We start from the raw sequence: 106,088 nt of genomic DNA on the forward strand, positions 1-106,088 counted from the left end.
GTCCGTGACCGCGAGATCCTCGGTGAAATCCGCACCGTGCATGCCGACAATCTCGGCGTCTACGCTGACCGCAAAGTCCACGCCCAACTACCCAGAAAGGGAATCGGCGTGGCCCGGTGCACCGTCGAGCGGTTGATGAAAGCTGATGGGCTGCAGGGGATAACGAGATCCAAGACGCGGAAGACCACGCACAGCGAGGGGGCCAAAACTCCGCAGCCGGCCGATCGTGTCGAACGGCAGTTCACCGCGGCGGCGCCCAACGCGCTGTGGGTGGCGGACCTGACCTACATCCGCACACATTCAGGGTGGGTGTATGCCGCGTTCATCCTCGACGTCTTCTCAAGGATGGTCGTGGGCTGGCAGGTCTCGACCACCATGCACACCGACCTCGCGCTCGACGCCTTGGATATGGGGTTGTGGGCGCGGTCGCGTGCCGGCCAGGGCGTGGCCGGGCTGATTCACCACTCCGACCGCGGAGTGCAGTATCGAGCCATCCGCTACACCGAACGTCTCGCCGAAGCAGACGCAGTGACTTCTGTTGGCTCCAAGGGTGATTCGTACGGCAATGCGATGGCCGAGGCGTTCAACTCGTTGTTCAAGGCCGAGTGTATCCGTAACCCAGTCATGCGCCCTCGCGGTGGCTGGGGCGGTGTCGGCGAGGTCGAGATCGCCGTCGCCGAGTACATCGACTGGTTCAATCACCGCCGCCTGCACGGCGAGATCGGGCACGTTCCGCCCGTCGAGTACGAGACCACCTACTGGTCGACCCACACAGTCACCAGCTACCGTGAGAACCCGGTCTCGGCAGTCGCTGGAACCAAGTAACCGAGCCCCCAGCAAACCCGGGGCGATTCAGTTCGCTGCCCGTCGCGAAACTCGGGAACGGGCCGACCCGCTCCGCCCATAGACACCACCGTCACATCCGAAGCACGCAGTCCCGCAATCACGGCCCGACTGATGTCACCCATCGGCTCTTCCCTTCTCTACCCAGTCACGCCCTGCGCCTGACTGCGCTCACCACCGTACCTCATCCGCCATACGCACGTGCAGTAGGTCAGCCAGTCGTGCGGAATGGAGCATCATTCAGATAGCTTGGCCGGGTGAACGAGATCGACATTGAGCCGATACGCGTGATGGGAACCGCAGCAGTGTCCGCCGCGCTCGGCATCAACCGCGTGGGCGCACAACAGCTCCTCGCCGGCGAAGTCGCTGGCGAGACGTACAAGGACGACCGTGGCGGCCTACAAGCGCTCGCATCCGCAATCGAGCGCCTCAAGAGTTGGCCCACGGTGGAACCGACCACGCCGACACTTCAGGTGAAAGTGACCGCAGCAACGTGGAGTGATTCAGAGGCCAGGTGGAGGGGCTGGCACAGGCGACTACCCACGCCGTTGCGGCGCGACGGCGTCCGAGGTTGGTGGGCAGTGCGCGAGCCAGACAAGCTACTCGGACGAACGTTCGTCGCCACTATGTCCGGGTTCGTTGTGGAGGTTGCGACGATCGTTGGCTACGAAACCGGTTATGGCAAAAGGATATTCACCCTTGAGGACCCTACTGATGATGCCTTGGACTTGTACTCCAACGTACGGCTCCCACCTCAGGCAGGCGCGATAATCGGCCTGTGGAACGTCAGCTGAGCTTGTGCCAGGAGGCCACCTGTGGAGCACTAGGCACCCGCCCTCCGTCGTCTGAGAAACTACTCGTCACAGGAACGAGGGGGAAGTAGATGCCAGACGAGATTGCTGTGAATCCGGAGCAGGTTCGTACGTACGGCGGCACAGTTGCAGATTCAGCTGGCGCCATCGCGAACTCGGCCTCACAGGCCGGTCTCACAGAGGCCGCTGGACTGGTCCGGGGCAGCAAGACCGCAGTCGCACTAGTAGGTCTGGACGCAATCGTTCAAGCTGCGATCTCACACGCTTCCCAGCAGCTGAGTCAGCTGGCACCGACTGTCGTAAACGCGGCTGATACTTACGTCGCCGCAGATACGGAGGCGAGCAAAGGCTTTCCTCCCGAAGGCGTACTGAACGTATGAGCACCCTAACTCGATCTGCTGTGCGTACGTGGGCTGCTCAAGCTGCTGCCGGCATTGCCCAGGAGTCCTTGGTGTCTCAAGCCCAAGTACTCGAGGCGTCGAGTAAGCGGACATACACGGAGGGCGGTTCACTCGGCACCTCTGGCGGTTGGACGGGACCTGCATACTCGACCGCCTTCTACACAGTCGAACAGTTCCACGAAACACACATCCGCACCGCCGATGTGATCTCCGAAGCCGGAGGCACAGCACACGGCGGCCTCACGGAGATGCATCACGCTGCGGTGACACTTCTCGCGCAGGCAGATGCCGCGGAGGCGAACCGATGCCTAGTGAGCGACAACTGGATTGTCACGGCCGTCGATCCCGGGGCTGAGGACGCCGAGGAGCGGGTCGCACTATGGCAGGGGCTCATCAACCGGGCGTACTACCAGTTGGTGGATGCCGACGACGCTAGTTCTGGGAAGATTCAGACCGTCGCGTTCCCACTCATTCTCGGCGCGCTAGCCGGAGCAAGCCTTCTTGAGATCGCCGCCCTTGCACTCATTGCCACAGCTGCCGTAGTGGGCGCAGCTCTTGCAATTAACTGGGCTATCGAGAACTTCCCCGACATCGACATCAACGAGCTGCTCAATCGCGCGGACATCGACACCAGCGGCGGGGGCAGCGGCGAGTGGGTCCCCGAAAACGAGTCAGGGTGGTCCAAACGCGCCGCCGACTACGAACGGCAGGTCACCGGTACCGATCCCGGTGTGACCTACAAGATCCCATCGGAGGACGCCCCGAGCGGCTCGGTGAAGGTCGACGGCATGGAGCCGGCTACCGACGACACGAAAGAGACCTGGATCGAAGCCAAGGGCGAGGGCTACGACTGGATGATCAAGGAGGACGGATCACTAAAGAAGACCACGTTCGCTGAGCAACTTCCTGATCAGTTGCAACGCCAATACGACGCTGCGGAGGAACACGACGCCGAAGTTGAGTGGCGCGTCGCCACCCCAGCACTCGAGAAGGCGGTAGAGAAGCAGATTGAAGACCTCGGACTCGGTGATCGAATCCGAGTCAAACACGTTCCACCGGAGAAATAGTCAATGACTTCAATCATCATCATCATCGGCGGCTGGGATTGGCGAGCTCAGTCCCTCGAATCCGTCGCCCAAGCCACGTCCAGCATGGTGTCGGCGATGCCGGACGAGCCATCCGGGAAGTGGGTGACACCACGCAAAGAAGGTGATGACTACATCTACGATTCGCTCGACGACGCTTCTGACATCTCCGATATCGCGACACGTATCGAACGAACTACGAGCGATGCTGTCGGAGGACGACGCCCCAAGCCTGGCTTCGACATCAAGCTCTACCTCCTCGACAACGCAGAGGAATATGCCGTCGAGTGCCGTATTCGCGCCGGGCTCGAAGGCCCGCGAGGTGTCCGCAACCATATCCTCGTCCGGCTCAACTTCAATACCGACGATCAACTCGTGGTGGCCCGTGCGGTCAAAGACCACATGGCCGCCCTCGTCCGAGCATGGCACCCCGACTACCTAAGCGCACACACCTACGAGTTCAGGAAGGCACAGGGTTGGGACTCGACTGCCAATCAGATCCCCGTCGGCTGGGACACCTACCTTAGCGATCGAACTCCGCTCGCCCACCAGATGCTGGTAGGCAGTCCCATTACGCAGACTCGGCAGGACGACGGTGTCTACTTCACACTGTCAGGAACACCGCAAGACCCGAGCATTGATCAAGCCCGCCTTTTGAGGAAGGCACTCGGATACGAGTGAGGTGGCCTAGCGACCCAAAAGCCCATGTCAGACATGTTTCGCCTCGGACGGAGCCACACAGCCGGGCTGCAGGACACCTTGGCTCCAGAAGTTCGACTGAACGAACCAATTGCCCTGTCGCCGGTGCGCCTGACGTGGTCTTTTGCTAGGTTTGCGTACGCTGCTGGCAGGCACCGCGCGGGATGGAGCCTGCCAGACCCTGAGGTGGGCCCTTCGTAGTGGTCCAGTTGTTGTGCGACTCTGTTGCCCGAGTGTTTGGGCAGGAAGAATCGACGACGACATGGCAGGTAGCAAGCGCCGGCGGCATACGCCGGATCAGATCATCCGCAAGCTGGCCGAGGGCAACAAGCTCCTCGGGACCGGGCAGGAGTTGGCTGAGGTGTGCCGGCATCTGGAGGTCACAGAGTCGACCTGGCATCGCTGGGTGGCCCAGTACGGGGGCATGAAGGCCAATGACGTCAAACGCCTCAAAGAACTCGAAGCTGAGAACGCTCGGCTCAAGAAGTTGGTCGCCAACCAGGCCCTCGATATCGACATGCTCAAGGAGATTTCGTCGGGAAACTTCTGACCCCGAACCGCAAGCGCAGCGCCGTGACGATGCTGCGTGAGCGGTTCGGGGTATCTGAGCGGCGAGCATGTGCTGTGGTGGGCATCCACCGCTCCACGATGCGACTGCACCCAGCGCCGATCACCGCGGAGGAAGCCGAGCTGCGGTCCTGGCTACGTGGGTTTTCCACCGACCGGCCCCGCTGGGGCTGGCGACGCGCCGCGATCGCCGCGCGCAAAGCGGGCTTCACGGTCAACAACAAACGCATCCGCCGCCTGTGGCGCGAGGAGGGGCTGCGAGTTCCCCAGCGCCGCAGGAAGAAACGGCTCACCGGAATCGGGACCGCGGTTGGGGCGATGTGCCCAATCCGGCCGAACGTGATCTGGGCGATGGACTTCCAATTCGACACCACCGCCGACGGCCGAACCATCAAAATGCTCAACGTGATCGACGAGTTCACCCGCGAAGCCCTGGCGATCCACGTCGACCGCGTCATCAACGCCGATGGCGTGGTTGACGTTCTCGACCGCCTGGCCCTGATACATGGTCCACCGHGCTACGTGCGGTTCGACAACGGACCGGAATTCGTCGCTCACGCCATCAACGACTGGTGCCGATTCAACGGCACCGGATCACTATTCATCGACCCCGGCTCCCCGTGGCAGAACGCCTGGATCGAATCGTTCAACGGCCGCCTGCGCGACGAGCTGCTCAACTCCTGGCGCTTTGACTCCCTGCGCGAAGCCCGGGTCATCATCGAAGACTGGAGGATCGACTACAACGCCAACCGACCCCATTCGGCCCACCACGGACTCACCCCCGCCGAGTTCGCCCTACAGTGGACCACGACCCACCAACCTCAAGCCGCATAGCGACTGGACCATCGAATGGGTCCCCCTCACTATTTGGCTCCTTTCGACGATGTGACCAGGTAACCTGCCGCCGCCCCTTCGAACCCTGCTCAAACTCGTGCCAGACCCTCCACAGGTGGGGCGCTGTCACGGACGTCAGTTCGGAGGTCTCCAAGTCGTGGATGGCCAGCGAACCATCCTCCAGCTCCACGGTGGCCCAGCGCCTCGGAGTGTTGATTCCAAATTGCCGTGCTCCCAGAGCTTCCGACAGTTCGTACAACAACTCGAATGGGGTGACATTCACCCGAGTTCGGACCTCTTTCGTCTGTGACCCAGCAGCAACTTCGAGTCCTAGCTTCGCAGCGATGTCATAAGTCGATTTAGCCAGGTAGGCCCCTACGAACTCCGCACCACCGTCGGTGATTGGTCGCACATCCACCGCCGCCGCACCGGGTGCCTCCAGCCCCGCTTTTGTAACACCCTTCACCCACCGTTCGAAGACACGGCTAGCAAATGCTTTCTGCGCCAACCAATCTCCGCCTACCACGCTGGACACGCCCATTTGACGCAACCGGTCCATCCAGTCACCGCGCAACGCCCGAGATAGACCGCCTGCGGTGAAGACAAGCGCATGAACGTGCAGATGCCAACCATGCCCACCGAGATGAGGTCTCCCGTAAGTCACTTCGACGGTACGGACGAGACCTGCAACGTCGAACAGTTCTGCATCGCCGAGCCGTCGAGGCCGAGTGGTCGAACGGGCCTCGCCTCCCTTGGTCCGCCATCGTCTAACTACGTTGCCTTGGCCATCTTGATCCTTCTCACCCGACCAAGACACCCCACCAAAGGTGGTACGCCATCCCCCGCTGAGACCACTCCAGAGCTCCGCCAGCCGATCGCCGGAACTGTGCCGCATGGTTAGCGTCATCAGATATACGGTCCCGCCATCGGCTTGACACTTCCTGATCGCCGACGCAACCTCCTCGCTACGAGACTGAGATATCACCGCCGAGCACCGCGGGCAAGCCCACACAGAGCCACAAGTCATTAGATTGCCGAAGCCGGCAACCGCCTCGCGACCTTCTCCGTGGGACCGCCGGATCGAAACAAACTGACCTACTCGGCTGCTCCTGGGCTGAGTCCCTCCATCACCGGGATCAGTATCTTGATGAATCGTCCTTCCACAACAACGAACTGACTTCAGAGTCGACGCACGCCACAGAAGTGCACGTGCCCCGTACCTCACCCGGCGACGATCCCCACGACTTAGCCCTCGGACGCCACCCGCCTTCTCCACCCGTGTGTCGCAACTACTCTGAGTACTACCAAGAGGGCCGCTCCGCGGCCCCGTCGGCACCTCCGCTGCGCGCGGGCTGGCGCCCGTGCTCGCTTCGGCGCCTCCGCCAGTTGCCGCGTCATCTCCCCGCTGCAACCCGAGTCCACTACCATCGGCAGCGGGCACTCCAAGTCGTGTTGATTGCATCTTCGTGCCTCCCGACCCCGGACCGATGGCGCGGTTCGGGGTCATCTCTTTGCAGGAGTACAAGCAGTGAGTCCGTGGCGGCACCGTGTCGGTATGGAGCCGCACGAAGCCACCTCTAGGCCGCTCTAGCCAGCGCTTAATAGCAGGTCAAGCCAGTTCTGACGCCCCCGACGAGGCGGGTTAAATATTCTCGTAATGAATAGGTCAGGGGTTCGATTCCCCTGGGCGGCTCCACCAGGATCGTGCGACCTTCAACAGCACGACGCCCCTAGCCGATCAGCACCCCTGCCACACACCCACCGGCGAACCGCCTACACCAAACCCTTAGCCGGTCAAAGATAATTGCGTGCCAGGAATGTCGGTGTTAATCCATTTGGATGACACGCCCTGGGCCCCCTGCTCCATAGACTCCTTCCGACTGTAGGAGGGTCCATTGGGGGCACGTCGGGGAGGAAAGCACCGGTCTCAACCGGCGCGAACTGCCACATCTTCTCGTAGACCATCGCGCGCAACAGCCACATCGCTGACGCTCAGCGCGTTGTCTCTCGGCACCGTCGTGCCGATCGCCGTCGCATCGACGAACGTCACCGCCGTCGTCGAATCCCTCATCGATCGTGAGATCGTGCGCGAGGCCACGCAACACGACAACACCAGCGACATGTTCCCTGACCTGCCCGACGGCACGGTCATGGTCGTCACCCCTGGGACCAACGACACCACGCTGATCCCGCGCAACCTGCCGTACGTCGGCGGGCGTCAGACGCTCATCATCAACTACCCCGAGTCCTTCGGACCCGTCATCGCCGGCCGCTCGAACAAGCTCGCACCGTTCGCGCCGGGCTACGACGAGTCCAAAGAACATGCGATGAACCAGAATCTGGCCGTCATGGCCGCGTTCGCCGACATGGGCGCGGACCGACCGTTCGTCGTCTACACCGGCTATTCACAGGGGGCCGATGCACTCGGTGACGCCGCCGAGAACCCGCGCGCCTATGACAATGACTTCCTGGTCCCGGGCAAGGACATGGTCGTCCTCGTCTCCGACCCGCGGAGCCCGTGGGGGATCAAGGCCTGGCTCGACACCATGCCGTTCCTGAAGCCATTCGTGGAGGTGGCCGGGATCGATGCCAACGGCGCCCGCGACCCCGGAGCCAGTGGCACCGTCAGAATCGTCTCGGTGATCGTCGTCGGCGACCCGGTCAGCAACTTCCAGTGGGTGGCGTACCGACCGGTCACGTCGCTCGTCGTCAACGCGGCGGGGTTCTTCACCATTCACTCGGGCAACGGTCCGCATATGTACGGCGACGTCGAGCGCCTGGGTGACCCGAAGGAGTTCACCGCCGGCAACACCACGTACCTCGTCTACGATGCAGCGCATCCTCTGGCGCTGCTCGTGGCCACTGTCTACGACGCGCTCGGAATCGCCTACGACAAGGATGCTCTCGCTCGTTGGGATGCGCTCGCCGAGGCCTACTACCCGACCCAGGCGCCGCATGCCGGAACCGCCGCAGTGCCGGTCACGGCTGCGGATTCGGTGAAACAGGACGCTTCTGGCGACGGATACACCGTCACCGTGCCGTCCGAGGTGGCGACCGGCGCGGAGAAGCCGGAGGGTCCGCCGGAAACGCGGGGGATCGTCCCGGTCGGCGCTGTGCCGCCGGCGGTCGACGACGCCCCCACCGATGACCGGGCGCCCGCCGCCGAGCGCGAGCCCGACCGCGGAGATACCGGCGACCGACCCGAAGGCTCCGACAAGCCGGATGCCGATCAGTCGGATTCGGGTTCCGAAGGAGCATCGGGTTCGGACAACGGCGAGTCCGGCGACAGCGGATCGTCGGATTCCGGCTCATCGGCCGGTGGTGACCACTCCCCGAGCACCAGTGTCGGCAACGATCGCGAGAAGTCCGACTCCTCCGAAACCGGTTCAGCCGGTGGGGATTCGTCGGGCCGCGAAGCCGCCTGATTCCCCACCGGCCGTGAGACTAGCTGGAGCCGAACAGGTTTCCTAGGCTGCCGTTACCCGAGTCGCCGCCCGCGTTGTCACCGCCGCCGTTATCTCCGCCGCCGTTGTCACCACCGCCGTTGTCACCACCGCCGTTGTCACCACCGCCGTTGTCACCACCGCCGTTATCTCCGCCACCGTTGTCACCACCGCCGTTATCTCCGCCACCGTTGTCACCACCGCCGTTGTCACCACCGCCGTTATCTCCGCCACCGTTGTCACCACCGCCGTTGTCACCACCGCCGGGGTTGTCCGCGGGCTTGCCGGTTCCGTTCACCTTGTAGACCTGGGCCCGGCCGTTGATCGTCAAACCTGTGGCCGTATCCGGCGTTGTGCACTCCTGGTAGATCGCATACGAGGTGTCGGTTCGGTTCGAGGCCCAGGTGCCGATCGCCAGCGCGTCCTTGGCGATGGACTGACCGTCCCAGACGATTTTCAGCGCACCCTCTGCCGCGTCCTCTCGAGCCTTGTCGAGCGCCGCAGATTCGATGCCCGAGGCAATGACCGTGTTGACGGCGGCCGCGCGAACATCAAGCTGACTTTCCTTGCTCGCTGCGTGGATCGACAGCCAGCAGGTCGCTGTTTTCGACGTCTCATTCTGCACGTTCACGGTCACCGTGCCGTTGGTGAGCGACTGGGTGTGCGGATAGTACGACGGCAAAATGAGGATCGCCGAGGCCTCTCCACTTCCGGTGAGTGCCACGGCGGCCCCGGCCGCCACTCCGATTCCTGCCAGTGCCAAGCGTGAGAGTCGCATGTGATCCCTTTCGTACGCATGATTCATTGCCCCGCGACGCGAGTCGCAGGGTGAGCCCGACGAAGCGATGTCGGGGGGAAATGATTGATCTGATTCCTACAGCCACGACGATGTGCCCAGCGCAGGGTTATGTCGGCGTGCGAAGTCACGCACGCCGAAGCGACGGCGGGGCCGACGAGCAGCGCTCGCCCCCCCGCCTATCGGGACCTATCCGAGCAGACCGCCGAACAGCCCGCTGAGGCTGCCGTTGCCCGAGTCGTCGGGCGAGTCAGGGGACTTGCCGGTTCCGGTCACCTTGTACTCCTGCGCGAGGCCGCTGAACGTCAGACCCAAAAGCGAATCGGAGGAGCAATCCTGATAGATCACGTACGACGCGTCGGCACGCCCGGATTTCCACGTTGCCGTGGACGAACCGTTCGACGAGATCGACTTCTTGGTCCACACCACCTTCAGCGCGTCTGCCTCAACTTCCTGGCGCGCCGCGGCGAGAAGCGTATCGCTGACCCCGCCGGCGAGGTGGGTGTTCACCTTGGCGACTGCCAGCTTGACCTGCGACTCCTTGCTCGCCTCGTGGACGGACAGATTGCACTTCACCGTCGACGACGTGTTGTTGTTCACCTTCACCGTCAGCGTTCCATTACTGAGCGACTGGGTGTGGGTGAACGAGGCCGGAATCAACAGCAGCGCGGACGCGCCTCCCGATCCGGAGAATGTCATCGCGGCTGCCGCTGCCAGCCCGAATCCCGCCGTCGCCACCTTGGTGAATCGCATTGTGATTGTGTACCTTTCCCAGCCCGAGATCCGTTGTGCTTCAGTCCCCCACAACACAACACAACGAATTGATTACGCCGGGACATTAGCAGACCGAATTGAACATTCGAAACACGAACGTTTGCCCAGGTCGGAATGATGACTCAATTTTGCTCTCACGAGATCAATCAGCGAAAATGTCTCATGAAATGGTTCAGATGACCCACTAACAATGCTTATTGTTACATTTCCTTCGAACGGATGACAATCTATCCGAGAGCCTGATCGATCAGGATTTCGGCGGCACTCCGGGCATCTTCGGCCGCTTTCGTGGTGCCGGCGATCGCCGCCGTCGTCTGTGCCCCTTCCGCCAGAATCGCCAGCTGAGCAGCCAGGCGCGACGGCCCGCCGAGCTCTGCGACCAGGCCGGCCACGTAGTCCTGGAATGCAGTCTTCTGCTTACGCACCGCCTCGGCGACCGACGGCAGCTCCCCACCCAACTCGCCGTAGGCGTTGATGAACGCGCAGCCCCGGAACTCGTCGGTGCCGAACCATCCGAGCAGGAAGTCGAAGATCGCCAGCAGCTTCTCCCGCGGCGTCGACAACCCTTCCGTGCAGGCGGCGACACCCGCATTCCACTGCCGGGTCCGGTCGTCGAGGACCGCGAGGATAAGCGCCTCCTTGGAGGGGAACAGCGAGTAGATCCTCTTGAGCGACACGCCTGCGGCGTCGCGGACCTTGTCCATCCCGACCGCGTGGACCCCGTAGGCGTTGAACAACTCGTCCGCGGCGCGAATGACCTGGTCGCGCGGGTCGACCGCGATGTCCTTCGAAGCTGCCACGATGCACCGTCCTCACTGGATTCCGAGTTACCCCTTGCGCGGGGAACGATCGTTCTCTAGTGTAGCAATCAGCCGGAGAACGAACGTTCTCCTCGGCTTCCATCCGACCCCTCGGGTCGCTGAACAAGAAAGAAGTGATCGCAATGGGCTACATCACCGTCGGCACCGAGAACACCACCGACATCGAGCTGTATTACGAGGACCACGGAACCGGTCAGCCGGTCGTGCTCATCCACGGTTACCCACTCGACGGCAACAGCTGGGAGCTACAGGCTCGCGAGCTGATCGACGCCGGCTACCGGGTCATCACCTACGACCGCCGGGGTTTCGGCAAGTCGAGCAAGGTCGGCACCGGCTACCACTACGACACCTTCGCCGCAGACCTGAACACCGTGCTCAAGACCCTCGACCTGCGTGACGTCATCCTGGTCGGATTCTCCATGGGCACAGGTGAACTCGCACGCTACGCCGGAACGTACGGGACCGAGCGGGTCGCCAAGTTCGCGTTCCTCGCTTCGCTCGAGCCGTTCCTGGTGAAGACCGACGACAACCCCGAGGGCGTCGACGCCGCGGTCTTCGACGGCATCGCTCAGGCCGCCAAGGAGAACCGGTACGCCTGGTACACCCAGTTCTACAAGGACTTCTACAACCTCGACGACACCCTCGGCACCCGCGTCACCCAGGAAGTCGTCGACGCCAACTGGATCACCGCTGTCGGCAGCGCACAGGTCGCGGCCTACGCCGTCGTCCCGACCTGGATCGAGGACTTCCGCGAGGACGTTGCCGCAGTTCGTGATTCGGGCAAGCCGACGCTGATCCTGCACGGCACCGCGGACAACATCCTGCCGATCGACGCCACCGGCCGTCGCTTCCACGATGCCGTCCCGGAGGCCGAATACGTCGAGATCGCGGGCGCTCCCCACGGTCTGCTGTGGACGCACGCCGCCGAGGTCAACGAGGCGCTGCTGGGGTTCGTCAAGAAGTGAGCCCACGCGCACGACGGCCGCCGGGCGGGGAGATCCCACCCGACGGCCGCTGCGTCGTTTCTACTTGCTGGTCTCGTCACCGGATTCGACGGACGCAGACTCGACGGGCGCCGACTCGTCGGACGATTCCTCGTCCGTGTCATCGGCGAGCGGGTCGTATCCGGGAACTCCTTCGAGGACGGTCAGTTCCTGATCGATGGCAGCCGAGACGGCCCTGGCCTCTTCCTTGATCTTGCGGATGAAGTCCGACATCGTCTGCTCCCTCGCTCATCGGCTGCACGGCCATCGACCGTGCACCAATGATAGGGCGGGTCACTTCTTCAGGTCGGGGTTCTCCTCGTAGACCTCCTTGATGAGCGACATGTCGAAGATGTCCTCGGCCTCGAGCGCGAAGCCGCCCTTGGCGAGGGCTTCGATGTTCTGCGCGATCAGTTCGTCGGTCATCGTGAGCAGGCCGTTGGCCTTGGTGTCCTCGGATACCACGAGGGTGTTCTGGGCGATGGCCTCCTTGGTCTGCTCGGCTTCGTCGAGGCCGAGGTCCTTGCCGTACTTGGTGACCGCGAGCCGTGCCGAACCCGCCGGGTCGGCCACCGCGTCGTACCAACCCTTGATGTCGGCTTTGAGGAAGGCCTTCACCTTGTCGCGTTCGTTGTCGATGGTGTCCTGCCGGACGACGAGCGTCTCGGCGACGAGCGGCAGGTTGAAATCGGCGAACAGGAAGTTGGCATTCGGGAAACCGCTCTCCTCCAGGGTGATCGGTTCGTTGGTCACATAGCTGACCCAGCCGTCGACCTCGCCGTTCTTCAGCGGCGTCGGGTCGTACTGGACGGTGATCTTCTGGATGTCGGCCTCGGTCATGTTGTTGGCGGTGAGCAGCGCCTGGAAGACGTTCTCGTTGGTCGCCTGGACGCCGATCTTGCGGCCCTTCATATCCTCGGGACTCAGAATCGGCTTGTCCGCCGACGACACAATGCAGAAGGGGTTGCGCTGGAACGTCGCAGCGACGGTCATCAGCTTCGCGCCCTGCAGGATCACCGGCGCGGTCAGCTGCGGCGAGGACATGCCGATCCACACCTTGTTCGACGTCAGACCGTTCTCGACACCGGTCCCCGCACCACCACCGGTGATCAGCTCGGGTGTGCCGAGACCCGCCTCCTCGAAGTAGCCGTTCTCGAGGGCGAAGTACTCACCCGCGAACTCGATGTTCTTCTGCCACGACAGTTGGACCTTCGGATTGGTCGAGCTCGTTCCCCCGCTCGCGGTGCCGCCGGAACTGCACGCCGACAGCGCGCCGGTCAGACCGAGGGCACCGGCGGCCGCGCCGCCCATCATCGAGTAGCGGAGGAACGACCGACGGTCGAAGGAGTTCGCCATGTGAGAATTACCTTTCGCCAGAAGCAGATCCGGTCGTGCGAGTGCTCGACCTCAGTTGTGCTGCATTCCCATCTGTGACAGGACGACAGTCTCGACGACACCCACCACGGCGTAGATGACGATCGAAGCCACGGTGATGACGAGGACCGAGGCCCACAGCTCGTCATAGGCCGCCGCGGGCAGGGCCCGCTGCAGGGACGCACCGAGACCCTTGTTGGTCCCCAACCATTCGGCGACCGTCGCGCCGATGAGCGCGCCCGGTACCGAAACCTTGGCCGCGCTGAACAGCGACGGCACCGCCGACGGAATCGCGGAGCGCCGCAAAGCCGTCCAGCGTCCGCCGCCGTACACGCTGATCACATCGGTGACCTGACGCGGCGCATTCGACAGCCCGGTCATGATCATCACGAGCGCGGGGAAGAACACGACGATCCCGCCCATCACCGCGACCACCGCGACGCCCCGACCCACGATGACGGTGATCAGCGGTGTCATCGCGACCAGCGGCACCGACCGGAGGAGCATCGCGATCGGCATGAACGTCTGTGCGGCCGACCGCGACACGACGAAGATCGCCGCCGTGGCGACCGCCGCGAGCATGCCGGCGACGAATCCGATTGCCGCATCCTGCAACGTGATCCAGAGATTGCCGAAGATCACGTTCCGAGCCGCCTGCGCGTCGGCATCGACGAAGAGATAGTCGAACACATCGACCGGTGTGCGCCCGATGATCGGCCCGATGTCGGGGAAGGCCAGCAGGAACAGCCACCAGATCACCAGGATCAGGGCGAACGACAGCAGCAGCGACCCGAGGAAACGTCCCGCCGCCCACAGACCGCCGGTTCCGAGGCCACCCGTTCCCACCTCGGTGCTCATCGTCCCGCCGCCGTTCCGTTCGACCAGGCCGTCGCATACTTGGCGATCACCGCGACCACGGCGTAACCGATGCCCGCAACCGCTCCGCTGATCAGGGCGATGGCCCACACCTGCGGGATGTTGCCGCTCTGCTGGGCGATGATCATCGCCGGTCCGGCACCGGTCTCGGGCATCGCGAGGAACTCACCGAGCACCGCGCCGAGCACAGCGGCCGGAGCAGCGATCTTGATGGCGGCCAGCGTGTTCGGCAATGCGGCGACGGAGCGCACCCGCCACAGCTGCGCGAAGCGGCCACCGCCGTAGACCTTGACGAGGTCGAGACTTCCGGCATGCGGTGAGCGCAAACCCGACAGCGTCCCGATCATCGTCGTGAAGAACACCGAGATGGCGGCGAGGAAGACGATCATCGTCGTCACCTCGGCGAAGGCCACCTGGATGATCGGCGCGACCGCGATGATCGGCGTGCAGTACGACAGGATCGCGAGCTGGGTCGCGAGACCCTCCACCGGCGGGAACAAGATCACGACCACGGCAAGGGCGATCGCGAGCCCGTTGCCCCAGAGGAAACCGCGGAGCGCGAGTTCGACTGTCAGCGAGAAGTTGTCGACGTAGTAGGAGGAACCGGTGCCGCCGATCTCGGCGAGCACCGACCACGGCGTCGGGATCGTTCCGCCGAACAACTCCAGCGCGCCGGCGATCCACCACACCACGATGAGCCCGACGATTCCCCCGAGACCGGCCACCCATCGGACCGACCCGAATCTAGCCACTCACACCCTCCGCAACAGGTTCCGGTGCAACGTCTTCGACCGGTTCGGTGGTCGCCTGCTTGCCGAACAGGAGTCCGGAGAGGTGGTCATGTATCGCATGGAACTCGGGCGTACGCATCATCTCCGGGACACGGGGACGCGGCAGATCGATGGGAACCACCTCCACGACCGTGCCCGGACGTGGACTCATGACCGCGACCACGTCGGAGAGGAAGACCGCCTCCGCGATGCCGTGTGTGACCATCAGCGTGGTCGCCGGCTTCTCGGTCCAGATGCGCAGCAGCTCGACGTTGAGCCGCTGCCGGGTCATGTCGTCGAGTGCGCCGAACGGTTCGTCGAGCAGCAGGGCAGTCGGTTTCACCACCAGCGCGCGAGCGATCGAAACACGTTGACGCATACCGCCGGAGAGCATCGCGGGCTTCGACTTCTCGAAACCCTCGAGGCCGACCAGTTCGATCAGGTCGGCGACGAGGTCGTCGTCGGCCGGCATGCCGCCGACCTGCAGCGGCAGCTTGATGTTGGACTCCACCGACCGCCACGGCAGCAGCGCCGAGTCCTGGAAAGCGATGCCCAGCTCATGATTTCGCTGGAGATCCTGGGGCGAGTGACCGTTCATCAGCGCGGTCCCCGAAGTCGCGTCCTCGAGGCCGGCGAGGATGCGCAGCACCGTCGACTTGCCGCAGCCCGACGGGCCGAGCAACGACAGGAAGGAACCCTCCGACGTGCTCAGCGAGACGTCGGACAACGCGGTAACCGTCGAACTCCCGCGCAACGAGCGGGAGGTGAACGTCTTGGTCAGTCCAGAGATGTTGATCCCCGTACCCAGGGGGCGTGTCATGACCGGAGACGTTAAAGAGGCCGTGTTGCTGGCGGATTACCGTCTCGTAAGAGTCCCGCCGTGGTCAGTCGGCGAACATCTGCGCGTACGGGCCCGACAGCGCCGGATAGTAGGCATCCCAGTCCACCGCGTCGACGCCGCTGCCTGATTCGGCCGCGACGAGCCGATCGAGGTAGTACTCCCACCCGGGGCCGACGTTCTCGGCCATCTCGGGGCGCGGAAGTCCCTGCGCGAACGTGAGTGTGGTCGTCCCATCGACCTCGGTGAGATCCAACTCCAGCCGCCACACGTCGTCGGGTCCGCCCTCGGGATCGGGCGACTTCGATTCGACGACGAGTCGGTTCGGCGGCTCGCATTCCAGAATGGACATTCGCTCCGGCGCCGCGTCCTCACCCTCGGCGGTCATGCGGAAATCGACGAAACCTTCGGTCGGATCGCCGTCCCAGGTCCCCACCCACCGTTCCAGCCGTCCGGGTTCGGTGATGGCCGCCCACACCGCGGCGACAGGCGCTGCGAAGGTTCGCTCGAGGACCACGTAGGACACCCCGTCGCGGATCTCACGGCGGCCGGTGGCCGTCACGTCGGCATTCATCCTGTCTCCTTCTGTTCGCCGGTCTGGTTGCCCGGGTCGTCGAACTCCCGCACGGTGCGTCGAACCTCGAGATCGAGCGCGTCGAGATGATGCTCACCGAACGGCGGCGTTGCCCCCGACGCCAGTCCGTCGAGCCAGTCGCGCAGCGGCGCCAGTCCGCCGGGCACGAGTTCGTAGTGCCGCTCGCGGCCGTGGTCGACGGCCGAGACGACGCCGGCCTCGCCGAGGACCCGTAGGTGACGCGAGATCGCGGGACGGCTGACCGGATGTTCGGCCGCCAGATCGACGACACGCGCGGGGCGCTGCGCGAGACGTTCGACGAGTGCCCGACGGGTCGGGTCGGCGATCGCCTCGAATGCATCCACCCACTATTGGTAACACATAAGTTACCAATAGTGGGTGGATCGGCGAAAATCGTGATCCAACTGAATTTCTAGGCGTCGACCTTGCGCTTGAGTGCCAACCCGATCCGGGCAACCATGTCGTCCACCGCGAACTTGGGTTTGACGTTCATGTCCAGCGCCTCACGACAGTCGAGGACGGCCTCGACGCAGGCCAGCAACTGCTCGGGGCGGGCGTAGCCGGCCAGGGGTATCGAGATGTCATCGGACTTGTCGGGGTGCATCGCGGTCACCTTCGCCCCGACCCCGACGACGAGCGCGTCGCGGAAGAGCGCGGCGAGGTCGACGAGGGCGCGGTCGAGGACGTCGCGTCCGACGCGCGTGGCCCGCGACTTCTGTCGCTTCTCCAGCTCCTTGAGCGCGCCGGCACTACCGCGGGGCATCCGGGCGGTCCCCTTGCCGGTACCGCCCGCACCGAGCGCGGTCTTCATCTCCTCGGTCTCGGCCTCGTCGAGTTCCGCGCTGATCGCCTTGGCCGCGGTCTCCGCCGAACGCACCAGCTCCTCGGCCGCGGCGTATGCCGTCGAATCCCGGGAAGCCGCCCGCGCCAGCGACAGCGCCTTCTCCCGCTGAGAACGGGCGTCGGGGTCGGTGGCGAGGCGCCGGGCGCGACCGATGTGGCCGCCGCAGACCGACGCCGCCCAGCGGGCCTGGTCAGGGTCGAGGCCGTCGCGTTCGATCAGGACCCGTTCGATGGCCGCGGGTGTCGGCGACACCAGCGCGACGTGCCGGCATCGCGATCGGAGGGTGACCGAGATGTCCTCGGGGTCCACCGACGGCGCGCACAGCAGGAAGACGGTCCGGGGTGGCGGCTCCTCGACGACCTTCAGCAGGGCGTTCGCGGCCTGCTCGGTGAGGCGGTCGGCGTCCTCCACGATCACGATCTGCCAGCGGCCGGTCCCGGGGCGTCGAGCAGCGGCCTGGACGATGTCGCGCATCGCGTTGACCGCCAGACTCAGACCCTCGGGCACCACGTGCCGGACGTCGGCGTGGGTCTTGGCCATCACCGTCACACAAGCGCGGCACTCGCCGCAGCCGACGTTCGCCGACTCGGGCGACTGGCACTGCAGGGCGGCCGCGAAACACGTCGCCGCGACCGAACGACCGCTTCCGGGCGGCCCGGTGAACAACCAGGAGTGCGTCATCGACGCGCGTGACCACCCCGCGTCGACGCCCGGGATCTCGTCGTCGGGCACGAACAGGCCCTCGCTGCTGCCCGCGTCGAGCTGCTGCGCGAGGACCCGCGCGGCACGCGCCGCGGCGCGCAGATCGTCCGCGATCGCCTCTTGGCCGGTCAGCCGATCAAAGACATTGGTCACAACGACACCCTAAACCGCAGTTCGGACACGCCAACCTGGCGGAACCGTGTTTAACGATTGCAAGCAGCCAGCTACCGTAGTCTCCGTGGTGGAACAGCGGTCGCGGTGGTCCAAGGTCCTGCACCTTGGCCGATGGCTGATTCATACGCCGTGGCCGATCCTCGCGCTCGACATGCTCCGTGCGAATCTCGTCGGCGCACTGTTCACCTTCGCATTCCTCCGCTTCGGGATGCCACTCCAGGATTCGATCAGCCTCGACGAGATCACCGCGCTGAACCAGGTGATCTTCGCGGGCTACCTCATGATCGCGATGGTCATCGGCGGCTACGCCAGCATCCAGCTGTCGCTGCCCGTCCTCGTGTGGCATCGCCGACGCACCCGACTCGACAACGAGGCCGCCCGACGCCGCGCCCTCGCCCTGCCGACGCTACTGACGGTCGTCAACGCCGCGCTGTGGGTGGTGGGCGGCACGCTCTTCACTCTGGTCAACCTGACCGTGTCGTCGAAAAACGCCTTCATCGTCGCCATCGCGAGCGCCATCGGTGCGATGGTCACCTGCGCCCTGAGCTACATGCAGGCCGAGAAGGTGATGCGTCCGATCACCGTCGCCGCGATGGCCAACAACCCCGACCATGCGATCGCCCCGAGCGTCACCACCCGTATTACGGCGTTCTGGGTGATCAGCGTCGTTGCGCCCATGGTCGTGATCATCGGCCTGATCGTGCTGCACCGGTTGGGCATCTTCGAGGGCGACTCCACCGGCCTCGAGCGTCCGATCCTGTGGATGGCGGTGTCGGCCCTCGCGTTCAGCGTCATCGCGATCGTGCGCGTGGTCGCCGCGATCAACGACCCGATCAAGCAGTTGCGTCGCGCCCAGTCGAAGGTCAGCGAGGGCGACCTGAATGTCGCGGTGAAGATCTACGACGGCAGCGACCTCGGCCTGCTGCAGGCCGGCTTCAACGACATGGTCGCCGACCTGCGCGAACGACAGGAACTACGTAACCTGTTCGGCCGCTACGTCGGCGAGGACGTCGCCCGACGCGCCATCGAGACCGGTACCGAACTCGGCGGCGAGGAACGCTACGTCGGCGTGCTGTTCGTCGACATCGTCGGTTCGACGCGCCTGGCCGTGAACCGTCCGCCGCGCGAGATCGTCGAGCTGCTCAACGAGTTCTTCCGGGTGGTCGTGACCGTCGTCGGACGCCATGGCGGCTTCGTCAACAAGTTCCAGGGTGACGCGGCGCTCGCGATCTTCGGCGCTCCCCTCGACCTCGACGACTTCGCCGGTCGCGCGCTGGCCTCCGCCCGCGAGCTGCGTGCCGAGCTGTACCAGACCCTCGGCGACACCGACATCGGCATCGGCGTCTCCGCAGGCAAGGCGATCGCCGGTCACATCGGCGCCGAGCAGCGCCTCGAGTACACCGTCATCGGCGACCCGGTGAACGAGGCCGCCCGCCTCACCGAACTCGCGAAGGACGAGCCCACCCGCGTGCTGGGTTCGGCCCGTGCGGTGTTCCTGGCCTCGCACCAGGAGGCCGAGCACTGGGAGATCGGCGAGGGCGTCGAACTCCGCGGACGCGGGATCGAGACCCTCCTCGCCCGCCCGCACATGGAGCCGTACCGCAGGGACTGACCTCGATACGGTCCTCGGGTAGCCCCTCGGGCCTACTCGGCCAGCGGAGGTCGCAGCCCCCGCTCCCTGAGGTGCGAGCGAAGCGAGCCACGAAGGGCCGGCGACGTCATCTCACCAGGCCTTCGAGGCTCGTCGCCATCGCTCCTCGCACAGCGAGTGGAGCGTTCAGTCCTCCGACGAATCCGCCTTCTTCGCGGCTGTCTTCTTCGCCGCGGTCTTCTTGGCGGTCGTCTTCTTGGCGGTAGCCTTCTTCGTGGTCTTCTTGGCGGCCGTCTTCTTCGCAGCCTTCTTGGCGGGGGCCTTCTTGGCGGCCTTCTTCGCCGCCTTCTTGGCCGGGCCGCGAGCACGACGATCGGCGAGGAGTTCCATCGCGCGCTCCGGCGTGATCGAGTCGACCTCGTCGCCCTTGCGCAGGCTGGCGTTGGTCTCGCCGTCGGTCACGTACGGACCGAAGCGGCCGTCCTTGATGACCATCGGCTTGCCGCTGACCTCATCGTCCTTGCCCAGTTCACGCAGCGGCGGCGCGGCGGCCTGCCGTCCGCGACGCTTCGGCTCGGAGTAGATCTTCAGGGCTTCCTCGAGGGTGATCTCGAAGAGCTGTTCCTCGCTGGCGAGGGACCGCGAATCGGAACCCTTCTTCAGGTACGGACCGTAGCGGCCGTTCTGCGCGGTGATCTCGTCGCCGGACTCCGGGTCGACGCCGACGACGCGCGGCAACGACAGCAGCTTCAGCGCATCCTCGAGGGTGACCGTCGAGATGTCCATCGACTTGAACAGCGAGCCGGTGCGCGGCTTGGGACCGGCCTTCTTCGCTGCCTTCTTGGCGGCCTTCTTCGCAGCCGGCTTGGTCTTGGTGGTGGTGCCGCCGCCCGGGGAGTCGAGCGGGACCACGTCGGCGTCGCCGGCATCGCTGCCGCCGGCACCGGGAGATCCGCCGTCGCGCGGCGTCGGACCCGCAGGGATGGTGATCGGGGCATCACCGTCGTCGTCATCGTCGTCGGACGGCAGGATCTCGGTCACGTACGGGCCGAAACGTCCTTCCTTGGCGACAATCTCGTGACCGGTCAGCGGGTCGACGCCCAGCGAGCGACCCTCCTGCGGCGTCGAGAACAGCTTCTCCGCGATCTCCAGGGTCAGCTCGTCCGGCGTGATGTCGGCAGGCAGGTTGGCACGCTGCAGATCGGGTTCGGCGTCGGCGTCGGTCTTCTTGTTCGCGTTGACGTCACGCTCGAGGTACGGGCCGAAGCGGCCGACGCGCACGTAGATCGGACGGCCCTCTTCGTCGTCGAAGAGCCGGATCGAGTTGACCTGGCGGGCGTCGATCTCCTCGAGGTTGACGCCGACGAGCTTCTTGAGGCCGCCGTACTGGGCGATCGCCGACGACGCCGAACGTGCCTCGGCGTCGTCGCCGGACCGCTCGTCGCCGAAGTAGAACTCCGTCAGCCACTTGGTGCGGTTCTCGTTGCCGGTGGCGATCTGGTCGAGGTCGTCTTCCAGGGTCGCGGTGAAGTCGTAGTCGACCAGACTCTCGAAATACGCCTCGAGGAGTCCGACCACCGCGAAGGCGATCCACGACGGGACGAGGGCGTTGCCCTTCTTCACGACGTAGCCGCGGTCCTGGATGGTGCCGATGATCGAGGCGTAGGTCGACGGACGGCCGATGCCCAGCTCTTCGAGCACCTTGACCAGAGACGCCTCGGTGAAACGGGCCGGCGGGTTGGTCGAGTGGCCGTCGGCGGTGAGCTCGGTCGCGGTGAGCGACTGTCCCTCGGTCAGCTGCGGCAGGCGATTCTCGGCGTCGTCTGCCTGACCGCCGGTCTGCTCGTCGACGGTCTCGACGTAGGCCGACAGAAAGCCGGGGAACGTGATGGTGCGGCCCGACGAGGCGAAGGTCGCGCGCTCGCCGGAGGAGGCGGTGCCCGCGATCCGCAGGCTCAGCGTGGTGCCCTTGGCGTCGGCCATCTGAGAGGCGACGGTGCGCTGCCAGATGAGCTCGTAGAGGCGGAACTCGTCGGCCTCGAGCTGACCGGCGACCTGACCGGGGGTCCGGAAGGTCTCGCCCGCGGGGCGGATCGCCTCGTGGGCTTCCTGCGCGTTCTTGACCTTGCGGGTGTACTGACGCGGCGTCGGATGGACGAAATTGTCGCCGTACAGCTCGCGGGCCTGGGCACGGGCGGCGTTGATCGCCGACTCGCTCAGGCTCGTCGAGTCGGTACGCATGTAGGTGATGAAGCCGTTCTCGTACAGCCGCTGCGCGATGCGCATGGTGCGGTCGGAGGTGAACCGCAGCTTGCGGCCGGCCTCCTGCTGCAGCGTCGACGTCATGAACGGCGCGTACGGGCGGCGGGTGTAGGGCTTCTCCTCGACCGACGTCACCGTCATGGCCGCGCCACGCAGGCCTGCGGCCAGGCTCTCCGCACGGTCGGCGTTCAGCACGACGACGCCGTCGGACTTCTTCAGTTCGCCGGTCGCCTCGAAGTCTCGACCGGTGGCGACGCGGGCGTCGTCGACGTTGACCAGACGTGCCTTGAACGTCGACGGGCTGGCCTCGGCGCCGGCGTCCATGGTCGCGGCGATGTCCCAGTACTCGGCGGACACGAACGCCATGCGCTCACGTTCACGCTCGACGATGATGCGCGTCGCGACGGACTGCACGCGGCCCGCCGACAGCTTCGGCATGACCTTTTTCCACAGGACCGGCGACACCTCGTAGCCGTAGAGGCGGTCGAGGATGCGGCGGGTCTCCTGGGCATCGACCAGGTCGATGTCGAGGTCACGCGGGTTCTCGGCGGCGGCGCGGATCGCAGGTTCGGTGATCTCGTGGAAGACCATCCGCTTGACCGGGATCTTCGGCTTGAGCGTCTCGAGGAGGTGCCAGGCGATGGCCTCCCCCTCGCGGTCACCGTCCGTGGCGAGGTAGAGCTCGTCGACATCCTTCATCAGCGACTTCAGTTCGCTGACGGTGGTCTTCTTGTCCGGCGAGACGACGTAGAGCGGTTCGAAGTTGTCGTCGACGTTCACCCCGAGACGCGCCCAGGGCTGTCCCTTGTATTTGGCGGGGACGTCGGCGGCGCCGCGCGGCAGGTCGCGGATGTGGCCGCGGGACGACTCCACCACATAGTTGGAGCCGAGGTAACCGGCGATCTTGCGCGCCTTCGTAGGGGACTCGACGATCACGAGTCGTCGGATTCCCCCACTAGAGCGGGATGCGGTGCTGGTCTCGGCCACCGGGGCGTCCTTCGGTTGACTGGGTGGAGAACCACCTGCGCGTTGAAACAGGTGTGTTCGATGGGTTTGTACCTTATGTATAGCGCCGTTTGCACATCTGAATTCCGTGTCGCGCTGTCAGATGTGACCCATAACGCGCTTCCAGTCAACGTTTTCCCAGGTCAGAGAATTCTCGTCGAGATCGCTAATGGATGTCCGCAGGTGGCCAATCCGGCACCGCCGCGGCATTCGGCGGCGGACCCACGTATTCGTGCAAACGAACGAGACGGCGGTGTCCGGCGATGCGAAGTGCAGGTGAATGGCCCCGCGTGCCGACCAGCGTGGGTGCGATCCCCACCCGCATCAGGGCGGTGGCGAGGGCTGCGTGGGTGTCGGGGGCGTGCGGATCGAGACCGAGCTGGTAGCGGCCCTCGTCGGAGTGGCCGGAGGCGATCACCCAGAGCCGCAACCCACGGTACGACGGAATCCAGCCGGCGGGCATCGCCTTGACCGCGCCGGCCGACCACGCCCGGTGCAGCGAGTCCAGTTCATGACTCGCGGCGGTGCGGGCCAGCGGGGTGCCCTCATCAGAAGTGGTGACCTCGGCGTCGAGACCGGAGGCCCGCATCTCCTCGACGATCTGCTCCGCGCGCCAGCGATCGCGGACGACGATCGAGACCCGCGTACCGGAATCCGAACGGACGGCCTGACCGTGCGCCGCGAGCAGACCCGCGAGATCGGAGTACGCGGGCTCCTCGGTCTCCGCGGAGAAAAACGACAACTGGCCCACAAATCGAGATTAGGTGGTCCGGGTCCGTGAAACCGGCCTTTCCCGCGGCGGTTCGCGGCGGCACTTCATCGGCCCCCGCAAAACAGACCGCTCCCGTCTCGACTGATCGAGACGGGAGCGGTTGTCGGCAATCTGCGTGAGCAGTTGCGCAGGTGGTCTCAGACCGCGCGAACGCCGGTGGCCTGCGGGCCCTTGGTGCCCTGGCCGACCTCGAACTCCACCCGCTGGTTCTCCTCGAGGGTGCGGAAACCGGATCCCTGGATCTCGGAGTAGTGGACGAACACGTCGTCGGAGCCCTCGTCAGGCGCGATGAAGCCGAAGCCCTTTTCCGCGTTGAACCACTTCACAGTTCCCTGTGCCATGTCTTGCAATCCTTTACATATCAACTGTCGCGACACGATGGGTCATCGCGTCGTGGCCGGTTGACCGCCATACCTCAAAGAGCCCCGCGAAGATCTGCTTCGATCCGCCAAACTAACCTCAGTACCACGGCTGCAACACGCTTGTCGCCCGCCTCGACGGGTTGCGAAAGCTGCGGCCGCACCCAGTCAATCATGTCCGGCCCAGTTGCGATAGTCGCATCAACCAAGATGAGCAAAAACCTCGCCAAACTTCAGCAGCACGACATCCGTCGGTAACATCCCGAACTCCCCAGACCTCCCGCGTCGACACCACTTTGAAGAGTTTCCTCCATAAAATGCAGTACTCCACATTCGGGACAGACCTCCTCGCCAGGTCCCTCGCAGGCACCGACCCCGACGAGTCCCCACTCACGCACCTGTCGGTAATCCCGTCGCGCCCTGCATCTTTCGCCGAGTGGCCGGAATGGGTGCCCCAAGCACTTCTCGACGCCTACGCGGACAACGGAATCGAACACCTCTGGACGCATCAGGCCCGCGCCGCCGACGAGGCATTCCGCGGTAATCATGTCGCCATTTGCACGGGCACCGCATCGGGTAAATCGCTGTCTTACCAAATGCCGATTCTTTCGACCTTGTTGAATGAAAAGAATTCGACAGCGTTATACCTGGCGCCGACGAAAGCTCTCGGCGCGGACCAGATCCGGTCGGTTTCCTCGGTCATCGCCGGGCGGCCGGAGTTCGGGCATCTGCAGCCCTGCGCCTACGACGGCGACACCGACCCCGAGATCCGGCAGTGGGCGCGCGTGCACTCACGGTGGATCTTCACCAACCCCGACATGCTGCACATCGGCATCCTCTCCCATCACGCCCGGTGGCGTCAGTTCTTCCGGCATCTTCGCTACATCGTCGTCGACGAATGCCACCACTACCGCGGCGTCTTCGGGTCGCACACCGCGCTCGTCATGCGACGGCTCCTCCGGATCGCCCGGGCGGCCGGCGCGAATCCGACGGTGATCGGCGCCAGCGCGACGGTCGCACAGCCCGCGGAGGCGTTGGGCCGCTTGATCGGCGAGCCCGCGGTCGCGGTGACCGAGGACAGTTCGCCGCGCGGTGAACGCACCGTCGCATTGTGGGAGCCGGACTTCCTGCCGGCGGTGACCGGCGAGAACGGCGCACCGGTCCGACGCTCCGCCGGCGCCGAATCCGCACGGCTACTGGCAGATTTCGTGGTCGAGGGTGCACGGACACTGTGTTTCGCGCGCAGCCGGCGCGGCGTCGAACTGACAGCGTTGTCCGCACGGAACCTGTTGTCGCAGAGTGCACCCGAACTCGAGTCGAGGGTCGGGGCCTACCGTGCGGGTTATCTCGCCGACGACCGGCGCAAGCTCGAGAAGGCGATCTCCGACGGCGAGCTGCTCGGTGTCGCGACCACCAACGCACTCGAATTGGGTGTCGACATCAGCGGATTGGACGCCGTCATCGTCAGCGGCTACCCCGGAACGGTCGCGTCGTTCTGGCAGCAGGCGGGCCGTGCCGGGCGCCAGCGAGAGTCCGGGGATTCGCTGGTGGTCCTGGTCGCCCGCGACGACCCGCTCGACACCTATCTCGTGCACCATCCCGAGTCGCTCCTCGGCAAGCCGGTGGAGGCCACTGTCACCGACCCGGCCAACCCGTACATCCTCGGGCCGCATCTGCTGTGTGCCGCCGCGGAGAAACCGCTCTCGGACACCGAGATCGACGCCTGGGATGCGCGGCCGGTGGCCGAAGATCTGGCGGCGGAAGGGCTGCTGCGCAAGCGGAAGTCGGGTTGGTACGTCGCCGCCGGCGTCGAACCGCACGCCGAGATCGACATCCGGGGCGGCATCGGCGGGCAGGTGCTGATCGTCGACACCACGACCTCGCAGGTCCTGGGCACCGTCGACACCGGACGTGCGATGTCCACGGTGCACCCCGGGGCGGTGCACATCCACCAGGGCGAGACGTACCTCGTCGACGAACTCGACCTCGACGACGGCCTGGCTCTGGCACATCCCGAGGACCCGGACTGGACCACCTCTGCACGCGAGACCACCGACATCTCGATCACCTCGGTCATCGAGAGCCGTGAGTTCGGTCCGCTGACCGTGGCCTTCGTCGAGGTCGACGTGACGCACCAGGTGGTCGGCTACCTGCGGACGCTGCGGACCGGCGAGGTCCTCGACGCCGTCGAACTCGACATGCCCGAGCAGACCCTGCACACCCGGGCGGTCATGTACACGCTGACACCCGAGGTGCTGGCCGAGGCCGGGATCGACGAGACGCGGCTGCCCGGGTCACTGCACGCAGCCGAGCACGCCGCGATCGGACTCCTCCCTCTCGTCGCGACATGCGACCGCTGGGACATCGGCGGCGTCTCCACCGACCTCCACCCCGACACCGGATTGCCGACCGTCTTCGTCTACGACGGGTACATGGGCGGGGCGGGCTTCGCCGAGCGCGGGCACTCCGCCTTCCTCACCTGGATCGACGCCACCCGGGACGCCGTCGCGAGCTGCGGATGCGAGAGCGGCTGCCCGTCGTGTGTGCAGAGCCCCAAGTGTGGCAACGGCAATGATCCGTTGGACAAAGATGGCGCAGTGGCCGTCCTCGAGCTGCTGTCTCGGCAATACTTGGCTCATGCATGACGAGGCATCCGATCGGGGGATCGGAACGAAGCGGGTGGTGACCCGGCCCTCGCGCGCCTTCTTCCTGCTCGCGCGGCCGACCCAGGACACCGACAACCTGCCGGCCTCCATCGGCGAACGCGATGTGTTCTTCTCCGAGGAGGCAGCACTCGACGCCCTCGACCTGCACTACGGGTGGTGCGCGGCCCGATCGGGCGGCTTCACCCCGGTGGTGACCACCGCGCAGTGGTACCTGCAGACCGCGATGATCGGCCCGCGGATCACCCCGTCGCTCGGCGAGGTGTACCTGGCTTCGTCCGACGCACAGTCCGGCGAAACCTGGGCTGCTGCAGGCGGGTTCCTGACCGAGGGCGAACTGATCCACTGGTCGTCGTTCGTGCGGGCGGTCCGACCGTGGATCCCGCTGAACACCGGAACCGAGGCCTTCGAGCTCGCCTACCGCGGTGACACCGACGTGCACTTTCACCAATTGTGGTTCGCCCCTATGCAATCGGTCCGGGTGTATCCCAAGCGGATCGTCGTCGACGAGGACAGTCGCGGGTAGGTCAGCGTCTGGTCGTGTCGTTCACGAGGCCCTGGTCGTACACTCTTTCCGCGCTAGGTCACTCGGACCCCGGCTAGGACGCGAACACCTCCTTGTACCTCTCTGCCTCAGACGGTTTGAGATCACCCGACACGCGGAGCAGCACATCTCCACGGACCGTGTCGTACTCCTGTCCGAGCATCGGGGCTCCCTTCAGCACCCGCTGGATGTAGTCAGCACGCGCTTGGGCTGATGCATGGTCTGGCCACTGTTCGACCATTGCCCCGCAGTCAACACCGATGCTGCCGTCCGGCGACTCGGGACAACCAACGCGCGAGTCCTCGATGACAAAGGCGGTCGTGTACCCGTTTGGGCGACCGATCAGATTGTTCGGGTCGTTGTCTTCGGTGATCTCAATCATTTTCACCACTTCGGGTATCGATGTCTTCAATCGATCGGCCAAGTCGGAGGCAGTCAGAGGTTGAGCTGTCATCACCCCGGGGAGTGCGGAAGCTTGCCGAGGAGCATCTTTCTCAGACGAGCATCCTGCGAGTAGTGCAAGTGCCGCGGCAGTGGCTACGAAGGCTCTAATCACGTCCGTAACCGTACGACGACCTGATCTGGCCGATCCCCAGACTCCGTTCTCTTGTCCGACGCGGGTAGCGCTCCCCCGTCACTCGACGGGCCCGGCCCGCGCCGACGCGGTGGCTGCCCGGACCCCGAAGCTGCCCAGGTCGGCCGGGACGCGCACCGAGACCAGCACGTCTTCACCGTCCGTCTGGCACAGGACCACATCGGCTGATGGTCGTTGCGCTGCAGCCACTGCACGCGCAGCGGTGCAGGGGTCGGACTCCCCCGCCGCATGGTCTGCGGCGGCCGCCAGCGCAGACAGGTCGGCGGCGGACTGTGCGCGGTGGCGGGCGAGCACGGCCGCGCCGACGTAGATCACCAAGACGAGAACCGCGGCGAGGGCGGCGATCGCGAACGCACCCAGCACCGTCGCATTGCCCTGGTCGTCGGCGACGAGACCGCGGATCACTCTCACGGTTCGACGCCGGGAGCGAAGACCACCTCGTCCTCGCCGCGTGGTTCCTTCGCGGCCACCGCCTGTGCCGACAATGTGAGCCCGGGCAGCAGCGGCACAGAGGTCCGCACCTGCGCGACGACACGTTCGCCCTGCACCGACACCGACACCACCGCCCGATCCCCCACCGTCCGCTTCGCGACCTCGCGCGCCGAATCGTCCCCCGCCGCCGTCAACCGCGCCGCCTCCCGCGCAGCATCGGTGCACCGGATCTGGGCCGTCACACCACCGATCGCGCCGACGGCGAGCAATACCGCGACGACGATCGCGGCGACGGCGTAAGCCGCCTCCACCGTCACCATCCCGTCGTCGTCGCGACCCAGCTGCACCAACCGAATCCGCCACGCGTGCACACACATCAGCCGACCGAGGTGTTGAGCGCCTTCCCGATGATGCCGGTCAACGCACTCACGATGTTGTCCCCGGTGACCACCGTGTAGAGGATCGCCCCGAACGCCGCGGCCGCGATAGTGCCTATCGCATACTCCGCCGTGGACATGCCGTCCTCGTCGGCGATCAACCGCAGGGCGTGCGCGCCCGCACGATCGACGAGACGGGAAAGGTTGTGGGTCATGGGTTCTCCTGTCGGGATGACGACCTTCCGAATTCCTGCATCACTTGGACGCACGGGAGCGCTGTTCGGATCCACCGGATTTCCGCCTCTGCAAACCCACCCCTTTTCGGCAGAATCACCACCTGAGAAGGGGCGGGTTTGCCGAAAAGGGGTGGCTTTGCGAGCCGAGACCGTTACCCTGGCGAACGGATCAGAGTCGAGTCACACGCTTGGTGGAATCGAATGAGCCTCAACCGAAACCTGATCACGTCGCTCGTCGCAGCAGTCGTCATCGTTGCCGGGATGATCGTTCCTCAGGTCGTGCTTCCGCGATCAGCTCTCCCCGAGGCAGGTGCAGCATCGCTCACCGCCCGCCTCGACAACGCGATCACGGCACGGATCGCGCAGATGGGGATACCCGGCGCGATCGTCAGCCTCTCGATCCCCGGCCGAGCCGAGTACGTGAAGGGCTTCGGCGTCGCCAACCCCACCGTCCCGGTGCCACTCACTCCCGACTTCCACTTCCGGACAGGCAGTGTCACAAAGACATTCACCGGGACAGCGATCCTGCAGCTCGCCGAACGCGGACTCGTCGACCTCGACGCGCCGGTATCGCGATACGTATCCGGCGTTCCCCACGGCGACGAAATCACCATCGACATGCTCGGCCGGATGCGCAGTGGTCTTGCCGAGTTCGCCGGCACCGAGCAGTTCGTCACCGCCCTCTATGCCGAATCACCAAAAGGACCGTGGGCATTCCCCTATCCGCCGCGAAAGGCGCTCACCGCCGCGTTCCGGCAGCCGATGTCGTTCCCTCCCAACGCCACCTACCAGTACAGCAACACCAACGCGGTGCTCCTCGCCCGCGTCGTCGAGAAGGTCAGCGGGATGCCCTTCGACCGCTACCTGCAGCGGCACATCCTCGGACCCGCCGGACTGTCGAAGACGAGCTACCCCGCCGACGGGTGGCTCCCGTTCCCCTTCTCCGGGGGCACCACCAAGGACGATCCGCGCAACCCCCGCACACTCGACGCAACCCTGTGGAACCCGTCGTGGAGCGACGCCGCGGGAAAGATCGTCTCCACCGTCGGTGACCTACGCAAGTGGACCCGAATGTTGAGCGGCGGAGCACTCTTGCGTCCGAGCACGCGGGAGCGTCGGGTCTCCAACGGCACTCCCGTGGCGCCCGGCGTCGACTACGCGTTCACGATCTTCGACGCCGACGGATGGGTCGGGCACAACGGTGAACTGCCCGGTTACACAACGGTGGCGGTGCACCTCCCGGAGCGCAACGCAACGCTCGTCGTCTCCGCCAATTCGGACCACCCGCAGCCCAGCCCGGCAGGTCAGATCGCCTACGACGTCACCCGGATCGCCACCCCGGGCCACGTGTACGAGCTGGGACCGCAACCCCCGCTGAGGGGCGCGGGCTGACTCTCTCCGCAAACCCACCCTTTTTCGGCAGGATCACCACTCGCGAAGGGGTGGGTTTGGCGAAAAGGGGTGGGTTTGCGGACAACTCAGAACGCGCCGAGCACTGTCGACGCCAGACCCACGACGACCGGCACGATCCCGAGACAGATGAACGCCGGGAGGAAGCACAGCCCGAGCGGACCGCTGATCGCGACGCCGGCACGTTCGGCAGCGGCCAGCGCGTCGTCGTGAGCGCGGCGTCGAACGTCGTCGGCCAATTCCGCGAGTCCGCTGGCCAGCGACGAACCGGCTCGGGCCGATCGCCGCGCCAGCGCTGCGAGGGCCTCGAGATGGTCGTCGCCCGATGCCTTTCCACCCGGCAGATCGTCGAGCAGCGCCGACCATGCCGCGTCCGGGTCGGCGCCGAGTTGCAACAGGTCGGCGACACGAACGAGCGGCCGGGCGAGCGATGGCGGGGCGCGCTCCGCGACGACCGACGCGGCGGCACCCACCGGCAGCCCCGCCCGCAGGCACACGGCGAAGAGGTCGAAGGCGGATGCCACGGCGAACGGGTCCTCACGTGGTGGGCCCGCGCCCAGCCATCTCGGTGAGCGGTCGGGGCCCGGCGGCGGGTCCATGACCCGATACAACCGCCAGCGCGGCGCGGGCCAGACCAACAGTCCCGCAGCCAGGGACGCCAGCGCGATGACCACCGGAGTCAACGGGCCAGCACCTTGCCGGTGATGCGTTCGGACCACGCGACTCCGGCTGCGGCCAAAGCGGTTCCGACCATCAGCAGGATGCCACCGAGACCACCCCCGAGGAGCACCCGGAGCGGCCCGGCGCCGGTCGCCTGGCCCAGTGCGATACCCAGCAGGGGCAGACCGGCCAACACCATCGCGGTCGCGCGTGGCCCCGACAGGCCGGCGCGGGTGCGGTCGGCGAACCCGCGGCGCGACCGTAGATCGGCCCGCAACGCCGCCAGCATGTCCACCATCGGTAGGCCGTACTGTTCTGCGGTCTGCCAGGCGACCCCGATCCGACGCCACGACGCGGCCCCCGACGCGTCGTCCGAGCCCGGTGCCGTGTCCGGATCTGCGACCGCCGACCCACCGAGCGCCGCCCGCGACGCCATCGCCTCGAGGCCGTCCGCGATCTCCGAACACCCGAGCCCGCCGCCGGACGTGCGCCGCCGAAGCTCGGCGACGGCGACCTCGCAGGCGTGGACCGGGGGCGCACCGACCGACAGTTCCGAGATCATCAGGGACAGCGCCAGCAGCAGGTCGTCCAACCGACGATCGAATCCCTTCTCCGCCCGCCGACGGCGCCGAATCCACATCACCAGGGTCACGACGATCCCCGCCGCAACCGCGGCCGAGAGTCCGCCCAGCACCAAGGCCGCCACCGGTGCACCTGCGGCGACCAGCGCCGTCGGATTCGACGATCGGGTGACTCGCGGCCTGCCCACGACGACCCGGAGACGGTGTCCGGCCCGTGGCGGCGACCACAGCAGGACGCCGAACCCGAGGGCCGCCAGCACCGGGGCCGACGGCGGGACCGCGGACATCATGCCGACAACCGCCGCGGACCGGGTGCGACCTCGGGTTCGTCGGCGGACGAGCTGTCGGGTGGTCGATGCCTGGCGAGCATCTCGTCGAAGAGTGGTCGGTGTTCGGTGAACCCCCTGTCGCGCAACCAGATCGGCACGATGTCGACTCTCCCGTCAAGAGCACGCCGTACGACGCCGATCTCGACGAGCCCCCGTGAACCGTCCGCACGGCGCGCGACACCGAGCACCATCTGCAGCGCCGCGCCCAGCTGGCTGTGCAACGCATCCCGCCCCATCCCACCCAGCGCGGCGAGGGCTTCCATCCGCGCCGGGACCTCGGAGGTCGAGTTGGCGTGCACGGTGCCGGCACTGCCGTCGTGTCCGGTGTTGAGTGCGGTGAGCAGATCGATCACCTCGCCGCCACGTACCTCGCCGACGACGATCCGGTCGGGCCGCATACGCAGTGCCTGCCGCACCAGTGTCCGCACCGGAACCTCGCCCACGCCTTCGACATTCGCCGCGCGCGCCACGAGCCTCACCACCTGGGGATGACGGGGTGCAAGTTCGAGAGCGTCCTCGACACACACGAGCCGCTCACACTGGTCCATCTCACCGATCAGCGCGTTGAGCAGTGTCGTCTTCCCGGAGCCCGTGCCGCCTATCACCAGGAAGGAGAAGCGGTGTCGGAGGATGTCTCCGATGGTCCCCACCACCTCGGCCGGGATGGCGCCGCCGGCGATCAGGCTCGGCAGGTCCTTCGACGCCGAACGCAGCACCCGCAACGAGATACAGGTGCCATCTGCGGCGAGTGGCGGGATGATCGCGTGGAGTCGCACCGTGTACCCGCGCCGGCCGACGTCGGACAGCTGACCGTCGACCCACGGTTGCGCGTCGTCGAGACGGCGCCCGGCGCTCAGCGCGAGGCGTCCCGCCAGCCGCCGGACCGATGCCTCGTCGGGAAAGCGGATCGTCGTCGGCTCGAGTCCGTGTCCGCGGTCCACCCACACGTCATCGGGGCCGGCGACGAGGATGTCGGCGATGTCGGGCTCGGCGAGTAGCGCCTCCAGCTTCCCGGCGCCGGTGAGCTCGGTTTGGAGGAATCGGAGTGCCGCAAGGAGATCGGTGTCGCCCAGGACACCGCCGGCCTCGGCGCGAATCGCTTCGGCGATGACCGCCGGGCTCGGCTCCGCGGCATCTGCGGCCAGTCGGGAACGGACGCGTTCGAGCAGCTCGTCGTCGGTTCGATCGGGCGTCACGCCGCCCTCCCCTGCCCGACCACCCTCGAGTGCACCGCTCGAGCCGCGCGGCCGAGTGGACTGCGGGGTCGGACACGGAGCGGTCCGCCTTCCAGCCTGACCGGAAGGCGCGGGTCAGGCCGGTACGCGGCGATCAGGGGGACCCCGATCGCGTCGGCGACCTGGGCGGGTCGCAGGCCACCTGGTGACGGACCCCGGACCACGAGTTCGACGGAGACCTCGTCACCGATGAGCCGGCCGACGACCCGGCGTGCCGCAGCGCAGCCACCGACCGAGGGAGCCGACACCAGCACGACGAGATCCGCCGACGCGATCGCCGTGCGGACGACCGGGGTGTCGGCCCGTGGGAGATCGACCACCACGAGATCTCCGTGCGTCCGACCCGCGTCGATGACCGCGGCGACCGCGTCCGGCCCCGGGCCCCGGGCCGGGAGGCGTTCCGAGGTCAACACCGCGAGACCGCTCTCCGCACGGGGCAGGGCGTGGTGCAACGCCGTGCCGCCGACGACTCCACCGTCCAGGGACAGGTCCTGCCATCGCAATCCCGGGCGTTGCTCGATTCCGAGCAGGAGGTCGGCACCGGGCGCGACGTCGTCGAGATCGAGCAGCAGGGTGGCCGAACCGTTCCCGACGCTGGTGAGCGCCACCGCAGCGGCCAGCGTCGATGCGCCGGCTCCACCGTGTGCGCCGATGACCGCAAGGACACCCGCAGGCCGCCGCCGCGGTACGCGGACCTCGGTCAGTGTCCTGACCAGGCGCTTCTCGTCCGACGGCAACGCGGCCGCGTCGGTGGCCCCCAGATCCATCGCCATCCGCCAGGTGTCGGCGTGCGGCTCCTCCGCACTGACGAGGATCAGACCGTCGCGACGAGGCGGATGTATCAGCGAGAGAACGGCGATCGCCGCCGGATCGGCCACCACGGCTCGGGTGGTCAGCCATTCGCGACGGCAGTCATCGGGTCGGCCGACGACCGTGCGATAACCGGCAGCAGCGGCGCAGCGGGCGACGTCGTCGTACAGCTCCGGGTCGACGAGAACGAGCAGATCATCGGGCATGACGTCGATGATGAGGCGCAGAAGGACCCGTACGAGGTCGGCGGGGGTCGCTGTGGAGATCTTCGGCGGGCTGTGGAAGGAATCCACAAGACGACGACCGCGCGCACTACAACTGGCTGTGCGAAAGGAATTCCTGGGGAGACGACCCCCAGATAGAAGACAACCCCGGCCAGGGGGGGAGGAGGCCGGGGTTGTCGCGTTTCAGCCCCGGGGGGTCGGGCTGAAAGGCGCCGGTATCAGAACCGGGTACCGACGACTATACACACGGGCTCGGATTCTTTGCAAGTACAACAATCGTTTTTCGCAAATGTCCGTTCTGATCTTCAGGATACCCCTGGTACCGATACGCAACCTCCCGACAAACGTATTTCCACAAGGAAAATTGCAGTTGGTAAATCTCGGACATCGCTGCCGGCCGGCCCGCGCCACGGGCACCCCGGGCGGCAGATCGTCATGACGAACCCGGCCTCGCCGGGAGGCCGGAACCCGCCTCTCGACACGCCGGCCGCAGCGCGTCGAGAGCTTTCCGCAGCCCACCAGATCCGCGGATGTATTTGCCCCGCACAGCTTCTCGTCAGTCTGGGGAAGTTGCTCGACATTTGGACCCGAATCACTTGATGTGACCGCGATCACGGTGTACAACAGTGGTACGGAAGTTCGGAGGGCCAAGCCCGATCCGGAAGAGAAGGACCGAGCCCCCACTCCCACACTTCCCAGCACGGGCGGCAAGCACCCACGCGGAGCACGCCGCATAGAGGCAAAAGCGTTGTGCGCCTGCGAAATCGCGGCCAGGAGAAACGACCGACACACTGATGCGCCAAAGCCTTCCCCCGCACGGTAGATAGCCCGGGGAGAATGGCCCTCCAATGGCAGCACGTGGACGGTACGGGCGACCTGACTCGCGTTCAATCGCCGAGGCGGTGACCACAACCCACCAAGCACGCTTGGTAACTTGAGTCCGTGCTACGCGGGCGGCAACCTCGTCGGTAACGACAGGGAGGCCGCCCGCAGTGTTGTCCGGGGTCGGTTCGAGCTATCCGGCCCGCGCCGCATCGGCAATCGATTTCGCCTCCGCCGCACCGGCTTCGAGAGCTTCGCAACAGAACACCAGCCAGTCCCGCAGCCCGTCCGGGCTCCCCGAGGCGAACGCCGCGGACAGCGTCCGATACTCCGCCGCGCGCTTGAACCAGGTGACCTCCGGGACCCCCAGACAATGCGGGTCGAGTCCCGTCGCCGCACCCACGAGCCGGGACGCGGCACGCGCGACCACCCCGTTCGCAGAGGGGAACGGCTGGAGCCCGAGAAGCTCGCCGTGCACCACCGCTGCGAGCACCGGCGCCGGCACCGACGTTGCACCGGTTATCAACTGCCCCAACAGATCGAGACGATTTGCCACATCCGTCTCAGGTCGCGGCCGGCCGAGCTCGTCCGGGTCCCCCACCAGGTCGGCGGCGGCGAGCGTGTGTAGCCGAGCGAAGGCCTGAGCAGGAGCGCGTCGGATCACGCCGGTGAGGGTCTCGAGCGATTCACCATCGAGAGCCTGCGACACGCGCATCGCCCCCGCGAGGATCGGGTCATCGAAGTCCCCGTCGCGGCGGAGCTCAACACTGCCGCCGTCGATCGCGGCCGACGACCGGCCCGCCCGCCACGAGGCCTCGGTGGCTGTCTTGTCCCATCCGCGCAGGTTGGCGGGGTGCCGGTGCACCGCGGACAGCGCGTCACGCGCCCGGTCGGCGGCGTCGGCCACGCCGGGGAGGTCCAACAGAGGAGCCAAAGGATCGTTGGTCACGCCCTGACGATAGTTGCGTGAACCCGTCGCGTGCGCCCCCGACCCCGCTCCGACCAGCTCCACGTCCACCGCTCTCGAACCCGGGCATCGATGTAGCCGCACGGTCGACAATCGAATGCTCCCGCAACCAACCATGACATCACTTATTGTTAGTGACGGTTTCGAATACGCGCTTTCATCCATTCTTTCGGTCGCCCGAACAAGGCGTTGGCCAAGCGTGGAGAATGGACGTCGACCGCTTGTCGCGACAGAGCCACCGCTCGTCGCGTATCGATCACGCTCGTCGGAGCACCGGTACCCCGTTGCAACGTGGCGTGACTACGCTCACACCAGCGATCCGTCATCCGATCGGGTCACCTTTACTGTGGGTTGACCCGCCGTCGAGAAGCGAAAGGCTCATGTCACTGATGTCCTCCACCACCGTCCAGGCGTTCCCGCCATCCGAAGAGTTCGCCGCGCAGGCCAACGCCAACGCCGAGATCTACGACCGTGCAGACGCCGACCGACTCGAGTTCTGGGCGGAGCAGGCGCGTCGACTCGATTGGGCCACCGATTTCACCGACACCCTCGACTGGTCGAACGCGCCGTTCGCCAAGTGGTTCGTCGGCGGCAAGCTCAATGTCTCCGTCAACTGCGTGGACCGGCACGTCGCCGCGGGCAAGGGCGACCGCGTCGCCATCCACTGGGTCGGCGAACCCGGCGACACCCGCGACCTCACCTACAGCCAGCTGCTCGCCGAGGTCAGTAAGGCGGCCAACTACTTCACCTCCATCGGCCTGCAGGCCGGCGACCGCGTCGCCATCTACATGCCGATGGTCCCCGAGGCCCTGATCTCGATGCTCGCCTGCGCGCGTCTCGGCCTCACACACTCCGTCGTGTTCGCCGGCTTCTCGTCGGGCGCCCTGCGCTCCCGCGTCGACGACGCCGAGGCCAAGCTCGTCATCACCACCGACGGCCAGTACCGGCGCGGCGAGCCCGCTCCGCTCAAGACCAATGTCGACGAGGCGCTGGGCACCGGCGACGACGCGGCGAAGTCGGTCGAGAAGGTCCTCGTCGTGCGCCGCACCAACCACGACCCCGACCTGAACTGGGTCGAGGGACGCGACGTCTGGTGGGAAGACACCGTCGAGCAGCAGTCCGACGTCCACGAGCCGGAGGCCTTCGACTCCGAGCACCCGCTGTTCCTGCTCTACACCTCGGGCACCACCGGCAAGCCCAAGGGCATCGTCCACTCCTCCGGCGGCTACCTCACGCAGGTCAGCTACACCTTCCATTACGTCTTCGACCACAAGGAAGGCCGCGACGTCTTCTGGTGCGGCGCCGACATCGGCTGGGTGACCGGCCACTCGTACCTCGTCTACGGTCCGCTCTCCAACGGCGCCACCGAGGTGGTCTACGAGGGCACCCCGAACTCGCCCAACGAACACCGCCACTTCGAGATCATCGAGAAGTACGGCGTCACCATCTACTACATCGCCCCGACGCTGATCCGCACGTTCATGAAGTGGGGCCAGCAGATCCCCGACGCCCACGACCTGTCGTCGGTCCGCCTGCTCGGCAGCGTCGGCGAGCCGATCAACCCCGAGGCGTGGAAGTGGTTCCGCGAGGTCATCGGCGGTGGCAAGGCCCCGATCGTCGACACCTGGTGGCAGACCGAGACCGGCGCCATCATGATCTCGCCGCTCCCCGGCGTGACCGCGACCAAGCCGGGTTCGGCGATGAAGCCGCTGCCCGGCATCAGCGCGAACATCGTCGACGACCAGGGCAACCCGGTCGGCGCCGGCGAACAGGGCTACCTCGTCCTCGATCAGCCGTGGCCGGCGATGCTGCGCGGCATCTGGGGCGACGAGGAACGCTTCCGGGACACCTACTGGTCGCGGTTCGCCGAGCAGGGCTGGTACTTCGCCGGTGACGGCGCCCGCTACGACGAGGACCACGCCCTCTGGGTCCTCGGCCGCGTCGACGACGTGATGAACGTGTCCGGCCACCGCATCTCCACCGCAGAGGTCGAGTCGGCTCTCGTCGGCCATTCCGGCGTGGCCGAGGCCGCGGTCATCGGCGCCGCCGACGAGACCACCGGCCAGGGCATCGTCGCCTTCGTCATCCTGCGTGAGGGTGTCGAGAACACCGGCGACGAGCTGATCGCCGAACTGCGCCAGCAGGTGTCGGTGGAGATCTCCCCGATCGCCAAGCCGCGGGAGATCAACGTCGTGCCGGAGCTGCCCAAGACGCGTTCGGGCAAGATCATGCGCCGCCTGCTCAAGGACGTGGCCGAGGGTCGTGAGCTCGGCGACACCTCGACCCTCGTCGACCCGTCGGTCTTCGAGGCGATCCGCTCCAAGAAGGCCTGACGCTCACTCCTCAGGGAGCAAGAAGATGCGCCACCGGTGAGGACTTCACCGGTGGCGCATCGGCCTTTCGGCGGACTTCCACCGGCATCTCGCCGGGTGGGCCGCCACCTCGTCCGCCCACGCATGGCAACATATGGCCATCAGCCGAACAACGGAGGATTCTGTGAGCCCCAACGAGCACGGCCTGCCCGAAGCGGGCCGGGACTCCGTCCCGTCGATCCCTCTCTCCGACGCGAACGCCGGTCCGAACGGTGAGCCGAGCATCGGGAGCCTGGTCAAGGACGCCACCGCGAGCGTCTCGACCCTGTTCCGGTCCGAGGTCGCCCTCGCCAAGGCCGAGCTCGTCGGTGAGGCCAAGAAGGCGGGCGCGGGTACGGGTCTGCTGATCGTCGCCGGCGTGATGGCGCTGTACTCCAGCTTCTTCTTCTTTTTCTTCCTGGCCGAACTGCTCGACGAGTTCGTGTGGCGCTGGCTGGCGTTCCTGATCGTCTTCCTGATCCTCGTCGTGGTCACCGTCATCGCGGCGTTCGTCGGCTACATATTCTTCAAGAAGGTCCGAGGACCGAAGAAGACGATGGAGTCGGTCAACGAGTTGTCGACCGTGCTGCCCAACCGCGGCCCCGGCCATCCGCAGGCCCCGGCGCACCCGAGGATTCCTCCCGCCCGCGAGGGATAGGTCGTGAGCGAGGCACCTGACCCGTCGAGCGTTCGTCTACCCGGCGACTGGGAGCACCTCGACGTCCGTGCCAACGGTGTCCGGTTCCACGCGGTCGAACCGGCGGGGGTGCCCGCCGGCGACCGGCCCCTCGTATTGCTGCTCCACGGTTTCGGCGAGTTCTGGTGGAGTTGGCGCCACCAGCTGACAGCTCTCACCGATGCCGGTTTCCGTGCCGTGGCGGTCGACCTCCGCGGCTACGGCGACACCGACAAACCACCGCGCGGCTATGACGGCTGGACCCTGGCCGGTGACACCAACGGTCTCATCCGCGCCCTCGGGCACACCAGCGCCACGCTCATCGGCCACTCCGACGGCGGCCTGGTCTGCTGGGCGACCGCGACCCTGCATCCCCGCGTCGTCGACCGGATCGTCGTCGTCGCATCCCCTCACCCGCGGGCACTTCGACGACGCGCACTGCGTGACCGGGATCAGCGGGCGCAGTTCCTCGACCTCTTCCTGCGCAATCAGATCCCGCGCGTCGGCGAACGGCAGATCACCCGCGACGACGCGGCGTTCATCGCCGACTACTTCGCGCAGCGATCGTCGTCGTCCTGGCGCTCGGAACCCGACTACGCGCAGACCGTCGACCTGAACCGGTCCGCGATGCTGATCCCCTACGTCGCGCACTGCAGTCTGGAGTACCGGCGCTGGGCGTTCCGCTCCCAGTTCCGGCCCGACGGGATGCGATTCATGGAGCTGATGGACCAACGGCTACACCTGCCGGTCCTCGCCCTCCGCGGCCGCGACGACCCGTACATCCTCAGCGACGCCATGGCCGACGGCCACCGGTGGGCGGCGCACCAGACCTACCGGCAGATCGAGGACAGCGGACACTTCGTGCACCAGGAGCAGCCCGCCGCGGTGACCGAGGCGATCCTCGACTTCCTCCGAACCGAACCGGAGGCGACCAACGACGTCGCCGCCAAGAAGGCGCGGCGGATCAGGCCAGCACGCACCTCTTGGTACTCACCCGCTCGCTTCGCCGCTCGGATTCGTCGAAGTCGGCGCGCACCTGACGGGCGGTGAGCACGAAGCCGGTCTCGTCGGCCGCGTTCTCCGCCGCACCGAACACGACGCCGAGCACCTCGCCGTCCGAGTTCAGCAGCGGCCCACCGGAATTGCCCTGCCGGATCGATCCGCGCACGGCGTAGACCTCGCGCGTCACCTGGCCGGTCCGGTAGATGTCGTCGCCGGTGTGCATGAACGTCGACCGGACACGCAGCGGGCTCACGTAGAACGGTCCGGCCTCGGGAAAGCCGAGCGCGATGGCGTCGTCGCCGGTCGAGGCCGGCCGCGAGGCGAACTTCAGTGCGGGCGCGCGGAGGCCGGGGACGTCGAGGACGGCGATGTCGGTGTCGCTGTCGAAGAGGACGACCTTTGCGGGCAGCCGCGCCCCGGTGGAGGTCTCGACCTCGAGCCGTTCGGTGCCGGCCACGACGTGGGCGTTGGTCATCACGCGTTCGGGCGAGACGACGAAGCCGCTGCCCTCGAGGGCCTGACGACAACTGGGCGCCACACCCTCGATCTTGACGACGCTCGGACGCGCCTGACGGACCACGGGCAGGTCGGCCAGTGCCGGGTCGGGTGCATCGACGTTCGTCGACGGCGTGCTCTGGAACGGGAACTTCGGCAGTCCAGAACTGTCGAGAAGCGCCTTGAAGTCACCGGGCAGATCGTTGACCCACTGCGGCGACAGCACCTCGACGCCGGTCAGCACCTTGGAGTCGCGAACAGAACCGGCGATGGCCGGGTCGGCGGACTCGCGCAGCGGGATCGCCAGCAGTCCGGCGGCCAGCAGCACGGCGACGACCTGCAAGATCGAGCCCACGCCGCTGTCGACGGCTCGTAGTCCCGGCGAGCGGATGCCGCCGCGGGCGGCCCGCCCCAGCACCATGCCGGCCACCTCACCGATGACCACCAGCACGACGAGGACGACGATCCCGACGAGCACGCGGACCTGTAGGTCGTCGAAACGCTCGATCAGATGCGGCGCCAGGAGCAGTCCCGCGACCGCACCGAGCGCGACGCCGATGAACGCGAGCGCCGAGGCGACCGCACCCGACCGGTAGCCGCTGATCGCGGCGAGGAGCGCGATGCCGATGACGATGACGTCGACCCACGCGGACCCGGTCATCAGCTCGCCCCGGGTCCGGCGTCGGGGTCGGTCGTGCCGTGCGGATGGACCGCGCTGAATCCCGACTCCTGGCGGTTGCCTGCGAGCTCGATCATCTCGTCCAACGGCCGGACATCGTTCTTGTCCCACGGTCGGTCCCAGCCCGACGCGTCGCTGATGGCGGCGATGAGTCCACCGGTGAAACCCCAGACCAGCAGGCCGTCGACGAAGAAGGCCGGTCCCTGATAGAGCCGTCCGCCCATGACCGATCGGCGCACCTGGAAGCGGTTCTCGGGAGCGAGGAGTTCGCGGAGGTTGATGCGGTCGACTCGGGCGGTCTCACCCGGGTCGACGACACGCACCTCGCTCGGCTCGCGCCAGTAGCCGATCACCGGCACGACGTCGAAACCCGACGGCGGAACCGGGAAGGTCGGCAGGTTGGCCACGATGTGTACGCCCGACGCGTCCAGACCGGTCTCCTCACGCGCCTCGCGCAGCGCGGTGCCGACCGGGAAGTCGTCGCCCGAGTCGGCCGCACCTCCTGGGAACGCGACCTGCCCGCTGTGCTGACGCAGGGTCGACGCACGTTCGGTCAGGAGCACCTCGGCGTCGGCGGGCACACCGCCGGGATGATCGTCGGCGGCCTCCCAGGAACCGGAGAACAGCACCAGGACCGCGGCCGCACGGCGGTCGCGACGGAACATCTGGGCCCACCGGGTCCGGTCCCCGCCTCGATTGTTGACGCTCTCGGAGACAGCATCGACATCGCCGGTCAGGGCGTGCAACCACGGCGGGATCTCGTCAGGGTGCACGAGCGGGCCCACGTGCGGGTTACTGCGCGGGTCGTCGCTCATACGGTCACGCCCAGGTATTCCTCGACCGCATCGGCGATCTCCTGCGGACTGTCGAACACGCCGGGGTAGACCTTGGCGATCGTGCCGTCGGGACGCAGGAAGACGGTCGACGGGAAGACCCGCGGTGCGGTGATGGCGGCGGCCACCCGGCCGTCGGGATCGAGCACGGACGGCAAACGAACTCCGATCTCGGTGAGCAGGGTCAGCGGGAAGAACGGGTTGGTCCCGCCCTCCTTGGCGTGGAGTGCCAGCACCGTGACCCGGTCGCCGGCTCGGGCCGCGAACTCCTCGAAGTACGGCAGCTCGGTCTTGCAGGGACCGCACCACTGCGCCCAGACGTTGACGACGAGCGGCCTCCCGGCGGTGGCGGCGCCGAGGTCGTATGGCGCGCCGGTCCCCAGACATGGTTCGACGATGCCGGCCAGCACCGAGTCCGGGTTCTCCGGCAGGCCCGTCACCGGGCAGTCGGCGAGCTTCGCGTCAGCGCGTGCCTGTGCCACGCGGGCCTCGTCGACCGGCGCGTCGAAGGGACGCGCGCCGCTGGCCGACGGTGGCGCACCGGTGGTCGGCGACGGGGCGTCGCCGCGCGGCCAGATCGCGACGATGAGCGCGATCATCACGATGACGAAGACGAGGGTCCAGCGCGCGGCGGCCGGGAAACGAGGGGACGGCGGTGCGGGAGGTGCGGGGGAATCGGCGGGTTGCGGCGTCGCCGGCTCGGTGGCGTTGTCGTTCACGGGGCGGCGAGTCCCGCCAGTCGGAGCAGGTGCTCGGTCTCGGGGCCCTTGACCAGTGCGGCGGCCTCGGCCTTGTCCATCGGGCCGGTGCCCACCGACGGGCAATCCTTGGCGAGGACGCAGACCCCGCACGCCGGTTTGCGGGCATGGCACACGCGCCGGCCGTGGAAGATCACGCGGTGGGACAGGTCGGTCCACTCCTTGCGTTCGATCAGCTCGCCGACGGCGTGCTCGACCTTCACCGGGTCTTCTTCCTCGGTCCACTGCCAACGTCGGACGAGACGACCGAAGTGGGTGTCGACGGTGATCCCGGGGACCCCGAAGGCGTTGCCCAGGACGACGTTGGCCGTCTTGCGGCCGAAACCGGGCAGCGACACCAGGTCCTTCAACTTGTTCGGGACCTCCCCGTCGTACCGCTCGACGAGGGCCTGGCCGAGTCCGATGATCGAGTTCGCCTTGTTCCGGTAGAAGCCGGTGGAGCGGATCATCTCCTCGAGTTCGGTCCGGTCGGCCTCGGCGTAGTCGCGGGCCGTGCGGTACTTGGCGAAGAGCGCCGGGGTGGTCTGGTTGACCCGCACGTCGGTGCACTGAGCCGACAGGATGGTGGCGACCGACAACTCGAGCGGGTTCGTGAAGTCGAGTTCGCAGTAGACGTGCGGGAACGCGATCTTGAGGGTGCGGTTCATCCGGCGCGCGCGTCGGACCAGCCCGAGGTGGGTCTCCTGCTTGCGAGCCGGGGCCTCACCCACGGACGCAGCCTTACGTGCGCTCACGTGATTCAGGTTAGCGATGTCCTGCACGAACTCCGCTCACCACGGCTGCGGGTGGCCGTGCCGAACCGGCCCGTCGCACCCATCCCTGCAGGTCAGAGATGCCGGAGGTGGTCAGGTGTGAGCTACCCGGCTCTGCCGGCCGAAATGAGGGCCGCAACCTACGGTCAGGTAACAAGTCAGTGACGTCGCCTTGTCCGATGAGGATTCTGCGGGGTGTTTTGTGTTTACTTGTCCCCATGCATGGTCTCGCAGCACTGCTGTTCCCGGCTGTACTCATGCTCTTCGCCATGGGCATGGACAAGTTGCAGGCCCGGATCGACCGCGTGTCCGTCTCCAACGACGAGGTCGACGATTTCATCGACCGCACGGGGTCCCAGAACGCCGGCAAGCCGCCGCGCGATTCCGCGTCCGCCGAACTGCACGAGCTGCGGTTCCATCGCTTCGATCACGAATCGGCGACCCCCGATCACGCCGCCTCGCCGCAGCGGGCCAGCTGATCCGCGAGCGACTCGCACACGCCGTTCCGACGCCTCTTTCTCGGTGTCGACAGCCTGTCGGCGGCCGATGATCGTCGGATCGCCACATCTTGTCCGTCGGACACACCCGCAATTCGCCGTCAGTGACCCATTCAACACATATGCTGGTTCGCGGGGTAGCGTATCCAAGGGCGCGATCTCACACGTGGCTGTAGCAAAGATTTCGAGAAAGGTTCCCTAGGTGGACGAAGTACTGGCGCGGGCAGGCATATTCCAAGGCGTCGAGCCTTCTGCCGTCGCGGCGCTGACCAAGCAGCTTCAGCCCGTTGACTTCCCTCGTGGACACGTGATCTTCCATGAAGGTGAGCCCGGTGACCGGCTCTACATCATCATGTCCGGCAAGGTGAAGGTCGGCCGACGCTCCCCGGACGGCCGCGAGAACCTGCTGACGATCATGGGACCGTCGGACATGTTCGGCGAGCTCTCCATCTTCGACCCGGGCCCCCGCACCTCGTCGGCGACGACGGTGACCGAGGTCCGCGCGGTGTCGATGGACCGTGATGCCCTGCGCGCCTGGATCAAGGACCGTCCCGAGATCGCCGAGCAGCTGCTCCGCGTGCTCGCACGTCGTCTGCGCCGCACCAACAACAACCTCGCCGACCTGATCTTCACCGACGTGCCCGGTCGCGTCGCGAAGCAGCTCCTGCAGCTCGCTCAGCGTTTCGGTACCCAGGAGGGCGGCGCCCTGCGCGTCACCCACGACCTGACCCAGGAAGAGATCGCCCAGCTGGTCGGCGCCTCGCGCGAGACCGTGAACAAGGCACTCGCCGACTTCGCCCAGCGCGGCTGGCTTCGCCTCGAGGGCAAGAGCGTCCTGATCGCCGACTCGGAGCGTCTGGCGCGTCGCGCACGCTGACCCTTCGAGACACTCGCTTCGCTCGTTCCTCAGGGACCGGTAGCGAACACACAGCAAACGAGAGCCGCTCGTTCCTCCGGGAACGAGCGGCTCTTGGTTTGTCCCTCGGTCTCCGAGGTGCGAGCGGCGAGTGCTTGTCCCCTCGCTCCCTGAGGTGCGAGCGGCTCGTGCTTGTCCCCTCGCTCCCTGAGGTGCGAGCGAATCAGGTCTACCCCTCGCTCCCTGAGGTGCGAGCGAATCAGGTCTACCCCTCGCTCCCTGAGGTGCGAGCGAAGCGAGCCTCGAAGGGTCAGGCCTCGCGCAGATACTCCAGCTGCGCCTTCACCGACATCCGCGCGGCCGGCCACAACTTCTTGTCGACGTCGGAGTAGACCCGGCGCACGACCTTCATCGGCTTCGCCTCGTGCGGAGACACGCCCATGTCGTCGAGGGCGGCCACGATCTGGTCGATCCGCTCCTCGCGGTGGGCCTTGTAGAACCGGGCGACCGGGACGAGATCGGGATGGTCGGGGCCGTGCGCGGGAAGCAGTGCGGCACCGTCACCCTCGACGATCAGCCGGTTGAGGGAGTTCAGGTAGTCGCGCAGCCCGCCGTCGCTGGGGTCCAGTACGGTCGTGCCACTGCCCAGGATGGTGTCACCGGTCAGGACCGCGCGCTGGTCCTCGTGCTCGACGAGGAAGCTCACCGAGTCCCCCGTGTGTCCGGGCGTGTGCAGCACGGTGATCCGCAGACCGGCGATCTCGATGACCTCGCGGTCGCGCAGCGGTTCCGCATTGCGGCAGAACTTGTCGAGACGTGCGCGCACGGGTGCGCCGGTGCGCTTGTGGAGGCGCTTGACCCCACCGGTGTGGTCGAAATGACGGTGGGTGATGAGGGTCAGTGCGACCCCGGGCAGTTCGGCGAGGCGTCGTGCGTGGTGCTTGTACTTCGGCGGGCCGGGGTCGACGACCACACACTCGTCACTGCCCGGTGCCCGCAACACATAGGTGTTGGTGCCGTCGAGCTCCATCATCCCGGAGTTGTCGCACAACAGGACCGAGGCGAAGGGCGTGACCTCCCGCAGCACCCCGTAGGCGGGATGTGCGGGAACAGCATCGTCGGAGGCACTCATGACTCCGAGCCTATCCATTGACGGCGACCCGGGTCACACTGCTCCGCGCATCCGACCACGCTGAGTCGATCCGCGGTCAGCTCTTGCTGCGGCCCATACCCTCGAAGGGGTTCCACGACCGGTTGTCGTTCCGGACGTGCAGGTACCACGCGTAGTTCGCGGTCGTCGCGTACAGCGCACCGACACCACACGCGATGGCCAGGTCGAAGCTGCTCGGGACGTTCAAGGTCATGAGCACGAGGTTGAGCACCAGCGTCAGCGCGAACAGCGTCAGACCCTTGCGCCACATACCCTTCACGGCGAAGTAGATCGGTCCGAAGAAGAACGCGAGAGGATTGAACGTGAGCCGCGCGCGCTGTCCGAAGGACAACTGCCTCATCGCCTCCCGGGCGGGCGGGTCGGCCGGCGGCCCGTAGGCGTCGAAGAAGGCGAACCGGCTGTGCCAACTCGGCGGTACGGCCTGATCACGGATGGGTTGTTCGGAGAAGGTCATCTGTTCCTGTTCCTCGGCCCCCGACCGGGGTTCCTGTCACGTGTTGCTCGTCGGCCGCCTCGTTCACGCCGCGGCACTGCCTGCGGTCGAACTCTAGGCCATCGCCGCCGGCCGTCGCCCGCGTGCACCGTCGACGACGACGTACACCGCGGTGACGACGGCGATCGTCCCGGCGCCCAGGACGAGGGCGGCGTAACCGAACGCCCCCACCACGACTCCGGCGAGCGCACCCGCCCCGGCACCCGCGAGACTCATCGACGTGTCCGAGACACCCTGCGCAGCAGCTCGTCTCGTCGTGTCGACAGCGTCGGTCAGCAGGGTCGACGCCGCGACCGTGGACGCCGACCACCCGATGCCGAGCAACACCAACGCGACGACCAGACCGGCCTGCGAGTCGACGAAGACGAACCCAGCGACGCAACTGGCCACCAGCACCGCCTGTCCGCCGAGGATGACCGGCACCCGGCCCACCCGGTCGGCGAGAACACCCATGACCGGCGAGAGCGCGTACATCCCGGCGAGGTGGGCGCTGATCGACAGTCCGACGAGCGTCACCGACGCACCGCCGTGATGCATGTGGACGGGAGTCAGAGCCATCACCCCGACCATCACCGCGTGCGCGGAAACCACCGCGGCCAACGCCGCCCGGGCCGACGGAGACCCCACGATCGCCGAAAACCCCTCTGCCAGTGACGGCTTCGAAATCGACTCCGGGGCCCCGCGCCTGGCTTCGATCAGCGGGTCGGGCCGCAGAGCGATGACGAGTACGGCTGCGGCACAAAGGCATCCGACAGCGCCCAGCAGGAACGGCCCGGCCAGGTCGGCCATTCCGACCCATCCCGCGACCGTCGCACCCAGCGGTACCAGCGCGGGACCGACGACAGCGCCGACCATCGTCATCCACACCACCAGCGACAGGTCACGTCCCCGTGTCTCCGGCGCCGCCAGATCCGTTGCCGCGAAACGCGCCTGGAGGCTCACCGCGGTGCCGGACCCGAGGGCCATCATCCCGGCGAGCATCACCGGGAACCAACCCCGATCCACGCCGAGGGCCACGATGAGCGCGCCCGTGGCGGCGATGAGCAGACCGGTGGCGAGTGCGGGCCGTCGACCCCGCGCTGACGCCAGGGCGGCCAGCGGCAGGCCGGCCGCGGCCGCACCGAGGGTGAGCACCGTCGTCGGCAGCCCGGCCAGCGACTCCGTCCCGGACAGTTCCTCGCCGAGGATCGCGCCGAGGGCCAGCGCGCCGCCCATGGACACGCCACCCAGGACCTGGACCAGGCACAACAGGACGACGGTGCGGCACTGGATCATGGCACGCATCGGATCGAAGACGGGTTCACTCGGGGCGTTCACCCCCACAGCATCGACGTTCCGGCGCGAGACCACCAAGCCATTTCAAACCGCACGGCGCATGCGCAACGCGTTCAGGGTGCCGAGCGCACCCGCGACCAGCGGGATCCCCAGGGCAACCTGCAACGCCAAGGGCCGGACGTCGGTGTTGATCCGGAGGATCTCGGCACGGACATCCTCGGGTTGTCCGGCAAGCAGTTCGGACAGGTGGGAGTTGCTCATGACCTGCGCGTCGTCGTCGAGCACCTGTGCGACACGTTGCTGCTCGGCAGGTTCCAGCACCGCGCTCGACTCCGACTCGCGGGTGAACCCGAACGCCAGCGACGCCAGCAGGACCGCGCCGGCGCAGGCCAGGCCGAAGGAGAGTCCGAACGACCCGGCGGCGGAGTTCGTCCCGGCGGCCTCGCTCACCCGTTCCTCGCTCATCGGTCCCAGCGTGTAGTCGTTGAGTTGGGAGACGAGCAGTCCGAGTCCCGAACCGACCACGAGGAGCGGGACGATCAGTCCCCAGCCGAATTCGGCGCGCGGCACGATCGGGATCAGCACCGCGATGCCCGCGGTGAGGAGCGCGAAGCCGACGAGGACGATGGCCGATGCGGGTCGCTCGCCCGCCTTCCTACCCGCGAGCAGTGCCACCGCGAACATGCTGAGCGACAAGGGCGCCAACGACAGCCCGGCCTGCATCGCGTCGTACTCGAGCACCATCTGCAGGTAGATCGGCAACGCGATCATGATGCCGCCGAGCGCGATCTGTTGGAGCAGTTGCTGACTCACGCCGAGCCGGAACGGCTTGGACCGGAACAGGTCCGGGTCGAGCAGAGTGGACCGGCCGGCTCGTTGCCTGCGGATCAGCCACCAGGTCAACCCCGCGAGTGCGGCGGCCCCGACCACCAGCAGTGCTCCAACAGCTTCACCACCCTCCTGCCACACCAGGATTCCGAGGACGATGCCACCCATGCCGATCACCGAGAGCAGGGCACCGACGAGGTCGACGCCGCGCGACCCCGTGAACTCGACATCACGCACGAGCCCGATGCCGCACAACACGATCGCGATGATGACGACCTCCCCGAGAAACGCGAGCCGCCAGGAGAGGTACGTCGTGATGAATCCGCCGAGCAGCGGGCCGACCGCCGCCGCGATCGCTGCGGCCGCACCGACGAGGGCGTAGACCCGCTTCTGGTCGTCGCCGGTGAAGTTCCCGTGGACGAGTGACTGCATCGCCGGCAACAGCAGGGACGCCCCGATGCCGCCGATGATCGCCCAGAAGACGATGACGGCCATGAGTCCTTGCGCGAACACCATCGCCATCGCTCCGACGGCGTAGCCGAGCAGGCCGAGGACGTAGGCACGGCGTCGTCCGATGAGATCCCCCACCTTGCCGCCGATCAGGATGAACGCCGCCGACACCAGGGCCTCGAGCGCGATCGCGGACTGCACGCCGCTGACGGTCGTCTCCAGGTCGCGGACGACGCCCGAGATCGATACGTTCATGACCGACGTGTCGACGACGAGCACGAACATGGCCATCGCAAGCAAGAGGGCGAGGACCCGTTGCTTTCCCGACAGTGGCGCGGCCGTTCCGGGAGTCGTGGCATCGGTCATTCCGCACCGCCTCGCCGGGCGGCCGTCGAAGCATCGGGTGACGCATGCGACCGACCTGATGACGAGGATAAGTCCGCGGGTCGCTCCCGGTTCGTGGTTCGGTCCTCCCGGTCCCGGATCAGTCCGTGATCAGGTCGTACCCGAGCTTCCCGACCATCACCACGACGACGGCGAGCAGGACCCACCGGACGAAGGAGCTTCCGCGCCCGATGGCCATGTGCGAGCCGATCTGGGCGCCGACGATGTTGGCCGCCGCCAGCCCGAGGCCCAAGAGCCACAGCACATTTCCCTGGAGCCCGAAGACCGTCAGCGCCCCGAGGTTGGTGCCGGTGTTGATGACCTTGGCCATCGCCGAACTCTCCAGGAACGACGTCCCGACGAGCGCGGTGAGGCTGATGATGAGGAAGGTGCCGGTACCCGGCCCCATCACCCCGTCGTAGAAAGCGATCACGACACCGGCGATCACCAGTCCGGCGATCGTGGACAGCCGCGACCGCGGGCCCGTTGAGGCGTCACCGCCGAACCCGGGGTTCAGCGCGACGAACAGGCCGACGCCGACGAGCATCACCAGCACGATAGGGGTGAAGATCTCGGTCGGCAGCGAGATGGCCACCAGCGCACCGAGAGCCGAGAACACGAGGGCGGCGGCGAACACCGGGACGAGCCGGCGCAGGTCGATGCGCACGTGCCGCACATAGCGCCAGGCGGCCGACGCGGTGCCGAAGACGGCGGCGAGTTTGTTGGTGCCGAGAGCCGTCGCCGTCGGCAGGCCGGGCTGCGCGATCAGCATCGCGGGGATCAACACCAGTCCCCCGCCGCCGACCACGGCATCGACCCAGCCGGCAGCGGCGGCCGCGACGATCAGTAGCGCGACGTCCAAGGAGACGTCAGGCCACTTCGACGATCAGTTCCACCTCGACGGGTGCACCGAGCGGCAACTCTGCGACACCGACGGCCGACCGGGCGTGGACACCCGCATCCCCGAAGATCTCACCGAGCACGTCCGATGCGCCGTTGATGACCTTCGGCTGCCCGGTGAAGCCCGGGGCGGACGCCACGAAGCCGACCACCTTGACCACGCGCACCACCGAGTCGATGCCGACCAGCGCGTGCACCGCGGCGAGCGCGTTCAGCGCGCAGATCCGTGCCGCGGCGGTGGCTTCGTCCGGACGCACGACGCCCTCGGCACCGTCGTGCACCTTGCCGTTGACAGTGAGTTCGCCGTCGACGATCGGGAGCTGCCCCGAGGTGTAGACGAGGTTGCCCGTCCGCACGGCCGGCGTGTAGCTGGCCACCGGCGGCACCACGTCGGGCAGCGCGATACCGAGCTCGGCGAGTCGATCTGTCCAGGTCGCAGCCATGTTCAGCCCTTCGGTCGCTTCAGGTAGGCGACGTGCTGCTCACCGGTCGGGCCGGGCAGCACCGACACCAGTTCCCAGCCGTCGGCACCCCACTGGTCGAGGATCTGTTTGGTTGCGTGCGTCAGCAGCGGCACCGTCACGTATTCCCACGCGGTCACTTCACTCATGGACTCACCCTAACTGCCGACGATGAATGGATAAGGTGTTGCGGTGGCCAATGAACAGGGCTCACGTTCCGGGGCGGGGGAAGGTCTCGATTCCGGCGTGACAGACAAGTCTTCAGTCACTGTCGACAACGAGTGGCCGGACGCGGCATCGCGCGCCCGGTTGCACTTCGTATCGGGCAAGGGCGGAACAGGTAAGACGACGATCGCGGCGGCGCTGGCACTCGCGCTGGCCGCCGACGGCAAGAAGGTCCTCCTCGTCGAGACCGAGGGTCGGCAGGGCATCGCGCAGCTCTTCGACATCCCGCCGCTGCCGCCGACCGACACCAGGATCGCGACCGCCGAGGGCGGCGGCGAGGTGTCGGCGCTCGCCATCGACATCGAGCACGCACTGCTCGAATACCTCGACATGTTCTACAACCTCGGCTTCGCGGGTCGGGCGATGAAGCGCATCGGCGCCATCGACTTCGTGACGACCGTCGCGCCGGGTCTGCGCGACGTGCTGCTCACCGGCAAGATCAAAGAGCGCATCATCCACACCGACAAAAAGGGCGACCGCGTGTACAATGCGGTCGTCGTCGACGCGCCCCCGACCGGCCGGATCGGCAACTTCCTCGACGTCACCCAGGCGATGGCCGACCTCGCCAAGACCGGCCCGATCCGCAATCAGAGCGAGGGCGTCGTCCGCCTGCTCCATTCGGAGGAGACCGTCGTCCACCTGGTGACGTTGCTCGAGGCGATGCCGATCCAGGAGACCATCGAGGCGATCGACGAGCTGCGCGGCAAGAACCTCAACCTCGGCAGCCTCATCATCAACCGGGTCAGCGCCCCGCACCTGCCCGCCGACGCGATCGACGAGATCGCCGAGGGCCAGATCGATGCCGCGCGCATCGAGGAGAACCTGACAGCCGCCGGGATGAAGCTCGCCGACGGCGACCTGTCCGGCCTGCTCACCGAGACGATCGAACACGCGACCCGCCTGCAGGCGCAGCAGATCGCGAAGGCCCAACTCGACGAGGTGGAGCTGCCGACACTCGAACTGCCGTCCCTCGGCGACGGCATCGACCTCGGTTCCATCTACGAGCTGGCCAACCTCCTCCAGAAAGCGGGTGCGTGATGCCACTCGACCTCAAGATGGGAGCGGTGCTCACCGACCCCGGGACACGTGTCGTCATCTGTTGTGGCGCAGGCGGCGTCGGCAAGACCACCACCGCGGCCGCCATGGCGATGTACGCGGCCGAGCAGGGGCGCACGGTCGCAGTCCTCACCATCGACCCGGCCAAACGGCTCGCCCAGTCACTCGGCATGTCCGAGCTCACCAACGAGCCGCAGCCCGTGCCGATCGAGGGCAAGGGCACGCTCGACGCGATGATGCTGGACATGCGCCGCACCTTCGACGAGATGGTGCTCGAGTACTCCACTCCGGAACGCGCCGAGGCGATCATGCAGAACGCCTTCTATCAGACCGTCGCATCCTCGTTCTCTGGCACGCAGGAGTACATGGCGATGGAGAAGCTCGGCAAGTTGCTCGAGCAGAACCACTGGGATCTCATCGTCGTCGACACCCCGCCGTCGCGGAATGCACTCGACTTCCTCGACGCCCCGCAGCGCCTCGGCTCGTTCCTGTCGGGTCGGCTGATGAAGGTGCTGGTCGGCGGCGGACGCGGCGTGGGCCGCATGGTCACCGGCGCGATGAGCCTGGCGATGCGCGGCGTCTCCACCATCATCGGCGGCGACATGCTGCGCGACGTCGCGATGTTCGTGCAATCGCTCGACTCGATGTTCGGCGGTTTCCAGGATCGGGCGCTGAAGACCTACGAACTGCTGAAGCAGCCAGGAACGCAGTTCGCGGTGGTCGCGGCGGCCGAGGCCGACGCCCTGCGTGAGGCCGCGTTCTTCGTCGACCGACTGTCGGAGGAGACGATGCCGCTCGCGGGTCTGATCCTCAACCGGACCCACCCGAACCTCACCTCGATCCACGAGGAGGCCGCGCTGGTGGCGCTGGAGTCGGTCACCGACGACCTGACTCGCGGGGTGCTGCAGATCCACGCCGATCGCGCCGCCACCGGAAAGCGCGAACTCCATCTGCTGCAACGGTTCACGGCCGCCCATCCGCGGGTCCCGATCGTCGGGGTCCCGGCGCTGCCGTTCGAGGTCGCGGACGTGACCGCCCTCCGCGCCGTGGCGGAGCAGATCACCGGACGCGGCTGAGTTCTTCTCACCACCCACGATGACAATTCGGCTCGGCCGGCATCTGCCGGTCGAGCCGAATTGCTCTGACTGAAGGGTCTGCGGTGATCAGACCGCGTCGGCGCGCTGGCGACGACGCTGCGCTTCGAAGAACGCCGACCACGAGGTGACCTCGGGGTGCTGGCGCAGGAGAGCGCGACGCTGACGTTCGGTCAGGCCACCCCACACACCGAATTCGACGCGGTTGTCGAGCGCGTCCGCACCGCATTCGAGCTGTACCGGGCAGTGCCGACAAATGGTCGCGGCCTTGCGCTGAGCTGCTCCTCTCACGAACAGATCGTCCGGGTCTCCGCCACGGCATCGTGCCCTGGCCACCCAGGCCAAGCGATCTTCTCCGGTAGAAACTGCCGCTGTCGCCATCCGCCACCCCTACTTGTCGTGTTCCGCATAGCCCCGAGCTCGGGACTCAACTCGCTGCTCAGACCACATTTACAACTCACTGTTAAGTGAGTCACATTCTGCACTCAATCTAGGGATCTGTGCATGGGTGCGCAACCCCTGGGGCGCAACAAAGTGGGACCACCGTGCAAACTCATCCGATCGGAGGGTTGCGAGATCGTGGTCCGGGCGCAGCGGCCCCCGCGGATCCCCGGGGGCGAGGCTGGGCGATGTTCCGGCCGATCGCACGTATCCTGTCGGGGTGATGTCGAAGAAGCTGTGGTCACTGGCCTGGGCGAGCCTGCTGGCCGGCATTCTCGTCGCGGGCCTTCTCTATCCGGTGGCCAGTGGGGTCGGCGTCGTCTCCAACCGGGCGGCAGCGGCAGTCGAGAACGTCTCCTCCGAACTACTGAACGGCACGTTGCCGGAGGTCACCACCATGACCGACGTCAACGGGAAGCCGATCGCGGTGCTGTTCGACCAGTACCGCTACCAGGTCGGATACAACGACATCTCGCCCGACATGATCCGCGCGATCATCTCCGTCGAGGACCGACGCTTCCTGGAGCACGACGGCGTCGACTGGAAGGGCACCATCCGCGCCGCGCTGAAGAACTCGTCGTCGGGCGAGGTCCAGCAGGGTGCGTCGACGCTCGACCAGCAGTACATCAAGAACTATCAACTGCTCGTCCTGGCCCGCACCGACGCCGATCGCCAGGCCGCGGTCGAGACGACCCCCGCGCGCAAGCTGCGCGAGGTGCGCATGGCGCTCACGCTCGAACAGACCCTCATCGACCAGGCCAAGCGCGACAAGGGCCTCGACGACGCCGCCGCCAAGCAGGAGGCGAAGAAACAGATCGTCACCCGCTATCTGAACGTCGTCCCCTTCGGCAACAACGCCTACGGCATCGAGGCGGCCGCGCAGACGTACTTCGGCATCCCGGCCAAGGATCTCCAGGTCGAGCAGGCCGCGATGCTCGCCGGCATGGTCCAGTCCAGTTCGGCGCTGAACCCCTACAGCAACGCCGAGGGCACCCTGACCCGGCGGAACCTCGTGCTGGACACGATGATCGACAACTTCCCCGAGCGACGCGCCGAGCTGGTGGCGGCCAAGGAGAAGCCGCTCGGCGTGTTGCCGCGTCCGCGGACGCCGACCCAGGGCTGCATCGCCGCCGACAACGAGGGCTTCTTCTGCGACTACGCGCTGCAGTTCCTCGCCGAGAACGGCATGTCGCGCAATTCCGTGTTGCGCGGCGGCTACATCATCCAGACCACCCTCGACCCCGACGTCCAGCGCGCGACGGATCGAGCGGTGAAGGCCCAGGCCTCCCCCACCGCCGACGGCGTCGCCGACGTCATGAGCACCATCCGTCCCGGCGACAAGTCCCACGACGTGCTGTCGATGGCATCGAGCCGCCGCTACGGTCTGAACCTCGCCGCCGGCGAGACGATGCAACCGCAGCCGTTCTCCACCGTCGGTGACGGCGCGGGCTCGGTGTTCAAGATCTTCACCGTCGCCGCGGCCATGGAGAAGGGACTCGGTGCGGGCTCGAGCATCCCGGTCCCCGGCTTCGTCGCCGTGGAGGGCATGGGTAACAGCGCCGGAGCCAACGGGTGTCCGGCGAACTCCTACTGCGTCAAGAACGACGGCCGCTACCCGGCATCGCTGTCGGTGTCCGATGCGCTCGCCCAGTCGCCGAACACCGCCTTCGTCAAACTGCTGCAGCAGGTCGGCGTGAAGCCGGCGGTCGACATGGCCGTCCGCCTCGGACTCCGTTCGTACACGGTGCCCGGCTCGTCGGGTTACGGCGAGAAGAGCATGGCTCAGTACGTCAAGGACGGGAACTTCGGCTCGTTCACGCTCGGACCGCTCCCGCTCAACGGACTCGAACTCGCGAACGTCGCCGCGACCCTCGCTTCCGGCGGGGTCTGGTGCCCGCCCAACCCGATCAAGGCGATCAGCCGCGTCAAGCGCGACCAGTACGGCAACCCGGTGATCGGCCCCGACGGGCAACGCGCCCTCACCTCGGTCCCGTTCAACGCGCCGGGCTGCGAACAGGTCGTCGACAAGGGTCTTGCCGACACGCTTGCCAACGCACTGAGCAAGGACGACAAGGGCGGCGGCACCGCGGCCGGCGCGGCAGGTTCCGCCGGGTGGACACTCCCGATGTCGGGCAAGACCGGTACCACCGAGGCTCACCGCAGCTCCGCGTTCATCGGTTTCACCAACCAGATCGCCGGCGCCGCCTACGTCTACAGCGACGGCCCGAACCCGCAGGGCGTCTGCAGCAGCCCGCTCCGGTCCTGCTACGACGGCGACCTGTACGGCGGTATGGAACCCGCGCGCACCTGGTTCCAGGCGATGAAACCGGTGGCCACGAAGTTCGGTCCGGTTCGACTGCCCCCGGTGGACCGCGAATACTGGCGCGGCAGCGATCGCGGTCGGATTCCGCAGGTCAGCGGCCTGACCGCCAGTGAGGCCACGTCGCGGCTCCAGCGGGACGGTTTCAAGGTCAACGAGCTCGAGGTCGACAGCGGCCGCCCGAAGGGCACCGTCGTCTTCACCGCGCCGTCGGACTCGGCGATGCCCGGCAGTACGGTGACGATCTACGTGAGCAACGGTCGCCGCGCCGGCGGGGACAGCGGCAACGGTCCCACCGAGACCACCGTCGTGGTTCCGGGCGTCGGACCCGTCGTCATCCAGCTGCCCGGCTGAGTCACCGGCCAGAGCACCTCTGCTCTCGACGGTGGGTCGCCCGTGCGGCCCACCGAAGGGGGTGGGCATGGGCTCGGAGGTGCGTATTCTGAACAGATGCAGCACTCCGAACTCGACTTCCGCTCACGCCTCGGTTCGTCCGGTTCCGGGGTCGGTTCGCGCGCACTCATCGGTGCCGCGGGGCTGGCCGCCGCCGGCCTCGTCTACTCGACCGTCATCGAGCGCAACGCCTTCGCCCTGCGCCACACGACGCTGTCGGTCCTCGAACCCGGCGCCTCTCCCCTGCGGGTCCTGCACATCAGCGACCTGCACATGATGCCCAACCAGCGGCTCAAGCAGGCGTGGATCTCCGAGCTCGAGGCCCTCGAACCCGACCTCGTGGTGAACACCGGCGACAACCTCGCGCACCCGCAGGCAGTGCCCGCGGTGATCCAGTCCCTCGGTGGCCTCCTGTCGCGGCCGGGCCTGTTCGTCTTCGGGTCCAACGACTACTTCGGCCCCAAGCCGAAGAACCCGTTGAAGTACTTCAAGAAGGACCATCAGCGAACGCACGGTGAACCGCTCCCCTGGCAGGACCTCCGGGCGGCGTTCACCGAACGCGGCTGGCTGGACGCCACGCACACCGTGCGGGAGCTCGAGGTCAGCGGCGTCCGCGTGGTCGCATCCGGCGTCGACGATCCGCACATCGAGCGGGATCGCTACGAGACCATCGCCGGGCGCCCCAACCCGCTCGCGCATCTGCGCCTGGGCCTCACCCATTCGCCCGAGCCGCGGGTCCTCGATCGCTTCGCCGCCGACGGCTACGACCTCGTGATGGCCGGCCACACCCACGGCGGGCAGCTGTGCCTGCCGTTCTTCGGCGCGCTCGTCACCAACTGCCACATCGACCGCTCCCGGGTGAAGGGGCCGTCGAACTGGGGCTCGTCGATGAAGCTGCACGTCAGTGCCGGACTGGGCACCTCCCCGTACGCACCCGCACGCTTCTGCTGCCGTCCGGAGGCCAGCCTGCTGACCCTCACCCCGGTCTCACACGGCGACGCCGACTACGACGCCGACCAGTCGCTGCCGCAGCTGGCCCGCGAGACCCTGTGACGGGCAACCGAACACGTCGGGAGCACACCGGCTCGTGAACTCCCTCGGGGTGAAGGTCCTGGCGTTCGACACCTTCGGGACGGTCACCGACTGGTTCACCGGCATCTCCGGTGCCGTCGCACGCACCGTGCCCGATGTCGACGCCGCCGCCTTCGCCCGCGAGTGGCGCAGTCGCTACTCACCGATCCTCGCGCGCGTCGAGACCGGAGAGCTCCCCTGGCGCCGTCTGGACGATCTGCAGACCGAGACCCTCCACGAGATCGCGGCGGTCTTCGACGTGGCTCTGGACGCCGATCAGAGCCGTGCGCTCGTACGTGCGTGGCGTGCCATCCCCGGTTGGCCCGACGCCGCGGACGGGATTCGACGACTCAAGCGGGACTTCATCGTGTGCGCGCTCAGCAACGGCACCGTGGCGCTGCTGACCGACATGGCCCGGCACAACGACTTCGCGTGGGATGTCATCGGCGGCTCCGACCTGTGGCGGCACTACAAGCCCGCACGTGAGACCTACTGCGGCCTGGCCGAACTCCTCGAGGTCGAGCCGAACGAGGTGATGATGGTCGCGACGCACCAGGCCGACCTCGACGCCGCACGCTCCTTCGGCCTGCGCACCGCGTTCGTCGAGCGCCCGGACGAGTGGGGTGGCGAACCCAAGGACGATTCCGGGTCACCCGACAACGACTTCCACGCGACGGATCTGCTGGACCTCGCCCGGCAGCTGGGTTGCCGGTCGGCCACCGAATGACCCTCGACGACCTGCGGCGCTGGGAGGACTCCGGGGCCGGATGGCGGGTCGTCCACCGCGGCGCGGAGAGCGTGACGGTGAGCCTGTTGCGCTGCGACGGCGGTGAAGAGGTCGACCGATTCGTCACCGCCGACCCGGCGATCCTCGCCCATATCGCGGGGCGCACGTCCTCCGAGCAGGACGCCTGAAAGACCCGGAAACGAGGAAACCCCGGCCGCATCTCTGCGGACCGGGGTCTCACTGCTGTGTCTCAACCAACACATCTTGTTGACCGGTCGAACCCGGCCTTCTGTCGGGGTGGCGGGATTCGAACCCACGACCTCTTCGTCCCGAACGAAGCGCGCTACCAAGCTGCGCCACACCCCGTGTGTAGCCTGCGATAGCTTATACCGGACCCCCGCCGAGTACTAAATCGCCTGGTCAAAGATGTGCCCGAAGTGAGCGAAACGCTGTGGGATGCGGGTCGGACGTCCCATTCTTGGTTAAGGTCCACCCGCAACAACGCCACCGCGCCGTCGTTCAGGATCACTGGGCGCCGGTGTTCACCAACACGAAAGGACGCCATCATGAGCGCCTCCCCCGATCAGCAGGCGAACTCGTCCGCCAAGCAGGGCTTCGCCTTCGGGATCTCGATCGTCGCCGCCGCGCTGCTGTTCGTCGCCGGCCTGGTCTCGGTCTTCCAGGGCATCTCGGCGATCGCCAACGACGAGCTGTTCGTCGTGGGCCGCAACTATGTCTTCGAGTTCGACCTCACCGCGTGGGGCTGGATCCACCTGATTCTCGGCATCGCCGGCATCCTCATCGCCGGTGGTCTCGCGGTCGGCGCCGACTGGGCGCGCATCGCGGCCATCGTGATCGCCTCGCTGTCGATCATCGCCCAGTTCCTGTGGCTGCCCTACTACCCGGCGTGGGCCATCCTGATCATCGTCCTCGACCTCATCGTCATCTGGGCGGTGTCCACCTGGAACCCGAACAACGCCTACAACCTGTAATCTCCCCGCTCCACCAGCGTCGATGCCGGCCGACGAGGCCTGCAGGGTGCCCACGACCCATCCGCGACCCGCCGTGGTCCGAACCCTTCTCGACAGCCCATTGGGGCTCGACGGAGATGATCGGGCCACGAAAGGAAACACCATGCGCGTCACACGCACCCTCGCAGCCCTCGTGGCCGGCATCGTCGTCGGACTCGGTTTCGTCATCGGAACCGGTTCGGCACAGGCCGCGCCGCTCGCCCCGGTGGAGAAGGTCGACGTCGACCGCTACCTCGGCAAATGGTGGCAGCTCGCCACCGTGCCGTCGTTCTGGGGAGTGACCTGCGCCAAGGACACCAGCGCCTTCTACACCCGGATCGACGAGAAGACCATCGGCGTCGACAACCAGTGCACCGGACCCACCGGCACGAAGGGCGGCGTCCTCGGGCGCGCCACCGTCGTCGACGCGAAGTCGAACGCCCAGCTCAGTGTGCGGTTCCCGCAGACACCGGCGAGCATCAACCCCAACGGGGCACCGAACTACATCATCGCCCACATCGAGGACGGCGAGAACCCGGACGGCCCCTACAAGTACTCGATCGTCGGCGATCCGAGTCGCGCATCGGGATTCCTACTCTCCCGCGACAAGGTCGTCTCCGACAGCGAACTGCGTCGCCTGACCAAGGAGATCGAGAAGGTCGGTTTCAATCCGTGCACGTTCCTCGTCTCACCGACGACCGGTGGACGCAGCGACTACTCGCCGCTGTGCACCCTGTGACGGCCTGTCCTCCGGCCGCGATGCGGCACTGAATTAAACACGATTTCGGCGCAAGCACCCAAAAGTGCTTGCGCCGAAATCGTTTAGCTGGCTTCTGCGTCGGTTGCCGCTGCAGCGCGCCGGAATTCGTCGGGGGTGAGCCCGTACTTGGCGCGAAAACGGTTGCGCATGGTCGCCGTCGAGGCGAAGCCCGAAGCATGGGCCACCGCTTCGAGTTTCAGATTCCCCGGCCCCGTCAACAGGCGCCGGGCCCACTCGAGACGGCGGTCGGCGATCATCTCGGCCAGCGACGTCGGACTGCCGGCGAGAACACGGTAGAGGTGCCGGCGACTCACGTGAAGGTGCCGTGCCACGACCTCGACACTGAAATCGGGGTCGCGGAAATTACGCTCGATGAGGTCGGTGACCGCGGCGCGTAGATACCGCTCACTGGTACGCAAGTCGGACACTCCGCCACGAGAAACCTGTTCGCTGTGCGAAACACGTTCCGGCGCAATGCTCATCACTTGCCCGTCACCACCATTGGGACCTGCGCCCACCTGATTCCTTTCACGAGAGTCTCCTCCGACCCACATCAGAGGTTACCGACGGGTCGGCCCCCGGTCTTGGGCCTTTGGTCCCAAATCGATGGGTCTTCGTCACGGGATTGTGCTGCGGGACGCGGACTTTCCCTATCCACTTCACTCAGGGAGTGGGTCATACGTCCACGTCTGCTGAGACGTAGGGTGGACCCCGTGAGCAACCAGGACCCGGCCGCGCGCCGGAGCACCCTGCGAGCAGAGGCACTTCGGGTCGCCGACGACGTCCTGTTCCCCGCCGCCGCCGATGTCGACCGGACCGGCGTCGTACCCCCATCCCATTGGCGAGCACTCGCCGACGCCGGCCTCTACGGGATCGCCGCACCGGTCGAGGCCGGCGGGCCCGGGCTCGAGTTCGGCGAGGTCACCGAGATCTTGGAGGTTCTGGTCAGCGGTTGCCTGTCGACCGCGTTCACGTGGCTCCAGCACCACGGTGTCGTCATCTCCCTGTCACGAACCCCGAACAGATCGTTACGCGACGAGCTGCTCGAGCCGACCGTCGCCGGCCGACTACGTGCGGGAGTCGCCTACGCCGGTGTCGTCCCCACCCCGCCCCGGATGACCGCCAATCGCACCCACGACGGCTGGGTCTTCACCGGGCATGCCCCGTTCGTCAGCGGCTGGGGAGTCGTCGACCTCCTGCAGATCTCCGCGCGCGACGCGGAGACCGACGACGTCATCGCCGCGATCCTCCCCACCGCCGAGCTTCCCACCGCTGTTCGGGCATCCCCGGTCGAGCTGGCCGCCGCGGCGGCGACGTCGACCGTGTCGCTACAGGCAGACGGCCTCGTGGTTCCCGACGCCCGGGTCGTCAGTCGCGTCACGATCGACGAGTTCTTCGCGAACCAGAACGTCGGCGTCCGCCTCAACGGCACGCTGCCGTTCGGACTCGTCCGGCGCTGTACGGCACTCCTCGACGTCGCGGGACGGGCGCCCGCCGCACGACGTCTCCGTGAGCGGGCCGACGAGGCGCGGGTCGTCCTCGACTCGGCGATGGACGACGCCACGGCGTTGTTGGCCGCTCGCGCCGACGCCGCCCGGCTCGCTCTCGACGCGGTCGCCGCCCTCGTCGCAGCACGCGGCGGCGAGGCATTACTGCGCGGCAGCGACGCGGAGCGACTGTTTCGGGAGGCCTCGTTCATCCTCGTCGCGGCGAGTCGGCCCGAGCTGAAGGACCTCCTCGTACGACGGTTCGCGGGCGAACCCGACTCTCGCTAGACCTCGCCCGCGGTGGTGGCGGCCGACTTCGGCGCCTCCGCCGCGCGGGACGCGTAATCACGCAGGAAGAGAGCCTCGGCGAGCGCGATCCGCTCGATCTCCGTCGGGTCGACGCTCTCGTTCGGCGCATGGATCAGACACTGCGGTTCCTCGACACCGAACAGCATGATCTCGGCGTCCGGAAACGTGCTCTGCAGGACGTTGCAGAGCGGGATCGACCCACCCTGCCCCTGGATCAGCACCTCGCTCCCGTAGGCGGCCGCCAGCGCGTCGGTCAGCGCTTCGTAGGCGGGCCCCGAGGTGGAACCGACGAACGGCGAACCCACCGCCTCGCGTTCGAAAGACACCCGCGCATTCCACGGGGTGACCGCGGTGAGGTGTTCGATGAGCGCGTCCTGGGCGTAGGTCGGGTCCATTCCCGGCGGCACACGCAGGTTGATGCGCGCCCGGGCCCGCGGCTGGACGGCTGCGGACGATCCGACCACCGGTGGGCAGTCGATGCCGAGCACCGTCGCCGCCGGCCGCGCCCACACCATGTCCGACACCGACCCGGACCCCACGAGTTCGACGCCGTCGAGAACCGTTGCATCCGAACGGAACTGCTCGGGAGGATAGGACACGCCGGGCCACTCGGCGTCGGCATCGAGACCGGTGATGGTGGTGTTTCCGTGTTCGTCACGCAGTGTGGCCAGCATCGCGATGAGGGCGGCCAGCGCGTCGGGCGCAGCTCCCCCGAACATTCCGGAATGCATTGCCGATTCCAGGGTCTCGACCGAGACGTCGATGTTGGCGATGCCACGCAGCGTCGTGGTGAGGCTCGGTTTGCCGACGGCGAAGTTACCGGAATCGGCGATCAGGATGGCGTCGGCGCGCAGGAGGTCGGGGTTCTCGACCGCGAAGTGCTCGAGTCCACCGGTCCCCTGCTCCTCCGAGCCCTCGCCGATGATCTTCACGGTGACGCCGAGGTCGCCGGCGAGCGCACGCAGCGCGGTGAGATGTACGGCGATGTTGCCCTTGCAGTCCGCGGCTCCGCGGCCGTACCAGCGGCCGTCGCGCTCGGTCAGCTCCCAGACCGGGGAATCCCATTCGTCGTCACCCAGCGGCGGCTGCACGTCGTGGTGGAAATACAACAGAACCTTCGGCGCGCCTTCCGGACCGGGGATCTGCCCGGTGACGGCCTTGGATCCGTCACTGGTCACGTGTGCGGCGACATCGTCGACGCCCAGCTCACGGAATGTCGTGATCAGCCAGTCGACCATGCCGTCGCATTCCTCCGGCGGGAACTGCTGCGGGTCGTGGACGGACCGGAACCGAACCATCTCCGCCAGATCTGATTTCGCGCGAGGCATCAACTCCCGCACCCGATCCCGCAATGTCGCATCGTCCATGCACACGTCTCCCTGTCGGCTTCGACTGTCGGTTCGCCCTGCGGCCTGTGTACCACAGCCGGGACCGGGTCAACCCTTTCCCTTCGCCTTCTCTTCCGCTGCGGCGAGGTCGTACACACTCAGCTCACCACGGTTGATCGCCGCCGTCATCTGGACATGGTCGGCGTCGTTGAGATCGGCGTAGGAGATCGAGAAGTCCGCCATCGCGTCGGCGAAACCCGTTGTCTCGGAGAGATACCTCGCGATGTCGAACCGTGTCGACGTGCGGGCGTGGGCCTGACCGAGAGCCATCCCACACAGGCGCGCATAGAGTTTCATCCCATCGGGTCGGAGCGCTTCGACGACGACCGACCCCTTGCCGTCGCGGAGCTGACGCACGTAGAAGTCGCGGCGATCCCCGTTCTCGTCGAGTCCCGTCGACCAGCCGAGGAAGAGGTCGCTGGCCGCCTGCAACAGCCGCTGCCCCTCGACGACGCGTTGTCCCTGGTTGTCGAAGCCCGACGCGTTGTCGAAACCCGACGACGACACGTGGTCGGCGAGGACCGACCGCTGCGCTTCCTTGACCTGGAGGAACAGCGGGTCCTCCAGGCTTCTGCCCATCATCAGCACGATCCACGCGCGGGTCCCGACACTGCCGACACCGACGACCTTGAACGCGATGTCGACGAGGGAGAACTGCGCGAGCAGGGTCTGCACGTGCAACGGCAGTGTCGCCCGGTAATTGTCGACCCGCTCCCGGATCCGCTCCTCGACCACGGCGGCATCTTCGTCGGTGAAACGTTCAGTCAGCGGAACGAGCAGGGGTGGGTCACTACGGATGTGCGCGTTGCCCTCCGGGTCGATCTCGCAGAGTTTGGCCAGGGCCTGCGCGCTGTTCCGGTGCCGGGCCTTGCGCAACGCCTTTTGCGTCCGTGCGGTCATCGAGGTGTCCAGGCGATCGCCCAGATCCGCGAGCATGGACTCGACATCGATTCCGGCGTACCAGCACTCGAGCGTCGTCATCGAGACACTGCGTCTGATGTTCCGGCGGTAGGCCTTCGCCACCGTCTTGGCGATCTTGCGGTTGGTCTTGTCGTCGAACCCGTTGTTGCGACCCGCGATCGCGAAACTCGCGGCCAGTCGTTTCACGTCCCATTCGAAGGGCCCGATGTGGGTCTCGTCGAAGTCGTTGAGGTCGAACACCATTCGACGCTCCGGGCTGAAGAACAGGCCGAGGTTGCTGAGGTGGGCGTCCCCGCACAGCTGGGTGATGATGCCGGTGTCGGGGGTCCGGGACAGATCATCGGCCATGACCGCGGCGGCGCCGCGATAGAAGGTGAACGGTGTTTCCGCCATCCGCGCATGCCGGACGGGGATGAGTTCGGGCACGCGGTTGCGCGCCTGCGCGGCGAGTAACGCCAACGGGTCGGCACGTTCGCCGCGTGTCGGACAGGCGGCCAGATCGGCGGGCGTGGTGGGCACCGGGACTCCTCCCTGTGGAGCGTGGCCCGGGCGCCCGTCGGAGCCCGGAGGTGGCCTCCCGGCGCTACTGGTACGAGACGAACCAGGGTGTCGGCGCGACCGCCATGGTCGTCGCCGGCGAGAACGTCGGCTTGTCCTCCGTGTAGAAATTCTTCCAGCCCATCCACACTCCCGCGGGCAGATCGTCGAGCAATCTGCGCCAGGTCTCCATCTTCACCGGCGGTGTCCCGTGCCCGTCGGCGTGCAGGACCACCTGCAGTTCGGGTCGATCGGTTCTGATGTTCTTCCGCTGGGCGAGCATGCAGGCGTCGAACTGGTGGAGCACGAACAACTTCTGCGGCAGTCCCCGATCGCGTACCAGCCCCGCGAGCCATTCCGACGTGCGGTTCACCTCGTCGGCCTCGACGGACCCGATCTGCGTGAGGTGCACCTGGTCCGGCTTGAGGCGCCACTCCGGGTCGAGCGCCAGCCCGACGTGCGGGAGGGCGAGGAGGTCCGCATACCGCCGGGCCTGCTCGAGGAAGTCCATGCGTCCGGGCTGGAGGTCGAGGGTCACGTAGACCCCGGCGCGTCCGGCCGCCTCGACCCACGGCCGCAGCACGGCCGGGTCGAGCATGTTCGTGTACCGGGAACCCTCGCCCGGTTCCGACGACGCGACGGACGCGATGATCTCGAATGCCGGGATCACCGGCTCGGCGCTGACCCGCTGATAGTCGGCCGCCAGGCGCCGGACGCGGTCGATCGACGCCTCGACGCCCTGCCGGCCCAGCGGACCCAGCGCCGGCGCGTCGGGTGAACCGTAGAGCGCGACCATCCGACGACCCGGGAACACGATCTGTCCGCCGCCGGGGAGCTCCGGCGTCCGACGCGCCTGATCGACACGTGTCGCGAACACCGCGTCGTCGCCGAAGCCGGGACCGACCGCGCGGATCGCGGTCGTCGGTGACGCGCCACTCACGGCCGCGACGGCGTCGCCATCGGCCCTGGGATCGGGCACGGGTACCTCGACGACGCGCCCCGCGGAACGGGCGGTCAGCGTCGCGTCCATCGCGGTACCGCGGGCAACCATCACGATCGGCTCGTCCGTGCTCGGGCGCAGGTTGCCGCGCAGGTCCTCGAGGTCCACCGTGGACCGGTGGTCGTCGAACCCCTCGATCTCGCCGACGCGGACCACCCGCTGTACTCCGAGGCGCCGCAACTCCTCGTCGACGCTTCGCGCGGTCTCCGGGCGCACGGTGAGCACGGGCACGTGGTTCTCGCCGGCGGCCGCCGCGACGCGCTCCCGGGTCCCGGGTTCGTCGAGCGCACCCGGCCCGAGGAGGATTGCCTCATCGGATCGGGAGTAGAACTCGCGGCTGACGAGCACCGAATCCGGCTCCGCGCCGGCCAGCACGGCGGCACCCGGCCGCGGGTCGGCGAGCGCCACGACCCCGTCGGTGTCCGCCTGCCCCGCCGATGCGCTGATGAAGAGCCCGACCATCACGCAGACGATCGCCGCCCCGATCATCCGGATCGTCACCAGTGCATTCCTCCCGTCTCGGCTCCGCTCGACCAGGGGTCGCCACGGGTCTCGGCCGACGTTGGCGCAGACGGTCGCCCAACGTATCAGCGGTCGCCCGTCCCCACGACCCCCGTCGCGCATCGAGATCCGGCCTGCACCGTCGTGACCCGCACCGACAGACGCCCTTGTGACCTGGTTCACGAGCGGTGTCGCACCGCGTTGTAGCGTGTGTGCCGTGGACTATTGGGGTGTGATGGTCGGGTTGGGACTCCTCGCGTCGGCGTTCGGTGCGGCTGCATTCGTGCGCTACCGCGAACGGGAGTCCGCAACCCTGCAACGACAGACAGCACTGGCGCGCGAACTGCGCGATCTCGCAGGCGATGACGAGGTCCGACTCGCAGCGGTGGACGAGTTCTCTCTCACCATCTATCAGCGCCTCTTCTACGCATCGGTGGTGGCGCCGTGGATTCGCTCCGCGGCCTGGGCACTGCTGGGCGCGGTCCTCGCCGCTGCCGGGGCAATCGCGGTCGGGCCGCTCGACGGCGTGTACGCCACCGTCGTGCACATCGTCACGATCGCGGCCTCGGCGATCTTCCTCCTGGCCGCGCTCGTCTTCGCCGGCATCGCGCTGTACCACTCGGCGTCGACCCCGCGTGTTTCCTTCCGCGACTCCTACGCCGACGACGATCCGGGCACGATCACGACCGACGCCGATGTGGCCGACAAGAAGGTCGGCGAGCCCGCCGTCGACTGACGCCGCGTCGACCACGCAGACAAACCGAACACAACGAACCCCGCCGGTTGGTACCGACGGGGTTCGTTGCTGTGAGAGGCCCCGATCGAGGGCTCATCCGGTTGGTCAGGCGGACTGCGCCTGCCACATCCAATGCAGCTGTTCCAGCTTCGACGCGAACGAGATGAGCAGGTCCTGCGTCACCGGGTCGGCTTCCTCGGTGACCGAGATGCGCTCGCGGAGACCGTCGATCACTGCCTTGAGGTTCTCCACGATGGCATCGACGACCTCGGTGTCCTTGGTCCAGCCTTCGCCGAAACCCTTGGTGTTCGCGGTCTTGGCCACGGTCTCGGCACGGCCGTCCGGGCTGACGCCGATGGCGGTCGCGCGCTCGGCGGCGGCGTCGGTGAACTCACGCGCCACGGTGACGAGCTCGTCGAGGTCGAGATGCACCGAGCGGAACTGCTTGCCCACGACGTTCCAGTGGGCCTGCTTGGCGATCAGGGTCAGGTCGAGCATGTCGACGAGGGTGTCCTGCAGGGCCTTGCCGGCCACGGACTGCTGCTCGTCGGTGAGAGTGCTGGTGATGGGGGTGGTCATGATCAAGAATGTCCTTCCTTGTCATATCTGGGAGTGCTGGCTCGGGCTGAGTTCGACGCCCCGTCGGAGAGAACGACTGGTTCGGGCGGCCGGTGTCAGACGGTGACGGTGACCTTCTGCTCGATGTTGCCGCGGGTGGCCTTGGAGTACGGGCAGAACTCGTGCGCCTTGTTCGCCAGCTCCTGGGCCTTCGCCTCGTCGACACCGGGAATGGAGACGTCGATCGCCACGGTCAATCCGAAGCCGCCGTCGGCGGGGTCCTTGCCGATGCCGACGGTCACGTTCACGGTCGAGTCGTCGGGCACCGGGCTACCGGCTGCCTTCGACGTGGCTCGTAGAGCTCCGAGGAAGCACGCCGCGTAGCCGGCCGAGAAGAGTTCCTCCGGATTGGAGCCGTCGCCGCTGCCGCCCATCTCCTTCGGCGGTCGGAGGTCGAGGTCGATCTGGCCCGAGGCCGAGACCACCTCACCGTCGCGTCCGCCGCCGGATGCCTTGGACGAAATGGTGTAGACGGGTTCGATTGCCATCGGAGGTCCTCCTGGGTTCAGGTGGTGGATGTTCGGCTCTGTAGAACCAACGTTCTGTCCAACCGACCTGTACCCGGATTCATTCCGATCAAACCGCCTGGTGGCGGGGGTTACAAACCTGACGCCGAATGTCAGCAGCGATACGACACTCTCGTGTCAGCGGCGATACGACACTCTCGTGTCAGCGGCCGCGCATCATGCGAGTCGGCTTCATCCGGGTCGACTCCGGCAGCCAGGTGTTGACGGACCGACGCGCGGTGAGAAGTGCCGCGATCACCAGCAACGCGAACTGCACCCAACTGAGAACGACCATCGTCGACGAGATGTCGGGATAACGGAAGAGGAGGTCGACGCCGACCGGGATGCAGAGGAGATGGACCACCACGGCGGCGAGGAAGAAGTTGCGGCAGTGTCGGCTGTGGTGGGTCACTGCGGCCACCAGGAGCAGGTACTCGATCACCAGGACGACGACGATCATGACCAGCATGAACGGCGGGAAGAACCCGGCCAGCGTCTCGACCTGGTCCTCCGGTGCGGAGTTGGCCGGGTCGGTCACGACCCCCTCGAGAAGGCGCTGCCGCAGGTCGTCGGTGATGGTGCCGAGGTTGAAGAAGCCGTAGATCGCCAAGATCAGCCCGATGACCGCCGCACCCCACCAGACGACGCGGGCGTGGAGTGCCAGGGCCGCCGGCGGGCTGCCCGGGTCGGACGGTCGCGGCGGGTAGAGCGCCGCCTGGTCCCGGTCACGCGACGAGCGTTCCAGCGCGGCGAGATCCTCGGCGTCGAGCTCGGCCTGGGTCGGGATGCGTTCGGGGTCTCGATCGTGGGGGTCCCCCGGCCCGTGCGGATCGTTCATTCCTCGATCCTGCCATCCGGGCCTCGGGAACGGACAGGGCCCGCCGGAGCTCTGCCGGCGGGCCCTGTCGTGTTCTGTTCTGTTCGACTACTTCCGGAACTCGCCGAGGACGAACTCCATGCCGGGCAGGAACGTGCCGAGCATCGGGACCACGTGGTTGACGATCGACTTGGTCAGGATCGGCGGCGTCGGGTCCGTGACGAACCGGACGTCGGCCCCCTGTGCCCGCCAGTCCGCGGCGAGCTGGGCGACCTGACCGTGCGGGATCACGTCGTCGTTGAGGCCACCTTCGAGGAAGACCGGCGCGTTCGGCTTGAGGCGACCGATGCGCTGTTCGCCGACGACCTTCTGCACCTCCGGCGACCGTGCGATCACCGCGGAGAGTGTCTCACCGGTGCGGGTCCAGTTCCTGGTCTGCTGGAAGCCGAAGGCGGGGATGATGTCACCGATGCAGCTCGTCGAGATCTGCTTCAGCGCAGCCTTTCCGGATGCGTTGGTCTCCCGCTTCACGACGTCGGCGACCACCGGGTACCGCTGCGTGAGGCCGTTGACGGCGAAGCCGATGGCGCCGGCGATGGTGCTCCCGTCGATGGCCGGGATGACCTTCTCCAGGTCGGCGGGCGGCGCACCGGCATAACTGGCACGGACGTTCAGTTCCGGTGCATAGGTCGCCGCGAGTTCGGCCGCGGAGGCGGCGGCGCCACCGCCCTGTGAGTAGCCGACGAAACCGACCGGCGCGTCGACCGGGGCACCGGACGCACGCAACGCGGCCCGCGCGCCGTCGAGCATGGCGTGACCGGTCTCCGAGCGGTTCACGTAGGTGTGGATGCCCGGGGTGCCCATGCCGATGTAGTCGGTGACGAAGACCCGCACACCGTTGAGCAGCATGTAGAACATCTCCGGAGCGGTGTAGTTCACGCCGATACTGGGCTTGGTGACATCGACCGACATCGGCAGGCTCATCAGCTTCGACGCCGCGCACTGGTCGCCCTGACCGATGGTGCCCGGGCCGACGACGACGGTCGGGCGCGGACCCTTCCCGGTCCACGGCGCGGTCGGCTCGACGACGGTCCCGGTGACCGCGGCAGGCTTTCCGTCCTGGTAGGTCGAGGTGTACATGACCTTGCGTGCTGTGCCCGGCCACTGATTCGGCGCACCCGGGATCTGGAGGAGCAGCGGGATCTGCTGGCTCCGGATCACCGAGCCGGGATCGGTCGCGAAGGATGCCGGCGGCGTGTAGAAATCGGCCGCACTCGCGTCCGGCGCCGGACTGATCACGGCGGCCGCACAAGCCGCAGCCACCGCACCCGCAATCGTGGTCTTTCGCAGGCGTGACCTGCGGCGCGACCCAACGCTCGTTCCCGACTTCAGCTTCATGGGCGAGTAACCTACCCCACAGTAAGTTGAGTCAGGTGACTGGGTCCTCATTCGCATCGTGACCATCCGCGCCGCCACCGAAAACCGCCCCCGGGATCCGCCCTCCACAGTGGACCCGACGACACCATGTCGCCGGCTCTGCTGGTGAGGGTCGATCCCAGGGGCGGTTCCGAGGGGCGCTTTTCAGCGGGACGCTTCCCAGGGGCGCTTTTCAGCGGAGCGTCAGCCCGGTCAGATCACCACACCGAGGGCCAGCACGACGACCAGACCGCTCACCGACAGCAGGGTCTCCATCATCGACCAGGTCTTGAAGGTCTGGCCGACGGTCATGCCGAAGTACTCCTTGACCAGCCAGAAGCCCGCGTCGTTGACGTGCGACAGGAAGACCGAGCCGGCGCCGATCGCCAGGACTACCAGGGAGACCTCACCCGAGCTCAACCCGTCGACGAGTCCGAGCATCAGCGACGATGCGGTGATGGTCGCGACGGTCGCCGAGCCGGTGGCCAGGCGGATCAACGCCGCGAGCACCCAGGCGAGGACCAAGACCGGGACGTTCGCGCCGGTGGCCCAGTCGGCCAGCAGCGTGCCGATGCCCGTGTCGACGAGAACCTGCTTGAATCCGCCACCGGCAGAGACGATCAGCAGGATGCCCGCGATGGCGGGCAGCGCCGCACCGGTGCACTTCGAGATGGTCTCGCGGTCCATCCCCGAGCCACGGCCCAGGGTGAACATCGCGACGACGACCGCGATCAGCAGGGCGATCAAGGGCGTGCCGAGGATGTCGAGCACGCGGCGCAGGAGCTGGTCCTCGTCGTCGATGAAGATCTCGGCGAGCGCCTTGCCCAGCATCAGGACGACGGGCAGCAGAACGCTGAACATGGTGATACCGAAGGACGGCCGCTTGGTGGTCGGGCCGTCGTCGGGATCGACGTCGAAGGTCGTCGGCGCCTGGACCGTCACCCACTTGCCGGCGAGGGTGCCGAACAGCGGACCCGAGACGATGATCGTCGGGATGGCAACGGCGACACCGAGTGCGAGGGTCAGGCCGAGATCGGCGCCGAGGGCGTCGATCGCCACGAGCGGGCCCGGATGCGGCGGCACGAAGCCGTGCATGGCCGAGAGACCGGCGAGCGCGGGGATGCCGATGGGGATCAGACCCAGGCCCGAGCGTCGGGCAACCAGATAGATGACCGGCATCAGGAGGACGAGGCCGATCTCAAAGAACATCGGCAGACCGATGATCGCGCCGACGAGCGCCATCGCCCACGGCAGCATGCGCGGGGAGGCATGGCCGACGATCGTGTCCACGATCTCGTCGGCACCCCCGGAGTCGGCGAGCAGCTTCGCGAACATCGCACCGAGCGCGATGAGGATGCCCACACCGGCTGCGGTGGAACCGAATCCGGTGGTGAAGGACTCCAGGACCGTCGGGATCGACTCACCCGCGACGATGCCGACCGTGGCACCGCCGCCGACCAGTGCGAGGAACGGATGGACCTTGGCGACCGTGATCGCGACGACGATGACCGCGATACCGGCCAGAGCCGCGACGACGAGCTGCCAACCCGGCGCGACCGGTTCGGGCAGATCCGCACTCGCGGCGAGGATCGTGGTGGTCGACAACATGTTCAGTTCTCCTCGCCGTCGGGGAGCGACGCGACCAGTTCGTCGACGATGGCGTCTACGCTCTGGTCCACGTCGACGGTCAGGCCGCGTTCGTCGGATGTCAGGGGTTCGAGGGTCTCGAACTGGGATCGCAGCAGCGCCGTCGGCATGAAGTGCCCCGGCCGCGATGCCTGCCGGCGGGCGATGACCTCGACCGAGCCGGCGAGGTGCGCGAACAGCACCGACGGCTCGTGCCCGCGGAGACGGTCACGGTACTCGTGCTTGAGCGCGGAGCAGCTCATCACCCCGCCGTCACCGTGTTCGGCCAGCCAGACCCCGATGGACTCCAGCCACGGACGACGGTCGTCGTCGTCGAGCGGTTGACCAGCCGACATCTTGGCGATGTTCTCCGCCGAATGGAAGTCGTCGGCGTCCGCGAACGGAACGCGTAGACGCTGCGCCAACGCGGCTCCCACGGTCGACTTCCCCGACCCGGAAACACCCATAACGACCACCGGTGATCGCATGCCAACTCCTCCACATCGCTGTGCTGCTGATCACGGAGACTGCCTCAATAGTCATACTTATGCAAGTCCCTCTCGTGTTAAGTACGCACATTTGCGTCAGACGCCGCTAATGAGAAGATGAAATGGTGAGTCGGAGCACAGGTGGGACCACAGAGCGCCATGACGAGACCCTCGCTGCCATCGGCCGGCGCATCGTCTCGGGGACGCAACCGGCGGGCAGCGTTCTGACGCTCGACGCCATCTGCACCGAGCACGGGGTGTCGCGGACCGTGGCGCGCGAGGTGATCAAGGTCCTCGAATCGATGGGACTCGTCGAGTCGCGACGCCGGGTCGGCATCACCATCCAGCCGCGGACCCGGTGGAGCGTCTTCGACCCCCGACTCATCCGGTGGCGTCTCGACGGCGCGGACCGGACGGAGTTCCTCGCGACCCTGTCGGAACTACGACGCGGATTCGAGCCCGTGGCGGCCGCGCTGGCGGCCGAACGCGCCAACGAGCACCACTGCCGCATCCTCGCAGCCGCGGTGTCGGACATGTCGGTTCACGGACGCACCGGCGACCTTCAGTCATACCTGCTGGCGGACAAGGTCTTTCACCGCACCCTGCTCGAGGCGAGTGGCAACGAGATGTTCCGGTCGCTGGCCGACGTCGTCGGCGAGGTCCTGGCCGGCCGAACCCATCACGGGATGATGCCGCCGACCCCGAACCCGGCAGCCATCGCCCTTCACGACGACGTGGCGAGAGCAATACGCCTCCGCGACCCGGAGGCCGCGGAGGCGTCTATGCGCGAGATCATCACCGAGGCGGCGGCTGCCGTCTCCGATGACCCTCCGCTGCCTGAGGTGCGAGCGGAGCGAGCCCCCTCGCTGCCTGAGGTGCGAGCGGAGCGAGCCACGAAGGCTTAGACCAGAAGCTCGGCGATCTGAATCGTGTTGAGCGCAGCACCCTTTCGGAGGTTGTCACCCGAGACGAAGAGCGCGAGGCCGCGGCCGTCCGGAACACCCGGATCCTGACGGATGCGACCCACGAGGGAATTGTCCTTGCCGGCAGCGGCGAGCGGCGTCGGCACGTCGGCGAGCTCGACTCCGGCTGCGGCACCGAGGATCTCCTGGGCGCGAGTCACCGACAGCGGCTCGGCGAATTCCGCGTTGATCGACAGCGAGTGGCCGGTGAACACGGGCACGCGCACGCAGGTTCCGCTGACGAGCAGTTCGGGGAGACCGAGGATCTTGCGCGACTCGTTGCGCAGCTTCTGATCCTCGTCGGTCTCGCCGGTGCCGTCGTCGACGAGCGAACCGGCAAGTGCCACAACGTTGAACGCGATGGGTGCGACGTACTTGTTGGGGGCCGGGAAGTCGACGGCCGAGCCGTCGTGGACCAGCTTCTCGGCGTCACCGGCGACAGCGCGCACCTGCCCGGCGAGTTCCTCGACACCGGCCAGACCACTACCGGAGACCGCCTGGTAGCTCGAGATGATCAGGCGCTGCAGTCCGGCTGCGTCGTGCAGCGGCTTGAGCACCGGCATGGCGGCCATGGTGGTGCAATTGGGGTTGGCGATGATGCCCTTGGGCGGGTTCTTCGCCAGCTCGCCGTTGACCTCCGAGACCACCAGCGGCACATCGGGATCCTTGCGCCACGCCGACGAGTTGTCGATGACGGTGACGCCGGCGGCGGCGAACCGCGGCGCCTGCTCACGGGACATCGTGGCGCCTGCGGAGAAGAGGGCGATGTCGAGACCGGCCGGATCGGCGGTCGCCGCATCCTCCACCACGATCTCCCCGTCGCCCCACGGCAGCTTCTTGCCCGCCGAACGCGGCGACGCGAAGAAACGCACCTCGTCGGCCGGGAAGTTGCGCTCTGCCAGCAGGGTTCGCATGACGGCGCCGACCTGACCGGTCGCGCCGACGACTCCGAGACGTACACCCATGGTTATCGGCCCGTTCCTGCGTAGACGACGGCTTCCTCTTCGCCACCGAGATCGAAGGCGGCGTGCAGTGCGCGCACGGCGTCGTCGAGTTCGGTGTCGCGGCACAGCACCGAGATGCGGATCTCCGAAGTGGAGATCAGCTCGATGTTCACGCCGGCCTCACTGAGGGCCTCACAGAAGGTGGCGGTGACGCCCGGGTGCGACTTCATGCCGGCACCGACGAGCGAGACCTTGCCGATGTGATCGTCGTACAGCAACTCGGTGAAGCCGATTTCCTCCTGCAGCTTGGTGAGCTTCTCGACACCCAGCGGGCCGAGCTCGCGCGGCAGGGTGAAGGTGATGTCGGTCTTTCCGGTGTCGACCTTCGAGATGTTCTGCAACACCATGTCGATGTTGATCTCGGCGTCGGCGACGGCGCGGAACACCTTGGCGGCGTAGCCCGGCTTGTCGTCGAGACCCACGACGGTGATCTTGGCTTCGCTGCGATCGTGTGCGACGCCGGTGAGAATGGCTTCTTCCACGGGAATGTCCTCCATCGATCCGGTCACCACGGTGCCGGGTTTGGTCGAGTACGACGAGCGCACGTGAACGGGAACGTTGTACCGGCGGGCATATTCCACGCACCGCAGCATCAGGACCTTCGCGCCACACGCCGCGAGTTCGAGCATCTCCTCGAAAGAGACGGTGTCGAGCTTCTTGGCGTCGGAGACGATGCGCGGATCGGCGGAGTACACGCCGTCGACGTCGGTGTAGATCTCGCAGACGTCGGCCTCGAGGGCCGCCGCCAGCGCGACGGCGGTGGTGTCGGAGCCACCGCGTCCGAGGGTGGTGATGTCCTTGGTGTCCTGCGAGACACCCTGGAATCCGGCGACCAGCACGATCTTGCCGTCGTCGAGTGCGCTGCGAACGCGGCCCGGTGTGACGTCGATGATCTTGGCCTTGCCATGAGAGCTCGTCGTGATGACGCCGGCCTGCGAGCCGGTGAACGACTGAGCATGTGCACCAAGCGAACTGATGGCCATCGCCACCAGTGCGTTGGAGATGCGCTCACCCGAGGTCAGGAGCATGTCCATCTCGCGCGCCGGGGGCGCCGGATTCACCTGCTGGGCGAGGTCGAGCAGTTCGTCGGTTGTGTCGCCCATCGCCGAGACGACGACGACAACGTCGTTGCCCTGCTTCTTCGTCTCGACGATGCGCTCGGCAACGCGACGGATGCGTTCGGCCGTTGCGACCGAGGATCCGCCGTACTTCTGCACCACGAGGGCCACGTCGAGTTACCTCCCGCCGGCTCGTGCGCCGGTTCGATAGACGTCAGCTTGCTTCGGACAACCTTACCGGGCAGGAGGGTGCAGGCCTGACCTGGTCACCGGCATTCTGTGATCCGACGCACACGGCACGTCGCCTGTGGTCGCCGGCGACAACCTAGGATTCCACGGGTGGCCACCCCAACCGATGTCGACGATCCGGGCCGTCCTGATCCCGATCCGGGCACCGGCGGAGTCGACGGCAGGCCGATCTCCCCGGGCGGTTCGACACCGGTTCGGCGCCCCGCCGACCCGCGGCCTCCGTTCGCCGACGTGGTCCGCCGGTACCGCTGGTGCATCGACGCCCTTGTCGTCTATCTCGTCATCCGCGCGATCGGCATTCTCACGCTCGCACGGTTCGCGGACCTGCGCGACACGACGCTCGGCAAGGCCCTCACCGTGTGGGACGGGCAGTGGATGCTGGCGATCGCCACCCACGGATACGACGGAGTGCCCGCGAGCCTGACCGACGCGCGCGGAATCCACACCTCCGACACCGCATTCGCTTTCTTCCCCGGCTACCCGTACCTGGTCGGGTACCTCGCGAAGCTGCCCGGCGTGACGCCGTTCGGTGCGGCGCTGACCCTCAATCTCGTCCTCGGATGCATCGCCGCGATCGGCGCGGCCCGCCTCGGCATGGTCTGTGCGCGGCTGATGTCGCGGTGCTCCCCCATCGGCCCCGCCCCCGAACGCGCCACCGGGCTGTTCCTGGTGGTGCTGTTCGCGGCGACGCCGATGTCGATCGTACTCAACATGGCCTACACCGAGGCCATGTTCTGCGCCCTCGCGACGTGGGCACTCGTCGGAATCCTGGAGAAGCGATGGCTGCTGGCCGGGGTGATGGCCGGCCTCTGCGGCTTCTGCCGGCCGACCGCCGCCGTCATCATCGGCGTGGTCATCCTCGCCGCGATCGTGTTCCTGTGGACCGGCCGCAGCTCCACCGAGGTGACCGGCGCGGACCGTGTGCGCGCCGCCGCGGCGATCGCGCTCAGTCCTCTGGGCTATCTCACCTATCTGGGCGTCGTGTGGGCCCACACCGGTTCGCCGACTGGATGGTTCCGCATCCAGACCGACGGTTGGGACACCGAGTTCGACTGGGGCGTCGCCGCATTCAACTTCGTCAACGAACAGCTGGTGAACTCCGCAGAGGTCGCTCCGACTGCGACGTCGTGGATCGTCCTGAGCACCCTCGTGATGCTCGCCGTGGCGGTGTGGGCGCGTCTGCCGTGGCCGGTGCTGTTGTTCGGTTCACTGCTCGTCGCCCAGATCGTGCTGTCGAGCGGGCTGATGATGAGCAGGCCGCGACTCCTGTTGCCCGCCTTCGTTCTTCTCATCCCCCTCGCGATGACCCTCGCCCGGGCGCGGCCGGCGGTCGCCGGCCTCGTCGTCGTGCCGATCGTCGTCGGCAGTTCATGGTTCGGCGCGCACATGCTGACGGTGTTCCCGCACGCCATGTGACCGCAAGCCAAGCGGCCCGATCCGCTTCGGGCCCGGTGTCTCAGTGCGCTGCAGCGACGAAACCCGCGCAGAGGTAGCCGATTCCGGCGTCGAGCCGGGCGCGTGGGTCCAACAGGTGTGCGGCGTCGGGACGTCCGGCGAGGCGGGCGACGTGTTCGGGCACCGCGACATCGGAGCGTCCGGCGATCACGTCGGACAGCCGGACCGACGACACCTCGGACTCGCCCCGGACCTGATCGTCGATCAGCTGGTCGCCGACCGCCATCAGTGCGACGCCGTGGACGAAACTCCACACGGTCAGCGCCATGTCGGTGGCGCGTTCGATGCCGACCCCGAGTTCGAGGAAACCCGCGGACAGCCAGTCGAGGCATTCCAGTGAGGCCTCGCCATAGCTGAGGCGGGGTGACGAGTAGGCCAGCACCACCCATGGGTGCCGCTGGTACAGCTCCCAGTCGACGTCGACGGCGATCCGGACCCGCTCCTGCCACGACGGCGCGTCGTCGTAGGGGTAGGGATAGCGCTGCGTGACCTCTTCGGACATCGCCAGCAGGAGCGCCTCCTTGTCGGCGACGTGCCGGTAGAGCGACATCGCCCCGACCCCGAGCTCGTCGGCCACTCGCCGCATCGAGAGGCCGTTGAGTCCCCGTGCGTCGGCGATCCGGATCGCGGCGTCGACGATGACCGCCGGCGACAACTTGGTCGTGCCAGATGTCACCTGCACATCCTTCCTGCTCACGACCGGGAATAAATGGATTGCGTACAGCGTACTCACCTGGCGTACGCTTTCTCGCGTACACCGTACGCAACCCACCGGCGAAACCATCGAGGAGCACATCGTGTCCACCCGTCTCGGCACGTCTGATCGGCAGCTTCCGGGGACTGCCGACCGACGAACCTGGCTGGGACTCGCGGTGCTCACGCTGCCCGTGTTCCTGGTGTCGATGGACGTCTCCGTCCTCTACCTCGCGATCCCCTCGATCACCGACGCCCTCGCACCGTCGGCGGCCCAGCAGCTGTGGATCCTCGACATCTACGGGTTCCTCATCGCCGGCCTGCTGATCACGATGGGCAACCTCGGCGATCGCATCGGACGACGCCGCATCCTGCTCGCCGGGGCCGCGGTGTTCGGCGGTGCCTCGATCCTCGCCGCCTTCGCGCCGACCGCCGGGATCCTGATCGCCGCGCGCGCCCTGATGGGTGTCGGCGGGGCGACCCTGATGCCGTCGAGCCTGTCGCTGATCGCCAACATGTTCTCCGACGATCGCGAGCGCGGTCGCGCCATCGGCGTGTGGACGGCTGCCTTCGCCGGCGGCGCCGCGGTCGGCCCGGTCATCGGCGGCGTGCTTCTGCACCACTTCTGGTGGGGCTCGGCCTTTCTCATCAACGTGCCGGTGCTGGCCGCCCTCCTCATCCTCGGTCCCCGACTCATCCCCGAATACAAGGCGCCCTCGACAGCACGGTTCGACGTGCTCGGCGTCGTGCTGTCGATGGCCGGCATCCTGCCTGTCGTCTATGCGATCAAGACCCTCGCGAGCGACGGCGCCGACGCGGGCGTCATCGTCATCGGACTCGCGGGTCTGGCGCTTCTCGCCGGATTCGTGGTTCAGCAACGTCAGTCCGCGGCCCCGCTCCTCGACCTCAAGCTCTTCCGGAACGCCCACTACGTCGGTGCGATCTCCGTGGCCCTCGTCGGCATGATGGCCCTGGGCGGCATGTCCTACCTGACCGGCGTCTACCTGCAGTCGGTGATGGGTCACGACGTCCTCGCCGCGGCTGTGGCCGGACTCCCGATGGCCATCGCGGTGGCGGTGTTCTCGATCGGCGCCTCCCGGATCGCGACGATGGTCGGCACCCGTGCCGCATTCCTCGGCTCGATCGTGCTGGCGGCAGCGGGCAACTTCGGACTGCTCGCACTGACCACGTCGTCGCCGATCTGGGTCTACCTCGTCTTCACGTTCATCGCCGGCATCGGCTACGGCATCCAGTTCAGCCTGGTGTCGGTCGTCGTGGTGGGCGCGGTCCCGCCGGAGCGGTCGGGCTCGGCATCGGGCATCTCGGAGACGAGCTTCGAGCTTGGCAACGCCCTCGGCCTCGCTCTGTTCGGTTCACTCGCCACACTGGTGTTCCGCGGACATCGCGACGGCTGGTCATTCGGCGACACACTCGGTGAGACGCTGCATCGCGCCCTGGAGATGGGCGTCCAGGGAGACGGCCTCGCGGCCGCGGCCCGGCAGTCCTACGTCGACGGCATGCACGCGGCGTCCCTGGCGATCGGGATCTCGATGACCGTTCTCGGCATCGGGGTGTTCTTCGCGATGCGCAAGCCGCTGCAGCCCTGGACCGCAGATGCCGTGACCGCAGATGCCCGGACCGACACCGACGACTCCGAGGCACCGGCGCCACTACCCTCGACCGAGTGCATGAACTGATCGAAGGACGGTGGAGCGCGCGGGGGTACGACCCCGCCGCCACCATCTCCGTCGCGAACCTCACGACCATCGTCGACGCCGGACGATGGGCCCCCACCTGGGGACGCATGCAGCCGGTCCGGTTTCTCGTCGGCCGACGCGGTGACGCGACCTTCGAGACCCTCACCGGCGTCCTGACCCGTGGAAACGCCGGCTGGGCGCCGAGGGCGGCCGCGCTGGTCCTGGTGTGCACCACCGATCGGCCGGACGATCCGAAGGAACACACCTACGCGGCGGTCGACGTGGGTCTCGCGGTGTCGCAGATGATCCTGCAGGCCGAGGCGCTCGGCTTCAACGGGCATCCGATGGCCGGCTTCGATGCCGCCGCCGCTACCGAGGCCTTCGACATCCCCGCCGGCCAGAGACCCCTCGTCCTGCTGGGGATCGGCACGCTCGCCGAGGACACCGCGTCGTTGCCCGAGGACATCCGCGAGCGTGACGAACGCCCGCGGACCCGCCTTCCGCTGGACGAGGTCGCGTTCGCCGGGCAGTGGGGACGACCCGCATTCACCACACCCGAGACGTGAAACGTCCCCGCCGCGACCGATGATCGCGACGGGGACGTCGTCGTCGGGAGGCGTGTATCCGTCTCCGACGTCAGCCGACGAGCTCGGGCTCCTGCTCGATCCGCTCGACCTCGGCACGCATGGCCTTGTCCTTGGTCTCCACGATCAGGATCGTGCAGACCACGCTGATCGCGGACAGGCCTGCCAGCAGGACACCCACCCAGATCGCGCCGGGTCCGGCGATCAGCGGGGCGGCGATCAGCGGCGGGATGGCTCCGCCGAAGATCCCGGCGAGGTTGTAGCCCATGCCGGCACCGGTGTAGCGGTAGCGCGCCTCGAACAGTTCGGGGAGCAGCGCACCCGCCGGACCGTAGGCGATGCCGAAGATCAGCAGGGTGCCGATCAGTCCGACGACGAAGGCAAAGCCGCCACCGATCTCGAGGATCGGGAACAGGACCAGCGCCCACGGGATGGCGATGATGCACGAGGTCAGGATGACCCGGCGTCGACCGACCCGATCGGACCACATGGCCGACGCGGCGGTTGACAGACCGAAGACGATCGCGGCGACCATGCCCGCGCTGAGGACGAAGGTGCGGGACAGGTCGAGGCTCTTGGTTCCGTAGTTCGTCAGGAACGCCGTGCCCATGTAGAAGAGCGAGAACAGGCTCGCCAGCGCACCGCCGGCGATGAGGATCTCCTTCCACTGGTAACGGAAGGCGTCCATGAAGGGCAGTGCGGGACCATCCGACTTCTCGGCTTCGAGCGCCTTGCGACGCTGCGCTTCCTGGAATACCGGGGTCTCGGCGACGGCGAGCCGCACCCAGAGGCCGACGGCGACGAGAGCGAACGACAGGATGAAGGGGATGCGCCAGCCGTAGTCGAGGAAGGCCGAGCTGGTCTCGCCGAGGGTCAGCGAGGCGATGAGGAAGGTCAGACTCGACAGGAAGAAGGCGAACGCCGGTCCCAGCTGCGGGAACATGGCGTACAGACCCCGCTTGCCGGGGGGTGCGTATTCGGCCGTGAGCAGCGTGGCGCCGGCCCACTCACCGCCCACGGCGAAGCCCTGCAGGAATCGCAGGACGACGAGGGCTATGGGGGCCGCGATCCCGATCCCCGATTCGGCTATGCCGAAGACGCCGGTCTCGTATCCCGGGAGGAGTCCGATCGCCACGGTCGCGATGCCCATGATCAGCAGCGTCCAGACGAGGGTCCGCTTTCGACCGATCCGGTCACCGAAGTGCCCGAACAGCATGGCGCCGACCGGACGTGCGAAGAACGCCACGGCGAAGGTCGCGAAGGATGCGATCGTGCCGGTCACCTCGTCGGCTGCCGGGAAGAACACCGTCGGGAAGACCAGCGCGGCCGCGGTTCCGTAGATGAAGAAGTCGTAGAACTCGATGGTCGTGCCGATGGAGCTGGCGGCCGCGACGCGTCGGAGGCTGGTGGGCTTCGCGTCGGGCGGCGTCTGGGGGTCCGGCGGTAAGTCAGCGCGAGGCGGATCGGCGGGGATCGTGGTCACTGGCGTCGTCCTTCTGTGCAGGCGGCCGCGTCGTGGTTGAGCGGCTCTGTCGAAGACCGGGCACGAAGCCCGTACACCTCACCCGGCACGGGAATGAGTTCCGTCACTCGCCGCGGCGGGTGAGACGCATGTCATAGCTTCGACGCGACTGCCGATACCCGGCACCCCCCGAAGAGGGGGTCAGGCCACGATGGCCGTCGCCTCGATCTCGACCAGCACCTCCGGCTCGTACAGCGCCTGCACCCCGATGAGCGTGGCCGGCGGCATCGGTGTGGGTAGTCCGACCTCGTCGGCCACGGCCTCGATCCCGGCCATGAAGTCCCCGATCTTCGCCGGTTCCCAGTCCGTCACGTACACCGTCAGACGCACGACGTCACCGAAATCCGCGCCCGCACCGTGCAATCCGCGGGCGACGTTCCGCAACGCCTGGGCGACCTGCCCGGCGAGGTCGGCCGGGATCGGTGTGCCGTCACCGGTGTGCGCGACCTGCCCGGCGAGGTACAGGTGTCGGGTACCGATCCCCACGGCGACGTGGTGGTACGGGGCGTCGGGCAGCATGCCTTCGGGGCTGGAGAGCGTGACGGTCATCGGTTCCTCCTGGTAGGTGCAAGTATCGTTTGTATACTTGGTGCCGTTCGGTTACTTCAACGAAACCAGGTCTCATGCCCGATACCCCTGCACCCACACCGCCCTCGTCGAGGGCCGACCACGAACTGAGGATCGACGCCGCGTCCCGCGAGTTGCTGGGGCAGGTTCTCGACAAGTGGTCCCTGAGCGTGCTCAACGAACTGTGCGAGGCGCCATCTCGGTTCAACGACCTACGCCGCGCCATTCCGGCGGTGTCGCAGAAGTCGCTCACCAGCACGCTGCGCCGCCTCGAACGCAACGGCATCGTCGAACGCCGGATGCTCAGCACGCGGCCGGTCTCGGTCGAGTACCGGATCACGCCGTTGGGCAAGACCGTTCGCGAACCGATCGACGGACTCCTGTCATGGGCGGCAACACATCTGCCGGCGATCGACGCCGCCCGACAACGGTTCGACGACGAGGTCCTCGGCCCGGGCGACAAGCCCTGATCACACCCCCGCCTCCCGACCGGCGATGCCGCAGGAATACGCTGTCACCTGCACCTTTGGTCTCGATAGCACCGAGGAGTACAGTCGAGCGCATGCAGCGTGCACTCCTTCTCGGTTGCCGCGGCGGGGTCTGACACGACCGGCCCTCCGTCGCGGGGCCCAATCACGCGCCGGTCACTTTCCTTCCAGACACGGAGAATGACCACTCATGGCACCAGCAGACACCTTCACTTCCGGCGCCAGCCGAATCGTCGAGCCGAACGGCCCGATTCCCGCTGACCAGCCCGTATGGAATCCGCAGCGCAATTCTGCGATGCCGGTTCACCGCTACCGTCAGTTCGCCGACGAGGTCGAGACGATCTCGCTGCCCGACCGCACCTGGCCCGACAAGGTCATCACCAAGGCGCCGCTGTGGTGCGCCGTCGACCTGCGTGACGGCAACCAGGCACTGATCGACCCGATGAGCCCGGCGCGCAAGCGTCGCATGTTCGACCTGCTGGTCCGCATGGGCTACAAGGAGATCGAGGTCGGTTTCCCCTCGGCGAGCCAGACCGACTACGACTTCGTCCGCGAGATCATCGAGGACAACGCGATCCCCGCCGACGTCACCATCCAGGTGCTGACGCAGTGCCGTGAGGAACTGATCGAGCGCACCTTCGAGGCCTGCCGCGGTGCCGCGAACGTCATCGTGCACTTCTACAACTCCACCTCGGTGCTGCAGCGCCGCGTGGTCTTCCGTGCCGACAAGCCGGCCATCGTCAAGATCGCCACCGACGCCGCCCACAAGGTGCTCGAGGTGGAGAAGAACTACCCCGACACCAACTGGCGCTACGAGTACTCGCCGGAGTCCTACACTGGCACCGAGCTGAGCTTCGCCAAGGAGGTCGTCGACGCGGTCACCGAGATCATCGCGCCCACCCCCGAGAAGCCGATGATCGTCAACCTGCCGGCGACCGTCGAGATGGCCACGCCGAACGTCTACGCCGATTCGATCGAGTGGATGCACCGCAACCTGGCCCGTCGCGACTCGATCATCCTGAGCCTGCACCCCCACAACGACCGCGGAACCGGTGTCGCCGCAGCCGAACTGGGCTACCAGGCCGGCGCCGACCGCATCGAGGGCTGCCTTTTCGGCAACGGTGAGCGCACCGGCAACGTCTGCCTGGTGACCCTGGGCATGAACATGTTCAGCCGCGGCGTCGACCCGCAGATCAGCTTCTCCGACATCGACGAGATCCGTCGCACCGTCGAGTACTGCAACCAGTTGAACGTCCCCGAGCGCCACCCGTACGGCGGCGACCTGGTCTTCACCGCCTTCTCCGGCAGCCACCAGGACGCCATCAACAAGGGCCTGGACCAGATGAAGTACGACGCCGACGACGCCGACTCCGATGTCGACGACATCGTCTGGGCCGTACCGTATCTGCCGATCGACCCGAAGGACGTCGGCCGCAGCTACGAGGCCGTCATCCGCGTGAACAGCCAGTCCGGCAAGGGCGGCGTCGCGTACATCATGAAGGCCGACCACGGCCTCGTGCTGCCGCGTCGACTGCAGATCGAGTTCAGCCGCGAGATCCAGAAGATCACCGACGGCGAGGGCGGCGAGGTCAATCCCAAGGAGATGTACGACGTCTTCGCGGAGAACTACCTGCAGCCGATCTGGCCGCTGGAGCGCATGCGCCAGAAGGTCGACGCGGCCGAGGTCGACGGCGGCGAGGACCACATCACCGCCGTGGTGAAGATCGAGGGCAACGAGCGCGAGATCACCGGCTCGGGCAACGGCCCGCTGGCCGCCTTCGTCGACGCCCTGAGCACCGTCGGCTACGACGTCCGCGTCCTGGACTACACCGAGCACGCACTGACCGCCGGCGGCGACGCCAGCGCGGCAGCGTATGTTGAGACCGAGGTCAACGGTGAAACCGTGTGGGGTGTCGGCGTGGCGTCGTCGATCACCACCGCGAGCCTGCGCGCCGTGGTCTCCGCGGTCAACCGCGCCTACCGCGTCACCTCGACCCCGCCCGCCGAGGCCGAGGCCGCCCCGCGCACCTGGGCCCCGTAGAGGCTCCCGGGTAACCGACAATCGAATACATCTCCGGCTGATGGGCCGGGACCACGTCGACGGGTGATCCTCGTCCGGGGTCCCGGCCCATTGCGCATCTTCGTGCCAGTCCCCCGCGAAACACGGCACAACGCCGACATACCTCCCGGCGGGTTCTTGGATACGGTTGCCGCATGGGAGCCACGACAACCCGGGAGTTGTATCTGGAGACCGGCCTGGCCGTCCTCGCCGATTCCGGATACAGCGCGTTGAAGCTGTCCGAGGTGTGCAACCGGCTCGGGGTGACCAGCGGCTCGTTCTATCACTTCTTCAAGAACTGGTCGGACTACACCACCCAACTGATCGACCACTGGTTGGACTCGCGCACCCAGGTGGAAGTCGCTGCCGTGCAGTCCGAACCCGACCCGCTGCGCCGGATGGTCGAGCTCATCGAGTTCGCGGTGGCCCTCCCCCACAGCGCCGAAGCCGCGATCCGCACGTGGGCCGCGATGGACCCGGACGTCGGCAAGGTCCAGCAGGCCGCCGACCGTTCCCGATACGACGTGGTCTTCGACATCGCCATGGAGCTCCTCGACGACCGGGTCGCCGCGCATCGGTATTCGAGCTGGGCCAATTTCATCCTCACCGGATATGAGCAGACCACTCTTCCCGACGACCGTGAGGCCCTCCGGTGGGCGGCCGAACAGTTCATCACGTCCCTGGCGGATGCGGCCCGGAACCGGGGTGAGCGGCAGGTCGTGACGACGGACGGACGACCCCAGACGCCGGTGGACGCCCACGACTGACCTGTCGTACCGGCATCCCGCACCCTCGGGCGGGAACAATCCGGACCGTGGTTTCATTTACCGATCATGAAGAAGATCGGTTTCCTGTCGTTCGGTCACTGGTCGGAGTCGCCCGGATCGCAGGTCCGCACGGCCGCCGACACATTGCTGCAGTCGATCGACCTCGCCGTGGCGGCCGAGGAACTGGGCGCCGACGGCGCGTACTTCCGGGTGCATCACTTCGCGCGGCAGCTGGCGTCTCCGTTCCCGCTGCTGTCGGCGATCGGCGCCAAGACCAGCCGCATCGAGATCGGCACCGGTGTCATCGACATGCGCTACGAGAATCCGCTGTACATGGCCGAGGATGCCGGCGCAGCCGACCTCATCGCCGGCGGGCGTCTGCAGCTCGGTATCAGCCGTGGGTCCCCCGAGCAGGTCATCGAGGGCTACAAGTATTTCGGCTATGTCCCGCCGGAGGGTTCCACCGACGCCGACATGGCCCGCCAACACACCGAGGTGTTCCTCCGCGTCATCGAGGGCGGTGGCTTCGCCCGCCCCAACCCGCGACCCATGTTCCCGAACCCGCCAGGCCTGTTGCCCATCGAGCCGCAGTCGCCCGGTCTCCGCGACCGCATCTGGTGGGGTGCCGGTACCCGCGCGACCGCGGAATGGACTGCGCAGCAGGGCATGAACCTGATGTCGTCGACGCTGCTGACCGAGGACACCGGCGTCCCGTTCCACCAGCTCCAGGCCGAGCAGATCCACCGCTTCCGCAAGGCCTGGGCCGACGCCGGTCACCCACATGAGCCACGGGTCTCGGTGAGCCGCAGCATCTTCGCACTCGTCGACGACCGTGATCGGGCCTACTTCGGCCGCGGTGGCGATGAGTCCGATCAGGTCGGCGTCATCGACAACAGCGTCGCCCGGTTCGGCCGCAGTTACGCCGACGAGCCGGACAAGCTCATCGAGCAGCTGCGCGAGGACGAGGCGATCGCCGCGGCCGACACTCTGCTGCTGACCGTGCCCAACCAGCTCGGGGTCGAGTACAACGCACACGTCATCGAGTCGATCCTCACCCACGTGGCGCCCGCGCTCGGTTGGCGCTGAGTTCGGCCATCGGCGAATTCGCCACGCGAACGACCGCACTCCCATAACGTCACGAGCGATCCCCGTCCCCACCCCGAGGAGTACTCACCCATGTCCGAAGTGATCGTCGTCGCCACCATCTCGCCGAAGCCCGGCGAGGAGCAGGCCGTCCGCGACGCAGTGTTGGCCGCCATCCCCGAGGTGCACGGCGAGCCCGGCTGCGGCAAGTACGCACTGCACGAGGCCACCGGCGACTCGACCGACCTGGTCATGATCGAGCGCTGGGAGTCCTTCGAGGCGCTGGCCACCCACGGCGGCGCACCGGCGCTGACCGAGCTCGGCAAGAGGATCGGGCCGCTGTTGGCCGGCCCGCTCGACGTGAAGACGTTCTCCCCCGTTCCCGCAGGTGACGCCGACAAGGGCGCGGTCTGACCTGGTGAACCGTCGACGCCCCCGCTCCGTATTCGACGGGGCGGGGGCGTCGTCTCTAGTCAATTCCCGCCGCGCCTGTTGATTCGCCGGACGGGCGCGTGCTACACCTGTATAACGATCGTTAGATAAAGTGATGGGCGCCATGCTGGGTCCGCACCGGTTCGCGACACCCCACGGGGAGGAAACCTCTATGCCCGATGCCACGATCACCGAACGTGTCTGACTCAGCGAAAGCCGCTGCCGGAAAACGGTTCACGGTCGACACCGAGGGATTGGACTGGCGACGGCGCGAGCCGGTACCGCTGCCGACGACCCTCGTCGCAGCGAAGCGCGCGTTCTACGAGCGCGGGTTCCACGGAACCTCGATCCGCGACATCGCGTCGCGCGCCGGGGTGTCCCTGCCGACCCTCTACTACCACCACGACAACAAGCTCGGCATCCTCGTGGAGTTGCTCGAAGCGGCGATGACGTCGGTCCTCGCCTGGGTCGGAGCGGCGATCGAGGAAGGGCGCACGCCGAGCGAGAAGCTGTCGAACGCGATCGAGTCCATCGTTCTGCACATGACCAGCGATCTCGAGCTGGCAAGTGTCGCAAGCGAGTTCCGCCATCTCGACCCGGAGGACCCGCGCCGCGAGCCCTACATCGCGATGCGGACCGAGACCGAGAACATGCTCGCCGATGTCATCCAGGCAGGCCTGGACTCGGGCGAGTTCCGATTCGACCAGGACGTCAAGGACGTCCTGCGCTATCTGTTCGGCGCCTGCCAGGCGGTCACCACCTGGTACCGCCCGTCCGGTGCTCGCACACCCGCCGAGGTCGCGGCGTCCTACGCCTCGATCGCACTGCGGGTCGTGGGTGCACAGGACACGAACAACAACGACTGACACAACGAGTTACGGTCCACGAAAGGGAGAAAATCCATGAAGCGCAAGATCTTCGAAGACGAGCACGAGGCCCTGCGGGAAACCGCGCGCAACTTCCTGATCCGCGAGTGCGGTCCGTACAACGAGGAATGGACCAAGGCCGGTCAGGTCGACCGTGAGATCTTCAAGAAGGCCGGCGACGCGGGCCTGCTGGGCTTCAACATCCCGGAGGAGTACGGCGGCGGCGGCGCCATGGACGACTTCCGCTTCAACGCGGTCGTCGTCGAAGAGTTCGCCAAGTTCGACGGCGCAGCTCCCGGCCTGAGCCTCCAGAACGACGTCGTCGCACCGTACTTCGTCCACCTGGCCAACGACGAGCAGAAGAAGCGCTGGATGCCGGGCATCGCCACCGGTGAGACGATCCTCGCCGTCGCGATGACCGAGCCGGGTGCCGGATCGGACCTCGCCGGCATCAAGACCTCGGCGAAGCTGGAGGGCGATCACTATGTCCTCAACGGCAACAAGACCTTCATCTCGTCGGGCATCAACTCCGACCTCGTCGTGGTCGTGTGCCGCACCAACCCGGACCCCGCGGCCGGCCACAAGGCGTTCTCGCTGCTGGTCGTCGAGCGTGGCATGGAGGGTTTCGAGCGCGGTCGCAAGCTCGACAAGATGGGCCTCAAGGCGCAGGACACCGCCGAGCTGCACTTCAACAACGTGCGCGTCCCGGTCGAGAATCTGCTCGGCCAGGAGGGCATGGGCTTCTACCACCTCATGCAGAACCTGCCGTCCGAGCGTCTGTCGATCGGCATCGGTGCGATCGCCGGTGCACGCGCGATCTTCGAGGAGACCCTGCAGTACACCAAGGACCGCAAGGCATTCGGTCGTCCCATCGGCACCTTCCAGGCGAACCGCTTCACGCTCGCCGAGATGGCCACCGAGCTCGACATCGCCGAGGTCTACATCGACCGCTGCCTCCAGGGTGTGCTCGACGGTGAACTCGACGCCATCGACGCCTCCAAGAACAAGTGGTGGTGCACCGAGCTCGCCAAGCGCGTCATCGACAGCTGCCTGCAGCTGCACGGCGGCTACGGCTACATGAACGAGTACCGCGTGGCCCGCGCCTACACCGATGCCCGCATCCAGACGATCTTCGGTGGCACCACCGAGATCATGAAGGACATCGTCGGCAAGAGCCTGGGCGTCTGATCCCGAAATCGAATCACAAGGTCGGTGGGTCACGCGAAATGCGTGGCCCACCGGCCTGTTTCGTTCACTGACCGTGTTCGGCGCCCACGGCCGTCAGGTGTTCGACGACCTGCTGGACCGCCGATCGGGACCGTGGCCGCGCCAACGCCTCGTACACCCGGGCCGCCCGAACCCCTTTGAGTTCCAGACGTTTCACCCCCGGATGACGGACGGCGAACCGCGGCATCAGTGCGATCCCGTGACCGCCGGCGACGAGCGCCTCGATGGTGGTGAAGTCCAGCATGCGTTGGGTGACCCGGGGCGCGACCCCGGTCACCGCTGAGATCGACTGCAGCACATCGTCGACCGGGAATCCTCCCTCGACGCTGATCCAATCATGTTCGGCGAGCTCGGACACCGCCACCTCGTCGGCATCGGCGAGCGGACTGTCGACGGGGACGATCACGTCGACCGGTTCGCGCATCAGCTCGGCGACCCACACGCGCGACTGGTTGACCGCGGGTGTCCGCTCGTCCCGGTGGGTCACGACGACGTCGAAATCCGCGAGAGCAGGGGCGGCGTCGGAGTATCCGACGTCGAGATGGAAGGCGTGCACTTCGATCCCGGATTCGGCGGCCCGATCGAGCACGGTCGGCAGCAACAGCGTCGACCCCGACGGGAACATCGCGAGCCGCACCCGCGCCCGGCCCGACCGATACGACGCCATCTCCTCCTGCGCTCGTTCGACCGCGGCGATCACCTCGTCGGCGCGCAGGACCAGCGCGCGACCCGCCTCGGTCAGCCTGATGCGCCGGCCCTCGGGTTCGAACAGCGGCACACCGGCCTCGTCGGCCAGGACCTTCAACTGCTGCGACACCGCCGACGGTGTCATGTGCATCGCGTCGGCGACCGCGCCGATCGACTCACGATCGGCGAACTCACGCAACAACCGCAGCCGACGGACCTCCATGCGCCAAAGGTACCGACAAACCGGGCCCTACAAGGAATGTCTCCACCCCCGTATCCGTTGTGCGGATCATGGCAACACAAGACGTGACCCTGGAAACCTTCCAACCCACCATCGAGGCCGACGGCATCGTCCTGCTCGACTTCTGGGCGAGCTGGTGCGGCCCGTGCCGCATGTTCGGCCCCGTCTTCGAGAAGGCCTCCGAGACCCACTCCGACATCTTCTTCGGCAAGATCGACACCGAGGCGGAGCAGCAGCTCGCCGGGAGCCTTGGCATCCAGTCGATTCCGACGCTGATGGCCTTCCGTGACGGCATTCTCGTGTTCAACCAGCCGGGTGCGCTCCCCGCCGCACAGCTCGAGGAGCTCATCGGCGCGGTCGAGGCACTCGACATGGACGACGTCCGGGCGAAGGTCGCCGCCGCACAGCAGTGAACCGCTGATGCGCACACAGGAAGGATTGTTCAGTAGATCTGAACAATCCTTCCGTTTAAATTCGATTGTTCTTCATCACGGCGACTCGGACGATGGTGACCATGTCGATTCGTGACCGGTTGCTCGCCCTCTGTGTCGTGTTCTTGTGGGGACTGAACTTCGTAGCGATCCACCACGGTCTCGAACACTTCCCACCGTTTTTCCTGGCTGCGTTGCGTTTCGCCGTGATGGCGATCCCGGTCATCCTGTTCGTGCGTTTTCCGAAGGTCCGACTCAAGTGGTTCTTCGTCTACGTGGCGGGGTTCGGGTCTGTGCAGTTCATGTTCCTGTTCCTCGCGATGAGCCTGGGGATGCCGGCCGGACTCGCATCGCTCGTCTTGCAGACGTCGGCGCCCTTCACGGTGATCCTCGGCGTGCTGTTCCTGCGTGAGCGGATGACGGTCGCCCAGGTGGTGGGCCTGCTCGTCGCCGTCGGCGGCATGGGCCTGATCGCCTTCGACCGGGCCACCGGCAGCGACATCGGTGTGGCCGCACTCCTCCCGATCGGACTCACCATCCTCGGTGGCCTCAGCTGGGCGATCGGCAACATCGGCGGCCGGCTGGCGCAGCCCGACGACTCGTTCCGCATGACGATGTGGATGGCCGTCGTCGCGACTCCGCCGCTCTATCTCGCGAGTCTGATCATCGAGGGACCGTCTGCGGGCTTCGACGCACTGATGACGATCGGCACGGACACCGGGCTGCGTGCGCTCGGCGGACTCGTCTACCTGGCCGCGCTGGGGACGCTCGTCGGCGCGGGCCTGTGGACCGTGCTCCTCAGCCGCAACGACGCGAGCCGGGTGTCGCCGATGTCGCTGCTGGTGCCCGTCGTGGGCATCAGCGCGTCGTTCGTCTTCCTCGGCGAGGTCCCGACGGTCGGCGAGATCGTCGGTGCGGTGATCGTCGTCAGCGGCTGCGCCGTCGGCGTGATGGCCCGGCCGCAGTCACGCAGACGCCGGCGGCTTGCGGCGGAGGCTGCAGCAACAAGCACAGCAACCACCGGTACAGCCACCCCAGGCCCCACCACGAACACGGCGTCGGCAGCCGACGACGACCTGACGTGCGCCGCAACAGCTGCCCGCGAGCGCTAGCCGGCGATCTCCTCCTGGCCCGCCGACGACGCCTCGTCGAGGGCTCTCCGGACCTCCGCACACATCCGGTCGACCGCCGCGCGGGCTCCGGAGCTGATGAGGGTCATGTTGATGAACCCGTGGATCATCGACCCCTCCCGACGCAGCGTGACCGGAACCCCCGCCTCTTCGAGCCGCTTGGCGTAGGCAAGGCCTTCGTCACGCAACGGGTCGAAGCCGGCGACGACGACGTGCGCCGGCGGCAGTCCGCTGAGATCGTCGGCGAGCAGCGGCGAACAGCGCGGGTCCTTGCGCTGCCCGACGTCGGGCACGTAACGATCGTTGAACCACTCGATGCCGTCCGCGGTCAGGAAGAAGCCGGTCGCGAACTCACGCCGCGACGGTGTGTCCGCGGTGGCGTCGGTTACCGGGTAGATCAGCAGCTGGAAGACCGGCGTGATCGGCTCGTCGCGGACGAGTCGTGCGACCACGGTCGCCAGGTTGCCGCCCGCGCTGTCACCGGCGACGACGATCCGCTCGGGGTCGAGACCCCACCGCGGTGCCACGTCGACGGCGAAGTGCCACGCCGCGACGGCGTCGTCGACTCCGGCGGGGAACGGGTGCTCGGGTGCGAGCCGGTACTCGACCGACAGGACGTCCAGTCCGGTGCCGTGGGCGAGCCGGCGCACGAAGGTGTCGTGGCTGATGCGGCTGCCCGTGACGTAGCCACCGCCGTGGTAGTAGACGATCAGCCCGTCCGACCGGGTCGACGAGCGATACCGCGTGGCCGGGATCGGGCCGTCCGGGCTGTCGATGACCAGGTCCTCCTCGACCGCCATGGGCGGCAGGTTCTCCGCCATCGACGCGCCGCTCTCGTCGGTCGCGAAGCGTGACCGGGCAACCTCGCCCGCGAACGGGTTGAGGCCGGGGACGTGCTGGTTGGCCCAGCCGATCGCGGCGAGTTCGGGCGCCACGCGTTCACCGTCGGAGTTCACCGGCGCCCGCCGACCGAGGACCGACATCGCGGCGTCGGGAATCTTTCCCGCGGCGATCAGCACGCCGCGCTGGATTCGTGCGGGCAGGGACAGGCTCAGATGGGTGTCACGGCTCACAGTCGCCGAGCCTACTTGCTGGTCGGCGGTCGGCACGAGCAACCCGCAGATCGACGCTGTGGAACACTCGTGGCCATGCCCGACCGCCCATCGTCCGCCGGATCCGCATCTCGCACGAGCACCCGTGTGCCCGCCCGCACCTCGGTCGCGTTGGCCGCGGCTGCTGCGGCTCGCTGGGCCTCGCGCACCGCGGGACGCGGCAAGGGTTCGATGATCGGCGGACTCGTCGCCGCCAAGATCGATCCCGACATCATGCGCCGGCTCGCCGCCGGCAAACGCTCCGCGATCATCACCGGCACCAACGGCAAGTCGACGACCACCCGGATGACCGCCGCGGCGATGGCCGAACTCGGCGAGGTCGCCACGCAGGCCGACGGCGCCAACATGGACGCCGGCATCATCGCGACCCTCACCCTCAGCCGCAATGCGCCGCTGTGCGCGCTCGAGGTCGACGAACTCCACGTGCCGCATGTCAGCGATGCGGTCGATCCCGAGGTGTTGGTCCTGCTGAACCTGTCGCGCGATCAGCTCGACCGGGTCGGCGAGATCAACATGATCGAGCGCAGGCTCCGCGAGGGCATCGCCCGTCACCCGTCGACCACCGTGATCGCGAACTGCGACGACGTGCTGGTCACCTCGGCCGCCTTCGACGCTCCCGACGTGGTGTGGGTGGCCGCGGGCGCGAGCTGGGTCGGCGACTCGGTGAGCTGTCCCCGCACCGGCGAGCCGATCGTGCGGTCCGCGGACGGCTGGCAGTCGACCGGCGACGAGAACTTCCGTCGGCCCACCCCCGACTGGTGGTTCGACGACGAGAACATCTACGGCCCGAACGGCTTCTCCGCCCCGCTGACCCTGGCCGTCCCCGGCCGGGCCAACCGCGGCAACGCGGCGCAGGCGGTGGCCGCCGCGGTCGCGATGGGCGCCGACCCGGGCAAGGCCGTCGCCGCGGTCGGGACGGTCGGCGAGGTCGCCGGCCGCTACGGCGTCCACCAGATCGGCAACCACTCCGTCCGTACGCTTCTCGCGAAGAACCCGGCCGGTTGGCAGGAGGCCCTGTCGATGATCGACCAGGACGCCGACGGACTGGTCATCGCGGTCAACGGACAGGTCCCCGACGGCGAGGACCTCTCCTGGCTGTGGGACGTGCGATTCGAGGCCTTCGAGACCATGCAGGTGGTCGCCGCCGGTGAGCGGGCGGCCGACCTGTCGGTGCGCCTGCTCTACGCGGGTGCCGAGCACACCACGGTCCCCGACCCGATGGCGGCGATCGCCTCGTGTCCGCCGGGACGCGTCGAGGTGCTCGCCAACTACACCGCGTTCCGCGATCTGGGGATCGCCATGGAACGCGCGGCACGTGCACGGAAGGCCGAACAGTGAGCGAGTCGACACTGCGGATCGGGCTGGTCCTGCCCGACGTCATGGGCACCTACGGCGACGGCGGCAACGCCCTCGTCCTCAAGCGTCGCGCCCTCATGCGCGGCATCGACGCCGAGGTCGTGCACATCACGCTCGACGACCCGGTACCGGATTCCCTCGACGTCTACACCCTCGGCGGCGCCGAGGACTACGCCCAGCGTCTGGCCACCCGCCACCTGACCCGCTACCCCGGTCTTCAGCAGGCCGCCGCGGCGGGACGCCCGGTTCTCGCGATCTGCGCGGCCATCCAGGTGCTCGGCCACTGGTACGAGACCTCCGCCGGTGAGCGGGTCGACGGCATCTCGCTGTTCGACCTGACCACCGCACCGCAGGAGACGCGCAGCATCGGCGAGCTGGTCACCGAACCGACCCTCGCCGCACTCACCCAGCCGCTCACCGGTTTCGAGAACCACCGCGGCGGAACCACATTGGGCTCCGATGCCAAGCCGCTCGGGCGGGTGAAGCACGGCATCGGCAACGGCGTCGGCGACGGCACCGAGGGCGTCGTGCAGGGCAGCGTGATCGGCACCTACATGCACGGTCCGGCGCTGGCCCGGAACCCCGAACTCGCCGACCACCTCCTCGCCACCGCGATGGGCGTCGAATCGCTTGCGCCGCTCGACCTCCCGGAGGTCAATCGGTTGCGTAAAGAACGCCTCGCCGCCGGGCGTCGGCGCTGACACCACCTGACCTCGACACGGTCCTCGGGTAGCCCCTCGAACTTACTCGGCCGGCAAAGGAATCCGCTGGTTGAGCAGGCGACGAGCGCAGCGAGGACGGGACTCTGCTGGTTGAGCAGGCGACGAGCGCAGCGAGGACGGGACTCTGCTGGTTGAGCAGGCGACGAGCGCAGCGAGGAGCCGTGTCGAAACCACTCGTACAGCTCACTCCCCCAGGTCAATCCCCGCTGACCTCGCCGCCGCCTTCAGCACGTCCACGAGCATCTCGACGGTCAGCCTGCCGGTGAAGGTGTTGTGCTGACTCACGTGGTAGCACCCGAACACCTCGAGGGTCGCGCCGTCGCGGGTCAGAATCGTCGACGCCCCGTGCCCGAACTTCGGCGCAGGCCGCGGCACCGTCCAACCGAGCGCACCGAACGTGCGCAGCGTCGACTGCCAGCCGAAGGCGCCCAGCGTGATCACCGAACGCGTTGTCGGAGCGAGCAATTCGAGCTCACCATGCAGCCAGTGCGAGCACCGGTCCCGCTCTTCGACGGTCGGCTTGTTCTGTGGCGGAGCGCAGTGCACGGGCGCGGTGATCCGGGTGTCGAACAGCTCCAGCCCGTCGTCCATCGACACCGAATGCGGCTGACTCACCAGGCCGGCGAGATACATGGCGGAGAACAGGAAGTCACCGGACTGGTCGCCGGTGAACATCCGGCCGGTGCGATTGCCGCCGTGGGCGGCCGGCGCCAGACCCACGATCAGCAACCGCGCATCCGCCGGTCCGATGCCCGGGACCGGCCGCCCCCAGTACTCCTGGTCGGCGAACGCCCGGCGCTTCTCCCGTGCCACCTGTTCGCGCCATTCGACGAGCCGCGGGCATGCACGACAGTCGATCAGCTGCGCGTCGAGCTCCGCGAGATCACGAAACCGCCGTCGGGTGCCCATATCCGACAGTAACCGCGAGCCGTGCACGGGCAACTAGTCCAGCACGGCGCAGCGTTCGCGGGTGCGGTCGACGGCGAACCAGCCGCGCTCGAACTCCTGCCATTGCTGCAGGTGCACCCGCGACTCCTCGCCGTCCCGCGCGACGGCCCGCTCCAGACGTTCCGCCTCGGTTCCGCCGTCGAGCCACAGGGCGTGGGCCAACCGGTCGGCGATCCGGCGCCGCGCCGACGACACCCCCTCGATGATCAGCAGCGGCTGCCACTCGATCCACACCTGCGGTCCGGGCGTCGCGACGCCGTCGCGCCACACCCGAGGACGGTAGCGGTAGTCCCATCGCCGGACGAAGGAGTGCAGCACATCCGCTTCCAGCTCGGGCCACCAGGCAACCGGGTCGTCCCACGAGGCGAAATCGTCGGTGCGCACCAGCGTCACCCCGACGCCCCGTTCACGTAGCTGCGCCACCAGCAGATCCGCGACCGTCGACTTCCCGGCCCCGGACGGGCCGTCGATCGCGACGATCCCCGAGTCGAGCTGCGCGGCGAGCTCGGCGACCCGCGCACCGATCTCCGGGGAGATGATGTCGGACGCCGTCACCGCACCCTCACACCCGTGAACAGACCCGACGGGAGTTTCGTCAACGGCGCGGTGATCGGCGCCTCCGGGACCCGGGTCACGCCTGTCCGACCGGTCCGCAGGTATTCGGCGATCGCGGCGTCGAGCGGCCGGTTCGCGCGGCCCAACTGCCCATGGTCGCCGCCGCCCACGGTGATCAGGTGGCTGTTCATCTGCCGGCGCATGACGAGACTGCCATGGTAGGGCGTCTGGGGGTCTCCGACACTCTGGATCTGCAGCGGGCGGACGGCGAGTCCACGATTCCGGATCGGGATCGGACGGGTGACCGGAGCGGCTCCCGCACAGGCCATTCCAGACCGGTAGATCAAGCCGGGCGCCTCGAACGGATCGGCGGTGACGTAGCCGGTGATGAACGCGGCGAGGTTCGCCGACGGATCGGCCGGCACCTGGTTCTCGTTGCACAGGACGGCACCCTGCATGTCCTGTGAGATCGCCGCGGCCTCGAGCACCGCGGGTGAGGGTTCGGCGAGCTTCCGGGTTGTACCGGCCGTCATCATCGCGATGACCGGCCAATTGTTCCGATCGGGCGCGAACGCCTGTGTGAGAATCAGCAGTCCCGAATTCGCCTGCACCGAACCGGGTGTCAGCAATGTCGCGGCGAAGTTCTCGAACCGTGCACGCGCATCCGCGGTGAGGTCGGTACCGGCGATGTACTGGTCGGCGACGGCGCGGAGGCCCGGCGGGACGTCCCCGACCCGCGCCGGCGGTGCGACCAGAGACGGCGGGACGCCCGCCTCGGCACTGACCCGGTCGCTCCACTTCCGGTACACGGCAAGCGGAGTCGTCCCCAGGCGGTAGATGTGGTCGTGGCGCGCGATCCACGCCATCATGGCGTGGACGCGAGCCTTGTATCCGGGAGTCTGCGCGTCGAGGAGAGCGTTCCACACGAGGCCGGGGTCGAAGCCGGAATCGAGAACCAATCGGTCGACACGCTGGGGGAACAGCGTCGCGTAGGTCCCGAAGAGCAACGTCCCGTAGGAGATCCCGTACAGACTGATCTTGGTCTCGCCCAGCTTCCGGCGAACCACCTCGATGTCACGCGCGGTGTTCTCCGTGGTCAGCGTCGACCCCAGACCGGGCGTGCGCCGTGCACACCGATCACGGTTCAGTTTGCCTGCAGCGGTGTAGATCTCGGCTTCCGACCCGGTGAGCGGAGCACATTTCAGCGGCGTGCCCGACACCAGGCCCCGCGGCTGCACTGCAACGAGATCCCACTGGTCGCGCACCTCGTCCGGTACGCGCAGCTGACTGAACATCGCGATCGCATCGCCGCCGGGGCCTCCCGGGTTGCCCATCAGGACACCGCGCCGCTGCGATGGTTCCCGCGCGGGAATGCGACTCACGAGGAGCTCGATCGTGGGTCCGTTCGGCTCGGCGTGATCCAGCGGGACCTCGACTGCAGCGCAACGAACGCTCGCCGGGACACCGTGGACGGCGGGACATGACGTCCAGTCCAGCTCGGTTTCCGCAGCCGCGGCGAGCGGCACGGCGCGCGCCGTGTCCAGCAGACCGACCGCGGCCACCGCGGCCACTACCGCCGCGATCACCCGTACTCGTCGACGCCCCCGCTTCAGCGATATCACTCCCCGACCCTAGCCGGGCACACGTGAACCGTCTGCGTTCGGCCTTCAGGCCAGGATTCGACGGCCGGACAGCGCCCGGCCGAGGGTCAGTTCGTCGGCGAATTCGAGGTCGCCGCCCATCGGCAGACCCGACGCCAGGCGCGTCACCGACAGCCCGGGGAAGTCTTTGAGCATGCGCTGCAGGTAGGTGGCGGTGGCCTCGCCCTCGGTGTTGGGGTCGGTCGCGACGATCACCTCGCTGACGTCGACGCCGTCCTCCTGATTGGCGAGCCGACGCAGCAGCTCACGGATGCGGAGCTGGTCGGGTCCGATCCCCGACAACGGATCGAGGGCCCCGCCGAGTACGTGATAGCGGCCGGTGAACTCCTTGGTCCGCTCGATCGCGTGCACGTCCTTGGGTTCTTCGACGACGCAGATCTTGGTGGCGTCGCGTCGTGAGTCGGAGCAGATGCGGCACAGCCGATTCGCCGACACGTTGCCACATTCGGCGCAGAACACGACGTCGTCGCGGACGCGCCCGAGCGCCGCGACCAGTCGGTCGATGTCGGACTTCTCCCCGGCGAGCAGGTGGAATGCGATGCGCTGCGCACCCTTCGGACCGAGCCCCGGCTGTTTGGCCAGTTCGTCGATCAGATCCTGGATCGGTCCTTCATACATCGCGTGCCCGGGTTCTCTGGTGTGGTGGGAAGGATCGCGCGGCGGGCGCGATCAGCCGCCGAGCCCGGGGATGCCGCCGCCGAGGCCTCCGGCCAGCGGGCCCATCTTCTCGCTGGTGAGCTGCTCACGCTTCTGCGACAGGTCGGCGAGCGCGCCGAGCAGCAGATCCTGCAGGGTCTCGACGTCCTCGGGGTCTACGACCTTGGGATCGATGGACACCGCGGTCACCTCGCCGGTGCCGTTTCCGGTCACGGTGACCAGGCCGTTGCCCGCGCTCCCGACGATCTCCGCTGCGGCGATCTCGTTCTGTGCGGACAGGAGCTTCTCCTGCATCTGCTGAGCCTGGGCCAGCAGACCCGCCATCGGGTTCTCGCCGCCCTGGCCGCCGCCGAACAATGCGCTGGGATCGAATGGTTGCGTCACGCCGTCCAGGGTAGCCCCCGGGTCAGCGCAGCAATCGATCGACATGCGCGGCGATGTCGTCGACGCTGACCTCGTCCACCGGGCTGATCTCGAAGGACAGCACCTCGTCGCCGAACAGATGACCGGCCCGTCGTGTGAGCGAGAACTCGAAACGGTCGTCGACGCGCCGCCACTCGACGATCCCGCCGTAGACGGGCGCACTCGCCCCGGTGGTGACGCAGTGTTCGTCGGCGCGCGGGCCGCCGGTGAGGTCCCGCTGGATCTGGAAACACGCCAGCGACTCGTCGTCGATGAACACGACGGCCTCGCAGCCCAGGTCGGGGTGTCGTTCGTACGACGCGCGGATGGTCACGGTCGCCAGGGTAGTGGTTTCGATACGCCTCGTCGCTGCGCTCCTCGGCTACTCAACCAGCGTTCCGCTAGCCCCAGGGACCGTCACCCCGGCGACCGGTAGGCCCGAGGCGCACGCCCAGGGACCGCCACCCCGCCGGCCGAGTAGGTCCGAGGCGCACGCCCAGGGACCGCCACCCCGCCGACCGAGTAGGTCCGAGGCGCAAGCCGAGGGACCGCCACCTCCGCCGGCCGAGTAGGCCCGAGGCGCAAGCCGAGGGCCGTATCGAGGTCCGCGCCTGAAAAACGCCCCTGCGATGCACCCTCCAGGAGTCCGCCGCGGACGATATGTCGGCGCCCGTCCGCTGGAGGGTCGATGTCAGGGGCGGATTTCAGGGGTGGATTTCGGGGGTGGTTTTCAGAACGCCACCGTGCGACGACTCTCGAACCGACGCTCCGTCCCGTCGAGCGGGTCCGTGAACTCCAGAGCATGTGCGACGAGCCGCAGCGGGGCCGAGAAGTCCCCGTGGTCCGGGCGCTCCGCGAGTTCGGGGCGGACCTCGGGATACAGCGGGTCGTCGACGATGGGCACACCGAGCGACGCCATGTGCAGCCGCAGCTGGTGGGTGCGTCCGGTGTGCGGCACCAGCCGGTAGACACCGCCGCGGTCGGTCTGTTCGACGAGGGTGATGTCGCTGATGGCGTTCACCGGGCCGTCGACGACGCGGGCCCGCAGGTCACCGGCGGTTTTCTCGATCCGGTCGCGCACGGTCACGGTCTCGGCGAGTCGCTCGTCGACCGGCGCCAGCGCGCGGTACTCCTTGCGTGCCAACCGGGAGGCGAAGAGGTCCTGGTAGGCGGCCCGCACGTCGGGACGCAGCGTGAAAAGCAGAACACCGGCGGTGAGCCGGTCGAGGCGGTGGGCCGGGGAGATCGTGTCGCTGCCCAGGTCGCGGCGGAGTCGGACCAGCGCGGTCTGCGTCACGTGACGACCCCGCGGCATCGTGGACAGGAAGTGCGGTTTGTCCACGACGACGATGTTCTCGTCGCGGTAGAGCACCGGGACGTCGAACGGGATCGGGACCTCGTCGGGCAGATCGCGGTAGAGGTAGAGCGAGACGTTCACCCGCGACGGCGCGTCGAGGTCGACGGGCCGACCGTCGGCATCGACGATCTCGCCGGCCGCGGCACGGGCGTGCAATTCCTCGATCCCGAGACCCGCGAGACTCGGCGACGCCAGTAGTGCCTCGGCCACGGTGGATTCCGGCCCCGCCCGCAAGACCACCCGCGTCGAGTCGACGCCGTCCCGGATCGGGAGCGGCGAGGGCCGGGCCCGGCCCCTCCTCCGAGACGTCAGTTCTCGAGGCGCTTCTTGAGATTGCCGAGCACCTCGGCCTGGATGCGGTTGATCGCCTTGGGCGCGAAGGTCTTCTCGAAGAACCCGCCGATGCCGCCGGCGCCCTTCCAGCTGGTTGTGGTGGTGACACGCGATCCGCCGGCCGACGGGGCGACCGTGTAGGTCGTCACCATGGTGGAGTTGGCGTCGCGTTCGGTCACGGTGTCGGGGGTCACGCTGACGGTCGCCTGGACGTCGCGCTGTCGCTTCTCCGAGGCCTGCAGAATCCAATGCACGACGGTGCCGTCGCCGTTGCCGCCGCTGATGACCTTGTAGTCGCGGTAGTGCGCCGGGAGGATCGCCGGGCGCACATCGTTGTAGTCGGCGAGGGCTCCGATGACGGTGTCCGGGGCGGCGGTGATGTCGATCGACTGCGATGCGGAAACCTGACCCACGATGGAACACTCCTCGGGACGAAACGATTGGCGGGCGAACTGATCAAGTCCTAGGCTAACCGGGTGAGCTCTGGCTTGGAGATGGGGGGACAGGCATTTGACCAGGGGGTGTCCACCCTACTGGCCAGCTATCGTGCCATCCCTCCGAACGCGACCGTGCGCCTTGCGAAGAAGACGTCGAACCTCTTCCGCAAGCGCGCAGCCAACCCACATCCCGGACTGGACGTCTCCGGACTCGACCGGGTGATCTCGGTCGATCCCGACGCCCGCACCGCCGACGTCGCCGGGATGTGCACCTACGAGAACCTGGTCGCGGCGACCCTCCCCTACGGTCTGGCACCCATGGTGGTCCCGCAACTCAAGACGATCACGCTCGGCGGCGCGGTGACCGGCCTCGGCATCGAGAGCACGTCGTTCCGTTCCGGACTCCCGCACGAGTCGGTGTCGGAGATCGACATCCTGACCGGCGACGGGGAGATCATCACCGCGACGCCCACGAACGAACACGCCGACCTGTTCTTCGGTTTTCCCAACTCCTATGGGACGCTGGGTTATTCGGTCCGCCTGCGCATCGAGCTGGAACCGGTGAAGCCGTACGTCGCGCTGCGTCACGTGCGGTTCAGCTCGATCGCCGAGCTGCAGGCGACGATGGAGACCATCGTCACCGAGAAGACCTACGACGGCGAGCAGGTCGACTACCTCGACGGAGTCGTGTTCTCCGCCGACGAGTCCTACCTCACGCTCGGACGCCAGACCGACGAAGAGGGCCCGGTCAGCGACTACACCGGGATGGACATCTTCTACCGGTCGATCCAGAACAAGACCACCGACCGCCTGACGATCCACGACTACCTCTGGCGCTGGGACACCGACTGGTTCTGGTGCTCCCGTGCTTTCGGGGCCCAGAACCCGAAGATCCGCCGCTGGTGGCCGAAGCGCTACCTGCGCAGCAGCTTCTACTGGAAGCTGATCGGACTCGACCAGCGCTGGGACATCGGCGACCGCCTCAACGCCCGCAAGGGCCTCCCGCCGGGTGAGCGGGTCGTCCAGGACATCGAGGTGCCGATCGAACGCACCACCGACTATGTCGAATGGTTCCTGGACAACATCCCCATCGAACCGATCTGGTTGTGCCCGCTGCGCCTTCGCGAGCCGGCCCTGCCCGGTTCGGATCCGGCGCGCCCGTGGCCGCTCTACCCGCTCGAACCGCGGCGCACGTACGTCAACGTCGGCTTCTGGTCGGCCGTGCCGGTCACCCCGGGCGACCCCGGGCACACCAACAAGGTCATCGAACGCAAGGTCGCCGAACTCGACGGCCACAAGTCGCTGTACTCGGAAAGTTTCTACGGGCCGGAAGAGTTCGACGAACTCTACGGCGGAGAGAGTTATCGGCTCCTGAAGAAGCGGTACGACCCCCGCGGCCGCCTTCTGGACCTCTATGCGAAAGCGGTGAAACGCCAATGACGACATTCAGAGACGCACCGATCGGAGCAGACTCCCAGACCGGGAAGATGTCCCTGGCGGAGATCTTCGAGACCCTCCTGGGCGGCAACCTGTCGATCCGGATCTCGGCGTACGACGGCAGCAGCGCAGGCCCGGCCGACGCCCAGTACGGCCTCAACCTGAAGACCCCGCGCGGCACCACCTATCTCGTCACGGCGCCCGGCGACCTCGGCCTGGCCCGCGCCTACATCGCCGGCGACCTCGAACTCGTCGGCGCACACCCCGGCGACCCCTACCCCGCCCTGAAGGCGCTCGCGAGCGATCTGGACTTCCACCGCCCGTCGCCGCTGGCCCTGGCCCAGATCGCGCGCTCGCTCGGCATCGAACACTTCAAGCCGATCGCCCCGCCGCCGCAGGAGGCCGTGCCGCGCTGGCGTCGTTTCGCGGAAGGACTGCGCCACAGCAAGTCTCGTGACGCCGAGGTCATCCACTACCACTACGACGTCTCGAACACCTTCTACGAGTGGGTCCTCGGCCCGTCGATGACCTACACATGTGCGGTCTACCCCGACCGCGACGCGTCGCTCGAGACCGCCCAGGACAACAAGTACCGCCTCATCTTCGAGAAGCTGCGCCTCAAGCCCGGCGACCGACTCCTCGACATCGGTTGCGGGTGGGGCGGAATGGTCCGCTACGCCGCCAAGCGCGGTGTGCACGCCATCGGTGCGACGCTGTCGGCCGAGCAGGCCGAGTGGGCACAGAAGGCCATCGTCGACGAAGGACTCTCCGAGTTCGCCGAGGTGCGGCACAGCGACTACCGCGACATCACCGAATCCGGTTTCGACGCGGTGTCGTCGATCGGCCTGACCGAACACATCGGCGTCGGCAACTACCCGGCCTACTTCGGCTTCATGCGCGACAAGCTGCGCCCGGGCGGAATGCTGCTGAACCACTGCATCACCCGGCCCGACAACGCGAGCCGCAGCAAGGCCGGCACGTTCATCGACCGCTATGTGTTCCCCGACGGCGAGCTCACCGGCTCGGGCAAGATCATCTCCAAGCTCCAGGACATCGGCGGCATGGAGGTGATCCACGAGGAGAACTTCCGCGAGCACTACGCGATGACCCTGCGCGACTGGAACATCAACCTCGTCGATCACTGGGACGAGGCCGTGGCCGAGGTCGGCGAGGGCACCGCCCGCCTGTGGGGACTGTACATGGCGGGCTGCCGGATCGGCTTCGACCGCAACATCATCCAGCTCCATCACGTGCTGGCGACCAAACTCGACAACCATGGCGGCCATCAGGTTCCGCTGCGGCCCTGGTGGAACGCCTGAGCCTGCTCGACCAACGAGACCCCGTCGGATGCCCGGCGGGGTCTCGTCGTTCAGGCCCCCGCATCGTTCACGCCGGGGCGTCTCAGACCAGCGGGACGTCGACGATCGGCCGGCGCACGTCCGCGCCCGGGCCGTCGAAATGCCACCACTCACCGGAGTAGACGGTCAATCCCCCGGCGGCCATCGCCTGACGCAACCGGGCCCGCGCTGCCTGGGCCGATGCCGAGACCCCCTGCGTCGCATACGCGGTCGCGCGTGGGGTGAACGAGTCGAAGTCGGTGCCCATGTCGACGCGACAGACATTGCCAACCTTGCGCGGGGCCGGACAATTCGGGCTGCGTACCGCGAGGGTCACGTCGACCGAGCGTCCGGTCTCATGGCTGGTCGAGTACGGACCGGGGGCGGCGACCCACGCCGGGTCGGGAACTTTCTCAAACATCCTCTGCTGCACCGAATGTGGTCGGTAGCAATCCCAGAACACCAGCGTCTCACCGCGGGCCCGGAGTTTCTGGGCCGCGGTCCTCAGACCCGGGACCATCGATTCGTGCACCAGACAGCGAGCATTCGGCGGATAGAGACGCTCACCGACGAAGTTGTGGGTCGTCGCATAGCGCAGATCCAACGCCGCATCCGCGACGACGGTCTTCACGTCGACGAGTCCGACCGCGCGGGCCTGCTGATCGACGGTGTGCCGCAGGGTGGGCGACGGCGAGTCGACGGGAGCCGCCTCGGCACAAGCCATCGACAACGTCAGCGCCGCCACCACCACCGCTGCCGGCGCCGTGGCCAGACGTAGGACCGATCGGATCTGCATCTCTGCGTTCTACCAGCCCTTCGTCTCGACGGTCATTCGATCGGCCGTGCCCCGAGTTCGGACTTGAGGAGTTCGAGCGCGACCTGATCGGGGTCGAGGCGCTGCTCGGGCGCCCCGGTACGGGCATCGGCGACCATCTCGGCTCGCTCCTCGTCGGGGATGTCCTCGTCCGCGCGAGGCGGTTCGGGCTCCTCCGGCTCGGCCACCGGTTCGGGTGGCGGCGGCGCGGCCGCCGACTGATCACGAGACCTGCTCGGACGCGAGTACGACTGCCGGGGTTTGGCCTGCTGTTTCGCGGCCTGTGCGCCACCCGGCGCCGACGGCGCGACCGCTGTGCCCGGAGCCTGGTGCACCGTCCGCACGTCCAGTTGGGTGCCGAAGACCTCCGCGAGAGCCTCGCGGATGATCGTGACCGCGTGCGGCGCCGAGAGACGTCCGACGAGCACCTCGACCGGGTGTCCGAGCACCACCGTGGTGCCCTCGAGATCGGCGATGACCGCCGCCGACAGCATCGGCTCGAGACTCTTGGAACGCTCCCGCACCGCGGCCCGGATCTCCGGGTAGCGCTTGCGGATCGCGTCGGCGTCGAGCCCGCCCGGGGCAGCCGGCTCTGGCTCCGGTTCCGGTTCGGGCGCCGGTTCGGGGCGCTTCGCCCGGGCCGGCATCGCATCGGGCGGTGGAACCGAGTACTCGTCGACCGGCTCATCCGGCAGCGGGATGTCGTCGGGGTCGGCCGACCGGGCCGGCGCGGCGGCAGGTTCCCGGGTCGGCTCCGGAGCCGGTTCGGCCACCGGGGCACGCGAAGGCGGTTCCGGCGCCGTGGGGGTTCCGCCGTTCCGGACCGCCGGACGCACGGGTTCCGGTACCGGCTGCGCCGGCGTGGCGGCCTCCGCTTCGGGTTCGTCCCAGGGGACGTCGAGAGTCGGTGCAGCAGCGTCGACTTCGGGAGAATCGGTGCCGGTGGTCCCGGTGTCCGGGGTGTCGAGATCCCCGAGATCGAGCGCCTCCGGTTCCACGAGCGCGTCGGGTTCCGGAAGCGCGTCGGGATCGGGAAGGGCGTCCGGATCGGCGATGGCGTCGGGCGCGGGTTGCTCGACGATCAGTTCTTCGAGCATGTCCGCGTCGTCGGTCTCGACGGCAGCGGCTGCGTCGGCCTGCGGTGCGGCAGCGACCGGTTCGGCGGGCGGGGCCGGCTCTGACTCGGGAACCGTGGGCGCAGCGGCGGGTTCGGCCGGAGTCGATTCGGCTGCCGCGGGCTTCGCCACCGGCGCAGGCGGTTCGGGCGCGGTGGGTTCCGGTGCGGTCGGCATCGGCGGCGGAGCAGCAGCCGGGGCAACCGGGGCAGATGCGGCCGGTGCGACCG

Annotated in this window: 105 protein-coding genes, 2 tRNA genes and 1 pseudogene; 45 read left to right on the forward strand and 63 right to left on the reverse strand. The window is 67.3% G+C overall.

What is annotated here, in order from left to right:
* The 8 genes from LQD00_RS02995 to LQD00_RS03025 form a co-directional block, all read left to right on the forward strand.
* Positions 1–825, forward strand: an 825-nt coding sequence (locus tag LQD00_RS02995; protein WP_232715609.1) for an IS3 family transposase, incomplete at its 5' end; no start/stop codon positions are given.
* A gap of 275 nt (positions 826–1,100) precedes the next feature.
* Entirely contained in the window at positions 1,101–1,637 is a 537-nt protein-coding gene (locus tag LQD00_RS03000) for a hypothetical protein (protein WP_232715610.1), read from the forward strand.
* Between the two features lie 89 nt (positions 1,638–1,726).
* Positions 1,727–2,035, forward strand: coding sequence for a type VII secretion target (locus LQD00_RS22855; RefSeq protein ID WP_406566944.1), 309 nt, complete (start codon positions 1,727–1,729; stop codon positions 2,033–2,035).
* Between the two features lie 71 nt (positions 2,036–2,106).
* Complete coding sequence (locus LQD00_RS03005) at positions 2,107–3,123, forward strand: Tox-REase-5 domain-containing protein (RefSeq protein WP_232715611.1); 1,017 nt, start codon at positions 2,107–2,109, stop codon at positions 3,121–3,123.
* Positions 3,124–3,126: 3 nt separating this feature from the next.
* Positions 3,127–3,822 (forward strand): immunity 52 family protein, encoded by a 696-nt coding sequence (locus LQD00_RS03010; RefSeq protein ID WP_232715612.1) that lies wholly within the window; start codon positions 3,127–3,129, stop codon positions 3,820–3,822.
* 280 nt (positions 3,823–4,102) lie between these two features.
* A protein-coding gene (locus LQD00_RS03015; protein ID WP_232715613.1) for an IS3 family transposase occupies positions 4,103–5,241 on the forward strand; the annotation gives its coding sequence in 2 pieces (ribosomal slippage) (positions 4,103–4,373 and positions 4,373–5,241; 1,140 coding nt in all).
* Positions 5,242–6,822: 1,581 nt separating this feature from the next.
* Positions 6,823–6,937 (forward strand) — tRNA-OTHER (locus tag LQD00_RS03020).
* Between the two features lie 304 nt (positions 6,938–7,241).
* Positions 7,242–8,666, forward strand: a complete 1,425-nt coding sequence (locus LQD00_RS03025; RefSeq protein ID WP_232715614.1) for an ICP22 family protein — start codon at positions 7,242–7,244, stop codon at positions 8,664–8,666.
* A gap of 19 nt (positions 8,667–8,685) precedes the next feature.
* Here LQD00_RS03025 and LQD00_RS03030 read toward each other — a convergent pair whose 3' ends face one another.
* From LQD00_RS03030 to LQD00_RS03040, 3 genes are all read right to left on the reverse strand, one after another.
* On the reverse strand, positions 8,686–9,408 hold the full coding sequence (locus tag LQD00_RS03030; RefSeq protein WP_232715615.1) for a hypothetical protein: 723 nt from the start codon (positions 9,406–9,408) through the stop codon (positions 8,686–8,688).
* A 261-nt stretch (positions 9,409–9,669) separates the two neighbouring features.
* Entirely contained in the window at positions 9,670–10,233 is a 564-nt protein-coding gene (locus tag LQD00_RS03035; RefSeq protein WP_006866641.1) for a hypothetical protein, read from the reverse strand.
* Positions 10,234–10,481: 248 nt separating this feature from the next.
* Positions 10,482–11,054 carry a TetR/AcrR family transcriptional regulator gene (locus LQD00_RS03040; protein WP_232715616.1) on the reverse strand — a complete coding sequence of 191 codons (573 nt, stop codon included), beginning with the start codon at positions 11,052–11,054 and terminating at the stop codon, positions 10,482–10,484.
* 143 nt (positions 11,055–11,197) lie between these two features.
* Between LQD00_RS03040 and LQD00_RS03045 the strand changes: the two genes are divergently transcribed.
* Positions 11,198–12,040 carry an alpha/beta fold hydrolase gene (locus tag LQD00_RS03045; RefSeq protein WP_232715617.1) on the forward strand — a complete coding sequence of 281 codons (843 nt, stop codon included), beginning with the start codon at positions 11,198–11,200 and terminating at the stop codon, positions 12,038–12,040.
* A gap of 60 nt (positions 12,041–12,100) precedes the next feature.
* Here the strand turns inward: LQD00_RS03045 and LQD00_RS03050 are convergent, their stop codons facing one another.
* The 8 genes from LQD00_RS03050 to LQD00_RS03085 form a co-directional block, all read right to left on the reverse strand.
* A complete protein-coding gene (locus tag LQD00_RS03050; protein WP_232715618.1) occupies positions 12,101–12,292 on the reverse strand; it encodes a hypothetical protein in 192 nt (63 codons plus the stop codon).
* Between the two features lie 60 nt (positions 12,293–12,352).
* On the reverse strand, positions 12,353–13,414 hold the full coding sequence (locus LQD00_RS03055) for an ABC transporter substrate-binding protein (protein ID WP_232715619.1): 1,062 nt from the start codon (positions 13,412–13,414) through the stop codon (positions 12,353–12,355).
* Between the two features lie 51 nt (positions 13,415–13,465).
* The gene (locus LQD00_RS03060) at positions 13,466–14,290 is read right to left on the reverse strand and encodes an ABC transporter permease (RefSeq protein ID WP_232715620.1); all 825 of its coding nucleotides are present in this window, start codon (positions 14,288–14,290) and stop codon (positions 13,466–13,468) included.
* On the reverse strand, positions 14,287–15,060 hold the full coding sequence (locus LQD00_RS03065; RefSeq protein WP_232715621.1) for an ABC transporter permease: 774 nt from the start codon (positions 15,058–15,060) through the stop codon (positions 14,287–14,289). The genes LQD00_RS03060 and LQD00_RS03065 overlap by 4 nt, the downstream gene beginning before the upstream one ends.
* A complete protein-coding gene (locus LQD00_RS03070) occupies positions 15,053–15,898 on the reverse strand; it encodes an ABC transporter ATP-binding protein (RefSeq protein WP_232715622.1) in 846 nt (281 codons plus the stop codon). Before LQD00_RS03070 ends, LQD00_RS03065 begins: the two co-directional genes overlap by 8 nt.
* 64 nt (positions 15,899–15,962) lie before the next feature.
* Complete coding sequence (locus tag LQD00_RS03075; RefSeq protein ID WP_232715623.1) at positions 15,963–16,490, reverse strand: SRPBCC domain-containing protein; 528 nt, start codon at positions 16,488–16,490, stop codon at positions 15,963–15,965.
* The gene (locus LQD00_RS03080; RefSeq protein ID WP_232715624.1) at positions 16,487–16,855 is read right to left on the reverse strand and encodes an ArsR/SmtB family transcription factor; all 369 of its coding nucleotides are present in this window, start codon (positions 16,853–16,855) and stop codon (positions 16,487–16,489) included. Before LQD00_RS03080 ends, LQD00_RS03075 begins: the two co-directional genes overlap by 4 nt.
* Positions 16,856–16,923: 68 nt before the next feature.
* Entirely contained in the window at positions 16,924–18,210 is a 1,287-nt protein-coding gene (locus LQD00_RS03085) for a DNA polymerase III subunit delta' (RefSeq protein WP_232715625.1), read from the reverse strand.
* A 172-nt stretch (positions 18,211–18,382) separates the two neighbouring features.
* Between LQD00_RS03085 and LQD00_RS03090 the strand changes: the two genes are divergently transcribed.
* A complete protein-coding gene (locus LQD00_RS03090; RefSeq protein ID WP_232715694.1) occupies positions 18,383–19,843 on the forward strand; it encodes an adenylate/guanylate cyclase domain-containing protein in 1,461 nt (486 codons plus the stop codon).
* 165 nt (positions 19,844–20,008) lie between these two features.
* Here LQD00_RS03090 and topA read toward each other — a convergent pair whose 3' ends face one another.
* The 3 genes from topA to LQD00_RS03105 all read right to left on the reverse strand — a co-directional run bounded on the left by topA (position 20,009) and on the right by LQD00_RS03105 (position 24,202).
* Entirely contained in the window at positions 20,009–23,071 is a 3,063-nt protein-coding gene (gene topA / locus LQD00_RS03095) for a type I DNA topoisomerase (RefSeq protein WP_232715626.1), read from the reverse strand.
* Between the two features lie 184 nt (positions 23,072–23,255).
* Positions 23,256–23,840 (reverse strand): hypothetical protein, encoded by a 585-nt coding sequence (locus LQD00_RS03100; protein ID WP_232715627.1) that lies wholly within the window; start codon positions 23,838–23,840, stop codon positions 23,256–23,258.
* Positions 23,841–23,998: 158 nt separating this feature from the next.
* Complete coding sequence (locus LQD00_RS03105; protein WP_004022110.1) at positions 23,999–24,202, reverse strand: cold-shock protein; 204 nt, start codon at positions 24,200–24,202, stop codon at positions 23,999–24,001.
* Between the two features lie 335 nt (positions 24,203–24,537).
* Here LQD00_RS03105 and LQD00_RS03110 point away from each other — a divergent pair, with 335 nt between their 5' ends.
* Together LQD00_RS03110 and LQD00_RS03115 are read left to right on the forward strand one after the other, a co-directional pair.
* Positions 24,538–26,865 (forward strand): DEAD/DEAH box helicase, encoded by a 2,328-nt coding sequence (locus tag LQD00_RS03110; protein WP_232715628.1) that lies wholly within the window; start codon positions 24,538–24,540, stop codon positions 26,863–26,865.
* Positions 26,858–27,409 carry a hypothetical protein gene (locus LQD00_RS03115; RefSeq protein ID WP_006866625.1) on the forward strand — a complete coding sequence of 184 codons (552 nt, stop codon included), beginning with the start codon at positions 26,858–26,860 and terminating at the stop codon, positions 27,407–27,409. Before LQD00_RS03110 ends, LQD00_RS03115 begins: the two co-directional genes overlap by 8 nt.
* Positions 27,410–27,482: 73 nt before the next feature.
* Here LQD00_RS03115 and LQD00_RS03120 read toward each other — a convergent pair whose 3' ends face one another.
* The 4 genes from LQD00_RS03120 to LQD00_RS03135 form a co-directional block, all read right to left on the reverse strand.
* Positions 27,483–27,809, reverse strand: a complete 327-nt coding sequence (locus LQD00_RS03120; RefSeq protein ID WP_232715629.1) for a hypothetical protein — start codon at positions 27,807–27,809, stop codon at positions 27,483–27,485.
* 252 nt (positions 27,810–28,061) lie between these two features.
* Positions 28,062–28,433, reverse strand: a complete 372-nt coding sequence (locus LQD00_RS03125; protein ID WP_232715630.1) for an Rv3654c family TadE-like protein — start codon at positions 28,431–28,433, stop codon at positions 28,062–28,064.
* Entirely contained in the window at positions 28,430–28,831 is a 402-nt protein-coding gene (locus LQD00_RS03130; protein ID WP_232715631.1) for a TadE family type IV pilus minor pilin, read from the reverse strand. Before LQD00_RS03130 ends, LQD00_RS03125 begins: the two co-directional genes overlap by 4 nt.
* A complete protein-coding gene (locus LQD00_RS03135; RefSeq protein ID WP_232715632.1) occupies positions 28,831–29,046 on the reverse strand; it encodes a DUF4244 domain-containing protein in 216 nt (71 codons plus the stop codon). The genes LQD00_RS03130 and LQD00_RS03135 overlap by 1 nt, the downstream gene beginning before the upstream one ends.
* Before the next feature lie 222 nt (positions 29,047–29,268).
* On the opposite strand from LQD00_RS03135, the gene LQD00_RS03140 reads away from it, so the two are divergent.
* A complete protein-coding gene (locus tag LQD00_RS03140) occupies positions 29,269–30,459 on the forward strand; it encodes a serine hydrolase domain-containing protein (protein ID WP_232715633.1) in 1,191 nt (396 codons plus the stop codon).
* An 86-nt stretch (positions 30,460–30,545) separates the two neighbouring features.
* On the opposite strand, the gene LQD00_RS03145 is transcribed toward LQD00_RS03140, so the two are convergent.
* The 5 genes from LQD00_RS03145 to LQD00_RS03165 all read right to left on the reverse strand — a co-directional run bounded on the left by LQD00_RS03145 (position 30,546) and on the right by LQD00_RS03165 (position 36,087).
* Complete coding sequence (locus LQD00_RS03145; protein WP_232715634.1) at positions 30,546–31,160, reverse strand: type II secretion system F family protein; 615 nt, start codon at positions 31,158–31,160, stop codon at positions 30,546–30,548.
* On the reverse strand, positions 31,157–32,008 hold the full coding sequence (locus tag LQD00_RS03150) for a type II secretion system F family protein (protein WP_232715635.1): 852 nt from the start codon (positions 32,006–32,008) through the stop codon (positions 31,157–31,159). The genes LQD00_RS03145 and LQD00_RS03150 overlap by 4 nt, the downstream gene beginning before the upstream one ends.
* Positions 32,005–33,243, reverse strand: a complete 1,239-nt coding sequence (locus tag LQD00_RS03155; RefSeq protein ID WP_232715636.1) for a TadA family conjugal transfer-associated ATPase — start codon at positions 33,241–33,243, stop codon at positions 32,005–32,007. The genes LQD00_RS03150 and LQD00_RS03155 overlap by 4 nt, the downstream gene beginning before the upstream one ends.
* A complete protein-coding gene (gene ssd, locus LQD00_RS03160; RefSeq protein WP_232715637.1) occupies positions 33,240–34,298 on the reverse strand; it encodes a septum site-determining protein Ssd in 1,059 nt (352 codons plus the stop codon). The genes LQD00_RS03155 and ssd overlap by 4 nt, the downstream gene beginning before the upstream one ends.
* A 1,033-nt stretch (positions 34,299–35,331) precedes the next feature.
* Entirely contained in the window at positions 35,332–36,087 is a 756-nt protein-coding gene (locus LQD00_RS03165; protein ID WP_232715638.1) for a Fic family protein, read from the reverse strand.
* Positions 36,088–36,494: 407 nt separating this feature from the next.
* On the opposite strand from LQD00_RS03165, the gene acs reads away from it, so the two are divergent.
* The 3 genes from acs to LQD00_RS03180 all read left to right on the forward strand — a co-directional run bounded on the left by acs (position 36,495) and on the right by LQD00_RS03180 (position 40,182).
* On the forward strand, positions 36,495–38,438 hold the full coding sequence (gene acs / locus LQD00_RS03170; RefSeq protein ID WP_232715639.1) for an acetate--CoA ligase: 1,944 nt from the start codon (positions 36,495–36,497) through the stop codon (positions 38,436–38,438).
* A gap of 163 nt (positions 38,439–38,601) precedes the next feature.
* Positions 38,602–39,114 carry a phage holin family protein gene (locus LQD00_RS03175; RefSeq protein ID WP_232715640.1) on the forward strand — a complete coding sequence of 171 codons (513 nt, stop codon included), beginning with the start codon at positions 38,602–38,604 and terminating at the stop codon, positions 39,112–39,114.
* A 3-nt stretch (positions 39,115–39,117) separates the two neighbouring features.
* Positions 39,118–40,182: an alpha/beta fold hydrolase gene (locus tag LQD00_RS03180; protein ID WP_232715641.1), complete on the forward strand. Its 1,065-nt coding sequence runs from the start codon at positions 39,118–39,120 to the stop codon at positions 40,180–40,182.
* Here LQD00_RS03180 and LQD00_RS03185 read toward each other — a convergent pair.
* Genes LQD00_RS03185 through nth form a run of 4 tightly spaced genes read right to left on the reverse strand, consistent with a single transcriptional unit; the run spans position 40,097 to position 43,660 of the window.
* Positions 40,097–41,290: a MarP family serine protease gene (locus LQD00_RS03185; RefSeq protein WP_232715642.1), complete on the reverse strand. Its 1,194-nt coding sequence runs from the start codon at positions 41,288–41,290 to the stop codon at positions 40,097–40,099. The two genes, LQD00_RS03180 and LQD00_RS03185, sit on opposite strands and share 86 nt — an antisense overlap.
* The gene (locus LQD00_RS03190; protein WP_232715643.1) at positions 41,290–42,123 is read right to left on the reverse strand and encodes an NUDIX hydrolase; all 834 of its coding nucleotides are present in this window, start codon (positions 42,121–42,123) and stop codon (positions 41,290–41,292) included. The genes LQD00_RS03185 and LQD00_RS03190 overlap by 1 nt, the downstream gene beginning before the upstream one ends.
* On the reverse strand, positions 42,120–42,860 hold the full coding sequence (locus tag LQD00_RS03195; RefSeq protein ID WP_232715644.1) for a TlpA family protein disulfide reductase: 741 nt from the start codon (positions 42,858–42,860) through the stop codon (positions 42,120–42,122). The genes LQD00_RS03190 and LQD00_RS03195 overlap by 4 nt, the downstream gene beginning before the upstream one ends.
* On the reverse strand, positions 42,857–43,660 hold the full coding sequence (nth, locus tag LQD00_RS03200) for an endonuclease III (RefSeq protein WP_232715645.1): 804 nt from the start codon (positions 43,658–43,660) through the stop codon (positions 42,857–42,859). Before nth ends, LQD00_RS03195 begins: the two co-directional genes overlap by 4 nt.
* Positions 43,661–43,869: 209 nt before the next feature.
* Between nth and LQD00_RS03205 the strand changes: the two genes are divergently transcribed.
* Entirely contained in the window at positions 43,870–44,130 is a 261-nt protein-coding gene (locus tag LQD00_RS03205; protein ID WP_232715646.1) for a hypothetical protein, read from the forward strand.
* Between the two features lie 220 nt (positions 44,131–44,350).
* Complete coding sequence (locus LQD00_RS03210) at positions 44,351–45,025, forward strand: Crp/Fnr family transcriptional regulator (RefSeq protein ID WP_232715647.1); 675 nt, start codon at positions 44,351–44,353, stop codon at positions 45,023–45,025.
* Between the two features lie 289 nt (positions 45,026–45,314).
* On the opposite strand, the gene LQD00_RS03215 is transcribed toward LQD00_RS03210, so the two are convergent.
* From LQD00_RS03215 to LQD00_RS03245, 7 genes are all read right to left on the reverse strand, one after another.
* The gene (locus LQD00_RS03215; protein ID WP_232715648.1) at positions 45,315–46,136 is read right to left on the reverse strand and encodes an MBL fold metallo-hydrolase; all 822 of its coding nucleotides are present in this window, start codon (positions 46,134–46,136) and stop codon (positions 45,315–45,317) included.
* A 76-nt stretch (positions 46,137–46,212) separates the two neighbouring features.
* Entirely contained in the window at positions 46,213–46,629 is a 417-nt protein-coding gene (locus LQD00_RS03220) for a DUF2628 domain-containing protein (protein WP_232715649.1), read from the reverse strand.
* A gap of 93 nt (positions 46,630–46,722) precedes the next feature.
* Positions 46,723–47,952 (reverse strand): MFS transporter, encoded by a 1,230-nt coding sequence (locus tag LQD00_RS03225; RefSeq protein WP_232715695.1) that lies wholly within the window; start codon positions 47,950–47,952, stop codon positions 46,723–46,725.
* 75 nt (positions 47,953–48,027) lie between these two features.
* Positions 48,028–49,587: an MFS transporter gene (locus tag LQD00_RS03230; protein ID WP_232715650.1), complete on the reverse strand. Its 1,560-nt coding sequence runs from the start codon at positions 49,585–49,587 to the stop codon at positions 48,028–48,030.
* A gap of 118 nt (positions 49,588–49,705) precedes the next feature.
* Complete coding sequence (locus LQD00_RS03235; protein ID WP_232715651.1) at positions 49,706–50,467, reverse strand: TSUP family transporter; 762 nt, start codon at positions 50,465–50,467, stop codon at positions 49,706–49,708.
* Between the two features lie 7 nt (positions 50,468–50,474).
* The gene (locus LQD00_RS03240; protein WP_232715652.1) at positions 50,475–50,948 is read right to left on the reverse strand and encodes a RidA family protein; all 474 of its coding nucleotides are present in this window, start codon (positions 50,946–50,948) and stop codon (positions 50,475–50,477) included.
* A 2-nt stretch (positions 50,949–50,950) separates the two neighbouring features.
* Positions 50,951–51,115: a DUF4177 domain-containing protein gene (locus tag LQD00_RS03245; RefSeq protein ID WP_004022081.1), complete on the reverse strand. Its 165-nt coding sequence runs from the start codon at positions 51,113–51,115 to the stop codon at positions 50,951–50,953.
* Between the two features lie 43 nt (positions 51,116–51,158).
* Here LQD00_RS03245 and LQD00_RS03250 point away from each other — a divergent pair, with 43 nt between their 5' ends.
* A complete protein-coding gene (locus LQD00_RS03250; RefSeq protein WP_232715653.1) occupies positions 51,159–52,229 on the forward strand; it encodes an ArsA family ATPase in 1,071 nt (356 codons plus the stop codon).
* The gene (locus tag LQD00_RS03255) at positions 52,229–53,323 is read left to right on the forward strand and encodes an ArsA family ATPase (RefSeq protein ID WP_232715654.1); all 1,095 of its coding nucleotides are present in this window, start codon (positions 52,229–52,231) and stop codon (positions 53,321–53,323) included. Before LQD00_RS03250 ends, LQD00_RS03255 begins: the two co-directional genes overlap by 1 nt.
* 87 nt (positions 53,324–53,410) lie before the next feature.
* Here the strand turns inward: LQD00_RS03255 and LQD00_RS03260 are convergent, their stop codons facing one another.
* Positions 53,411–53,722 (reverse strand): WhiB family transcriptional regulator, encoded by a 312-nt coding sequence (locus LQD00_RS03260; protein ID WP_024499565.1) that lies wholly within the window; start codon positions 53,720–53,722, stop codon positions 53,411–53,413.
* A 283-nt stretch (positions 53,723–54,005) separates the two neighbouring features.
* On the opposite strand from LQD00_RS03260, the gene LQD00_RS03265 reads away from it, so the two are divergent.
* From LQD00_RS03265 to LQD00_RS03280, 4 genes are all read left to right on the forward strand, one after another.
* Positions 54,006–56,456 (forward strand): penicillin-binding protein, encoded by a 2,451-nt coding sequence (locus tag LQD00_RS03265; RefSeq protein WP_232715655.1) that lies wholly within the window; start codon positions 54,006–54,008, stop codon positions 56,454–56,456.
* A 96-nt stretch (positions 56,457–56,552) separates the two neighbouring features.
* The gene (locus LQD00_RS03270; protein ID WP_232715656.1) at positions 56,553–57,548 is read left to right on the forward strand and encodes a metallophosphoesterase; all 996 of its coding nucleotides are present in this window, start codon (positions 56,553–56,555) and stop codon (positions 57,546–57,548) included.
* A 34-nt stretch (positions 57,549–57,582) separates the two neighbouring features.
* Positions 57,583–58,293: a haloacid dehalogenase type II gene (locus tag LQD00_RS03275; RefSeq protein ID WP_232715657.1), complete on the forward strand. Its 711-nt coding sequence runs from the start codon at positions 57,583–57,585 to the stop codon at positions 58,291–58,293.
* Entirely contained in the window at positions 58,290–58,481 is a 192-nt protein-coding gene (locus tag LQD00_RS03280; protein WP_232715658.1) for a hypothetical protein, read from the forward strand. Before LQD00_RS03275 ends, LQD00_RS03280 begins: the two co-directional genes overlap by 4 nt.
* A 104-nt stretch (positions 58,482–58,585) precedes the next feature.
* Here the strand turns inward: LQD00_RS03280 and LQD00_RS03285 are convergent.
* Positions 58,586–58,659: transfer RNA gene (locus LQD00_RS03285), tRNA-Pro, on the reverse strand.
* A gap of 200 nt (positions 58,660–58,859) precedes the next feature.
* Here LQD00_RS03285 and LQD00_RS03290 point away from each other — a divergent pair.
* Positions 58,860–59,285: a DUF7144 family membrane protein gene (locus LQD00_RS03290; RefSeq protein ID WP_006866583.1), complete on the forward strand. Its 426-nt coding sequence runs from the start codon at positions 58,860–58,862 to the stop codon at positions 59,283–59,285.
* 142 nt (positions 59,286–59,427) lie between these two features.
* Positions 59,428–60,042 (forward strand): lipocalin family protein, encoded by a 615-nt coding sequence (locus LQD00_RS03295; RefSeq protein ID WP_232715659.1) that lies wholly within the window; start codon positions 59,428–59,430, stop codon positions 60,040–60,042.
* Between the two features lie 83 nt (positions 60,043–60,125).
* Here LQD00_RS03295 and LQD00_RS03300 read toward each other — a convergent pair whose 3' ends face one another.
* Complete coding sequence (locus LQD00_RS03300; RefSeq protein ID WP_154882019.1) at positions 60,126–60,581, reverse strand: helix-turn-helix domain-containing protein; 456 nt, start codon at positions 60,579–60,581, stop codon at positions 60,126–60,128.
* Positions 60,582–60,776: 195 nt separating this feature from the next.
* Here LQD00_RS03300 and LQD00_RS03305 point away from each other — a divergent pair, with 195 nt between their 5' ends.
* Complete coding sequence (locus LQD00_RS03305; protein WP_232715660.1) at positions 60,777–61,838, forward strand: acyl-CoA dehydrogenase family protein; 1,062 nt, start codon at positions 60,777–60,779, stop codon at positions 61,836–61,838.
* Here the strand turns inward: LQD00_RS03305 and LQD00_RS03310 are convergent.
* The 3 genes from LQD00_RS03310 to LQD00_RS03320 form a co-directional block, all read right to left on the reverse strand.
* Positions 61,835–63,226: a dipeptidase gene (locus LQD00_RS03310; RefSeq protein WP_232715661.1), complete on the reverse strand. Its 1,392-nt coding sequence runs from the start codon at positions 63,224–63,226 to the stop codon at positions 61,835–61,837. The two genes, LQD00_RS03305 and LQD00_RS03310, sit on opposite strands and share 4 nt — an antisense overlap.
* Positions 63,227–63,295: 69 nt before the next feature.
* On the reverse strand, positions 63,296–64,687 hold the full coding sequence (locus tag LQD00_RS03315; RefSeq protein WP_232715662.1) for a DUF2252 domain-containing protein: 1,392 nt from the start codon (positions 64,685–64,687) through the stop codon (positions 63,296–63,298).
* A 64-nt stretch (positions 64,688–64,751) separates the two neighbouring features.
* Positions 64,752–66,206: a hypothetical protein gene (locus tag LQD00_RS03320; RefSeq protein ID WP_232715663.1), complete on the reverse strand. Its 1,455-nt coding sequence runs from the start codon at positions 66,204–66,206 to the stop codon at positions 64,752–64,754.
* A 208-nt stretch (positions 66,207–66,414) separates the two neighbouring features.
* Between LQD00_RS03320 and LQD00_RS03325 the strand changes: the two genes are divergently transcribed.
* Positions 66,415–66,942, forward strand: a complete 528-nt coding sequence (locus LQD00_RS03325; RefSeq protein WP_006866576.1) for a hypothetical protein — start codon at positions 66,415–66,417, stop codon at positions 66,940–66,942.
* Between the two features lie 105 nt (positions 66,943–67,047).
* Here the strand turns inward: LQD00_RS03325 and LQD00_RS03330 are convergent, their stop codons facing one another.
* The 6 genes from LQD00_RS03330 to LQD00_RS03355 all read right to left on the reverse strand — a co-directional run bounded on the left by LQD00_RS03330 (position 67,048) and on the right by LQD00_RS03355 (position 72,413).
* Positions 67,048–67,521: a Dps family protein gene (locus LQD00_RS03330; protein ID WP_232715664.1), complete on the reverse strand. Its 474-nt coding sequence runs from the start codon at positions 67,519–67,521 to the stop codon at positions 67,048–67,050.
* 95 nt (positions 67,522–67,616) lie between these two features.
* Complete coding sequence (locus LQD00_RS03335; protein WP_005194509.1) at positions 67,617–68,048, reverse strand: organic hydroperoxide resistance protein; 432 nt, start codon at positions 68,046–68,048, stop codon at positions 67,617–67,619.
* A 181-nt stretch (positions 68,049–68,229) separates the two neighbouring features.
* Positions 68,230–68,904, reverse strand: coding sequence for a hypothetical protein (locus tag LQD00_RS03340; protein WP_232715665.1), 675 nt, complete (start codon positions 68,902–68,904; stop codon positions 68,230–68,232).
* An 87-nt stretch (positions 68,905–68,991) separates the two neighbouring features.
* Positions 68,992–70,281 carry a lipase family protein gene (locus tag LQD00_RS03345; protein WP_232715666.1) on the reverse strand — a complete coding sequence of 430 codons (1,290 nt, stop codon included), beginning with the start codon at positions 70,279–70,281 and terminating at the stop codon, positions 68,992–68,994.
* Positions 70,282–70,512: 231 nt separating this feature from the next.
* Positions 70,513–71,907, reverse strand: a complete 1,395-nt coding sequence (locus LQD00_RS03350; RefSeq protein ID WP_232715667.1) for a GntP family permease — start codon at positions 71,905–71,907, stop codon at positions 70,513–70,515.
* A 2-nt stretch (positions 71,908–71,909) separates the two neighbouring features.
* A complete protein-coding gene (locus LQD00_RS03355; protein WP_232715668.1) occupies positions 71,910–72,413 on the reverse strand; it encodes a gluconokinase in 504 nt (167 codons plus the stop codon).
* Between the two features lie 125 nt (positions 72,414–72,538).
* On the opposite strand from LQD00_RS03355, the gene LQD00_RS03360 reads away from it, so the two are divergent.
* Positions 72,539–73,318 (forward strand): FadR/GntR family transcriptional regulator, encoded by a 780-nt coding sequence (locus LQD00_RS03360; protein ID WP_232715669.1) that lies wholly within the window; start codon positions 72,539–72,541, stop codon positions 73,316–73,318.
* Here the strand turns inward: LQD00_RS03360 and LQD00_RS03365 are convergent.
* Both LQD00_RS03365 and LQD00_RS03370 read right to left on the reverse strand, forming a co-directional pair.
* Positions 73,315–74,340 carry an aspartate-semialdehyde dehydrogenase gene (locus LQD00_RS03365; RefSeq protein WP_232715670.1) on the reverse strand — a complete coding sequence of 342 codons (1,026 nt, stop codon included), beginning with the start codon at positions 74,338–74,340 and terminating at the stop codon, positions 73,315–73,317. The two genes, LQD00_RS03360 and LQD00_RS03365, sit on opposite strands and share 4 nt — an antisense overlap.
* 2 nt (positions 74,341–74,342) lie before the next feature.
* On the reverse strand, positions 74,343–75,608 hold the full coding sequence (locus LQD00_RS03370) for an aspartate kinase (protein ID WP_006866566.1): 1,266 nt from the start codon (positions 75,606–75,608) through the stop codon (positions 74,343–74,345).
* Positions 75,609–75,776: 168 nt separating this feature from the next.
* Here LQD00_RS03370 and LQD00_RS03375 point away from each other — a divergent pair, with 168 nt between their 5' ends.
* Complete coding sequence (locus tag LQD00_RS03375; protein WP_232715671.1) at positions 75,777–77,102, forward strand: hypothetical protein; 1,326 nt, start codon at positions 75,777–75,779, stop codon at positions 77,100–77,102.
* Positions 77,103–77,142: 40 nt separating this feature from the next.
* Here LQD00_RS03375 and LQD00_RS03380 read toward each other — a convergent pair whose 3' ends face one another.
* Entirely contained in the window at positions 77,143–77,817 is a 675-nt protein-coding gene (locus LQD00_RS03380) for a TetR/AcrR family transcriptional regulator (RefSeq protein WP_232715672.1), read from the reverse strand.
* A 121-nt stretch (positions 77,818–77,938) separates the two neighbouring features.
* Here LQD00_RS03380 and LQD00_RS03385 point away from each other — a divergent pair, with 121 nt between their 5' ends.
* Positions 77,939–79,531 (forward strand): MFS transporter, encoded by a 1,593-nt coding sequence (locus tag LQD00_RS03385; protein ID WP_232715673.1) that lies wholly within the window; start codon positions 77,939–77,941, stop codon positions 79,529–79,531.
* Positions 79,519–80,097, forward strand: a complete 579-nt coding sequence (locus tag LQD00_RS03390) for a nitroreductase family protein (RefSeq protein WP_232715674.1) — start codon at positions 79,519–79,521, stop codon at positions 80,095–80,097. Before LQD00_RS03385 ends, LQD00_RS03390 begins: the two co-directional genes overlap by 13 nt.
* 70 nt (positions 80,098–80,167) lie before the next feature.
* Here LQD00_RS03390 and LQD00_RS03395 read toward each other — a convergent pair whose 3' ends face one another.
* Both LQD00_RS03395 and LQD00_RS03400 read right to left on the reverse strand, forming a co-directional pair.
* The gene (locus tag LQD00_RS03395) at positions 80,168–81,598 is read right to left on the reverse strand and encodes an MFS transporter (RefSeq protein ID WP_232715675.1); all 1,431 of its coding nucleotides are present in this window, start codon (positions 81,596–81,598) and stop codon (positions 80,168–80,170) included.
* A 180-nt stretch (positions 81,599–81,778) separates the two neighbouring features.
* Entirely contained in the window at positions 81,779–82,186 is a 408-nt protein-coding gene (locus tag LQD00_RS03400) for a RidA family protein (RefSeq protein WP_232715676.1), read from the reverse strand.
* Between the two features lie 74 nt (positions 82,187–82,260).
* Here LQD00_RS03400 and LQD00_RS03405 point away from each other — a divergent pair, with 74 nt between their 5' ends.
* The 7 genes from LQD00_RS03405 (at position 82,261) to LQD00_RS03435 (ending at position 89,087) form a co-directional block, all read left to right on the forward strand.
* The gene (locus LQD00_RS03405) at positions 82,261–82,674 is read left to right on the forward strand and encodes a winged helix-turn-helix transcriptional regulator (protein WP_232715677.1); all 414 of its coding nucleotides are present in this window, start codon (positions 82,261–82,263) and stop codon (positions 82,672–82,674) included.
* Positions 82,675–82,882: 208 nt separating this feature from the next.
* Positions 82,883–84,733 carry a 2-isopropylmalate synthase gene (leuA, locus tag LQD00_RS03410; RefSeq protein ID WP_232715678.1) on the forward strand — a complete coding sequence of 617 codons (1,851 nt, stop codon included), beginning with the start codon at positions 82,883–82,885 and terminating at the stop codon, positions 84,731–84,733.
* A 173-nt stretch (positions 84,734–84,906) separates the two neighbouring features.
* Positions 84,907–85,518 (forward strand): TetR/AcrR family transcriptional regulator, encoded by a 612-nt coding sequence (locus tag LQD00_RS03415; protein WP_232715679.1) that lies wholly within the window; start codon positions 84,907–84,909, stop codon positions 85,516–85,518.
* A 66-nt stretch (positions 85,519–85,584) separates the two neighbouring features.
* Positions 85,585–86,604: an LLM class flavin-dependent oxidoreductase gene (locus LQD00_RS03420; RefSeq protein ID WP_232715680.1), complete on the forward strand. Its 1,020-nt coding sequence runs from the start codon at positions 85,585–85,587 to the stop codon at positions 86,602–86,604.
* Positions 86,605–86,694: 90 nt separating this feature from the next.
* Positions 86,695–87,015, forward strand: a complete 321-nt coding sequence (locus tag LQD00_RS03425) for a putative quinol monooxygenase (protein ID WP_232715681.1) — start codon at positions 86,695–86,697, stop codon at positions 87,013–87,015.
* Between the two features lie 215 nt (positions 87,016–87,230).
* Positions 87,231–87,899, forward strand: a complete 669-nt coding sequence (locus tag LQD00_RS03430; RefSeq protein WP_006866554.1) for a TetR/AcrR family transcriptional regulator — start codon at positions 87,231–87,233, stop codon at positions 87,897–87,899.
* A 36-nt stretch (positions 87,900–87,935) separates the two neighbouring features.
* The gene (locus LQD00_RS03435) at positions 87,936–89,087 is read left to right on the forward strand and encodes an acyl-CoA dehydrogenase family protein (protein ID WP_006358975.1); all 1,152 of its coding nucleotides are present in this window, start codon (positions 87,936–87,938) and stop codon (positions 89,085–89,087) included.
* 64 nt (positions 89,088–89,151) lie between these two features.
* Here LQD00_RS03435 and LQD00_RS03440 read toward each other — a convergent pair whose 3' ends face one another.
* Complete coding sequence (locus LQD00_RS03440) at positions 89,152–90,036, reverse strand: LysR family transcriptional regulator (protein ID WP_232715682.1); 885 nt, start codon at positions 90,034–90,036, stop codon at positions 89,152–89,154.
* Between the two features lie 68 nt (positions 90,037–90,104).
* Between LQD00_RS03440 and trxA the strand changes: the two genes are divergently transcribed.
* Positions 90,105–90,467, forward strand: coding sequence for a thioredoxin (gene trxA / locus LQD00_RS03445; protein WP_232715683.1), 363 nt, complete (start codon positions 90,105–90,107; stop codon positions 90,465–90,467).
* 101 nt (positions 90,468–90,568) lie between these two features.
* Positions 90,569–91,597: an EamA family transporter gene (locus tag LQD00_RS03450; RefSeq protein ID WP_232715684.1), complete on the forward strand. Its 1,029-nt coding sequence runs from the start codon at positions 90,569–90,571 to the stop codon at positions 91,595–91,597.
* Here the strand turns inward: LQD00_RS03450 and LQD00_RS03455 are convergent.
* The gene (locus tag LQD00_RS03455; protein WP_232715685.1) at positions 91,594–92,688 is read right to left on the reverse strand and encodes an alpha/beta hydrolase; all 1,095 of its coding nucleotides are present in this window, start codon (positions 92,686–92,688) and stop codon (positions 91,594–91,596) included. The two genes, LQD00_RS03450 and LQD00_RS03455, sit on opposite strands and share 4 nt — an antisense overlap.
* Before the next feature lie 75 nt (positions 92,689–92,763).
* Between LQD00_RS03455 and LQD00_RS03460 the strand changes: the two genes are divergently transcribed.
* Together LQD00_RS03460 and LQD00_RS03465 are read left to right on the forward strand one after the other, a co-directional pair.
* Positions 92,764–94,065, forward strand: coding sequence for a Mur ligase family protein (locus LQD00_RS03460; RefSeq protein ID WP_232715686.1), 1,302 nt, complete (start codon positions 92,764–92,766; stop codon positions 94,063–94,065).
* The gene (locus LQD00_RS03465; protein WP_232715687.1) at positions 94,062–94,784 is read left to right on the forward strand and encodes a type 1 glutamine amidotransferase; all 723 of its coding nucleotides are present in this window, start codon (positions 94,062–94,064) and stop codon (positions 94,782–94,784) included. The genes LQD00_RS03460 and LQD00_RS03465 overlap by 4 nt, the downstream gene beginning before the upstream one ends.
* Before the next feature lie 204 nt (positions 94,785–94,988).
* Here the strand turns inward: LQD00_RS03465 and LQD00_RS03470 are convergent, their stop codons facing one another.
* The 8 genes from LQD00_RS03470 to LQD00_RS03505 form a co-directional block, all read right to left on the reverse strand.
* Positions 94,989–95,714 (reverse strand): uracil-DNA glycosylase, encoded by a 726-nt coding sequence (locus tag LQD00_RS03470; protein ID WP_232715688.1) that lies wholly within the window; start codon positions 95,712–95,714, stop codon positions 94,989–94,991.
* 33 nt (positions 95,715–95,747) lie between these two features.
* Positions 95,748–96,308, reverse strand: a complete 561-nt coding sequence (locus LQD00_RS03475) for a uridine kinase family protein (RefSeq protein ID WP_232715689.1) — start codon at positions 96,306–96,308, stop codon at positions 95,748–95,750.
* A complete protein-coding gene (locus tag LQD00_RS03480) occupies positions 96,305–97,894 on the reverse strand; it encodes an alpha/beta fold hydrolase (RefSeq protein WP_232715690.1) in 1,590 nt (529 codons plus the stop codon). Before LQD00_RS03480 ends, LQD00_RS03475 begins: the two co-directional genes overlap by 4 nt.
* Positions 97,895–97,975: 81 nt before the next feature.
* A complete protein-coding gene (gene recR, locus LQD00_RS03485; RefSeq protein WP_006866543.1) occupies positions 97,976–98,587 on the reverse strand; it encodes a recombination mediator RecR in 612 nt (203 codons plus the stop codon).
* 51 nt (positions 98,588–98,638) lie between these two features.
* Positions 98,639–99,055: a YbaB/EbfC family nucleoid-associated protein gene (locus LQD00_RS03490; RefSeq protein ID WP_005199059.1), complete on the reverse strand. Its 417-nt coding sequence runs from the start codon at positions 99,053–99,055 to the stop codon at positions 98,639–98,641.
* Positions 99,033–99,362: a hypothetical protein gene (locus LQD00_RS03495; protein WP_232715691.1), complete on the reverse strand. Its 330-nt coding sequence runs from the start codon at positions 99,360–99,362 to the stop codon at positions 99,033–99,035. Before LQD00_RS03495 ends, LQD00_RS03490 begins: the two co-directional genes overlap by 23 nt.
* A gap of 396 nt (positions 99,363–99,758) precedes the next feature.
* Positions 99,759–100,652 carry a pseudouridine synthase gene (locus LQD00_RS03500; RefSeq protein WP_232715696.1) on the reverse strand — a complete coding sequence of 298 codons (894 nt, stop codon included), beginning with the start codon at positions 100,650–100,652 and terminating at the stop codon, positions 99,759–99,761.
* A 41-nt stretch (positions 100,653–100,693) separates the two neighbouring features.
* Complete coding sequence (locus tag LQD00_RS03505) at positions 100,694–101,131, reverse strand: SRPBCC family protein (RefSeq protein ID WP_006866539.1); 438 nt, start codon at positions 101,129–101,131, stop codon at positions 100,694–100,696.
* A gap of 81 nt (positions 101,132–101,212) precedes the next feature.
* Here LQD00_RS03505 and LQD00_RS03510 point away from each other — a divergent pair, with 81 nt between their 5' ends.
* Both LQD00_RS03510 and LQD00_RS03515 read left to right on the forward strand, forming a co-directional pair.
* A complete protein-coding gene (locus LQD00_RS03510; RefSeq protein ID WP_232715697.1) occupies positions 101,213–102,595 on the forward strand; it encodes an FAD-binding oxidoreductase in 1,383 nt (460 codons plus the stop codon).
* Positions 102,592–103,911, forward strand: coding sequence for a class I SAM-dependent methyltransferase (locus tag LQD00_RS03515; RefSeq protein ID WP_232715692.1), 1,320 nt, complete (start codon positions 102,592–102,594; stop codon positions 103,909–103,911). The genes LQD00_RS03510 and LQD00_RS03515 overlap by 4 nt, the downstream gene beginning before the upstream one ends.
* Positions 103,912–103,993: 82 nt before the next feature.
* Here LQD00_RS03515 and LQD00_RS03520 read toward each other — a convergent pair whose 3' ends face one another.
* A complete protein-coding gene (locus LQD00_RS03520; RefSeq protein ID WP_232715693.1) occupies positions 103,994–104,725 on the reverse strand; it encodes a M15 family metallopeptidase in 732 nt (243 codons plus the stop codon).
* A gap of 32 nt (positions 104,726–104,757) precedes the next feature.
* Positions 104,758–106,088: pseudogene (locus LQD00_RS03525) on the reverse strand (DNA polymerase III subunit gamma and tau); the annotation flags it as partial.

It is taken from the genome of Gordonia metallireducens (genome assembly GCF_021245825.1).
GTDB classification, from domain to species: domain Bacteria; phylum Actinomycetota; class Actinomycetes; order Mycobacteriales; family Mycobacteriaceae; genus Gordonia; species Gordonia namibiensis.

Coding starts and splice junctions, on each gene's coding strand:
- LQD00_RS03400 (WP_232715676.1), bottom strand. CDS start 82,186: ATGACCGTCACGCTCTCCAGCCCCGAAGGCATGCTGCCCGACGCCCCG.
- LQD00_RS03510 (WP_232715697.1), top strand. CDS start 101,213: ATGGGGGGACAGGCATTTGACCAGGGGGTGTCCACCCTACTGGCCAGC.
- LQD00_RS22855 (WP_406566944.1), top strand. CDS start 1,727: ATGCCAGACGAGATTGCTGTGAATCCGGAGCAGGTTCGTACGTACGGC.
- LQD00_RS03420 (WP_232715680.1), top strand. CDS start 85,585: ATGAAGAAGATCGGTTTCCTGTCGTTCGGTCACTGGTCGGAGTCGCCC.
- LQD00_RS03245 (WP_004022081.1), bottom strand. CDS start 51,115: ATGAGTGAAGTGACCGCGTGGGAATACGTGACGGTGCCGCTGCTGACG.
- LQD00_RS03035 (WP_006866641.1), bottom strand. CDS start 10,233: ATGCGATTCACCAAGGTGGCGACGGCGGGATTCGGGCTGGCAGCGGCA.
- LQD00_RS03280 (WP_232715658.1), top strand. CDS start 58,290: ATGACCCTCGACGACCTGCGGCGCTGGGAGGACTCCGGGGCCGGATGG.
- LQD00_RS03090 (WP_232715694.1), top strand. CDS start 18,383: ATGCTCCGTGCGAATCTCGTCGGCGCACTGTTCACCTTCGCATTCCTC.
- LQD00_RS03135 (WP_232715632.1), bottom strand. CDS start 29,046: ATGACCCACAACCTTTCCCGTCTCGTCGATCGTGCGGGCGCGCACGCC.
- LQD00_RS03340 (WP_232715665.1), bottom strand. CDS start 68,904: ATGAACGATCCGCACGGGCCGGGGGACCCCCACGATCGAGACCCCGAA.
- LQD00_RS03345 (WP_232715666.1), bottom strand. CDS start 70,281: ATGAAGCTGAAGTCGGGAACGAGCGTTGGGTCGCGCCGCAGGTCACGC.
- LQD00_RS03010 (WP_232715612.1), top strand. CDS start 3,127: ATGACTTCAATCATCATCATCATCGGCGGCTGGGATTGGCGAGCTCAG.
- acs (WP_232715639.1), top strand. CDS start 36,495: ATGTCCTCCACCACCGTCCAGGCGTTCCCGCCATCCGAAGAGTTCGCC.
- LQD00_RS03130 (WP_232715631.1), bottom strand. CDS start 28,831: ATGTGTGTGCACGCGTGGCGGATTCGGTTGGTGCAGCTGGGTCGCGAC.
- LQD00_RS03440 (WP_232715682.1), bottom strand. CDS start 90,036: ATGGAGGTCCGTCGGCTGCGGTTGTTGCGTGAGTTCGCCGATCGTGAG.
- LQD00_RS03150 (WP_232715635.1), bottom strand. CDS start 32,008: ATGATGTCCGCGGTCCCGCCGTCGGCCCCGGTGCTGGCGGCCCTCGGG.
- LQD00_RS03450 (WP_232715684.1), top strand. CDS start 90,569: ATGTCGATTCGTGACCGGTTGCTCGCCCTCTGTGTCGTGTTCTTGTGG.
- LQD00_RS03070 (WP_232715622.1), bottom strand. CDS start 15,898: ATGACACGCCCCCTGGGTACGGGGATCAACATCTCTGGACTGACCAAG.
- ssd (WP_232715637.1), bottom strand. CDS start 34,298: ATGCCCGATGATCTGCTCGTTCTCGTCGACCCGGAGCTGTACGACGAC.
- LQD00_RS03435 (WP_006358975.1), top strand. CDS start 87,936: ATGAAGCGCAAGATCTTCGAAGACGAGCACGAGGCCCTGCGGGAAACC.
- LQD00_RS03405 (WP_232715677.1), top strand. CDS start 82,261: ATGCCCGATACCCCTGCACCCACACCGCCCTCGTCGAGGGCCGACCAC.
- LQD00_RS03295 (WP_232715659.1), top strand. CDS start 59,428: ATGCGCGTCACACGCACCCTCGCAGCCCTCGTGGCCGGCATCGTCGTC.
- LQD00_RS03185 (WP_232715642.1), bottom strand. CDS start 41,290: ATGACCGGGTCCGCGTGGGTCGACGTCATCGTCATCGGCATCGCGCTC.
- LQD00_RS03265 (WP_232715655.1), top strand. CDS start 54,006: ATGTCGAAGAAGCTGTGGTCACTGGCCTGGGCGAGCCTGCTGGCCGGC.
- LQD00_RS03425 (WP_232715681.1), top strand. CDS start 86,695: ATGTCCGAAGTGATCGTCGTCGCCACCATCTCGCCGAAGCCCGGCGAG.
- LQD00_RS03515 (WP_232715692.1), top strand. CDS start 102,592: ATGACGACATTCAGAGACGCACCGATCGGAGCAGACTCCCAGACCGGG.
- LQD00_RS03520 (WP_232715693.1), bottom strand. CDS start 104,725: ATGCAGATCCGATCGGTCCTACGTCTGGCCACGGCGCCGGCAGCGGTG.
- LQD00_RS03335 (WP_005194509.1), bottom strand. CDS start 68,048: ATGGCAATCGAACCCGTCTACACCATTTCGTCCAAGGCATCCGGCGGC.
- LQD00_RS03205 (WP_232715646.1), top strand. CDS start 43,870: ATGCATGGTCTCGCAGCACTGCTGTTCCCGGCTGTACTCATGCTCTTC.
- LQD00_RS03050 (WP_232715618.1), bottom strand. CDS start 12,292: ATGTCGGACTTCATCCGCAAGATCAAGGAAGAGGCCAGGGCCGTCTCG.
- LQD00_RS03230 (WP_232715650.1), bottom strand. CDS start 49,587: ATGACCGATGCCACGACTCCCGGAACGGCCGCGCCACTGTCGGGAAAG.
- LQD00_RS03225 (WP_232715695.1), bottom strand. CDS start 47,952: ATGCGTGCCATGATCCAGTGCCGCACCGTCGTCCTGTTGTGCCTGGTC.
- LQD00_RS03055 (WP_232715619.1), bottom strand. CDS start 13,414: ATGGCGAACTCCTTCGACCGTCGGTCGTTCCTCCGCTACTCGATGATG.
- LQD00_RS03190 (WP_232715643.1), bottom strand. CDS start 42,123: ATGAGCGACGACCCGCGCAGTAACCCGCACGTGGGCCCGCTCGTGCAC.
- LQD00_RS03260 (WP_024499565.1), bottom strand. CDS start 53,722: ATGGCGACAGCGGCAGTTTCTACCGGAGAAGATCGCTTGGCCTGGGTG.
- LQD00_RS03415 (WP_232715679.1), top strand. CDS start 84,907: ATGGGAGCCACGACAACCCGGGAGTTGTATCTGGAGACCGGCCTGGCC.
- LQD00_RS03270 (WP_232715656.1), top strand. CDS start 56,553: ATGCAGCACTCCGAACTCGACTTCCGCTCACGCCTCGGTTCGTCCGGT.
- LQD00_RS03140 (WP_232715633.1), top strand. CDS start 29,269: ATGAGCCTCAACCGAAACCTGATCACGTCGCTCGTCGCAGCAGTCGTC.
- LQD00_RS03310 (WP_232715661.1), bottom strand. CDS start 63,226: ATGGACGATGCGACATTGCGGGATCGGGTGCGGGAGTTGATGCCTCGC.
- LQD00_RS03470 (WP_232715688.1), bottom strand. CDS start 95,714: ATGGGCACCCGACGGCGGTTTCGTGATCTCGCGGAGCTCGACGCGCAG.
- LQD00_RS03350 (WP_232715667.1), bottom strand. CDS start 71,907: ATGTTGTCGACCACCACGATCCTCGCCGCGAGTGCGGATCTGCCCGAA.
- LQD00_RS03215 (WP_232715648.1), bottom strand. CDS start 46,136: ATGAGTGCCTCCGACGATGCTGTTCCCGCACATCCCGCCTACGGGGTG.
- trxA (WP_232715683.1), top strand. CDS start 90,105: ATGGCAACACAAGACGTGACCCTGGAAACCTTCCAACCCACCATCGAG.
- leuA (WP_232715678.1), top strand. CDS start 82,883: ATGGCACCAGCAGACACCTTCACTTCCGGCGCCAGCCGAATCGTCGAG.
- LQD00_RS03220 (WP_232715649.1), bottom strand. CDS start 46,629: ATGACCTTCTCCGAACAACCCATCCGTGATCAGGCCGTACCGCCGAGT.
- LQD00_RS03490 (WP_005199059.1), bottom strand. CDS start 99,055: ATGTCGATCGATTGCTGCGCTGACCCGGGGGCTACCCTGGACGGCGTG.
- LQD00_RS03120 (WP_232715629.1), bottom strand. CDS start 27,809: ATGATTGAGATCACCGAAGACAACGACCCGAACAATCTGATCGGTCGC.
- recR (WP_006866543.1), bottom strand. CDS start 98,587: ATGTATGAAGGACCGATCCAGGATCTGATCGACGAACTGGCCAAACAG.
- LQD00_RS03330 (WP_232715664.1), bottom strand. CDS start 67,521: ATGACCACCCCCATCACCAGCACTCTCACCGACGAGCAGCAGTCCGTG.
- LQD00_RS03110 (WP_232715628.1), top strand. CDS start 24,538: ATGCAGTACTCCACATTCGGGACAGACCTCCTCGCCAGGTCCCTCGCA.
- LQD00_RS03290 (WP_006866583.1), top strand. CDS start 58,860: ATGAGCGCCTCCCCCGATCAGCAGGCGAACTCGTCCGCCAAGCAGGGC.
- LQD00_RS03255 (WP_232715654.1), top strand. CDS start 52,229: ATGCCACTCGACCTCAAGATGGGAGCGGTGCTCACCGACCCCGGGACA.
- LQD00_RS03240 (WP_232715652.1), bottom strand. CDS start 50,948: ATGGCTGCGACCTGGACAGATCGACTCGCCGAGCTCGGTATCGCGCTG.
- LQD00_RS03355 (WP_232715668.1), bottom strand. CDS start 72,413: ATGCGATCACCGGTGGTCGTTATGGGTGTTTCCGGGTCGGGGAAGTCG.
- LQD00_RS03045 (WP_232715617.1), top strand. CDS start 11,198: ATGGGCTACATCACCGTCGGCACCGAGAACACCACCGACATCGAGCTG.
- LQD00_RS03365 (WP_232715670.1), bottom strand. CDS start 74,340: ATGGGTGTACGTCTCGGAGTCGTCGGCGCGACCGGTCAGGTCGGCGCC.
- LQD00_RS03075 (WP_232715623.1), bottom strand. CDS start 16,490: ATGAATGCCGACGTGACGGCCACCGGCCGCCGTGAGATCCGCGACGGG.
- LQD00_RS03115 (WP_006866625.1), top strand. CDS start 26,858: ATGCATGACGAGGCATCCGATCGGGGGATCGGAACGAAGCGGGTGGTG.
- LQD00_RS03105 (WP_004022110.1), bottom strand. CDS start 24,202: ATGGCACAGGGAACTGTGAAGTGGTTCAACGCGGAAAAGGGCTTCGGC.
- LQD00_RS03460 (WP_232715686.1), top strand. CDS start 92,764: ATGCCCGACCGCCCATCGTCCGCCGGATCCGCATCTCGCACGAGCACC.
- LQD00_RS03060 (WP_232715620.1), bottom strand. CDS start 14,290: ATGAGCACCGAGGTGGGAACGGGTGGCCTCGGAACCGGCGGTCTGTGG.